Origin of the sequence: uncultured Tateyamaria sp. (genome assembly GCF_947487805.1) — a bacterium.
In the GTDB taxonomy this organism is placed as follows: domain Bacteria; phylum Pseudomonadota; class Alphaproteobacteria; order Rhodobacterales; family Rhodobacteraceae; genus Tateyamaria.
The window spans coordinates 113,241-226,999 of sequence record NZ_CANKXW010000004.1 but is presented as its reverse complement, the minus strand read 5'-3'; the positions used below and the strand labels follow the sequence as shown (position 1 = coordinate 226,999).

Below are 113,759 nucleotides of genomic sequence, written 5' to 3'. Positions count from 1 at the left end.
GTCAAAGCCTGCGCGCGCCACGTCCCATTCCCACCGCTGGTCAGACGCCTGAATTTGCCAGAACGGATAGTGATAGACGCGCCGGAATGTCAGCGACCTGGCGTTTGGCGGGGGCGTCATATGGCACAAGGCATAGCCCCGTCGCCCTGCGGCCTTGATCCGTTCGGCCATGGTATTGGGGTGAAACGTGACCTCAAACCCGGCGGAATGCAGGACAGAAGTGATCCTGGCGATGAAATTGTGTTTCCCTGCCACAGCACTCTTGCGCAGATCATCCTCAAGGTAAAAGCGCGCGCGTTTGGGTTGGGCCATGCCCGCACATTAGAAGTCGTGCAAAACGGGGGCAAGGTGCGGCCCTTGCTCTGACCGGCGGGCAAAGCCATATATCCCTGAACAATGGACGGAGGCCCCACATGAGCACATCAGAGTTTCCCGGCTGGCACGGGACCACAATCATCGGGGTGAAAAAGGGCGGCGAAGTCGTCATTGCCGGAGATGGTCAGGTATCGCTGGGCCAGACGGTGATCAAGGGCACGGCGCGCAAGGTTCGCCGCCTCAGCCCCGGCGGCTATGACGTTGTGGCCGGGTTCGCCGGATCGACCGCCGATGCCTTTACCCTGCTGGAACGCTTGGAGACCAAGCTGGAGGCGACACCTGGACAACTGGCGCGCGCCAGCGTCGATCTGGCCAAGGACTGGCGGACGGACAAATACCTGCAAAAGCTGGAGGCGATGCTGATCGTGACGGATGGCGACGATCTCTTTGTCATCACCGGGGCGGGCGACGTTCTCGAACCCGAACACGACGTGACGGCCATCGGATCGGGTGGGAACTATGCCCTGGCTGCGGCGCGCGGCATGATGGACAGCGACCGCAACGCCGAACAGGTGGCGCGGGATGCCATGGCGATTGCGTCCGACATCTGTGTCTACACCAATGGCAACCTGACCGTGGAGACGATCCGCAAATGACCGAGATGACATATACCAAACTGGGCAATAGTGGTCTGATCGTCAGCCGCATGTGCTTTGGCACGATGACATTCAACCTTGGGTCCGAATGGATCCCCGGTGTGGCCAATGTCGGACAGGACGCGGCAACGGATATGGTGCAGCATGCGCTGGACCATGGCGTGAACTTCTTTGACACGGCGGACGGGTATTCCAACGGCGAATCCGAAGAGATCCTTGGCAAGGCGCTGGGCAAACGGCGGAACGAGGCCGTTGTGTGCACCAAGCTGGGGTTCCGCCAAAGCGATCAGATCAATGATACCGGGCTAAGCCGCGGGCATATCCAGAAGCAGATCGACGGTAGTCTGACCCGCATGGGGATGGATCACATCGACCTTCTGGTCCTGCACAAAACGGATTTCTCCACCCCGATCGAGGAAACGTTGGCCGCGCTGCAAATCGCGGTGGATCACGGCAAGGTGCGGTATATCGGATTCTCGAACTGGCCTGCGTGGCAGGGCGCGCGCGCTATTCAGTACCAGCGCGACCACCGGATGACGCCCTTTGTCGCCGGGCAGTATCTGTACAATGCGGTTGCGCGAGACATCGAACAGGATGTGCTTCCGATGCTGGGCGAACTGGGCGGCAGCCTCATGGCGTGGTCGCCGCTGGCGGGTGGTCTTTTGTCCGGAAAATATGACCCGGACAACCTGGATGACGGCGACGGGCGGCTGTCCGTGGGTGGCGATTTTCTGGATGTGGACAAGAGCGTCGCGCATACAGCGATTTCCACACTGACCAATATTGCCAAAGCCCATGACGCACATCCCGCGACTGTCGCACTGGCTTGGGTGCTGGCACAGAAGCGCGATCACACGGTGATCTTTGGGGCCTCGAAACGCAGCCATATGGATGCGGCGCTGGCGGCACCCGGTTTGACGTTGTCGGCGGAACAGCTGGACGCGCTCAGCGCGGCGGGCATGCCGGGCAAACGCTATCCGCATTGGTTCGATACGATGATGACCGACGAAATGCTGACCAAAGCACTTGGCTGAAACCAAAAGGGCCGCAGCGGTGACTGCGGCCCAAGATCGATGATCAGCGCGTGGATCAGTTCAGCTTGGCAACGCCCAGCGGCACGTTGAACTTTTCGCACCAGATCCAGACTTCGTTATACTGGCTGGCGTCGATACCAGCGGGGATCTCATAGCTGGATGCGCCGTTGTTGGACTTCAGCAGACCCATGAGCGTGTCCTTGTCATAGCCGTTCTTGCCCAGCGCAACTTTGGGGTCAGGGGCGCCATCGAATGTGAAATCGGCCAGCAAGTTGACCTTGTTCCCTGCAATCTCGGCGGTACCGGTGGTAACGTGGTTGCTGGCGCCTTTGAACGTGCCGGTGCGGCCATGACCGCCAGCAAACAGGGATGACGCGGGAAGCGTGGCAAGGCCGACAGCAGTGAAAGTCAGAAAGTTGCGGCGGTTCATCGGGGATACTCCGTGGGTTGGTAATGACGAGAACATGGCAGATCGTTTCGCATATTGCATCTCCCCCCACGCGGACGTGAGCGTGGTTGCGTTTCTGTGATCAAAGGTTACATGCAGTCCAATAGGAGAGCGTTATGACAGACCTGACCCCCCGCGAGATTGTTTCAGAGCTGGACCGTTTCATCATCGGGCAGGCGGATGCCAAGCGGGCCGTGGCCGTGGCGCTGCGCAATCGCTGGCGGCGCAAGCAGCTGAACGACGATCTGCGGGACGAGGTGTATCCCAAGAACATCCTGATGATCGGCCCCACCGGCGTGGGCAAAACCGAGATCAGCCGCCGGTTGGCCAAGCTGGCGCGCGCGCCGTTCCTCAAGGTCGAGGCCACCAAGTTCACCGAGGTTGGCTATGTCGGGCGGGATGTCGAACAGATCATCCGTGATCTGGTTGACGCTGCCATCGCGCAGACGCGTGACCACATGCGCGAGGACGTCAAGGCAAACGCCCATAAGGCCGCCGAAGACCGTGTTATCGAGGCGATAGCAGGCAAGGACGCACGCGAAGGCACCCGCGAGATGTTTCGCAAGAAGCTGAAATCCGGAGAGCTGGACGACACGGTGATCGAGCTCGACGTGGCCGACACCTCAAACCCGTTTCCCATGATGGACATTCCCGGCCAACCCGGCAGCAACATGGGGATGATGAACCTTGGCGATCTGTTCGGCAAGGCGATGGGTGGGCGCACCACGCGCAAGCGCCTGACCGTCGCCCAAAGCTATGATCTGCTGATCGGCGAAGAGGCTGACAAGTTGCTGGACGACGAAACGGTCACCAAGACGGCGCTGGAGTCGGTGCAGGAGAACGGGATCGTCTTTCTGGACGAAATCGACAAGGTCTGTGCCCGGTCGGATGCGCGCGGCGGTGACGTCAGCCGCGAAGGTGTGCAGCGCGACCTGCTGCCCCTGATCGAAGGCACCACCGTCAGCACCAAGCACGGGCCGGTCAAGACCGACCACATCCTGTTCATTGCGTCGGGTGCCTTTCACATCGCCAAACCGTCCGACCTGTTGCCCGAATTGCAGGGGCGCCTGCCGATCCGCGTGGAACTGCGCGCCCTGACCGAAGACGATTTTGTGCGCATCCTAGAAGAGACCGACAACGCGCTGACCCTGCAATACACGGCCCTGATGGCGACCGAAGAAGTCACCGTCACCTTCGAGCCCGACGGCATCCGCGCCTTGGCCCGCATCGCCGCCGAAGTAAACCAAAGTGTCGAGAACATTGGCGCGCGGCGGCTTTATACCGTGATGGAGCGGGTGTTCGAGGAGCTGTCCTTTACCGCGCCCGACCGCAGCGGCGACGCGATAACGGTCGATGCGGCATTCGTGAAAACGCATTTGGGCGAACTGGCGCGGTCAACCGATGTCAGCCGCTATGTGCTCTAGCCGTTTGGGCCACGTTGGGCTACAGCACCAACATCTGAACCAAACGGTGTAGACATGCGGTGGATCGCTTTGCTAGGTGCCTTGGCCCTGTTCGGGTGCAGCGACAGAACAGCCGCGCCGATCATCCCCGATGCGTTGAACTTTGGTCTGAACAAGACCGTTTTCATCGGCACCACACGGGCCATCAACGAGGCAGGCGAGTTTGGCATCGGCCGTTCCGAAACACTCAGCCTGATCGAGGCCACAGTGTCCATCCCGCCAGAACGCAGCCTTGGCACCGTGTCCGACGGATTCGACAAACCCAAGCCCGAACGCGATTTTGCCCTTGCGGAAATGAGCCGCTTTGCCAGTGCCGCGGGGTTCTCGCAACGCCTGTCCCAAGAGATCAAGGCACAGGCCAGAGACAGCCGGGACGTGGTTGTCTTTGTCCACGGGTTCAACAACAGCTTTAGCGACTCCGCGTTTCGCATGGCCCAATTGGCCCATGATCTTGAACTGCCGGGTGCGCATGTCAGCTATTCCTGGCCCAGCCGCGGCAATCCATTGGGTTATGAATACGACCGGGACAGCGCGCTGTTTGCCCGCGACGGTCTGGCGGACCTTTTGGTTGCCATTCGTGCCGCGGGTCAGCCAAATATCATCGTCGTGGCACACTCCATGGGCAGCGCCCTGGTGATGGAGACATTTCGTCAACGCGAAATCGCCGATCCGGGCTGGGTCGGGCGCAACATAGACGGCGTGATCCTGATGTCCCCCGACGTGAATATCGACGTGTTCCGCAGCCAGTTCGAGCGCATTCAGACAATCCCCGATCCCTTTGTCGTTTTCGTGTCGCGCAAGGATGCCGTGCTGCGGCTGTCGTCGCGTCTGCGCGGGCAGAAAACGCAGTTGGGCAATATTCAGAACGCAGATGCGATTGCCGATCTGCCGATCACCGTGGTGGATGTGTCCGCCTTTTCAGACCGCCGCTCCGGCAACCACTTTGTCGCCGGAAGCTCGCCCGCCCTGATACAGTTGATGCGCCGGTCTTCGGACCTTGATCGTGAGTTCCTGCGCGGGCGCACGGGGGCCACCGTGCTGTTGCCCGGCCAAAGGCGCATCTTTGCACCGGTTTCCGCTGCGGTAACATCGCAGCAAAGCGCACGATAGTGGGCACGCCTCCGCCCCGTCCCGGCCTTGTGCCCTTCCTGACGGAAAACCGCAGTTGGCTGGCGGCGGGGGCGTTGCTGACGCTGCTGTCTTCGTTCGGTCAGACGTTTTTCATCTCGATCTTTGCTGCGCAGATTCAGCAGGACTTTGAACTGTCGCACGGCGCTTGGGGTGGTATCTATTCGATGGGCACAACCATGTCGGCCGGCGTGATGATCTGGACAGGCGGTCTGACGGATATGTTTCGCGCGCGAACGCTTGGGATTGCGGTGCTGGCTCTGTTGGCCGCGTCCTGTTTTGCGATGGCCGCGAATCCCTATGCCATCCTGCTGCCAGTCGTGATTTTTGCCTTACGGCTGACCGGGCAGGGCATGACCAGCCATATCGCCATTGTCGCGATGGCCCGATGGTTCGTGGCGACGCGCGGTCGGGCACTGTCGGTGGCAACGTTGGGGTTTTCCGTGGGCGAGGCGGTGCTGCCGCTGACTTTTGTGGCGCTCTTGACGCTGTTTCATTGGCGGTTCCTGTGGGTCGGAGCTGGGTGTGTGGCCCTGATCGGTATCCCGCTGCTGCTGATGCTGTTGCGCAAGGAACGCACGCCCCAATCCATGGCCGAGGAAAACCAATCGACCGGCATGAACAACAGACACTGGACGCGGCGCGACACGCTGGCCCATCCGCTATTCTGGTTCATGGTTCCGGCACTCTTGGGGCCGTCGGCGTTCAATACGGCGTTCTTTTTCCAACAGGTCTATTTCGCTGAGATCAAAGGGTGGAGCCACTTGTCACTGGTGTCTGTCTTCCCGCTTTATACCGTGGTGGGCATTGCCGCGATGGTCGTATCTGGCCTTGCGTTGGACAGGTTTGGCACGGCGCGGCTGATCTCGCTCTACCAATTGCCGATGGTGGCCGCGTTCCTGATCTTTGCCGCGTCCGGCACGCTGTTCCATGCCGCGATCGGGTTTGTGTTTCTGGCGATGACGACAGGCGCGAATGCGACCTTGCCCAATGCGTTCTGGGCCGAGTTTTATGGCACGCGCAACATCGGATCGATCAAGGCGATGGCGGCTGCGGTCATGGTTCTGGGGTCTGCCATCGGGCCGGGCATCACCGGCATTTTGATCGACGCCGGCGTGGACCTGAACACGCAATATATCGGCGTCGCACTCTATTTCGTGTTTGCCAGCATTTGTATGTGGATCGGCGTGCACCGGTCGCGCGCGGATTTACCGGGCGCGGCGTAGATAGACGTAATAGGCACCCTCGCCGCCGTGACGCAGATGGGCCTGGCTGACTTGCAAGACAACGCCGGACAGCGGAGGCGTACTCAGCCATTGTGGCACCTGATGCCGCAACACTCCGAACCGGACCGGAATCGGCCCGCCGTCATCACGGTTCTTGCCCTTGCCTGTCACCACGAGCACGAGACGCTTGCCCTGCGCGTGCGCCTTCATGATGAACCCGGTCAGTGCTGGGTGGGCGCGGTCCTGCGTCATGCCGTGGAGGTCCAACTTGCCCTCAGGCCGCAGCTTGCCCCGTTTGAGCTGACCAAAAGACTTCTTGTCCATCTGAACCGGCATCGCCTTGACCTGATCCATGATGGTGGGCGCCAAAGATGCGCTGGTGCGGCCATTTTTTGACGTCGCCACGTTGCGCGCGGGCAAAACCTCAAAAACCGGTTTTGCGCGCGACTTGGGCGCAGGGGTGGGCGTGACAAAGTCTTCGGGGTCGAACTGTTTTTGCGGATGCAGCCGTTCGGTCTTGGCCGCAACACGCTGCCACAGTTCCTTTTCTTCGGCGTTCAGCTTGCGGCGGCTCATATCGCGCTTTCTGGCAGCAGGGCATAGGCGCGCTGGATCGGCATCAGCACCATCATGCGGCCCGGATCACGCAGGCGCCCGGCCTCGCGGCCCGCCCTGTCACCCGTGCCAAAGAACACATCCGCACGCTGTGCGCCCTTGATCGCTGACCCGGTGTCCTGGGCGATCATCAACCGCCGCAGCGGGGATTTGCCATCCTTTTCCACCCAAACAGGGGAGCCCAGCGTGACAAAGGCCGGGTCCACCGCAATCGAGCGCATCGTGGTGATCGATCGATTCATGGCGCCCAAAGGGCCACGATCCGCGGGGACTTCGCTCACCTCGCGAAAGAATACGTAAGAGGGGTTGTGGTAGAGCAGTTGCGTGCCGTCAAAGGGGTTACGTTTGACCCAGTTCTTGATGACCTGTGCGCTGACCTGATGCGGGGCGTATGTGCCGCGCCGCACCAGTTCGGCTCCGATGGACCGGTATTCATGTCCGTTTGACCCGGCATAGCCCACCCGGATCGTCGACCCGTTGGGCAACCGGATGCGACCCGATCCCTGGATCTGGAGAAAGAACAGCTCGACCGGGTCATCCACCCAGGCAATTTCCAGACCACGGCCAGACATGCGATCCCCTTCGAGGATCTGACGACGGGTCAGCCATGGGCGGGACACGCGCGCCTCGCGCGGCATAGCATAGACCGGGTACCGATACCTGCTGCTGCGCCGCAACGCCCCATCAAGTTCGGGCTCGAAATAGCCGGTGAACAGCGCCGGGTTGCCGTCTTCGATCAGGACGGGACGGAAGAACAGTTCAAAAAACGCCTTGGCGTCCGTGCTGTCCTTGGCCAGCGCGCATAGCGACGACCAATCCGGATCTTTCATATCCCGGCAGGTGTTGGTGAATGTGGTGAGTGCTGCGGCGTGATCATCCTCGGCCCAGCCATCCAGGCTGGCAAAGTCGAGCACGGAATACCGGACGTCAGCCGCAACGGGGCCGGTCAAACCGGCCACCGCACAGAAAAGGCCAAGACAAGAGCCAATTACGCGTCTGTAGAAACCAATAGCCAATTCGGGTCGTCAGCCCCCATGGTTCGCGCAAATGCCCATGCGTCTTTCTGCCGTTTTACCTCGGTCAGGCTACCTTCTACAATATCGCCACCCTGATCGCGAACAGCAGATGTGAGTTCAGCGACAAAACGTATCGTCAACTCGCCCTCACCAGTCTCGGGATCATAGGTCGCGTCCATCAGCTTCAGCTCGCGTACACCGATAAATTCGGCTTCGATGGTCAGGCCCTGATCTTCGCGCGCAGCGACGCCGTCAACAAAGCTTTCATAGATCTCTTCGGACAGGAACGGTTGGATTTCGCTCAACTCTCCGCGTTCGTAACCCATGACGATCATCTCGTAGGCACCGCGCGCACCTTGCAGGAAATCGGCGACGTTGAACGATGGCTCGACACGCTTCATCTCGGCCAGTGCCTTGGCAGCGTTGCTGTCGGGGTCAACATGGTCGGTGATGTCCAGATCAGGCCCGCCCTCGATCACTTCGAGGTTGGGACCGCCCAGACGGTCATTTGCGGGCTTGGGCACGGGGGGCTGTTCAAACCCCTCGCGCGTGCCAAGAACGTTTTTCAGGCGCAAGATCAGAAATACGGCAATGCCGGCAAGCACAAGAAGCTGGATCAGCGGAGAATTCATTCTTACCTCGTGTTTAGGAGCTTGATCTGACGGCCCAGGTGGCAACGGCCACATCCGTTCCTTATGTAGGTGCAAGGGTGCAGCAAGTCCACTGCACGGGGATCACACCCACACGAAAGGATGTCGCATATGTGGCTGTTTGTTGCTTTTCTGCTTGTTCCATTGATCGAGATTGCATTGTTCATCCAAGTGGGCGGTGCAATCGGGCTGGGCTGGACCCTCGCAATTGTCGTCATCACGGCGATCATCGGGACAATGATGGTGCGGGCGCAGGGTGCGCTGGCCATGAACCAATTGCGCACTGCTTTTGGCCAGATGCAGGACCCAAGCGAGGCCTTGGCAAACGGCGCGATGATCCTGTTTTCCGGCGCGCTGTTGTTGACGCCCGGTTTTTTCACGGATGCCGTTGGCTTTGCCTTGCTGATCCCGGCGGTGCGGCTTGCCGTATTCAAATGGGCCAAGGCGCGGGTGCACGTGGCCTCGTTCAACGCCCAGGGGTTTGATCAGCGCACGCGGCCGCAGGATCCGACCGTCATCGACGGTCAATATTCCGAAGTTTCCGAGGATGAGACACAGACCAATGGTCCATCGGGGTGGACCAAGCATTGAGGCTGCATCTACAAGCTGTTAACAGTTCACGAATTCAAATTCCGCCAGGAGAGTAATTATGGCAGACGAACAAGCAGCACCGCCCGCACAGCCGCAAATGCGCGTTCTTGGGCAATTTGTGCGCGATATGTCCTTTGAAAACATTGTAGCCCAAAAAGGCGCCGGGTCTGACGTGACACCGGACGTCCAGGTTCAGGTGAACCTTGATGCGAAAAAGCGCACGCAGGAAAACCAGTACGAATGTTCGATCAAGATGAACATCACGTCCAAGGACAAGGGCGGCGACGCTGTTCTGTTCCTGCTTGAGCTGGATTATGTCGGGCTGTTTTCCATCGAGAATGTGCCTGAGGACCAGATTCACCCATTCCTTTTGATCGAATGCCCGCGGATGATTTTCCCGTTCCTGCGCCGCGTCGTCAGCGACATCACGCGTGACGGTGGTTTCCCGCCGCTCAACCTCGAAAACATCGACTTTGTGTCGCTGTACCGGAATGAAATCGCACGCCGTCAAAGCGAAGCATCGCCCGCTGACGCGTAACAATCTTTCGAACTGACCAAGGAAACGCCCGTTGCCGAACCGCAGCGGGCGTTTTCAATTTTGCCAGAGCGATTTTTCGCCGAGTTTCGCCACGAAATCCGCATGCGCGGCTTGTTCTGCTTCGTTGATGCGGTCGGGTAGGGCGCGGGGACGTGGCGGGATCACCCAATCCGAGCCCGCCGATGTCGATTCCGACCGGCCCGCGTCATTGGAAAGGGCGAAATCAGGCTGGCGACCGCCGATCAGCTCCAGATAGACTTCGGCCAGGATTTCGCTGTCCAGAAGTGCGCCGTGTAGTGTCCGGGCGGAGTTATCGATTGCGAACCGGCGGCACAGCGCATCAAGCGAAGCAGGCGAGCCCGGGAACCGGCGACGCGCGATATCCAGCGTATCGATGGCCCGGTCATAGGGGATTTGCGGCAAACCCATCCATTTCAGCTCGGCATTGAGGAATTTCATGTCGAACGCCGCGTTGTGGATGACCAGCTTGGCATCACCGATGAAATCCAGAAATTTCTGCCCTAACTGGGCGAATTTCGGCTTTCCCCGCAGGAAATCGTCACCCAGACCGTGAACCTCAAACGCCTCTTGGGGCATGGAGCGTTCCGGATCGATGTATTCGTGAAACACGTTATCCGTCGGCACGTGGCCGATCAGTTCAATCGCGCCAATCTCGACAATGCGGTCCCCACCTTCGGGGTCGAAGCCGGTGGTTTCCGTATCCAGTACAATCTCACGCATGGTCGATCCTGTTCCTGATGTCTGCCATGACATATCGCACCTGGGCGCGGGCCGTGTCCATGTCATCGGTTTCGATCACATAATCCGCCAGCTCGCGTTTTTCATCGGCTGGCATCTGTTTGGCCTTGATCGCAAGGAACTGGTCGCGGGTCATGGTGCCGCGCGCCATCACGCGTTGTTCCTGAACATCGTCTGATACGTACACCACGGCGACCGCATCCATCGCCGCGTGGCCGCCGGTTTCGAACAGCAGGGGGATGTCGAGGACAATCACCTGCGCCGTTTGTTGGTCGATGAACGCGGCGCGATCCCCCGCGACCAAAGGGTGCGCAATCTGTTCGATACGGGCCAGGGCCTTGGGGTGTTGTTGGATGACGTCGCGCAATTTGGCTCGCAACACCGCGCCATTTTCGATGACGTTCGGGAATTCGGATGACAGTGGACCAACAGCGGCGCCACCCTTGGCATAGAGACGATGAACTGCCGCATCCGCATCCCATAGCGCACAACCTTCATCCACGAACATCTGCGCCGTGGTCGACTTGCCCATGCCGATGGAGCCCGTGAGGCCCAGCAGAAAACTCATCGCAATGCAGCCGCCCGTGTGGCGCTGTCCACTTCGGGCCGCTGTCCGAACCACCGCTCGAATGCGGGCACAGCCTGATGCAAGAGCATGCCCAGACCATCGACGGTGATGCATCCGGCCTCTTCGGCGGTGGCCAAGAGGTCAGTCCGCAAAGGGGCATAGACGAGATCGGTCACAAAAACGCCTTTGCGCAGACCATCCAAGGGGACACGCATCGCCTGTTTCCCAATCATGCCCAGTGAGGTCGTGTTGACGACCAGTGCGGCATCATCGATCATGTTGCCGGCCTGCACCCAATCCACAACCGTCACACGGTTGCCAAAATCATCGGCCAGCTTTTCGGCGCGCACGCGCGTCCGGTTGCTCAATAAAATCTCGGGCACACCCGCATCCAGCAGCGACGCAACCACCGCACGCGCAGCACCCCCGGCACCCAGTACAGCCGCGGGGCCAAGGGATGGCACCCAACCCGGTGCGCCGGCCTTCAGGTTCTCGAGAAAACCATAGCCGTCGGTATTATCCGCATGGATCTGCCCGTCCTTGCGAAAAATCAGCGTATTCGCCGCACCGATCAGCGTGGCACGATCCGTTACCAGATCTGCAATTTCCAGCGCGGCCTCTTTGTGTGGGATCGTCACGTTCACACCAACAAAACCCGCCTTGGGCAATGTGCGCAGCACAGTTTCCAGATCCTGCGTGGCGACATCCATCGGGATGTAATCCCCGGCCAGCCCATAGGTCTTGAGCCAGTGTCGGTGTATCTGCGGAGATTTCGAATGCGCAATCGGGGACCCGATCACACCCGCCAATGGTATCTTGTCTGACATCGTCGTCTCGTTTGTCATGCTTCGATCACGCCACGCAGCGTCAGGAACGACAACAGTTCCAAAAGCGGCATTCCCAACACGTGGAAATAGTCCCCTTCGATGCTCTGGAACAGGCGCACCCCCTCGGCCTCCAGTTGGTATGCGCCAACTGAGTGCTGTATGTCATCCCAATTTCGGTCGATATATCCATCGAGATACGCATCGGACACATTCCGCATCCTCAGACGGACCGTGCCGACATGCCGCCAAATCGGTTTTCCCTCGTGATAGATCACGGCTGCGGACAGCAACATGTGACGTTCTCCGCGCATCGCGATCAGTTGCGCCTTGGCATCCGCCTTGTCCTTGGGTTTCGACAGGATCTGCCCGTCAAACGCCAGCACCTGATCGCAGCCGATCACCATCGCGTCCGGCATCTTGTCGGCGACGCGTTTGGCTTTCATCTCGGCCAGAGTATCGGCAATGTCGCGGGGGTTGGCCTGTTCTGCCAGCAACGCCGTCTTGACCGTCTCTTCGTCAACGCGGGCGATTTGAACGTCAAACTGCAGACCCGCGTTTCGCAGCAGCTGCGCGCGGATTTGAGAACCAGAAGCCAGAACAACCGAAGGCGCCATGTGGATAACCCTGTGTGAAGACCATGTGGAAGAGTGTGCGCCCGTGTGTGCGAAACCGCGATGTTCAGTGCAAGCCTGTATTGCTTGCCAGGTTCACCTAAGTTACCCGATTTCCACCCCATGAGGATGAGGACAACCCTGAGCCTGTGTGTAACCTTCTATATACAAGATTATCCACAGATCCGTTCTGAAACTTATGGACCGTGCGAGATTTAACACATTGATAAATAAGTGCTTTATTGATTCATACCCAATACCACACGGCTCGGCCCGGAATATTTACACAGTGCGGACAACTGACCGAACAACGGGATAATCCACAGAAATCGGCTTCCCTACAAAATCATCAACCTTTCTTATTTCTTTATTTTATTTATAGGGAGGATCGTCAGCGCGGGGAGACGGGCCATGATCGATATGCTTGCAACGGTTTATCCTTGGATAAAGGCATTTCATATCATGTCCGTGATTGCATGGATGGCGGCACTGTTCTATCTGCCCCGCCTCTATGTCTATCACTCTGAACAGGTCGGTTTGTCTGGTGACACGCATGCCCTATTCCAGACGATGGAATACAAGCTGCTAAAGGTGATCATGAATCCGGCCATGATTGCCACCTGGATTTTTGGCATCTGCCTTGCCCTGATCCCCGGTGTGGTCGATTGGGGCGCTGTGTGGCCCTGGACCAAGCTGGTGGGCATCTTGGCCATGTCCGGCTTTCATGGATGGCTGAGCGGCCAGCGCAAGGCGTTTGCTGCAGGTGGTCCAATCAAGACTGGCCGACAGTACCGGATGATGAACGAGGTTCCGACGCTTTTGATGGTGTTGATCGTTCTGTCCGTGGTCGTGAAATTCTGAAATCGTTGACTCGCGGCACGGGACGGCCTATTTGCTAACCCGCACCTCGTCCGAGGATCGCACACAGCTTTACACTTGACCGAACCGAAGGCGCCGCACCGCGAGCGCCCTGAAAGCATTCTCATGACATCTGAAGTCCTCGCCCTCGCCGATCTCAAAGCCCAGAGTCCCAAAGACCTTCTTGCCATGGCGGAAGAGCTGGAGATCGAAAACGCCTCGACCATGCGAAAGGGGGAGATGATGTTTCAGATCCTCCGCGAACGTGCGGATGAAGGTTGGGAGGTTTATGGTGACGGGGTTCTCGAAGTGCTGCAGGACGGGTTCGGTTTCCTGCGCTCGCCCGAAGCGAACTATCTGCCCGGTCCGGACGACATCTATGTGTCGCCGGATATGATCCGTCAGTATTCGCTGCGGACGGGCGACACGATTGATGGTCTGATCAAGGCACCGGACGACAACGAACGGTATTTCGCGCTGACCAGTGCAACGCGGATCAATTTTGAAGAGCCGGAAAAGGCCAAGCACAAGATCGCCTTTGACAACCTGACGCCGCTCTATCCCGATGAGCGTCTGACCATGGAAACGAACGAACCCGCAACCAAGGACCGGTCGGCGCGGATCATCGACCTGGTGTCTCCAATCGGCAAAGGACAGCGGTCTTTGATTGTGGCGCCGCCGCGGACGGGTAAGACGGTTCTGTTGCAGAACATCGCGTCGAGCATCGAAAAGAACCATCCGGAGTGCTACCTCATCGTTCTGCTGATCGATGAGCGGCCCGAAGAGGTGACGGACATGCAGCGGTCGGTGAAAGGCGAGGTTGTCAGCTCGACATTCGACGAACCCGCGACGCGCCACGTGGCCGTGTCCGAGATGGTGATCGAAAAGGCCAAGCGCTTGGTAGAGCATAAGCGAGATGTTGTTATTTTGCTGGACTCCATCACAAGACTTGGTAGGGCATTCAATACCGTGGTGCCATCATCTGGTAAGGTTCTGACCGGCGGTGTTGATGCGAACGCGCTGCAACGTCCAAAACGCTTCTTTGGTGCGGCGCGGAATATCGAAGAGGGTGGGTCGCTGACCATCATCGCGACTGCGCTGATCGATACGGGCAGCCGGATGGACGAAGTGATCTTTGAAGAATTCAAAGGCACCGGCAACTCCGAGATCGTCCTCGATCGCAAGATTGCAGACAAGCGCGTATTCCCGGCAATGGATATCCTCAAGTCCGGCACGCGGAAAGAAGACCTCCTGGTCGACAAGACGGACCTTGCCAAGACCTTCGTGTTGCGGCGCATCCTGAACCCGATGGGCACGACCGATGCCATCGAGTTCCTGATTTCCAAGCTGAAGCAAACCAAGACGAACGAAGAGTTCTTTGACTCCATGAACACCTGATCCAGTTTGGTGATTTGAATGGACACGATTTATGCTCTCGCCACCGCGCAGGGGCGGGCTGGGGTTGCCGTTATTCGGATTTCTGGCCCTGCCGCGTTTGATTGCGTGCGGCAGCTGGTCGGAGATGTGCCGCAGCCGCGGCAGGCTGCGTTACGGAACATTCGTGATACGAATGGTGATGTTCTTGATCGGGCGCTGGTTTTGTTATTCGAGGGGCCAGCCAGCTTTACCGGCGAAGACGTCGTTGAACTACATCTTCATGGCAGCGTCGCTGTCGTGCACGCCGTTCTCAAGACGTTGAGTGGTCTTCCGTGCCGTCTGGCGCAAGAGGGTGAGTTCACCCGTCGAGCCCTTGAGAATAATAAGATGGACCTCGCGCAGGTCGAAGGTTTGGGTGATCTGATTGATGCCGAAACCGAAGGGCAACGGCGGCAGGCGCAGCGGATATCATCTGGTGAATTAGGCGGCCGGATCGAAGACTGGCGCCGCAACTTGATCCGGGCGGCGTCCCTGGTCGAAGTGACGATTGATTTCGCAGATGAGGACGTGCCGGTAGATGTGACACCAGAAGTTCAGGATCTGCTGGAGACTGTGCGCGTTGGCATTTTGAAAGAGTTGGACGGATATCAAGCAGCCGAACGCATCCGGACGGGATTTGATGTCGCGATTGTTGGTCCGCCAAATGCGGGAAAATCAACGCTTTTGAATGCGTTGGCGAAACGGGATGCCGCAATCACATCGCATCGCGCAGGAACAACACGTGACGTGATCGAAGTGCGGATGGACCTTGGTGGTTTGCCCGTCACTCTTTTGGACACTGCCGGTCTGCGTGAAGGCGAGGATGAGATTGAGCAAGAAGGTATCGACCGGGCGATCGCACGCGCCACATTAGCTGATTTGCGAATCTTTTTGACTGAAGATGTGGATGGTCTGCCAGTCTCACCCGCGGATCAGGATATTGTCCTCGCGCCCAAGGCTGATATTCGTGCCGACGGAAAACCGGCGATTTCCGGACAGACCGGGCAGGGTGTTCCGGAATTGATTGCAGAGATCACGTCGAGGCTGCAACAAAGGTCACAGGGCGCTGGCCTGGTTGCGCATGAACGGCACCGTGTCGCGATGCAGGCGGCCACACGTGCATTGGCCCAAGCCTACCAATTTGTTGGTCTGGGGTCAGAACACTATGATATTTCCGCCGAAGAGATCCGGACCGCGATTCGCAGTTTGGAGGCTGTCGTTGGTCGGATCGATGTAGAGAACTTGCTGGACGAAATTTTCTCGAGCTTTTGCCTTGGGAAATAGTGGAGTGTTTCACGTGAAACAATTCGATGTCATTGTCATTGGTGCCGGCCATGCCGGCTGCGAAGCTGCACATGCAGCGGCTCGTATGGGTGCAGACACCGCGCTGATCACCCTCAAACGCAGTGGCATTGGCGTTATGTCGTGTAATCCGGCGATTGGCGGTCTGGGTAAAGGGCATCTCGTCCGCGAAGTGGACGCGATGGATGGCATCATGGGGCGTGTCGCCGATGCGGCCGGAATCCAGTTTCGGCTGTTGAACCGCCGCAAAGGCCCAGCTGTGCAAGGTCCGCGCGCGCAATCTGATCGCAAGGTGTACCATCGCGAAATGCTTGGCATGATTGAATCCACGCCAAATCTGACAGTGATCGAAGGCGAAGCGACAGATTTCGTCATGAGCGGACAGAGGGTTGCGGGCGTTTTGCTTGCCGATGGGGTGAGCCTTGGTGGCAAGTCAGTGATCCTGACAACGGGAACGTTCTTGCGCGGCGTAATCCACATCGGCGACGTGTCCTATTCCGGTGGGCGTATGGGCGACAAGGCATCGTCTGACTTGGCGCATCGCATGGACAGCTTTGAATTGCCGATGGGTCGACTCAAGACAGGTACGCCACCGCGACTGGATGGGCGAACTATTGATTGGACGTCATTGGACCGACAAGAAGGTGATGACGAGCCCACACTGTTTTCATTTATGTCCAAGACCACGCCCTTGCGGCAGATTGCGTGCGGGATCACCCACACCAACGCGCAGACACATGACATCATTCAGGTAAACCTTGAGAAGTCTGCCATGTATGGCGGCCACATAGAAGGTGTTGGCCCGCGCTATTGCCCGTCAATCGAGGATAAAGTCGTGCGGTTTGCGGATAAGGACTCGCATCAAATCTTCCTCGAACCTGAAGGTTTGGACGACACGACGGTTTATCCCAATGGGATTTCGACATCTCTGCCTGAAGACGTGCAGCACGCCTATGTGCATTCGATCAAGGGTTTGGAGCAGGCAAAAATCGTCCAGCCAGGCTATGCAATTGAATATGACTATGTCGATCCGCGTGCATTGCGGTCGGATTTGTCCTTGGAATGTGTTCCAGGGCTGTATCTGGCTGGGCAGATCAACGGGACAACCGGGTACGAGGAGGCGGCCGCGCAGGGGTTGGTTGCCGGGCTGAATGCTGCACGGGCGTCGCAAGACAGGGAACCCGTCCACTTCCGCCGCGATCAAAGTTACATTGGCGTCATGATCGATGACCTGACGACGCGCGGGGTGACGGAGCCTTACAGGATGTTCACGTCACGCGCCGAGTTCCGCTTGTCGCTGCGGGCGGATAATGCTGATCAACGGCTTACACCATTGGGATTGGACATCGGGTGTGTCGGAGAGGAGCGTAGGCGCATGTTCTTGTCCAAGGCCGACGCGCTTGCAGATGCAAAGATTCGCCTGAAGGCCATTGAATATACACCAAAGCAGATTTCCGGAGCGGGCATTCGCATCAACCAGGACGGAACCAAACGCACGGCTTTCCAGCTCTTGGCGTTCCCGGATGTGGCTTATGCGGACGTGGTGCGCCTTGACCATAGCCTTTCAGAGGTGCCGGATGATATCCAAGAACAAATGTCCAGGGACGCGCTTTATGCCAATTACATTCAGCGTCAGGAGAAAGATGTTGAACGGCTGCGCAAGGACGAGGCGCTGAAAATTCCGCAAGATTTCGAATATGGTGCAGTCACCGGCCTCTCCGCGGAGCTTGTGTCCAAATTGGAACGTGCACGCCCTGCGGATTTGTCTCAGGCTGGACGTATCGATGGTATGACGCCTGCCGGACTGGCGTTGATCCTCGGTCGAATTCGGTATCTGGAAAAGCGTTCGGCATGACTCATGTGCCCAGCTGGTTTCCCGAAGATGTTTCACGTGAAACATTGGATAAGCTGACGGCATATGCCGAGTTGCTTCGCAAGTGGAACGCCAAGATCAACCTTGTCGCCAAATCGACCTTGGCAGAGCTTGAAGACAGGCACATCTGGGATTCTGCGCAGGTTTTCAGGCAATCCTGTGGAAAATGGTGTGATTTGGGCAGTGGCGGCGGGATGCCCGCGGTCGTGGTCGCAATAATCGCGGATGGTTTGGGTCATGAAACAGGCTTTACTCTTATCGAGAGTGACCAGCGTAAGGCAGCCTTCCTGCGAACCTGCGCTCGAACGCTGAGTTTGCCGATAACGGTTTTAGCCACCCGCGCCGAAGATGCGCCGCCCCAAGGCGCGTCCATCGTTTCCGCACGCGCCTTGGCGGACCTGGATCAACTTTTGCACTGGTCAACGCCACACTTGTCGCCTGACGGTGTTTGTGTGTTCATGAAGGGTGCAAAATGGAGGCAGGAGATTGCCGACGCTCAGGAAAACTGGCGGTTTTCATATGAAGCGACGCCGAGTATGACACATAGTGAAGCAGCGATCCTGACCATAAGGGATATAGAACGTGTCTGACCCAAGCCGACCAAAAGGTCCCAAAATCATTTCTGTGGCCAACCAGAAGGGCGGTGTCGGCAAGACGACGACCACCATAAATCTTGCCGCCGCACTGTGCGAAATCGGCTGTCGCGTGCTGGTCGTGGATCTGGACCCACAAGGCAATGCGTCCACTGGACTTGGGATCGATATGGAAGATCGGACGCACACCACGTACGATCTTTTGCTGGGCGATGTCGCTTTGAAAGATGTGGTGTTGGCTACCGATCTGGAAGATTTGATGATTGTGCCCGCAACCGTAGACCTCAGCTCTGCGGACATCGAGCTGATTGCAAATGAAAAGCGGAGCTTTCTCCTGCACGATGCTTTGCGGCAAACACAGATGGACAGCTATGCTCTGGACTACATCCTGATCGACTGCCCGCCATCCCTGAACCTGTTGACGGTGAATGCGATGATCGCCTCGCATTCAGTGCTGGTTCCGCTGCAAAGTGAATTTTTTGCGCTGGAAGGCCTATCACAGCTGATGTTGACGATCCGTGAGGTGCGCCAGACTGGGAATCCCGATTTGCGCATCGAGGGTGTCGTGATGACGATGCACGACGGTCGGAACAATTTGTCTCAACAGGTTGAACAAGATGCGCGGGACAATTTGGGCGACATTGTTTTCAAGACGCGCATCCCGCGAAATGTGCGGGTCAGTGAGGCGCCATCTTTTGCCATGCCCGTATTGTCCTATGATTCCGGGTCCAAGGGCGCGGTGGCCTACCGCGAATTGGCGCAGGAACTGGTAAACAACAACAAAGCAGTGGTGGGAGCATAGAGATGGCCGGCAATGACAAAAAGCGTGGGCTCGGGCGTGGTTTGTCCGCATTGATGGCAGATGTGGCCGATCAAGACACCGCGACACCGGCGGGCCGCTCGGCTGATCAACAGATCCCGATCGAGAAAATTCGCCCAAATCCGGACCAGCCCCGTAAGCAGTTTGATGCTGCCCCGCTGGATGATCTGGTTGCATCGATCAAGGAAAAGGGCGTTCTTCAGCCGTTGATCGTTCGCCAGGTCGGAGACATGTATGAAATCGTGGCGGGGGAACGCCGGTGGCGTGCGGCGCAACAGGCGCAGTTGCATCGTTTGCCAGTCCTCATACGCGATTTCACGGATACCGAAGTTCTCGAAGTTGCGATCATTGAAAACATTCAACGCGCGGATCTGAACCCGATCGAAGAAGCAGCGGGTTATAAACAGCTGATGGACCGGTTTGGCCATACGCAGGAGAAAATGGCCGAAGCGCTTGGCAAAAGCCGCAGTCACATTGCGAACCTGTTGCGCCTGTTGCAGCTGCCGGACGCGATTCAGACATATGTCATGGATGGATCGCTCAGCTCGGGCCATGCGCGTGCGCTGATTACGGCGGATGATCCTTTGGCGATGGCGAAAAAGGTGATTGCGGGTGGCTTGTCGGTGCGCGCAACCGAAGCCTTGGTAAAGAAGGCTGCGAAGTCCGGCGATGACAACATCTTTTCCGAGGGTCGCAAGGCGGCGCCTGCAAAAGATGCAGATACCCGTGCATTGGAAAACGACTTGTCAGCGGCCACCGGGGTTAAAGTGTCGCTGTCGCACAAGGGCGACGGAGAATCCGGGCAGCTCGTCCTGAATTATGAAACGCTCGAGCAGCTTGATGATCTGTGCCGCAGGCTTAGCAATGGTTAGTCAATCAGGAGCTTTTCAAGTACGGCGTTGAGCAGGGCAAACCCGTGATCGGAAGCGCGCAGTTGATCGCCTTCGATTTCGATCATTCCCATTTCCAACAACGCCTTAATATTACTTGAATTCAAAGGGTTACCGGAAATCTCCGAGTACCGGTCCATGCTTATTCCATCCCGGACACGCATGCCCATCAACAGGAACTCGGTGGCTTGATCTGATGCGGTCAAAGCGCTGCGCAATTCACGATCATCTCCTGAAAGCCAAGCTGCAGGCATGCGTGTCTGCACAGTGGAGAGCCGCGCCCCTTGCGTGGTGATGCGTCCATGTGCGCCGGGCCCGATCCCGGCGTAGTCGCCGTAACGCCAATAGATCAAATTATGCTTGGACTCCGCTCCGTCCTTTGCGTGGTTCGACACCTCGTACCGATCCAGCCCGTGTTCCGCGCATATGTCTTGGGTAAGCGCGTACATGTCCGCCGAAAGGTCATCATCGGGCAGGCCGCGCAGCCTACCTGCGTTGTAGCGATCCCCGAACGCCGTGCCTTGTTCGACCGTCAATTGATAAAGTGACACGTGATCGAGGCCGAGAGACAGTGCTTGCGAAAGCTCTGATTCCCATTGTGTTAGAGACTGATTTTGACGCCCATACATCAGATCAAAACTGACGCGGTCAAACGTATTCCGCGCGATATCAAATGCGGCCAGACCTTCGGTAGCGCTGTGCATGCGGCCCAGTGCCTTGAGGTCAGAATCGTTTAATGCCTGAATGCCCATCGATACGCGGTTGACGCCGGCGGTACGAAAATCGGCAAACCGGCTTGCCTCGACAGATGTGGGGTTTGCTTCGAGCGTTACTTCGAGATCATTCGCGGTGGGCCAGGTCTGGTGCACCGCAGCAAGGATTGCGTCTACTGTTCGTGGGTCCATCAGACTGGGAGTACCGCCACCAAAGAAGACGGAGTTCAGCGTCCTTCCCCTGGTTTCGGCGCCTATCTTGTGCACTTCGGACACCAACGCCGCGCACCAGGCGGCGTGGTCAACGGACCGGGTCACGTGGCTATTGAAGTCGCAATAGGGACATTTGGCAGCGCAGAAGGGCCAATGGACATACAGCCCAAACCCGCCATTGGTCCAATCGTCAGCCAAAACAGCCTGCGATCAATTTGGCAAAGCTGTCAGCGCGGTGACTGATTGCGTTTTTTTCACCTGCGGGCATTTCGGCAAAGGTCCGGTCGTGACCCAAGGGTTGGAACATCGGATCATAGCCGTGGCCCTGCGCCCCGCGCATCGGCCAGACAAGCGTACCTTCAACGGTGCCCTCGAATACCTCGTCATGTCCATCGGGCCAGGCGAGGACCAGCGTTGAGCAAAACCGTGCGGTCCACGGCTGCGGCGCGTTACGTTCCTGCAATTCGGTATGGGTGCGGGTCATGGCCATTTCAAAATCGCGACCATTCGGCGTTTCGGCCCAATCGGCGGTATAGACACCCGGCGCACCATCGAGCCCGTCCACCTGAATTCCTGAATCGTCGGCCAGCGCGGGCAGGCCGGTCGCCTTGACCGCCGCGTGCGCCTTGATCCGCGCGTTCCCGACAAATGTGTCTTCGGTTTCCTCCGGTTCCTCGAGGTTCATGGCCGCAGCACCGATTACCTTGACGCCGAATGGCGCAAACAGCTGCTCCATCTCCTCAAGCTTGCCCGCGTTATGCGTGGCGACAAGGACCTGATCGCCTTCGAAACGTCGGGTCATGTCGCGGCAGCCAGCTGAATCGCGGCCAATTCGCCAACGCCCTTCTCGGCCAGATCCATCAGATTGTTCATCTGGTCGCGCGAGAATGTTGACCCCTCGGCGCTCATCTGGATTTCGATCAATTGGCCGTCGCCCATCATGATAAAGTTTCCGTCCACGCCTGCTTCGCTGTCTTCGGGATAGTCGAGGTCAAGCACGGGTTGACCCGCGTAGATGCCGCAGCTGACCGCAGCGACGGGCGAAATCAGCGGATCAGAGACGATATCGCCCGCCTTCATCAACTTGTTCACGGCCAGACGCAGCGCCACCCAACCCCCAGTGATCGAGGCGCAACGCGTTCCGCCATCGGCTTGCAGCACGTCGCAGTCGATTGTGATCTGCCGCTCGCCCAAGGCCACCCGATCCACGCCAGCGCGCAGGGCCCGACCGATTAACCGTTGGATTTCGACCGTGCGACCGCCTTGCTTGCCCGAGGCGGCCTCGCGCCGCATCCGCGTGTTCGTGGCCCGCGGCAGCATGCCGTATTCTGCGGTGACCCAGCCCAGACCCGACCCCTTGATGAACGGGGGCACCCGCTCTTCGATCGTGGCCGTGCACAGCACATGCGTGTCGCCCATTTTGATCAATGCCGAGCCCTCGGCGTGTTTCGTGAACCCTGTTTCGATTGAAACAGCACGCATTTCGCTTAACTCTCGTCCTGAGGGGCGCATGTTATGTCCTTTTTGTTGCTGCGCCGGGATACCGTTCCAAGGGCCCAAGCCGCAACCCCGATTGACCTTTGATTTTGGTGGGCCTCTAATCAGCACAATGACAAAAACCGAAACCCTGTTGGCAGATATGAACGAACGGTCGCGTGAAGTTTTTCGCCGCGTGGTCGAAGGGTATCTGGAATCCGGTGATCCGGTTGGCTCCCGCACCTTGACCCGCGACTTTAGCGAAAAGGTCAGCGCGGCGACCATCCGCAACGTGATGCAGGATCTGGAGTATATGGGTCTTCTGGGGAGTCCGCATGTCAGCGCGGGACGGGTTCCCACCCAGCAGGGGCTGCGGATGTTTGTGGACGGCTTGCTTGAGATGGGTGTGCCGGACGAGGCAGACCGGGAAAAGATCGACGCGACGCTTGGGTCGAACGAACGCGACGTGGCCGGGCTGTTGGACCGGGTTGGATCGGCGTTGTCTGGCGTGACGCAGGGCGCGTCGCTGGTCCTCACCCCGAAACGCGAAGCGCCGATCAAGCATCTGGATTTCGTGCCGCTTGGGCCCGATCAGGCGCTGGTGGTCCTGGTTTTTGCTGACGGCCATGTTGAAAACCGCCTGTTTCAGCCGCCCGCGGGGCAAACGCCGTCATCCATGCGCGAGGCTGCGAACTTCCTTAATGCGGTAATCGAAGGCCATACGCTGAGCGAGGTCAGTGCAATTGTACAGCGAGAGATTGCGAACCGTCGGCAAGAGCTGGATAGCCTGTCGCAAGCGCTGGTTGAAAGCGGTCTGGCCTCGTGGGAAGGCAGTGGCGATACGCCGGAACGCCTGATCGTGCGGGGCCGGTCCAATCTGCTGCACGAATCGGCAGAGACCGAAGACCTGGACCGTATACGGACGCTGTTTGACGATCTGGAACGAAAACGCGATATCGCTGAATTTCTGGACCTCACCCAAGACGGCGACGGCGTGCGCATTTTTATCGGTTCAGAAAACAAACTTTTCTCACTTTCGGGTTCCTCTTTGGTCGTTTCCCCATATATGAACGCGGATCGAAAGATTATCGGTGCGGTTGGGGTCATTGGACCCACACGTCTCAACTACGGGCGGATCGTGCCGATTGTGGATTATACAGCCCAGCTGGTCGGGCGTATGCTGACAGACCGCAGTGAAAGGTGAACAATGGCTGAGCCGAAGAACGACGATTTTCTCGACGATATCGATATCGCTACGGACGAAGAGTACGCGGATGAAATGGCGGAAATCGACGACGAAGCGCTGGAACTGGACCAGCTGCGTGCGGAACGGGATGAGCTGAAGGACCGGTTCATGCGCGCACTTGCAGATGCAGAGAACGCGCGCAAACGGTCCGAAAAGGATCGGCGCGAAGCGGAGAATTACGGCGGGTCGAAGTTGGCCCGTGATATGCTGCCTGTTTATGACAACATGAAGCGCGCGCTTGAATCGGCGACGGATGAACAGCGCGAGGTTTCGGCCGCATTGCTTGAAGGTGTCGAGCTGACCATGCGGGAGTTGCTGAACGTGTTCAAGAAGCACGGGATCGAGGTGATCGCGCCGGAGGTTGGAGACGCGTTTGATCCACAGCATCATCAAGCCATGTTCGAAGCACCGGTGCCTGGCACGAAGGCGGGCGACATCATTCAGGTTGCCGCGGAAGGGTTCATGCTGCACGACCGGTTGCTGCGTCCGGCGCAGGTGGGTGTGTCATCAATGCCTGCCAGCTAAGGCTTTTGCATATTTTTGGAACAATGAAGACGCGGTCAGGATTTGGCCGCGTCTTTCAGTTTGTAGATGAGGTCGAGTGCTTCTTTTGGGCTCAGTTCGTCCGGATGAACACTGTCGAGAAGGTCGATGGCCGGGGATTGAGCAACCTGCACGGGCGGCGGTGGTGGTGTTGCCGAGAATAACGGCAGGTCATCGATCAGCGCCTTTTGTGCGGTGCCGCCCTGACGTTCGCCTGATTCCAGCGCATCAAGCACAACGCGTGCCCGCGCGATGACAGACGGGGGCAGGCCAGCCAGCTGTGCGACCTGCACGCCGTAGGATCGATCTGCGGCGCCGCGCCGGACCTCGTGCAGGAACACAACTTCACCTTCCCATTCCTTAACTGCAACAGTGGCGTTTTCCACCCCCTCCAGCTTGCCCGCCAAGGTGGTCATTTCGTGGTAATGCGTGGCGAAGAGTGCGCGCGCCTTGTTTACATCGTGCAGATGTTCGAGGGTTGCCCATGCAATGGACAGCCCGTCATATGTGGCCGTGCCACGGCCGATTTCGTCGAGGATAACCAGCGCGCGGTCATCGGCCTGATTGAGGATGGCCGCAGTTTCGACCATTTCCACCATGAAGGTTGATCTGCCGCGGGCCAGGTCATCAGATGCGCCCACCCGGCTGAAGATCTGGCTGACCAGCCCGATGTGGGCGGAGCGGGCGGGAACATAGCTGCCCATTTGGGCGAGGATGGCGATCACCGCGTTCTGGCGCAGGAACGTCGATTTACCCGCCATGTTTGGCCCGGTCAGCAGCCAGATCGCGGCGCCGTCTTCGGCGTTCAGGGCACAGTCATTGGCGATGAAAGGCGCGCCATTCTGTTTGGCCAGCGCATGTTCGACCACCGGATGACGGCCACCTTCAATATCGAAGGCGCGGGACCGATCCAGGATAGGTTTGTTCCAATCCAGAGACACGGCGAGGGTGGCGAGACCGCAGGCGAGATCCAGTTCCGCCAACGCACGGGCGGTTTGACTGATCGCAGCGGCGTTTTGAAGAATGAGGCTTCTTAGACCTTCGTAGAGACGTTTTTCGATCTCGAGTGCCCGACTGCCCGCGTTCAGGATCCGCGTTTCCAATTCAGAGAGTTCGACCGTTGTGAATCGAACCTGGTTGGCTGTGGTTTGCCGATGGATAAAGGTTTCGCTCAGCGGGGCGGACATCATCTTGTCCGCGTGGGTCGAGGTTACTTCGATGAAGTAACCGAGCACATTGTTGTGCTTGATCTTGAGCGACTGGATACCGGTTTGACCAGCGTAGTCGGCTTGCAGCTTGGCAATGACGGTGCGCCCTTCGTCCCGCAGCTGGCGTGCTTCGTCCAGCTCTGCGTCGCAACCCGCGGCGATGAAGCCGCCATCCCTGACCAGGAGCGGGGGTTCGGCGACCAGGTCATTGTCCAAACGGTCAATCAGGTCGTCATGCCCAGCCATATCTGCAAAGGACGTGGACAAGAGGTGGGGTAGGTCGGTTGGTCTTGCATCGAACAGTTGTTGCGCCTGTTCCAATCCGTTGCGCAAAGACGCGAGATCACGGGGGCCGCCGCGGTCCAGGGACAGTCGCGACAGGGCGCGATCAAGGTCAGGCACGCGGCGCAGCCGGTCGCGCGTCGTATTCGCGAAACTGGCATCAGTCACACAGTGGGACACGGCGTCCAGCCTATCGGTAATCGTCTCTAAATCGAGAGAAGGGGACGAAAGTCTGCGTTCCAGCAGGCGAGCGCCTGCTGCGGTGAGCGTCTGATCAATTACGGCGAGCAGTGATCCGGCACGTCCGCCCGACAGCGCGCTGGTCAGTTCCAGATTGCGGCGCGTGGCGGCGTCGATCTGGACCGTGCGCGACTGTGCTTCCCGTTGGGGTGGTCGCAGCAGGGGCAATTTGCCCTTCTGCGTGATCTCTAGGTAATCGACCAATGCGCCCATCGCCCCGACTTCGGGCCGGGTGAATGATCCGAATGCGTCCAACGTTTTTACATTGAAGAGATTGCCCAGCCGAAGCGCTCCGGCTGTGCTGTCGAATGCGGATGCGCCAAGGGTCGTTATGGAAATGCCAAAGTCATCAGCAACATCGCGCAGATCGGTTTCGCTGACCTCTGTCACGATTAGCTCCGACGGGGCGAGGCGCGCCAACTCAGGCCCTAATAAGGCCTTTTCCAGCGGCATCACGAAAAAAGCGCCGGTTGAGATGTCCAGCCACGATAGGGCGCATTCCCCACGCACGTCCGCAAAAGCGGCGAGGAAGTTGTGGCGGCGCGCCTCGAGAAGCGTGTCCTCGGTCAAAGTGCCGGGCGTGACCAACCGCACCACGTCGCGTTTGACGACAGATTTGTAGCCGCGCTTCTTGGCCTCTGCCGGGCTTTCCATCTGTTCGCACACGGCGACGCGGAAGCCTTTGCGGATCAGGGTCAACAGATATCCTTCGGCCGCGTGAACCGGAACGCCGCACATCGGGATGTCAGCGCCGTCATACTTGCCCCGTTTGGTCAGCGCGATATCCAGCGCCTCAGCGGCGGCGACCGCGTCGTCAAAGAACATCTCGTAGAAATCGCCCATGCGATAGAACAGCAATGCACCTTCATGCGCTGCCTTGATCTCGAGATATTGCGCCATCATTGGCGTGACTGACATGGTGACCCCCGGGCTTGCGTCGGGCGACATTACAAACGGTGGACCCCAAGGAAAAGCCAAAGTCGATTGAGGCATGACCCACGCTGGGATATGACGCGCTTATGTCATGGGAGGACATCACGAAATGAGCAAGAACAAGGTCACGCCAGAAGAAGCCTTGGCGTTCCACATGGAGCCAACGCCGGGCAAGTTTGAAATTGCTGCCACCGTGCCCATGACAACCCAGCGGGACCTGAGTCTTGCCTATTCGCCGGGCGTGGCCGTTCCGTGCGAGGCCATCGCTGCCAATCCGGAAACGGCCTATGACTACACCAACAAGGGCAATTTGGTCGCGGTGATCTCGAATGGGACGGCGGTTCTGGGTCTTGGCAATCTTGGCGCGCTTGGGTCCAAACCGGTGATGGAAGGCAAGGCGGTGTTGTTCAAACGCTTTGCCGACGTAAACTCCATCGATATCGAGCTGGATACCGAGGACACCGATGCGTTCTGTCAGGCGGTCAAGCTGATGGGCCCGACCTTTGGCGGCATCAACCTCGAGGACATCAAGGCGCCGGAGTGTTTCATCATCGAGCAGCGTCTCAAGGAAGAGATGGACATCCCCGTCTTTCACGACGACCAGCACGGGACCGCCGTGATCTGTGCTGCGGGGCTGATCAATGCGCTGCACATCTCGGGGAAAAAGATCGAAGATGTGAAAATCGTTCTGAACGGCGCGGGTGCGGCGGGTATCGCCTGTATCGAGTTGTTGAAGTCGATGGGCGCGCGGCACGAGAACTGTATCGTGTGCGACACCAAGGGCGTAATCTACCAGGGCCGTACCGAAGGAATGAACCAGTGGAAGTCCGCGCATGCGGTCAGCACCGATCTGCGCAGCCTCGAAGAGGCGATGATCGGCGCAGATGTGTTCCTTGGCGTTTCTGTCAAAGGGGCGGTGACGCCCGCCATGGTGCAAAGCATGGGCGACAACCCGGTAATTTTCGCCATGGCGAACCCGGATCCGGAAATCACGCCCGAAGAGGCGCATGATGTCCGCGTCGACGCCATTGTCGCCACGGGGCGCAGTGACTACCCGAACCAGGTCAACAACGTGCTGGGGTTCCCTTACCTTTTCCGCGGTGCGCTCGACATCAATGCGCGGGCCATCAATGACGAGATGAAGATTGCCTGCGCCCATGCGCTTGCCGCTCTTGCACGCGAGGATGTGCCGGATGAGGTCGCGCTGGCCTACGGCAAGACGCTCAGCTTTGGACGCGATTACATCATTCCGACCCCGTTTGATCCGCGCCTGATCCACCGGATTCCGCCCGCGGTGGCAAAGGCGGGGATGGACACAGGTGCCGCGCGCCGACCGATCATCGACATGGATGCCTATGAGCTGAGTCTCAAGAGCCGGATGGACCCGACGGCCAGCATCCTGACAGGTATCAATGCCCGTGCGCGGGCGGCGCAGGCGCGCATGATCTTTGCGGAGGGCGATGACCCACGCGTGTTGCGCGCCGCAGTCATGTACCAACGATCCGGTTTCGGCAAAGCGCTGGTTGTTGGCCGTGCCGAGGACGTAAAGGCCAAGCTCGACGTGGCCGGTTTGGGCGATGCCGCGCGCGAGCTAGAAGTGGTGAATGCGGCCAATACGTCCCATTTAGAGACGTATAAAACTTATCTCTATGACCGCTTGAAACGACGTGGATTTGACGCGCAGGACATTCACCGTCTGGCAGCACGGGATCGGCATGTGTTCTCGGCGCTGATGTTGGCGCACGGTCATGGCGACGGGCTGGTCACCGGTGCGACGCGAAAATCGGCGCATGTGCTGGACCGGATCAACCATGTCTTTGATGCGGACGCCAACAGCAAGGCGGCGGGGATTACCGCGCTGTTGCACAAGGGGCGGATCGTGTTCATCACGGACACGCTGGTCCATGAATGGCCGGACGAAGAGAACCTCGCCGACATTGCCGAGCAGGCGGCAGGTGTGGCACGCAATATGGGGCTGGAGCCTCGCGTGGCCTTTGTCAGCTTTTCGACCTTTGGATATCCGGTGTCGGAACGCGCGGAAAAGATGCACCAAGCCCCTGCCGTTCTGGACGCGCGCGGCGTCGATTTCGAATATGAGGGCGAGATGACGGTGGATGTGGCCCTCAACGCTCAGGCCCAGGCGGCCTATCCGTTCTCGCGTCTGACGGGCCCGGCCAATATCCTTGTCGTTCCGGCGCGCCATTCGGCCAGTATCTCGGTCAAGCTGATGCAAGAAATGGGCGGTGCGACAGTTATCGGCCCGATCCTCTCCGGCGTGGATGGATCGATCCAGATCTGTTCGTCTGTTTCCAGCGCCAATGATATTCTCAATATGGCTGTCCTCGCCGCGTGCAAGGTGGGCTGATGGCGATCTGGAATCTGGGTTCGATCAATGTCGACAACGTCTATCAGGTTCCGCACCTGCCGGAGCCGGGCGAGACGCTTGGCGCCGACGCACACCAGCAGGGTCTGGGCGGAAAGGGCGCGAATATGTCGGTGGCGATTGCGCGGGCGGCGGCGCGTGTGACCCATATCGGAGCGGTGGGCACCTCGGGTGGTTGGATCGTGGACCGACTGATGGAATACGGTGTGGACACGCGCCATATCACGTCGCTTCCGGACGCGCCGACCGGACACGCAAATATCACCGTCGACCGGGACGGAGAGAACCAGATCATTCTCTATTCCGGCACAAACCACATGATTTCGGACGATATGATCGGCGCCGCCCTGTCGACGGCCGCACCGGGTGATACGCTGGTCCTTCAAAACGAAACCAACGGGCAGGTGGTCGCCGCACGCATGGCCAAAGACCTCGGGTTGCGTGTGGTCTATGCCGCCGCCCCGTTCGATGCCGCCGCTGTGTCCGCGGTTTTGCCCTATACCGACATGCTGGTGTTGAACGAAGTTGAGGCGACCCAGCTCGAGGCGCATCTGGGCACATCCATAGACCAGCTGAAGGTGCGCGACATCGTCGTGACACTGGGCGGGGATGGCAGCCGCTGGATCGATATCGATGCCGGAACGGATACGCACGTTCCCGCGATCCCGGTGACGCCAGTGGATACCACTGGCGCGGGCGATACCTTTACCGGCTTTCTGGTCGCCGGGCTGGACCGGGGGTTTCCGATGCGGCAGGCGCTATCGCTCGCCACGCAGGCCGGTGCGATCATGGTTACCCGTCTGGGTACGGCCGACGTGATCCCGGATCTCAAGGATATAGAGGACGCGCGCTTGGGTTAACTGCCCGCGAACGGTGCCGCCGACCCCCACAACTCCTTGACGCGCGCATCGCGTCCGCACGCCTCGCGATAGGCTTTATACGCAGAGGCTTTGGACTTGGGCCCAAAGCGAGTCAGGATGATCTTGGACTGTTTGTAGTAATCCTGATGATAGGCATCCGCCGGGTAGAATGTGCTTTCCGACAGGATCGGGGTAACCACGTTTTGCCCAAGGTCGGCTTGCGCTGCGGCTTTGGCCGATTGCGCCGCGGCGGTTTGATCCGGCGTTGCAAAGACGGCGGTGGTATAGCTTTGGCCGCGGTCGCAGAACTGCCCACCCGCGTCCGTCGGATCCACCGACCGGAAAAACAGCGTTAAAAGCGTATCGACAGAAACCTGCGCCGGATCATAGGTGATCTGCACCGCTTCGATATGCCCTGTGCCGCCGTTCACCACCTGTTTATAGGTTGGGTTCGCAACGGTGCCGCCGGTAAAACCGGACACCGCCTCTTTGACGCCTTTGACCTTTTCAAAGTCCGCCTCGACACACCAGAAACACCCGCCTGCGACGGTCAGTGTTTCAAGCGCCTGCGCTTGCGCGCCTTTGCCTTGAGCAATCAGGCCGAGGGCGATCATCATTCCGAGAGAGATTGTTTTCACATTCCGAAGCGTGGTCATGGCAATACTCCTTTTGACATCGACCGTGACTCAACGCGGCGCATTGCTCAACTCACAAGGCGGCGAAATCGCAAAGGCGTGAAGTCGCGTTTACCCGTCGTGAGATGGGCGTTACCGTCGCGCCATGACAAAACGAATTGCGATGTGGTCCGGGCCGCGCAACCTGTCGACCGCGATGATGTACAGCTTTGCCGCGCGTGGCGATTGCCGTGTCGTGGACGAGCCGTTCTATGGCGCTTACCTGGCCGAGACCGGTCTGGACCATCCGATGCGACAGGACATTCTGGGCAGCATGGAAACGGATGCCGCCAAAGTGGTAGATGGTCTGAAATCGCCCGCAACAGAGCCTGTTTTCTACCAAAAACACATGACGCATCATATGCTGCCCCACTGGCCGATGGCATGGATGCAGGACCTGTGCCACGTGTTCCTGATCCGGCATCCGGCGCGCGTGATTGCCAGCTATGCCCGCAAACGCGAGGCGCCGACGCTGGATGACCTCGGCTTTGTCCAGCAAACGCGGATTTTCAGGTCGGTGGCTGATCCGATTGTCATTGATTCATCTGACATACGGGCCGATCCGGCGCGTATGTTGCAGATGCTGTGTGATCGGATCGGGATCACATGGACCAAAGCCATGTTACAATGGTCCACCGGCGGCCATGCGGCGGATGGTGTATGGGCCGCGCATTGGTACGGAGCGGTTCACCGCTCGACCGGGTTTGACGCGGCGGAAGGCGACTTGCCCCAATTAGAGCCTGAATACGCGCCGTTGCTGGAAGCGGCGATGCCCCACTACGAGGCGCTCGCCGCGCACAAGATCACTTGAGCCGACGGTCGCGTGCGGCAAGCAATTTCAAGCGCAGCGCGTTCAGCTGGATAAAGCCTGCGGCGTCTTTCTGGTCATAGGCACCCGCGTCATCTTCGAACGTGACATGGGCCTCGGAATAGAGACTGTGATCGGACCAACGCCCGACGGTGCGCGCCAGACCCTTGTAGAGTTTCAGACGCACGGTGCCGGTCACATGTTCCTGGCTCTTGTCGATCATCGCTTGCAGCATTTCACGCTCGGGCGAGAACCAGAAGCCGTTATAGATCAGCTCGGCATAGCGCGGCATCAGCTCGTCCTTGAGGTGCGCGGCGCCGCGGTCAAGGGTGATCTGTTCGATCCCGCGATGTGCCTCCAGCAGGATAGTGCCGCCGGGCGTTTCGTAGATGCCGCGAGATTTCATGCCCACGAACCGCCCTTCGACCAGATCAAGCCGACCGATACCGTGCTTGCCGCCCAACTCGTTCAGCTTGGTCAGGATCGTGGCAGGCGACATCGCCTCACCGTTGATTGAAACCGCGTCACCTTTTTCGAAACCTACCTCGATATACTCGGGCGTGTTGGGGGCGTCCTCGGGCGATACGGTGCGCTGATAGACGTAGTCGGGCGCGTCTACTGCCGGATCTTCGAGGACTTTGCCTTCGGACGAGGTGTGCAAGAGGTTTGCATCGACGCTGAACGGGGCCTCGCCACGTTTGTCCTTGGCGATGGGGATCTGGTTCTTTTCGGCGAAATCGATCAGCTTGGTCCGGCTGGACAGATCCCATTCGCGCCAGGGGGCGATCACCTTGATATCGGGGTTGAGCGCATAGGCGGCCAGTTCGAACCGCACCTGATCGTTGCCTTTGCCGGTGGCACCATGCGCGACAGCATCCGCACCTTCGGCCGCGGCGATTTCCACCAGCCGTTTCGAAATCAGGGGCCGCGCGATGGACGTGCCCAGCAGATAAAGCCCTTCGTAGAGCGCATTGGCGCGGAACATCGGGAACACGAAATCGCGGACGAACTCTTCGCGGACGTCTTCGATATAAATGGCCGATGCACCCATCATTTCCGCCTTGGCGCGGGCTGGCTCCAGCTCTTCTCCTTGGCCCAGATCGGCGGTGAAGGTGACAACTTCACACCCGTATTCCGTTTGCAGCCATTTCAGAATGATCGAAGTATCGAGGCCGCCTGAATAGGCCAGCACGACTTTCTTTGGAGCGCTCATGTTCTTGGGTTCCTCTGCAGGTTTCGCTGCCGATAGCCCTTTTGGACAAAAGGGGCAAGATTGACGGTCTGCGATGCCGGGGCTAGGTGATGATTATTCCCGGTAGAGGTCGGACAATGAGCTTTGAAGATCAGGCAAAGGCCGGCGAGCGCGCCATGCGGTCGGTGTTTCCACCCACGCCGCTTTTGCGCAACGACATGCTGTCTGCACGGTATGGAGCGGACATCTGGCTGAAACGCGAAGATCTGAGCCCGGTGCGGTCCTACAAACTGCGCGGCGCGTTCAATGCCATGCGCAAGGTGGATCTGACGGATGCGGTGTTTGTATGTGCCAGCGCGGGGAACCACGCGCAGGGTGTTGCCTATATGTGCAAGCACTTCGGGGTACGGGGCGTGATCTTTATGCCCGTGACGACGCCGCAGCAAAAGGTGATGAAGACGCAGATGTTCGGCGGCGACAGCGTCGAAATTCGTCTGACGGGCGACTATTTCGACGACACGCTGCGGTCGGCGCAGACCTATTGTGAGCAGGCGGGTGCACGTTTCCTGTCGCCCTTCGATGATGAGGACGTGATCGAGGGTCAGGCTTCGGTCGCCGTCGAGATCGAGACGCAGCTGGGTCGGTGCCCGGATCATATCATCCTGCCGGTGGGTGGCGGTGGTCTGTCTGCCGGCACGCGCAGCTATTTCGCGGACCGCGTTGGATACAGCTTTGTCGAGCCCAGTGGCGCGACATCCTTGGCCGATGCACTGGCCGCAGGTGCGCCCGTTGACGTGTCTCCGATCAACACGTTTGTGGACGGTGCGGCGGTTGCCAAGATTGGGGATCGGACGTTTCAGCGGCTCAAGGGTGCAGATCCCGCGGACGTCCTCGACATTCCCGAAGACCGGATTTGCACAACAATCGTCGAGATGCTGAATGTCGAAGGTATGGTGCTGGAACCCGCTGGCGCGCTGGCCATTGAGGCATTGGCCGACGTAGCCGAGCGGATCAAGGGCAAGACGGTGGTTTGCGTGGCGTCTGGGGGCAATTTTGATTTCGAACGTCTGCCCGAGGTTAAGGAACGTGCGCAGCGCTATCTGGGCGTGAAGAAATATTTCATCCTGCGGATGCCGCAACGGCCCGGCGCGCTCAAGGACTTCCTGAACATTCTCGGGCCCGAGGACGATATCGCGCGCTTTGAGTATCTCAAGAAATCTGCGCGCAATTTCGGATCGGTTTTGATCGGGATCGAAACGACCCGTACATCGAATTTCGACCGGTTTCTTGGCGCGCTGGATGCGGCGGGGTTCACCTATACCGACATCACCAATGACGAGACGCTGGCACAGTTTGTGATCTAGGCGGCGGCACCCTTGGCAAGACCGTTCAGAAACGCGGTCCTGGATCTTTCGAAACTGGCCAGAATCTGATCAACATCGACAGACGCAGCCGAGCCTGATGCGGCCATGGCCTCGCCCGTGCTGCACAGGTCGGAGAACTCGGCAAAGCCGAGGTTCATCGCGCTGCCCTTGAGGGCATGAAGATTTGCCTCAAGCGCGTTGAGATCGACATGCGCCTGCAAGGCGTCCGTGATCTCGGACACCTCTTCGAGAAACAGGGGCACAACCTCTTCGAAATCTTCTTCGCCGATTTCGGTGCGCAGGGTGGTAACGCGTTGCCAGTCGATCATCGGTCATCTCCATTGGGCAGGTGGAGAAAACATGATCCCGGTTAACAATCCGTGACCGATAAAGCTTTAACCATATGGCGGATATCTTTCACCGGGCGTTAAGTGGCAAAGGATACGCAAGCGATACGCAACACGGATTGTCCGGTGAAATGAATTTAAAGATCAAACCCGTGGAAGAGGATCTCGTATCCGACCCGCCGACACCTGTTGTCGACGCGCCACAACGTGTGTTGATCGTTGATGACAGCCGGTTGCAGCGCAAGATCCTTTGCAGTTCGGTCAAACGCTGGGGTTTTGACGTCTATGAGGCCGGCTCTGGCGAAGAGGCGATGGTCATTGCCGAGGAAATCCAACCCGATCTGGTGTTGAGCGACTGGATGATGCCCGGCATGAACGGGCTCGAGTTCTGCGATGCGTTTCGCAAACTGTCCGGCGAGCGGTACGGCTATTTCATCCTGCTCACGTCAAAGAGCGAAAAGAACGAGGTCGCCATGGGTCTGGAGGCAGGCGCCGATGATTTCGTGACCAAGCCCGTGGATGCCAACGAGTTGCGCGCGCGGATCGCGGCCGGCGAACGCATCCTGCGGATGCAGCGCGAACTGACGGACAAGAACCGCCTGATCACGGAAACACTGGATGAATTGCAGCGTGTTTACGATTCGCTGGACAACGACCTGCTTGAGGCGAAAAAGCTCCAGCAATCCCTGATCCGCGAGCGTCACAAGTCATTCGATACGGGCGACGTGTCGTTGATGTTGCGATCCAGCGGGCATGTCGGCGGCGATCTGGTCGGGTTCTTTCCAGCGGGCGAGGGGCATCTGGGTCTTTATTCCATCGACGTGTCCGGGCACGGGATCAGTTCTGCGCTGATGACGGCGCGACTGGCGGGATACCTGTCAGCGGCGGCACCGGACCAGAACGTGGCTTTGCACCGTGAGCCGGATGGCACCTATGGATTCCTCCCACCCGAAGAGGTGATCGAGACGCTCAATGACCTTGTCCTCGACGAGATGGAGACGGAACATTACTTCACCCTCTTGCTTGCCGATGTGAACCTCGAGACGGGCCATGTCCGGATGGCGCAGGCGGGCCACCCGCACCCTGCGGTGCAGCGCAAGAACGGCGATATCGAGCAAACCGGGCCGGGCGGCTTTCCGGTCGGCCTCATGTCCGGGATTTCGTTTCAGCAATTTGAGACCACGCTGCGCCCCGGCGACAGGCTGCTCTTGCTGTCCGACGGGGTGACGGAGTGCCCGGACATCAACGGCGACATGTTGCAGGAATCAGGCCTCGAGACCCTGATGACAGACTTGCGCGACGTATCTGGCCCCGCGTTTTTCGAAGCACTGCTATGGAAGATGACAGAGTTTTCCGGCGGTGATCAGTTTCCTGACGACGTGTCCGGGATCCTTTTCGAATTTCGCGGCTAGCCTTTGCTGGCATATCCATCAAGGAACATCCGGTCACCATCATTGCCCAGCTCGTCGATGGCATCTGTGATCGGCATCCATAGCGCGATGTGATCCGCCTCGACCGGATCGCCGATGCAGCGGGTCGGGCGCGCGACATAGATGTGGCACAGCTTTTCTGCCCAAAGATCGTATTCGGGCATGAACACAAATCGTTTGAACGCGCCCAGCTTGCGCGGCCGGGCAATACGCCATCCGGTTTCTTCGAACACCTCGCGATGCAACGCGTGCAGTGGGCTTTCCCCGGGGTCGATCCCGCCGCCGGGCAGTTGGATATCCGCCTCTTCCGCAAGTTGGCAAGTCAGCAGAACGGACCGCCCGCGTGGCAATATCGCGTATGCACCGGGTCTGCGGGTGTAGATGCGGCCGTCTTCCGGGGGCGCGCCAAAGCGTCTGATCATTTGGCCCTCTTTCAGTTTCGGCTCATGGTCCTATATAAGGCGTCGAAATGCCAATTCATGGCGCCAAAGGAAACCCCATGACGACCGGTTCGCAACTTGCGTGGGACGACACCGTCCTGCCCTTTCAACTTGATGCCTCCGACATGCGCGGACGCGTTGCGCGTCTGGACGGTGTGTTGGACGGTATCCTCAAACAACATGATTATCCCCCGCAGGTCGAGGCATTGGTGGCGGAAATGGCGCTGCTGACTGCGCTGATCGGTCAAACGATCAAACTACGGTGGAAGTTGTCCTTGCAGGTTCAGTCCAAGGGTCCGGTGCGCATGATCGCCACGGATTACTACGGCCCTGAAAAGGAAGGCGACATTGCCCGTATTCGCGCCTATGCCAGCTATGACGCGGATCGCCTGACAGATGGGGCACCGTTTGAACAGGTTGGCGAAGGGTATTTTGCCATCATGATTGATCAGGGGCAGGGAATGACCCCGTACCAAGGGATCACGCCCCTCGAAGGTGGATCGCTGGCCGCCTGTGCCGAGGCGTATTTCGCACAGTCCGAGCAGCTGCCGACGCGTTTCCAGCTCAGCTTTGGCCAGTCGACCGAACCGGGCGTTGCCGAACACTGGCGGGCGGGTGGCATCATGCTGCAACACATGCCCAAGGCGTCACCGCTGATGGCCAAGGGCGAAGGCAGTGGGCAACTGCTGGCCGCGTCCGACCTGCTCGACGGCGACGCGTCCGAGAACTGGAACCGGGTCAACATTCTTCTGAACACGGTGGAAGAGATCGAGCTAATCGGTCCGCAACTGTCGCCCAGCGACGTGTTGCTGCGCCTGTTTCACGAGGAAACGCCGCGGGTTTTTGAGACACAGCAAGTGCGTTTTGGCTGCACTTGTTCCGAGGACCGCGTGCGGCAGAGCCTGTCGATCTATTCGGCGCGTGACATCGAAAAGATGACCACCGACGCAGGGCGCGTGACGGCAGATTGCCAGTTCTGCGGGGCGCATTACGATCTGGACCCCAAAACCGTCGGGTTCGAGGCGGAAAAGACAGGTGAGTGACCTGATCGATCTGACACGCTCCGCAATGGGGCGGACGTGTCAGGCGTCGTCGGACTTTGATCTGAACCCGGATGTCAAACTGGCGCCGGACCGGACACTGCGCCCGGCGGCGGTGCTGGCGCCGGTCTTGTGGACCGAGGGTGGTTATCGCCTGATCCTGACGAAACGGTCCTCGGCGCTGAAACACCATCCGGGGCAAATCGCCTTTCCCGGAGGCAAGCAGGACAGCGGTGATGTCGATCTGATTGCGACCGCGTTGCGCGAGGCGCAGGAGGAGATCGGGCTGCCGTCCGAAACCGTGGAGATCCTTGGCACGCTCGCGCCACACGAGACGGTGACATCCTTTACGGTTACGCCTGTGATCGGGCTGTTGCATGGACCATTTGACCCTGTGCCGGAACAGGGTGAGGTGGCCGAGGTGTTCAGTGTGCCGCTGGTCCACGTTCTGACCGAGTCCAATTTTCAGGTCCAGTCGCGCAGATGGCGCGGGCAGCGCCGGGCCTACTATACAGTGCCTTACGGACCCTATTACATCTGGGGCGCAACAGCGCGTATATTGCGGGCATGGACCGAACTGCTTTCCCCCACCTCCCGGCCTCGACGCCATTCCTGATTGATCCGTCGGCGCAGGCGGTCTGCCAGGCGCTGGAGGTGGCGGGCCATGTTGCGTATTTTGTCGGCGGGTGCGTGCGCAACGCCATCATGAACGAACCGCAATCGGATATCGACATTGCAACTGATGCCGTGCCCGCCGAAACCATGCGCGTGGCGACCGAGGCCGGGCTGCGGTGCATCCCGACTGGCGAAGATCATGGCACAATCACGGTGGTGGTTGACGCGGTTCCGTTCGAGGTCACGACCTTTCGCCGGGATGTCGCGACGGACGGGCGACGTGCTGTTGTCGCGTTTTCGACCGACATTGCCGAAGACGCCCGTCGGCGCGATTTCACCATGAACGCGCTTTATGCGGATCGCAGCGGCCTGATCATTGACCCGCTGGGCGGATTGCCGGATGCGCAATCGCGGACGGTCCGGTTCATCGAAGACCCCGCCGCGCGGATTCGTGAGGATTATCTGCGCATCCTTCGGTATTTCCGGTTTCACGCGTGGTACGCTGACCGGACGGCGGGCTGGGATCCTTCTGCGCTGGCGGGAATTGCGGGTAACCTTGACGGGCTGGACACCCTGTCCGCGGAACGGGTTGGGGCCGAGGTTCTGAAATTGCTTTCCGCGCCCGATCCGGTGCCTGCAGTCAGTGTGATGCACCAGACCGGTGTTCTGGCCCACATTCTGCCCGGCGCAGTGCCGGATTTCCTTGGTCCTCTTGTGCATCTCGAAGAGCTGAGCGGCGCGGTGGTCGACCCGCTGACCCGCCTTGCGGCGCTTGGCGGTGCGGATGCGTTGGATCGGCTTCGATTGTCGCGCAAGGCGGCAAAGCAGTTGGACGCGACGCGCACTCACATGGCGTCGACGCTGCAACTGCGGGCGCTGGGCCATGTCGCGGGGCCAGCGGCCGGTGTTGGCGCGCTCCTTTTGCGTAGCGCGATGGCGCGACAGCACGTTGGGCCCGGTGACATTGACTTGGTCCTGCAAGGGGCAGGCACCGATTTTCCCGTCGCTGCACGGGACCTGGCGACGCTGTCGGGACCGGCGTTGGGCGAACGATTGAACACACTCAAGGAGCGGTGGATCGCCTCTGATCTCTCTCTGACAAAAAACGACCTGCTGGCATCGTGACAAATGGAAGGATGCACGCTATACCGGCTGCATCTACGGAGGGAACAACATGTTTTACGGGATCTGGAACGACACCTGACATTGTCGCCAATCGCCTTTCGTGACGGATGTCACGAACATGTTGTCTCACGTCTGTACGGATACCCCTTATGTTCAAGTTTTTTGAATCGCTCGTCGATCCCTATTCCCATTACGAAGAAACCGACACGCCACCCACACAGCTGTGGCCCTTTCTGAGAGAATATTGTCGGCCGTTCACAACCGTTTTTGTCTATGCGGCGATCATGTCCATCATTGTGGCTGCCATCGAGGTTGGCCTGATCTATTACATGGGTCGGGTGGTTGACCTTTTGGGCGCGTCGCCCGCGGAATTCTGGGCCGATCACGGCACCGAAGTCATTCTGGTCGGGGTGTTCATCCTGCTTGTCCGACCGGTGTTGCAAATGCTGGACGTGCTTTTGCTCAACCAGACGATCTTGCCGAATTTCGGGACGTTGATCCGCTGGCGGTCGCACCGCCATGTGTTGCGGCAGTCTGTCGGCTGGTTCGAGAACGACTTTGCCGGGCGGATCGCCAACCGCATCATGCAGACACCGCCCGCTGCGGGCGAGGTTGTGTTTCAGGTTTTTGACGCCATCTCCTTTGCCTTGGCCTATCTGATTGGCGCGGCCATTTTGCTGAGCGTGGCGGACCCGCGTTTGTTGTTGCCGCTGACGTTGTGGTTTGCGGCCTATGCCTGCCTGATTGCATGGACGGTCAAGCGTGTGGGCCCTGCGTCGCAGGCGGCGTCGGATGCGCGGTCTACAACGACCGGCCGCGTGGTCGATGCCTATACCAACATCCATTCAGTCAAGATGTTCGCGCACCACGACCGTGAGATTGAGTATGCCAAGGATGCCATCGAGCTGACCCGCACGACGTTCATCGCCGAAATGCGGCTCTATACGATCATGGATGTGGTGCTTGTTGCGCTGAACGGTCTGTTGATTGTGGGGGTCGTTGGCTGGGCGCTGGCGCTATGGATGCAGGGTGCGGCCAGTGTCGGTGTGGTGGCGGCAGCCACTGCGTTGACCCTGCGGCTGAACGCCATGACCGGCTGGATCATGTGGGCGCTGACGACATTCTTCCGGCAATTGGGCGTCGTGGCCGAGGGGATGGAAACCATTGCGCAACCTATCACGCTTGTCGATGCCAAGGATGCAAAACGGCTTGAGTTGAGCCAAGGCGAAATCACTCTGGATGCGCTGACCCATCATTACGGGCGAAGCAGCGGCGGGCTGAGCGCAATCAGCACCGTGATCAAACCGGGCGAAAAGGTTGGTCTTGTTGGCCGGTCTGGTGCGGGCAAATCAACTTTGGTCAAGTTGCTTTTGCGGTTCTACGACCCGGAATCGGGGCGCATCCTGATCGACGGTCAGGACATCACGCAGGTGCGGCAGGATTCGCTGCGGCTGAACATCGGGATGGTGCAACAGGACAGCTCTTTGCTGCACCGGTCGGTGCGGGACAATATCCTCTATGGTCGGCCAGACGCGACTGAGGCGGATATGATCGAAGCGGCAAAACAGGCGCAGGCGCATGACTTCATCCTCGACCTTGTCGATCCGCAGGGGCGCAGGGGTTATGATGCACAGGTTGGCGAACGCGGCGTCAAACTGTCCGGTGGGCAACGACAGCGGGTCACCTTGGCGCGGGTCATTCTCAAGAATGCGCCGATCCTTGTGCTGGACGAGGCGACGAGTGCGCTCGACAGCGAGGTGGAGGCGGCAATTCAGGACACGCTCTATCAGATGATGGAGGGCAAGACGGTCATCGCTATTGCGCACCGCCTGTCAACCATTGCCGAGATGGACCGGATTCTGGTGCTTGATGACGGAAAAATCGTCGAGGATGGCAGCCACGACGCGCTTTTGCAGAATGGTGGCCTATATTCGGAGTTCTGGACCCGCCAATCCGGTGGGTTCCTTGCGACCGAGGCAGCCGAGTGACCATCTCCAACTGGATCGATTCCTTCAGGCGCGCGGACGGCCCGCCGCCCCAGACACTTTGGCCATTCCTGCGGTGGTGTCTGTCCGGGGCGTGGCCAGCGCTGTGGTTGGCGGCGCTGTGTTCCGCCGCCGCCGGCGCGCTGGAGGCTGGGACGGCGTTGATCCTGGGCCGGGTGATTGACGCCACGGTTGTGCTTGGTCCTGACGGATTCTTTTCCGTCAGCAATTTCGCCCTCGTTGCGGGCGCGCTTGCGTTCTTTCTGGTGGCGCGTCCGATCCTTTTTGGTCTCAGCGCCGCCACAAATGCCATCATCGTGCAACCGAACGTGAACCCACTCGTGTTGTCACGCCTGCACCGCTGGACGCTTGGGCAATCGGTCAGCTTTTTTGACGATGATTTTGCCGGTCGCATCGCACAAAAACAGATGCAGGCGGCGCGCGCCGTGACGGATGTGGTGTCGGAATTCATCAACGTGGTGGCCTTTGCCCTCGCGTCTCTGGTTGGGTCGATCCTACTTCTGCTTGCGATTGACTGGCGGGTGGCGCTGGGCTTTGCGGTTTGGCTCGTTCTCTATTTCTCCCTGATCCGCTGGTATCTGCCGCGTATTCGCAAACGGTCTGCAGCGCGTGCGGGCGCGCGCGCCATGGTGTCCGGGCAGGTTGTGGACACGATCACCAATATCAAGACGGTCAAACTGTTCGCCCATGATGATCACGAGGATCAGGCCGCGTTGGGCGCCATGGGGACGTTTCGCGAAACGGCGGTGCAGTTTGGTATCCTGTCGGCTGGCTTCCGGTTTGCGCTGATGACGCTGGCGGGGTTACTGCCCGTGTTGCTGCTTGGTGGTACGATCCTGATGTGGCAACGCGGTTTGGCGACACCGGGCGATATCGTGGCCTCTGGCGCCATTGCGATCCGGATTGCGCAGATGACCGGCTGGGTCAGTTTCACGCTGATGGCGATCTACTCCAATGTGGGGGAAATCGAGGACGGCATGCGCACGCTGACCCCGCGCACCCGCGTTGAGGATGGCGCAGATGCCAAGGACCTTGTTGTGACGCAAGGCGAAGTCGTGTTTGACCACTTGGGGTTCAGCTATGGCCGTCCCACAGGCGGGATCGAGGATATCAACCTCACCATTCGCGCAGGTGAAAAGATCGGGATCGTCGGCGCGTCTGGTGCTGGCAAATCCACCCTCGTGGCAGTGTTGTTGCGGCTCTACGAAGGGGAAAAAGGCGCAATTCGGATCGATGGTCAGGACATTGCGCATGTGCGCCAAGACAGCTTGCGGCACAATATTGGTCTGGTCACACAAGAGACAGCGATGTTCAATCGCTCGGCGCGCGACAACATCCTATGCGGCAGACCGGATGCCACGGACGCAGAGGTGATTGCGGCGGCGGAAAAGGCCGAAGCGCACACATTTATCCAGGATTTGCAGGACCACCGCGGTCGGCAAGGGTATGAGGCGCATCTGGGCGAGCGGGGCGTAAAGCTGTCCGGCGGTCAAAGACAGCGGATTGCCTTGGCGCGGGCCATCCTCAAGGATGCGCCGATCCTCGTTCTGGACGAAGCGACAAGTGCGCTCGACAGCGAGGTCGAGGCGTCGATCCAGATGGCTTTGACCCGCGTGATGGAGGGCAAGACCGTACTGGCCATCGCCCACCGCCTGTCCACCCTGACCGAGATGGACCGGATTGTCGTCATGGATGCGGGGCGCATTGTCGAAGAGGGCACGCACGAGGCTCTCTTGGCCAAGGGAGGTCTTTATGCACGGTACTGGCACCGTCAGTCGGGCGGATTTATCAGCACCAAGGCCGCGGAATAGGGCTTTTGCTGCGGGGGCGCGGCAAGTAGAGCAAAGACCATGACAACATTGAAAATTGAGCGACTGGGTCAGCAAGGGGACGGCGTGGCCCCGGGCCCTATCTATGCGCCCCTGACCCTGCCGGGCGAAACGGTCACCGGCGTGGTCGACGGCGACACGCTGACCGAGATCAGAATCGAAGCCCCGTCTGCGGATCGGGTGCAGGCGCCGTGCCCGCATTTCAAATCCTGTGGCGGGTGCCAGCTGCAACATGCAAGCGACGCATTTGTTGCCGATTGGAAGCGCCAGATCGTCCAGACGGCCCTCGCCGTACAGGGGGTCGAAACGACGGTGCGCGAGACGCTCACGTCGCCAGACCGGTCGCGCCGACGCGCCAGCTTTGCCGCGAGACGTACGAAAAAGGGCGCGACGACCGGTTTCCATGCGCGCAAATCAGACGCAATCATTCCGGTACCGAACTGTACATTGATCACACCCGCGCTGGGCGCCGCGCCTGACATTGCAAATGCGCTGGCGCTGGTGGGCACCAGCCGCAAGGGTGCGCTGGCGGTAACGGTTACTGAAAGCCTCGACGGTCTGGACGTCGCCGTTACGGGGGGCAAGCCGCTGGATGGTCCATTGCGCATCGCGCTTGCGCGGGTGTGCGAGGATCACAAACTGGCGCGTCTGACCTGGGATGACGAACTGATCGGGATGCGCGTCCCGCCGTCGCACGCGATTGGCGCTGCACGCGTTGTGCCACCGCCGGGCGCGTTTCTTCAGGCCACATTGCACGGGCAGGAGACGCTGACCAATTTGGTGACGGACATCCTTTCATCCGCCAAGTCGGTTGTGGATCTCTTTTCCGGATGCGGCACCTTTGCACTGCCGCTGGCGCAGAACGCATCGGTGCTGGCCGTCGAAAGCGATGCCGAGATGTTGGCCGCACTGGACACCGGTTGGCGCAATGCCCAAGGCCTCAAGGCCGTCAGGACCGAAGCACGGGATCTCTTTCGTCGTCCGCTGATGCCGGATGAACTGTCGAAATTCGACGCGGCGGTCATTGATCCGCCGCGTGCGGGTGCGGCCGCACAGATCGCCGAACTGGCCGCGGCGCAGATGCCGGTCATCGCGCATGTATCCTGCAACCCGCAAACCTTTGCCCGCGACGCGAAAACGTTGTGTGATGCGGGGTATTGCCTTGATTGGGTGCAACCGATCGATCAATTCCGCTGGTCATCGCATGTGGAGCTTGTCGGTGCATTTTTCCTGCCCCATATGCGGGATCAAAGGAGATAACATGTTTGATCGCACCCGGTTGACCGCCACGCTGGAAAGCGCGCGGGTCAGCAATTTCATCATTGCCGTCATCATCGTCAACGCCATCACGCTTGGCCTTGAAACCTCGCAGGCGGCCATGGATTTTGCTGGTCCGGTGATCATCCTGATCGACCGTGTGTGCCTGACTATCTTCGTGGCCGAGATCATTCTGAAATTGATCGCTTATGGTGGCCGGTTTTTCCGCAACGGCTGGAACCTGTTTGACTTCGTGATCGTGGGTATCGCGCTGATCCCCGGCAGCGCTGGGCTGTCGGTGTTGCGGGCCTTGCGCATTCTGCGGGTGTTGCGGGTGATCTCCGTGGCGCCGCGCCTGCGTCGGGTGGTCGAAGGGTTCGTGACCGCCTTGCCCGGCATGGGCAGCGTGTTTCTTTTGATGGCGCTGATCTTCTACATTGGCGCGGTTATGGCGACCAAGCTGTTTGCGGCCAGCTTTCCGGATTGGTTCGGCAATCTGGGCCTCAGCGCCTATTCGCTGTTCCAGATCATGACGCTCGAATCTTGGTCGATGGGAATCGTCCGCCCGGTGATGGAGATCTATCCCTACGCGTGGCTGTTCTTTGTCCCTTTCATCATGGTCACGACCTTTGCCGTGGTGAACCTGCTGGTCGGTCTGATCGTGAATTCGATGCAGGACGCCCACGCCGAAGAAACGAACGCGGCCACCGACAGCTACCGGGATGCGGTGATGCAGCGCCTCGAAGCGATCGAGGCCAAGCTGGACGCCCGCGAAAATCGCGACAATTGACGCAATATCACGGGCAGGTGATCGCGGCAGCGCAGAATTTATCTAGGCTATCGGCGGCAAAAGATGATATTTTCGCGGGAATTATAAAAAACCATCTTATGGGACAGGATTTCGATGAAGCGCAGACATCTGATGATGGGCGGGGCCGCAGCCCTTGGCCTAGGTGCATGCACCCAAAGCAAGTTCAAAACCTATAACGGGCCCGACGTGACCTATATCGTGGTCAACAAGGAAGCGCGCCAGATGTACCTGTTCAATAACGACAGGGTTCTGAAACGCTATGACATCGATCTGGGGTTCGCCCCGATTGGCGACAAGTTTTTTGAAGGGGACGGCAAGACCCCCGAGGGCACCTACATCATTGATCGCCGCAACCCGAACAGTAAATTCCACTTGTCGCTGGGCATCTCCTATCCGAACGCCCGCGACCGAGCGGAGGCGGCTGCACTGGGCAAGCCTCCCGGCGGCGACATCTTTATCCACGGTAACTCCAGCCCGTTCAAAAAGGGCACGGAGGATTGGACATGGGGCTGCATCGCAGTGACCAACCGCGAGATGGAGGATGTCTATGCCATGGTCCGCAACGGCACCCCGATCAGGATCAATCCCTGATCAAGTGGCCGGTGTGTTGGTGATCACCACCAGATCTTCTTCGGTCTCATCGATGGCCGCGTCGACGGGTTCATCCGGGGGCACGAGCCGCGATGCGGATGGGTTCGCGCTTGGGATCAAGGGTGCCGCATTCGGATTCCCCATGACCATCGTCCACCAGATTTTGCCATTGGGTTCCTGAAACCAGGCAAAACCCATTTCTTTGGCCTGCGGCGACAGGATGGTGCGCCGGGTGTCAGGTTGCTCCATCCACGCCGCCAGCGTTTCCAATTCCGTCTCGTAGGTTTCCGAGATGTTTTCGCCCACAAGGCTGCCAGCGTATCCGACGCGGGCCAGCCGGTCGATCGGGGACGAGCCATCCGATCCGAAATGCCATGGGCGGTTTTGCAGGGACATGTCGCGCGAATGCGTGGCCGCCGCGGCGTTCAGCTGGGGGTTCAGTTCGACCGCAGGCGCACCTTGGGAACTGCGCAGCGCGTTGACGGAATCGAGCATACGAAACTGAAGCTTGGCCGTGTCGTTGTTCCGGATACGGTAGAGTTTGGGCAAGGGCCGCCCGTCATCGGTTCGGGTCGGTCCGGACGCGGGCGTACACGCGGCCAGTGACAGCAAGGCAACAAGAACAACGGTAAAAATTCGCATGGGACCTGCACACAGTTCAGTTTGTTTCGAAAAGCGATAGCCGGTCCCGCGTTGCAATACAAACGCACATCGGCGTGATGCCGCGTGATGACATCTGTTTGATTTGCGACTGAGGCTTTCGCGCAATATTGTATGGCGCGACGGCAGTAATTCACATTCGGAGAGGCATTCAATGTCCAAGAAGTCATTTTCCACCCCCTCGCGTCGGGCCTTTATCGCTGGCACCGCTGCGCTTTTGGGTGCGCCCGCCATCGCTCAGAACATACCGGCCGGTCAGGCCTCGCGCGATCCCACGCAGTCGGCCCGCCGCAACATCTCCAGCTTTCGGACGCTGGATTGGCAACCGTATTTCGATAACCTGCGCAAAGGCGCGATCCTCGTCGATATCGACAGCCGCGCGGTGCATTACTGGAACGAAGAGCAGACGGTCTACAAACTGTACCCGTCCAGCGTGCCCCTGACAGACGATCTGACCCGCCGCGGCCGTACGCAGGTGATTCTCAAGGATCCGGAGCCGGATTGGCGCCCGACCCCGTCGATGAAACAGCGGAACCCGGAATGGCCCGACTATATCGGTCCGGGCCCTCAAAACCCGCTGGGCACACGGTCGCTGCACCTGAGCTGGACGTATTACCGAATCCACGGGACACATGACACGCGCAAGATTGGGCGCAAATCGTCCAATGGGTGCATCGGACTTTATAACGAGCACATCGAAGAGCTGTACGAGATGGCAAATGTCGGCACGCAAGTGTTGCTAATTTGACGACATTGCGGCGGATCGGCGGCTAACCCTCTGAAACATGGTTTGCATTCGCGCTGCATTGCTGTTTACACAGAACTACGAGGTAAGTCTTGGGTGCGTTCTGGCGAACTATGCCAGCGCGCTGATTTTGGAGGTTACTATGAAAAAACTCGTTCTCGCTGCTGCTCTGACTGCTGCTGCTTCCACCGCATTCGCCGGCGCTCCTGCCGAGCCGATCATCGAAGCACCTGTCATTGTTGAAGAAACACGTAGCTCGTCGGGCGGCATCATCCTGCCCCTGCTGCTGCTGATCGTTGTTGCTGCGGCTGTTGCCGACTAATCGTCGGAAACACTGAAAATTAAAAAGGCGGCACGCGCGTGCCGCCTTTTTTACGTTTGAACGGGCGAGCTGATCAGTCGAGCCAACCCTTCAGATTCTCTTCGATCACGGTGTTCAGCGCTTCGATATGGGCATCATCATCGTTCAGGCACGGGATGTAGGTGAACGATTCCCCGCCCGCATGTTCAAAGCTTTCCTTGATCTCTTCGTTGATCTCTTCGAGCGTTTCGATGCAGTCAGCCGAGAAGGCTGGCGCGCAAACAGCGATGTTCTTCTTGCCGGCTTCGGCCAGGCGCGCGACTTCTTCCACAGTGTACGGTTGCAACCATTCCTCGGGTCCGAATTTCGACTGGAATGTTGTTGTGATTTCCGTGTCTGCCCAGCCCAGGCGTTCTTTGAGAAGGCGCGTCGTCTTCTGGCATTGGCAGTGGTACGGATCGCCCTCCATCAGGTAGCGGATGGGCACGCCGTGATAGCTGCACACAAGGATATCGGGCCGCGTCTCGACACTGGCATAGGCGCGTTCAATCGACTGCGCCAAAGCTTCGATATATTTGGGATGTTGGTAATACGGCTCAACCGTGCGGGTGGTCGGCTGCCACTTTTCGTCCATCAGGGCGCGAAAGAACTGGTCATTTGCTGTGGCTGATGTCGCACCCGCATAGTGCGGGTACAGAGGGAAAAACAGGATCTTCTGACACCCGGCATCCACCATCTCGCGGACCTTGGACTTGGTCGACGGATTGCCATAGCGCATGCAGAAATCGACCATCACCTGATCGCCATAGCGCGCTTGCATCCCGGCCTTGATCTTGGCCGTTTGATCCTTGGTAATCGTCATCAGCGGGCTTTCCCCCGCTTCGTGATTCCAGATCGATTTATAGGCGGCACCTGACGAAAACGGGCGTTTCGTCAGGATGATCAGTTGCAGCAGTGGCTGCCATACCCATGCGCTGTAATCGATGACGCGCTTGTCGGACAGGAACTCGTTCAGATAGCGCCGCATCGACCAATAGTCGTAATTGTCGGGTGTGCCGAGGTTGGCCAGCAGGATCCCCACACGCGCCGGAGGGATCGCCGGGTGGTCGTCTTTGGCGTGGGCCGGTCGGACCGCCGTTTTGCTGGCATCAAGCATGTGTCTCGCGTTCCTCGTCAGTTCTTTGGGGCTTGAGATAAACGGTTTTGGGTGCGCGTCAATCTGACAGTGGCGTTTCGTCCGTATGCAGCGCATCGGCCAGCCGGGCCTGGGCCGATCCAGGGCGCAGGGGTTTGGGCTGGCTTTCGTCCGGCGCCCAACCCGTCAGAACGATCAGTTCAAAGGTTGCGACAACGCCTCCATTTTCACTGGGATAGGCCGCCGCGTAGATGTCGGCTGCACGTTCCAGCACCGCGCGGCGTGTCGGCTGTCGCATCCGGGCCTGCAAGGCATTGGCTTCACCCATCTGGCGCAAATCGCGCATCAGGTGCCACATAGAGGTGTATTCAACCCGCAAAGGCACAGAATCTGCGACAGGCAGCGCGAGACCCGCACGTTGCAAAAGAGCGCCCAGATCGCGCACCTCGCCCATAGGAGCCACACGTGGCGACAGCCCGCCGCTGACAGCGATCTCTGCCTCAGCCAGTGCGCTCCGCAGTTCGTGCAGTGTTTGCCCGCCTAAGGCCACGGCCAGCATAAGCCCGTCGGGCCGCAGCGCGCGCCTACATTGGATAAGCTGCCCGACGGGGTCATTGGCCCAGTGCAGCCCCAGTGCATGGATCACCAAATCGTGTCCGGATTCCGCCAACGGCAGGGTTTCGGCCTCCGGGATTACGATCGATCCCGGCAGGGTTCCCAGCCAGACATTCGGGAATGCAGCCACAACAGCAGGTGACTGAAAGGTTTTGTTAACCAGTTTCAGACGATCCTCGATCTCGTCGCGGGCGATGTCTTGCAGGAACATCGCGTTGGCGCGGGATCGGTGCAGTGCGAGGGCATGCGCGTCTGTGAGGGGGGCCGGCTGGGTCATGGGGGTCAAATAGGATAGTATGGGCTTCTTGCAAACAACGCTGAGTGCGATTTATCCGCCGCGTTGCCTGGGTTGCGGCACGACAGTGGACAGCGATTTCGGTCTGTGCGGGGCGTGCTGGGGGCAGGCGGAGTTCATTGGCGGTACATGCTGTGACACGTGCGGTGCGCCGCTGCCCGGTGCGGGTACGGATGCCGACACCCACTGCGATACCTGCATGAAGTCGCCAAAACCCTGGGATCATGGGCGTTCGGCGCTTGTGTACAAAGGGATGGGCCGCAAGCTTGTCCTCGGCCTCAAACATGGCGACCGGCAAGAGGTGGCGCGGCCTGCCGCGCTGTGGATGCGGCCCGCGATCAAGAAACTGGTGCCGCAAAGCGCGCTGCTCGCACCGGTGCCCCTGCATTGGACGCGCCTGGCCAAGCGGCGGTACAATCAATCCGCACTCATTGCGCAACAGTTATCCAAGGTCACCGGGCTGGACTGGTGCCCGGACCTGCTGGAGCGGAGACAGAGAACTCCGTCCCTTGATGGCAAGACAGCAGCAGAGCGCGCCGATATCCTGGCCGATGCCATTCAGGTGTCTCCCCGCCGAAGGCACCGCATCCAGAACAGGGTTGTTCTTCTGATCGATGACGTGATGACAACCGGTGCGACATTGGCCGCCTGTACGCGCGCCTGCCGTGCGTCCGGTGCGGATCAGGTGTGCGTGAGCGTACTGGCAAGGGCGGTCAAGACATCCTAAGTCTGTGACAAACCAGACGTCAAAGGACTGATACGATGAAACCCGTCGAAATCTATACTTCGCCGCTTTGCGGCTTTTGCCATGCGGCCAAACGGCTCTTGAAAGAAAAGGGCGTAACCTTTTCCGAAGTCAACGTGCTCGCCCAGCCGGGCCGGAAGGCCGAGATGATCAAGCGTGCCAATGGTGGGCGGACCGTGCCACAGATTTTTATCGGCGACACGCATGTGGGCGGTTGCGATGATCTTTACGCATTGGAGAGTGCTGGCAAGCTCGACGGTCTGCTGGCCGCCTGAATGAAAGCCGCGTTGCTGCAACTGAACGTTTCTGACGATCCGGTCGCCAATCTGGCCGGAACGTCGGACATGGTGCGGCAAGCAGCTGACGCAGGGGCAACGTTTATTCTGACACCCGAAGTGACCAATTGCGTCAGCACACAACGCGATCATCAACGGCAGGTCCTGACCCGAGAAAATGATGACCAGACACTGCGCGCATTGCGTGAAGTCGCGGCGGACTGCGGTATGTATCTGCTGATTGGTTCTCTAGCCTTGGCCACAGGTGATCCTGACGGTCGCTTTGCCAACCGGTCGTTCCTGATCGGGCCTGATGGTGCAATCATTGCCCGCTACGACAAGATACACATGTTCGACGTGGCAATTTCGGACACCGAGACCTACCGCGAGTCTGCGGGATACCGTCCCGGCACCCGTGCTGTCATTGCGCAAACGCCATTCGCAACGATCGGAATGGCGATTTGCTACGACATGCGCTTTCCACGGCTTTCCGACGCGCTGGTGTCGTCTGGGGCTGAAATCCTGACCTATCCGTCGGCATTTTCGCCTGTGACGGGTGCGGCGCATTGGCACAGCCTACTCAGGGCGCGGGCCATTGAATCAGGTGCCTGGGTGCTTGCCCCGGCACAAACGGGCCTGCATTCCAGCAATTTGCATACGCCGCGGCGCACGTACGGACGTAGCCTTGCGGTCAATCCGTGGGGGGAGGTCGTGCTTGACGCAGGGGATCGCCCGGGCGTTTATATGTTCGATCTTGAAATGGACGCAGTGGCCGACGCGCGTCGTCGCATCCCGTCGCGGGACAATGCACGCAAATTTGACGGCCCCTAAGGTGAATGAGCACAGAGAAAAACGCATTGGCGATTTCGCTCTTCAGCGAGGTGCTGGCCGCGGACCAGATGGTGCGCAACCGGCTGAGCCGCGTATTGCCCAAAGGCATGGAGATCTCGCATTTCTCCGTTCTCAATCATCTGGCATGGCACGAGGGTGAACGCAGCCCCGCGCAGCTGGCAGAGGCATTCAATGTCACCCGGGGTGCGATGACCAACACGCTCAATCGCCTCGAATGGGCGGGCTATGTGCACATTCGCCCAGACTGGGATGACGCCCGCCGCAAGATGGTAGCGCTCAGCCCGGCCGGGCGCCGCGCGCGGGAGCAGGCGCTCAATGCCATTGCCCCCATGGTGGGCGACGTCATCGACAATCTGGGCGAGGATCGCGTGCGCGCGACCCTGCCCATCTTGCGCGAATTGCGCGCCCGTATGGGGCCGGTGAAGTCTGATTAGTCTTTGGGCTTCAGGCTCGCCGTGACATAGTTCACGCTCAGATCCTTGTCTGACAGGGACCATGACCATGTCAGCGGATTAAACACAAATCCCTTGCGATCCACCGGGTCGAGGCCCGCCTCGCGCATCAGGTCAAAGAGTTCATCCGGCGTGATGAATTTGGACCACTCGTGCGTGCCTTTGGGCAGCCAGCGCATCACATGTTCGGCACCGATGATGGCCATCATGTAGGATTTCGGGTTGCGGTTGATCGTCGAACAGATGTGCAGTCCGCCGGGCTTCAGTAGCGTCCGGCACGCTGTCAGATAGCTCAGCGGATCGGCCACATGCTCGACCACTTCCATGTTCAGAACAACGTCGAACTGTTCGCCTGCGGCGGCCATATCTTCGGCCGTTGTGTGGCGGTAATCGATGTCGAGGCCGGATTGCTCTGCATGGACCTGGGCCACCGGGATATTGCGCTCTGCCGCGTCTGCGCCCACCACCGTTGCACCCAACCGGGCCATCGGTTCGGACAAGAGCCCGCCGCCGCATCCGATGTCCAGGATCCGCAGCCCGTCAAAGCATTGCGGCTGGGTCCTGTCCCGGTCGAATTCCACCGCGATTTGGCTCGTGATATAGTCAAGCCTGCACGGATTGAGCATGTGCAGGGGCTTGAATTTCCCGTTCGGATCCCACCATTCAGCAGCCATCGCTTCGAATTTTGCGATTTCTCCGGGGTCAACGGTGGTTTGATGCGTTTGCATTTCGATCTCCGTGTGCTCATGTGCGTGTTACGCCCTATGTAGGTCAGTAATGGACAAACACAGTGATCAAAAGCGCGCGGTGCAATATCTGTACCCGCCCATCGACCCCTACGACCAGCGGATGCTCGACGTGGGCGAGGGGCATCGCGTCTATGTGGAACAATGCGGCAATCCGCACGGCATGCCGGTGGTGGTGCTCCACGGTGGTCCCGGCGGCGGTTGCAGCCCTGCGATGCGGCGATATTTCGACCCGGAGCGATATCGCATCATCCTGTTCGACCAGCGCGGCTGTGGCCGGTCGCGGCCACATGCGTCGGTGATGAACAACACCACGTGGCATCTGGTGGACGATATAGAGCTGATCCGCCGCACCCTCGGCATCGATGCGTGGATCGTGTTTGGCGGCAGTTGGGGCGCGACGCTGTCCTTGGTCTATGCCGAATCGCACCCCGCGCGCGTGCGGCAGCTGGTGCTGCGCGGCGTGTTCCTCATGACCCAGTCCGAGCTGGACTGGTTCTATGGTGGCGGGGCGGGCAAGTTCTGGCCCGAGGTCTGGGCCCGGTTCGAAGGTCTGGTGCCCGAGGACGAGCGCGGCGATCTGATCGGTGCCTATCACCGGCGGCTGTTTTCTGGGGACGTGGCGCAGGAAACGCGGTTCGCTCGCGCGTGGTCGGCGTGGGAAAACGCGCTGGCCTCGATTCATTCGACCGGCGCGGGCGGAGAGGCCCCCGGCGACTATGCGCGCGCCTTTGCCCGGCTCGAGAATCACTATTTCACCAATTCCGGGTTTCTGGACTTCGATGGTCAGATCCTCGCACACGCGGGCCGGATCAAGCATATACCCGGCACCATTGTGCAGGGGCGCTATGACATGATCTGCCCGCCGGACAGTGCATATGCGCTCGCGCAGGCGTGGCCGATGGCCGAACTGAAAATGGTGCGAAATGCCGGCCATGCCTTGTCCGAGCCGGGAATTTCGGCTGAACTGGTGCGCACCATGGACAGGATTGCAGGGAAATGACCCGTCTCGACCGTCGCGCCTTGTTTGCATCCGGTGCCGCCGCCGCCTTGCTGGCCGCGACGGGTGCATCGGCGTTGCCGCAACGCGGTGGACGTCTGCGCGCGGCGCTGTCGCCTGCGTTGTTTGACATGGCGGTCAATGCAACGCTCTTTGACAGCCTCACCGAAATCGCCGCCGACGGCACGATGCGGGGCGAGTTGGCGACGGACTGGTCATCGGACACGCAAGCGCGCGTTTGGCATTTCACGCTGCGCGACAATGCGACGTTTCATGACGGCACGCCGTTCGATGCATCGGCCGTCGTTGGGTTGATGCCCGGTGTCGACGCGCTGGATGCGCAAACGGTTCGGATCACTCTGGATGCGCCCGATCCCAACCTGCCCTACCTTCTTGCCCAACCCGGTTACGAAATTCGCGGCACCGGCCTTTACCATGCGCAAAAGCTGGATGCGGGTCGCCACTTCATTGGCACTCGGGTTGATCATCACTGGAAGCAGGGTGCGGGCTGGTTCGACAGCGTTGAATTCGTACAAATCGGAGCGGACCACGTGCGGGCCGAGGCGCTGCGCGACGGGCTGGTCGACGTGGCGGATGTTGCCGCCCTCGATGACTATTCCGATCCACGTGACTACCAGAAATTGCCGGGTGACCACGCGCCCACCCATATCGCAAGCCGCACGCTTGCGGTCCCTGTGACGGTGGGGAAAACTTGGCCGCTCGACAATCTACGCATGGCGGAACGGTGGTGGATGGCCTGAAGGGCTTGCAGTTTTGGGCGGCCATGCGTATATCCCTTCCAACAGCGGCGCGCTGGGGTCCAAACCCAACGCTCCACCGGGAAACATCGACGGGCCGCGCGCCCGTTTTTTTGTGTCTGAAAGACCCATGACCAACGACCTGATCGCCAAAGCTGCCATTGACCGCCGACTGGCCGAGATCATCACACCCGTGATTGAGGATCTCGGCTATGAGCTGGTGCGCGTCCGTTTGATGAGCGGTAAGGAAACGACGCTGCAAATCATGGCGGACAAGCCCGACGGCGGGATCGAAGTGGATGATTGCGGCGCGATTTCCACGGCTGTGAGTGCGACCCTGGATGTCGAGGATCCGATCCTTGATGCCTATACGCTCGAGGTGTCGAGCCCCGGCATCGACCGCCCGCTGACCCGGCTCAAGGACTTTGACATGTTCGAGGGTTACGAGGCCAAGCTGGAAACGGACGAGCTGATCGACGGGCGCCGCCGCTTCAAGGGTGTGCTGGCCGGGGTTGAGAATGACGAAGTGCTGATCAACGTGACCGAGGGCACGATTGGCCTGAAGTTCGAGTGGCTCAGTGATGCCAAGCTCGTTCTTACCGACGAGTTGATCAAGGAAATGTTGCGCCAACGCAAAGCGGCTGGCGTGCTGAACGAAACCGATTTCGATGAAATACAGACTGACACGTCTGAGGAGGACACCTGATGGCCATTACATCTGCAAACCAGCTTGAGCTGTTGCAAACCGCCGAGGCTGTTGCCCGCGAAAAGATGATCGACCCCGCGCTGGTCATCGAGGCGATGGAAGAATCGCTCGCCCGCGCGGCCAAGTCCCGCTACGGCGCGGAAATGGACATTCGTGTCAGCATCGACCGCAAGACGGGTCGCGCGACATTCACGCGTGTACGTACGGTGGTCGAAGATGAGCTGCTTGAAAACTATCAGGCCGAGTTCACCGTCGAGCAGGCCAAGCAATACATGGAAAACCCCGAAGTCGGCCAACAGCTGATCGAAGAGGTGCCCCCGGTCGAGATGGGCCGTATCGCCGCGCAGTCCGCCAAGCAGGTGATTCTGCAAAAGGTGCGCGAAGCCGAACGGGATCGTCAGTACGAAGAGTTCAAGGACCGTGCTGGCACGATCATCAACGCGCTGGTCAAACGCGAAGAATACGGCAACGTCATCGTGGATGTGGGTGCGGGCGAAGCGATCCTGCGCCGCAACGAAAAGATCGGCCGCGAATCGTACCGCCCCAACGACCGCATCCGTTGCTACATCAAGGACGTGCGCCGCGAACAGCGCGGGCCGCAGATTTTCCTGAGCCGCACCGCGCCCGAATTCATGGCCGAGCTGTTCAAGATGGAAGTGCCCGAAATCTATGACGGCATTATCGAGATCAAGGCCGTCGCCCGTGACCCCGGATCGCGCGCCAAGATCGCCGTGATTTCCTATGACGGGTCCATCGACCCTGTGGGTGCCTGTGTGGGTATGCGCGGCAGCCGTGTGCAGGCCGTTGTGAACGAATTGCAGGGCGAAAAGATCGATATCATTCCATGGAATGAGGATCAGCCGACCTTCCTCGTGAACGCATTGCAGCCCGCCGAGGTGAGCAAGGTGGTTCTGGACGAAGAGGCTGGCAAGATCGAGGTTGTGGTCCCCGAGGAGCAACTGAGCCTCGCCATTGGTCGCCGCGGTCAGAACGTGCGTCTGGCCAGCCAGCTGACCAACCTCGACATCGACATCATGACAGAGGCCGACGAATCGGCCCGCCGTCAGGCCGAATTCGAAGAGCGTACCAAGCTGTTCATGGACAACCTCGACCTCGACGAGTTCTTTGCCCAACTGCTCGTGTCCGAAGGGTTCACGAACCTCGAAGAGGTCGCTTACGTCGAGCTGGACGAGCTGCTGGTGATCGACGGTGTGGACGAAGGCACAGCCCAGGAACTGCAAGCCCGTGCGCGTGACGTGCTGGAAGCGGCAGCCAAGGCCGCGCTGGACAATGCCCGCGCCCTGGGTGCCGAAGACAGCCTTATTGAATTTGACGGGCTGACACCCCAAATGATTGAAGCGTTGGCCAAGGACGACGTGAAAACCCTCGAAGACTTTGCGACATGCGCGGATTGGGAACTGGCCGGTGGCTGGACAACCGTCGATGGCGAGCGTCACAAGGATGACGGGGTGTTGGAACCCTTTGACGTGTCCCTGGAAGAAGCGCAGCAGTTGGTCATGACGGCGCGTATTCTGCTGGGTTGGGTGGATCCGGCCGAATTGGAAGCGGAAGCTGCCGAAGAGGACGAAGCCGACGCAGAGGAGACCGAGGCCTGATCTCAGGCCTCGGGGCAGCAACATGGGACGCGGTGGCGCCTCAAAGGATCGGTCGGACGGTCCGGAACGCAAGTGCATTGCCACGGGCGAGGTGCAACCTAAATTCGGGTTGGTCCGCTTTGTGGTGGGGCCGGATGCGCAAATCGTGCCGGATGTCGCAGGAAAGTTACCTGGCCGCGGTATCTATGTCGCGGCGGATCGTGCCGCGCTGGACAAGGCGGTGGACAAGAAACTGTTTGCGCGGGGGGCCAAGCAACCCGTGCAGGTGCCCGAGAACCTTGTGGATGAGGTTGAACGGCAATTGGCGCGCCGCGTCGTCGATCTGATCGCCCTGTCGCGGAAATCCGGTCGTGCGGTGGCAGGCTATGAAAAAGTGAAATCCTGGCTTCAAATGGAAGAAGCACAGGTTTTGATACAAGCGGTAGATGGTTCAGGTCGTGGCAAGACCAAACTGAGTACGCCGCATTTTGGAACATATATCGGATGGCTGACATCCGATGAGTTGGGTTTGGCCTTTGGCCGCCAAACTGTGATACATGGGGCGCTCGCCTCTGGTGGACTCACGCAACGTGTTGTAGAGGAAGCCAACCGTTTACGCGGCGTGCGTGAAAATACAGCGGCATCGGCCGTTGGGAAGGATTGACGAGCTTTGAGCGATACTGACGGAAAAAAGACATTGGGTCTGCGCGGTGGCGCACGTCCTGGCAACGTGAAACAGAGTTTCAGCCACGGGCGTACCAAGAATGTCGTCGTCGAAACGAAACGCAAACGGGTCGTAGTGCCCAAGCCCGGAGCTGCAAAGCCCGCGGGCGCTGGTGGTGCATCCGGCGGTGATCCCAGCCGTCGTCCCGCAGGCATTTCCGATGCCGAGATGGAGCGCCGCCTGAAGGCTGTTCAAGCCGCCAAGGCACGCGAAGTCGAAGAAGCAGCCGCACGCGCCGCCGCTGAAAAGGCACGCGAAGAAGAACGCGAGCGCCGCCGGGCCGAAATCGAGGCCAAGGAACGCGAAGAAAAAGAGCGCGAGGAAAGCCTCCGCGCCAAAGCCGAAGAGGACGCCCGCAAGGCTGCCGAGGCGCAAGCCGCTGCACAAGCTGCGGCCGCCGCACCTGCGGCAGAGCCCGCGGCAAAACCGGCACAACGGCAGACCCAGCAGCCCTCTGCCGCGCCGCGCAAGCAGGACCGCGAGCGCGAGCAACGCAACACGCGTGGCAAGGGCGACGATGGCCGCCGGTCGGGCAAACTGACGCTGAACCAGGCGCTGTCAGGTGGCGAAGGTGGCCGCCAGCGGTCCATGGCCGCGATGAAGCGCAAGCAGGAGCGCGCGCGCCAAAAAGCCATGGGTGGTACGGTCGAGCGTGAAAAGGTCACGCGGACGGTCAACCTGCCTGAGGCAATTGTCGTGTCCGAATTGGCCAACCGTATGGCCGAACGCGTGGGTGATGTTGTCAAATCGCTGATGCAGATGGGCATGATGGTCACGCAAAACCAGACCATCGATGCGGATACTGCGGAACTGATCATCGAGGAATTCGGCCACAACGTCCAACGTGTGTCCGATGCCGATGTCGAAGACGTCATCAAGGAAGTGATCGACGCCGAAGAGGATCTGAAGGATCGTCCGCCGGTCATTACGATCATGGGCCACGTCGACCACGGCAAGACATCGCTGCTTGACGCCATTCGTGACGCCAAGGTTGTCGCAGGCGAAGCCGGTGGCATCACGCAGCACATTGGCGCCTATCAGGTGAAGACCGACGGTGGCGCAGTTCTGTCCTTCCTCGACACACCCGGCCACGCGGCGTTCACGTCGATGCGGTCGCGCGGTGCGCAAGTGACGGATATCGTTGTTCTGGTGGTTGCGGCGGATGACGCCGTGATGCCGCAGACCATCGAGGCCATCAACCACGCCAAGGCCGCCGAAGTGCCGATGATCGTGGCCATCAACAAGATGGACAAGCCCGATGCGACGCCTGACAAGGTGCGCACAGATCTGCTGCAACACGAGGTCATCGTCGAAAAGATGTCCGGTGAGGTGCAGGACGTTGAAGTGTCAGCCATTACCGGTCAGGGTCTGGATGAACTGCTTGAAGCCATCGCGCTGCAAGCCGAGATTCTGGAACTGAAAGCGAACCCTGATCGCGCGGCACAAGGTGCGGTGATCGAGGCGCAGCTGGATGTGGGCCGTGGCCCTGTTGCGACCGTTCTGGTCCAGACGGGTACGCTGCGCCAGGGCGATATCTTTGTTGTGGGTGAGCAATACGGCAAGGTCCGTGCGCTGATCAACGACAAGGGGGAGCGCGTGAAAGAGGCTGGCCCATCGGTGCCTGTCGAGGTTCTGGGCCTGAACGGCACACCCGAAGCGGGCGACGTGTTGAACGTGACCGAGACCGAAGCGCAGGCGCGAGAGATCGCCGAATACCGCGAGAAAGCGGCCAAGGACAAACGTGCGGCTGCCGGTGCGGCAACGACACTCGAACAGCTCATGGCGAACGCCAAGGCCGACGAGAATGTCAGCGAACTGCCCATCCTCGTCAAAGCGGACGTGCAAGGCTCTGCCGAGGCAATCGTTCAGGCAATGGAAAAGATCGGCAACGACGAGGTGCGCGTGCGCGTACTACACTCGGGCGTTGGTGCCATCACCGAAACGGATGTGGGTCTCGCCGAAGCGTCAGGTGCGCCGATCATGGGCTTTAACGTCCGCGCCAACACATCTGCCCGGAACACGGCAAACCAAAAGGGCGTCGAGATCCGGTATTACTCGGTCATCTACGATCTTGTGGACGATGTGAAAGCGGCGGCTTCTGGCCTGCTCAGTGCGGAGATCCGCGAGACCTTTATCGGCTATGCCGAGATCAAAGAGGTCTTCAAGGTGTCCAACGTCGGCAAGGTCGCGGGTTGTCTCGTGACCGAAGGTGTCGCGCGACGCTCGGCGGGTGTGCGTCTGCTGCGCGACAACGTCGTGATCCACGAAGGCACGCTGAAAACGCTCAAGCGTTTCAAGGACGAGGTTGCCGAAGTGCAGTCCGGCCAGGAATGCGGCATGGCCTTCGAGAATTACGACGATATCCGGCCCAAGGATGTCATCGAGATCTTCGAGCGCGAAGAAGTCTCGCGGACGCTTGACTGATTTCGTGCCCATACAAATGAAAAGGGGAGACAGAACATTCTGTCTCCCCTTTTTTCTTGGCAGCTTTGTCTGATTTACGTGACGGGCATGCCCGCGTATTGGGCCCCATCGACGCGCACCATCATGCGTCCATCTGGCAAGGTCTTTACATAGATACCCTGCACCAAAACAGCACTGCCCATAATGATAGTTTTCAGCATAACCTTCCTCCCCAGTCAGAAAGCGATATCAGCAACTATACGCGGCATGGTTAACAAGTCATCAACAATGTCGCCCAAAACGTGCATTTTTAGTCGGAATAAAAACAAAACGCGAGTGCCGATCACAGCCAATCGCGCAGTATCGGAATCAGGGGGATGTCGGCCGCTGGCATCGGATATTGGCTCAGATCGCGCGCCTTGACCCACTTCAGCGCCTGTCCCTCGCGGGATTGTGGGGTGCCTTCCCATTTGCGGCAGGCGAAAAGAGGCATCAGAAGGTGGAAGGTGTCATAGCTGTGGCTCGCGAAGGTAAGCGGCGCGAGGCATGACTGCCACGTGTTGATGCCCAGCTCTTCTTCAAGCTCGCGAATCAGCGCAGCCTCTGGCGTTTCGTTGTCCTCGACTTTGCCGCCAGGAAACTCCCACAGACCGGCCATGGATTTGCCTTCGGGCCGTTGCGCCAGCAACACCCGGCCGTCCACGTCAATCAGTGCCACGGCAGAGACAAGGACGATCTTCATGAGCGGTAATCTGCGTTAATCTCGATATAGCCATGGGTCAGGTCGCAGGTCCAAACCGTGGCCGCACCGCCGCCCATCCCGCAATCAACACGGATGCGGATGTGATCGGTTTTCATATGCTCTGCTGCGTCCGCCTCGACATAGGATGGGGCGACCCACCCGTTTTCTGCAACCAACGTGTCCCCGAACCAGATCGACAAAGTGTCGCGATCCGCAGGCGCGCCGGACTTGCCCACTGCCATGACCACGCGACCCCAATTCGGGTCCTCTCCGGCGATGGCGGTTTTGACGAGTGGCGAATTCGCAATGGACAGGCCATGGACCTTGGCGCTGTGTGCATCCACTGCACCGGTGACTTCGACCTCTACGAACTTGGTGGCCCCTTCGCCGTCCCGCACTACCTGGTGCGCGAGATCCAGCATGACCTGTTCCAGAGCGCTCTCGAATTCCGCCGCGCCCGTCACATCCACACCGCTCGCACCCGTTGCGGCGACCAGTAGGCTGTCAGAGGTCGAGGTGTCGCTGTCGACCGTGATGCAGTTGAACGTGCGGTCACAGACGCGGGTCGTCACCTCTTGCAAGTGGTTCTGATCAATCACGGCATCGGTAAAGATATAGACAAGCATCGTGGCCATATCCGGCGCGATCATGCCGCTTCCCTTGGCGATACCCGCGATTTTGACCTGACCACCGTTCACCGTACATATTGACGACGACCCCTTGGCATATGTGTCCGTCGTCATAATCGCCTGCGCCGCGCCTTCGATTGCATCAGCTGCCAGCGCGCCGTTCAGTTCGACCAGCTTGGCGGTGATGCGATCATGGGGGAGCGGTTCACCAATGACCCCGGTCGATGCGGTAAATATGCGCGATGGTGGCGTGCCTGTGGCTTGGGCTGTTGCCTCGACGATGGCCGCGACAGAGGCCAAGCCGTTGCGCCCGGTAAAGGCATTGGAATTGCCCGAGTTCACGAGGATAGCCGCGCCTTCATCCGTTGGCCCGCCCAACTTGGACTGGCAATCCAGCACTGGTGCGGATCGTGTCGCGGACCGGGTGAACGTTCCGGCAATCGCTGTACCGGGCTGGCACAGGGCCAGCATGACATCCGTGCGCCCGCTGTATTTCACTCCGGCTGCGGCGGCGGCAAAGCGTACGCCGTCGATGACCGGCAGGGCAGGAAAGGCTGCGGGCGCCAACGGCGAAACTTTGGTCGCCATGTCTTATTCGACCAGCGTCAGATCTTTGAGCAATGCGGGGTCGATCCCGGTTGCCCCGGACTGATCAATCTCGGCCTTGGCAGTCAGCTCGGAAACATAGGCGTCAAGTGCTGCCTCGCGGACCTGGCCCTCGAGCTCGGGGCGCAGCTCTTCCAGCGAGGGCTGTTCCTGCACGCGGGTTTCATTGAGGATGATCACGTGCCAGCCGAACTGCGTCTGAACGGGATCGGACACTTCGCCCTCTTTCAGGGCGATTACAGCCGCCTCAAAGCTGGGGACCATGGCGCCTGTGCCAAACCAACCCAGCTGCCCGCCATTTGGGCCGGACGGGCCGGTGGATTTCTCACGTGCGGTGGCCGCAAAATCCGCACCACCTTCGATCTCGGCAATAACGGCTTTGGCCTCTTCCTCGGTTTCGACAAGGATGTGCGAGGCATTATACTCGCGCGACGGCTCTTCGCCTTCGAACCGGGCGTCGTAGGCGGCTTGGACCGCCTCGGGTGTGATTGTCCGACCGAACAGCAGCTCAAGCTCCTCACCGGCTGTGAGCGAGCGCGTTTCGTTCTCGATCGACAGAATGGCGCGTTGCGGCAGATCGCCTTCAAAGGCCTGCGCAAGCAGGGTTTGGTGAATCAGTTGCTCCAGAATGCCGTTGAACAGCACCTCGTCCGGCAGTTCCTGGAATTGGGCCGGCAAGGTCGCTCGTGCCACGACCATGTGACCAACGGTGATGTCGGTTCCGTTCACGGTTGCAACGACTGTGTTTGCATCCTGCGCAGATGCAGGCAGCGCCATTGCGGCAACCAGGCCAAGAGCGGGCAGGGAAAGGAGGCGTTTCATCATCGAATAGTCCTTGGGCTGTGCGCACAAGGCTGCGCGCATTGACACGGTATAGCGTGACCCTTACATCGCCCTATGGACGCGGCCTGGGCCGGTTTCTGCCCACCGTATCTATGGGCTTGGCGCGCGCCCGGCAAGCAGTTGCTGCACAACATGAATTGATCGGCTGGAGAACGCATGCTCGGTTTCGGAACGCTCACCAAGAAGGTGTTTGGCACCCCCAATGATCGCAAGGTCAAGGGGACGCGCCCACTGGTCGAAAAGATCAATGCGCTTGAGGCCGAGTTCGAGGCGCTGAGCGATGACGGTCTCAAGGACAAGACCGAGGAACTGGCCAAACGTGCCATGGGCGGCGAGAGCCTCGATGACCTGCTGCCAGAGGCCTTTGCCAACTGTCGCGAAGCGGCCAAGCGGGCGCTGGGTCTGCGCGCCTATGACACACAGCTGTTAGGCGCGATTTTCCTGCACCAAGGGAATATCGCCGAACAGAAGACCGGCGAGGGCAAGACCCTGACGGCGGCCTTTGCCTGCTACTTGAACGCTCTGACCGGCAAAGGTGTGCACGTGGTCACGGTGAACGAGTACCTCGTGCAACGCGACGCGGAATGGATGGGCAAGGTCTATGGCGCGCTGGGCTTGACCACCGGCATCGCGATCAATGGAATCGGCGAAGAGGCGAAACGCGCGGCCTATGCCTGCGACATCACCTATGCCACCAACAACGAGCTTGGGTTCGATTACCTGCGCGACAATATGAAACCCTCGATCGAGGACATGGTTCAACGCGGGCATAATTACGCCATCGTGGACGAAGTCGACAGCATCCTGATCGACGAGGCACGTACGCCGCTGGTCATCTCCGGCCCGCTTCAGGACCGGTCCGAGATGTATGTAACCATCGATGCGATCATCCCGCTGATCCAGGACGAACATTTCACGCTGGACGAAAAACAGAAAAACGTCACCTTCACCGATGAAGGCAACGAGTTCCTCGAGGAACAGCTGCGCGTGCGCGGTCTGATCGAACAGGACGCGTCGCTTTATGACCCTGAAAGCACGACAATCGTGCACCACGTCAATCAGGGTCTGCGCGCGCACAAACTGTTCGCTCGTGACAAGGATTACATCGTGCGGGACAACGAGGTTGTTCTGATCGACGAATTTACAGGTCGCATGATGACGGGCCGTCGTCTGTCCGAAGGGTTGCATCAGGCACTGGAGGCCAAGGAAGGCGTTCAGATTCAGCCCGAGAACCAGACGCTGGCCTCGGTCACGTTCCAGAACTATTTCCGCCTCTATAACAAACTGGCCGGTATGACCGGGACTGCCGCGACCGAAGCGGAAGAGTTCAGCGAGATTTATGGTCTGGGTGTTGTCGAGGTACCGACAAACCGCCCCATCGCCCGGGTGGACGAAGATGATCAGGTGTTCCGCACCGGGACCGAGAAATACGGCGCGATGGTCAAAGAGATCAAAGAGGCCCACGAGAAGGGGCAACCCGTTCTGGTCGGCACCACATCCATCGACAAGTCCGAGATGTTCTCGACCATGCTCAAGGCAGAGGGCATTCCGCACAATGTCCTGAACGCCCGCCAACACGAGCAAGAGGCGCAGATCATTGCGGATGCAGGCAAACTGGGCGCCGTGACCATCGCGACCAACATGGCCGGTCGCGGTACCGACATCCAGCTGGGCGGCAACGTCGAGATGAAGGTTTTGGAGGCGATCACTGCCGATCCAGAGGCCGATCCCGAAGCCATCCGCGCCAAGATCGAAGCCGAGCACGAAGACGAAAAGCAGAAGGTGCTCAAGGCCGGGGGTCTGTTCGTTCTGGCCTCTGAACGGCACGAAAGCCGTCGCATTGACAACCAGCTGCGTGGCCGGTCGGGTCGTCAGGGTGATCCGGGACGTACGTCGTTCTACCTGAGTCTCGAAGACGACCTGATGCGGATCTTTGGCTCTGACCGTCTCGACAAGGTGCTCAAGACGCTAGGTCTGGAGGAAGGCGAGGCGATTGTGCACCCGTGGGTGAACAAGTCGCTGGAACGCGCGCAGGCGAAGGTCGAAGGCCGAAACTTTGACATCCGCAAGCAGTTGCTCAAATTCGACGATGTGATGAATGACCAACGCAAGGTCGTGTTCAGCCAGCGCCGCGAGATCATGGAAGCCGAGGATCTGCACGAGATCACGTCCGACATGCGCGACGAAGTCGTTGATGACCTGATCGATCAGTACATGCCTGCAAACACTTATGCAGATCAATGGGACACGCAGGGTCTGTATGCAGCGGTGATCGAACATCTGGGCCTGAACGTGCCCGTGATGGAATGGTGCGACGAAGAGGGCGTGGATGACGAGCAGATTCGCGAACGCCTGATCGAGGCCAGCGATGCGCTGATGGCGCAAAAGACCGAGGCCTTTGGCCCGGAGAATATGCGCAGCATCGAAAAACAACTGATCTTGCAGGCCATCGACGGCAAGTGGCGCGAACACCTGCTGACGCTGGAACATCTGCGGTCGGTGGTCGGGTTCCGCGGCTATGCGCAGCGTGATCCGCTGAACGAGTACAAGAACGAGGCGTTCCAACTCTTTGAAGCGATGCTGGACAGTCTGCGAACCGAAGTCACCCAGAAACTGGCGCTGATCCGTCCGATGACCGAAGAGGAACGGGAGCAGATGCTCGCGGATATTGCAGCCCAGCAAGCCGCGGCACAAGCACCCGCGGCAGATGCCGGTCTGCCGGCACCGACCGAGGAAGCAGTCGCCGCCGGGTTTGACGAAAACGATCCGGCAACATGGGGCAACCCCGGTCGCAACGCGCCGTGCCCCTGTGGGTCGGGGCGCAAATTCAAGCAATGTCACGGGCGATTGGCCTAAGCCGCCCGCCACAATCCCGCCTTAAAGACTCCGCGCGCCGGTCATAACCCGGCCCCTTTGCTGTGCGAAATCCAATCCTGATCCAATCCGTGGAAGGGACGTGGGACAATGCAGCATATGAAGGAAATCGCTACAGCGGTTGGTACGCTTGCCATTGCGGTCGGCATTGGCTTCGTGATGCAAAGCAGCGAGACAGCGCAGGAACGTTATGGCAAATCGGCGCGGCCGATTACCATCCCGGCGGCTGACCCGCCCCAAGAGACGCTGTCCGGCACCGCCAGCGGCGATATCCTTCTCGAGGTCGAAGAAATCGAACTGACATCCGCCTCGGATCCGGCAATCGTGCCCGTCCCGAATGCAGAAGCGCAGGTGCAGCGCGCGTCCGTCTCCGCAACTGATGTGCCGCAAGCGCAAGACGCGCTGCCGAACCCGGAACAGTGCGAAATGACCGCGAACGCCACGGCAACGTCTGCCGCAATGGTCAATCTGACCCTTGATGCACCTTGTGCGGCCAACGAAAGGCTGACCGTGCACCATAACGGCATGATGTTCACGCAAACAACGGACGCGGCCGGTGGGCTGACCGTTACAGTACCCGCTTTGACGGAGCAGGCCGTTTTCATTCTCGCATTCTCGACGGGGGAAGGTGCGGTAGCGCAGACAACTGTACCAGATCTCGGAATGTACGACCGCGTTGCGCTGCAATGGCGCGGGCGGGCCGGGTTTGAACTGCATGCCCGTGAATTTGGCGCAGACTATGGCCAGGATGGACATGTCTGGACAGGTGCGCCTCAAAACGCCGCCGGAATGGCGCGCGGTCAGAACGGTTTTGCCATGCGCCTTGGCGATGCCTTGGCCGCAGAACCGCTTGTCGCAGAGATCTACACCTTTCCTACCGGAGCGGCGCAAGACACCGGCATCATCGACATGAGCGTCGAGGCAGAGGTGACAAACAACAACTGCGGCCTTGAGATCGAAGCGCAATCGCTGGAAATGATGGCTGGCGGCACGATGAAAACGCAGGATTTGATCCTCTCTGTGCCGGATTGCGATGCGGTTGGCAGTTTTCTGGTGTTGAACAATCTGGTCTCAGACCTGAAAGTCGCTGGCAACTGACCGTTGTGACAAAGGGCATCTTATGGCTTGGGTTCGTGCGGCGATTTTCGCCGCACTTTCTTTTTTTGCGACCGCGCTGACCGCGCAGGATGTCACCCTGACATCCCCTGATGGTCAGGTTGAATTGAGCGGGACGCTTTTGGGGTTCGATGGTGAGTTTTATCGCATCGAAACCGTGTATGGTGAACTGACGGTCGACGGCTCCGGTGTGCTCTGTGATGGCCCGGCCTGTCCAAACCTTCAGGATTTTGTCGCGGAAATCAGCATCTCAGGATCGGCCACCATGGGCTCTGTTCTGATGCCTGCGCTGATCGAAGGGTTCGCACTGCGCAATGATCTGACCGCCGGGCGGTTGGCGCTGGGCCCATCAAACTTTGTCTATGAACTCAAGGACAACACGTCCGACAAATCAGTGGCACTGTTTTATTTCCATGTGTCGACCACGGACGAAGGGTTTGCCGATTTGCTGACGAACGATGCGGATATTGTGATGGCCTTGCGCGAAATCCGGCCAGAGGAACGCCAACGCGCGCGGGATGCCGGGATGGGCGACATGACGGACGCCAATCGCAGTCGGGTGTTGGCGCTGGATGCCATGGTGCCCATTGTTGCGCCCTCTAACCCGGTTGACCGCATATCGCCGCAGGATCTGGCGCGCGTGTTTGCCGGGCGGATCACGAATTGGCAGGACCTTGGCGGCGCTGACGCCCCCATCGCGCTGTATCTGCCCGGTGACCGGACGGGGCTTGGCCAGGCGGTCGAGGACGAAATCATGGGCCCCGCGCGGCTATTCCTGGCCGAGGATATCATACGCCACGACCGGCCTCGCGACGTGGTGGACGCGGTGATGGCCGATCCCTTTGGGATTGGCATTGCAAGCTATGCAGATACGGGAAATGCACGGGCGCTGACGCTGACAGGCCCGTGCGGTTTTTCGCTGTCTGCGGCGCGCGGTACGATCAAAACCGAAGACTATCCGCTGACCGCGCCCATGTTCCTTTACATGCCCGCCCGTCGCTTGCCCAAGATCGCGCGTGAATTTCTGGCTTTCACCCGCGGCGCATCGGCGCAGATCGTGATCCGTCGCGCGGGATTTGTGGATCAGGCCCCGGAGGAGATTTCGATCAACGACCAAGGTTACCGTTTTGCGAATGCGGTGACCGCCGCGGGCCCGGAGGTGTCGCTGGAGGAATTGCAGCGTATGACGCGGACGCTTTACGGTATGACGCGGCTCACGACCTCTTTCCGGTTCGAGGCGGGGTCCGTGCGGTTGGATGCGCAATCCCGGTCGAATGTTCAGCAATTTGCCCGTGCTCTCGAACAAGGCAAATACGATGCGCGCCAGGTGCTGTTGGTTGGGTTCAGTGACGGCGACGGGCCAGCGACGGCCAACCGCGACATCGCCCTGCGCCGGGCCGAGGCCGTCAAACGCGCGGTTCAGGCGGCTGCTGAAACGGTGGATTTCGGGCGGCAGCAGATGGATGTCGATGCCTTCGGAGAGGCGCTGCCCATGGCGTGCGATGACAGCGCATGGGGGCGACAGGCCAACCGGCGGGTCGAGGTGTGGGTGCGCTAAAGGTAGCCTTCGGTCTTGAAGCTCAACTCGCGCGACCGTCCTACGATCAGGTGATCGTGCAAGGTCAGACCAAGTGCCGCGCAGGCAATCTCCATCTGTGAGGTCATGTCGATGTCCGCCTGGCTGGGCGTTGGGTCACCGGATGGATGGTTGTGCACAAGGATCAACGCAGACGCGTTTAGCGCCAGCGCGCGTTTGGCAACCTCGCGCGGATACACGGGCACATGATCCACCGTGCCTTTGCCCTGTTCTTCGTCCGCGATCAGCACATTCTTGCGGTCCAGGAACAGCACGCGGAATTGTTCCGTCTCTCGGTGGGCCATAGTGGTGTGGCAATAGTCAACCAGCGCGTCCCAGCTGGAAATAACATGCTTGTTCATGATCTTAGCGCGAGCTAGGCGGTGGGCCGCCGCCTCCACGATCTTGAGTTCACACACGACAGCGTCACCAACCCCTTTTACGGCGTGCAGCCGATCAAGCGGTGCGGACACGACACCGTTGAAGTCGCCGAATTCGGCCATGAGCACATGAGCCAATGGTTTGACGTCTTGTCGCGGTATGGCGCGAAACAGGATAAGTTCCAGCAGTTCGTAATCCGGCATGGCCACCGCGCCACCTGCCATGAACCGGGTGCGCAAACGCTTGCGGTGATCGGCCATGTAGGACGGCGTGCGGCCCCGCGGCATTGGCACGGGGACCGCTTCGTCAAAATCGAAAGGCAAGGGCTGTTCAGCGAATTCAGACATGCCACCAACCTGCCGCAGCATGGTTAGGGAACGGTTAATGCGGCTGCAGAATAGGCGCCCAAACCACCAAGCTCTGCGAGGGTTACCCCTTCATCGAGTCCCAGAAGGATTTAACCGAAGAAAAGAAGCTCGACGATTCGGGGTTGTTCTCTTCCGACAGGTCCTCGAATTCGCGCAGCAATTCCTTTTGACGGCTGGTCAGGTTGACCGGGGTCTCGACCGCCAGCTCGATGAACATGTCACCCTGTCCACCGCCGCGCAGCGCCGGCATACCCTTGGATCTCAGCCGCATCTGGCGACCCGATTGGGAGCCCGCAGGAATTTGCACGCGGCCACGGCCGCCGTCGATGGTCGGAACCTCGATGGATCCACCCAAGGCGGCGGTGCCCATGCTGACCGGGACACGGCAGAACAGGTTCGTACCATCGCGTTCAAACAGCTTGTGCGACGACACTTCGATAAAGATATACAGGTCACCCGACGGTCCACCACGCATGCCTGCCTCGCCCTCTCCGGCGAGACGGATGCGGGTGCCGGTCTCGACACCGGCCGGGATGTTTACGGACAGTGCACGGTCTTTTTCCACGCGACCCGCGCCTGAGCATGTCTTGCACGGGTTCTGGATGATCTGACCGAGGCCCGAACATGTAGGGCAAGTACGTTCAACGGTAAAGAACCCCTGCTGCGCGCGCACCTTTCCCATGCCCGAACAGGTCGGGCATGTGGACGGTTCGGACCCGCCTTCGGCGCCGGATCCGTCGCAACTGTTGCAGCTGACCGAGGTTGGGACGTTGATGGTCTTTTGCAGACCCGCAAACGCATCTTCGAGCGAGATGCGCAGGTTGTAGCGCAAGTCGGAGCCGCGTGCGGCACGACGTCCGCCGCCGCCCCCGCGCTGACCACCCATGAAGTCACCGAACAGGTCGTCAAACACGTCGGAAAACGCGGAGCCAAAATCGCCCTGCCCGCCACCAAAGCCGCCGCCGGGACGTCCACCGCCGCCGCCCATGCCGCCTTCGAATGCGGCATGACCAAAACGGTCATAGGCTGCTTTCTTGTCGGCGTCCTTCAGAACGTCATAGGCCTCGTTGGCCTCTTTGAACTGTGCTTCGGCGTTGGGATTGTCGGCGTTGCGGTCGGGGTGCAACTCTTTCGCTTTGGTGCGATAGCCTTTTTTGATCTCGTCGGCGCTGGCCCCTTTGGAGACGCCAAGCACCTCGTAATAGTCACGTTTTGCCATGGATCATATCCTTTGTTGGAACGTCAGGGGCCGGCCCGTTTTGGACCGGCCCCTTGATTGGTTCCCTTGCGTGCAAGATCAGGCGCGCTTGTCGTTGTCGAGATCTTCGAACTCGGCATCGACGATATCATCATCGTCACCGCGGGGTTCGTCCGCGCCAGCGGGCTCTTCTTCGCCCTCTTCTTGCGCCGACTTGTAGATCGCCTCGCCCAGCTTCATGGCCGCTTCGGTCACGTTCTGGATGCCGGACTTGATCTTGTCCGCACCGGCGCCGTCCGCCTCAAGGTCATCCTTGAGCGCGGCAATCGCCAGTTCGATGGCTTCGATTGTGGTCGGGTCCACCTTGTCCGCATGCTCTTCCATCGACTTTTCGGTCGAGTGGATGAGGCTCTCGGCCTGGTTTTTCGCCTCGATCAGCTCGCGACGTTCCTTGTCCGCCTCGGCGTTGTCCTCGGCGTCCTTGACCATTTGTTCGATGTCGTCATCCGACAAACCGCCCGAGGCCTGGATCGTGATCTGTTGTTCCTTGCCGGTGCCCTTGTCCTTGGCGCCCACCGACACGATGCCGTTGGCGTCGATGTCAAAGGTTACTTCGATCTGGGGCATGCCACGCGGGGCAGGCGGGATGTTTTCGAGGTTGAAGGCGCCAAGGATCTTGTTGTCGGCGGCCATCTCCCGTTCGCCCTGGAACACGCGGATGGTCACGGCGTTCTGGTTGTCTTCGGCGGTCGAGAAGATTTGGCTCTTCTTCGTCGGGATCGTCGTGTTGCGGTCGATCAGGCGAGTGAACACGCCACCCAGCGTTTCGATCCCCAACGACAGCGGCGTCACGTCGAGCAGGACAACGTCTTTGACGTCGCCTTGCAGAACACCGGCCTGAATGGCGGCGCCCATGGCGACCACTTCGTCAGGGTTCACGCCCTTATGGGGTTCCTTGCCGAAGAACTTGGTCACTTCCTCAACCACGCGCGGCATGCGGGTCATCCCGCCGACCAGCACAACCTCGTCAATGTCGGAGGCAGACAGACCTGCGTCTTTCAACGCGGCGGCGCAGGGTTTCATCGAGGATTTGATCAGGTCACCCACCAGCTGTTCCAGCTTGGCGCGGGTCAGCTTCATAACCATGTGCAGCGGCTGGCCGTTGCTGCCCATCGAGATGAAGGGCTGGTTGATTTCGGTCTGGTTTGCGCTCGACAGCTCGATCTTGGCCTTCTCCGCCGCCTCCTTGAGACGTTGCAGGGCCATCTTGTCCTGCGTCAAATCAACGGCGTGCTCTTTTTTGAACTCGTCCGCGAGGTAGTTGACGATGCGCATGTCAAAGTCTTCACCCCCCAGGAACGTGTCGCCGTTGGTCGATTTCACTTCGAACAGGCCGTCGTCGATCTCGAGGATGGTCACGTCGAATGTCCCGCCGCCAAGGTCATAGACCGCGATGGTTTGCGAGTTTTCCTTGTCGAGACCATAGGCCAGCGCGGCCGCTGTCGGTTCGTTGATGATCCGCAGCACTTCGAGGCCCGCGATCTTGCCCGCATCCTTGGTGGCCTGACGCTGTGCGTCGTTGAAATAGGCGGGGACGGTGATGACCGCCTGGGTCACGTCTTCGCCGAGATAGCTTTCCGCTGTCTCTTTCATTTTGCCGAGGATGAAGGCCGAGATTTGCGACGGCGAATATTTCTCGCCGCGCGCTTCGACCCATGCGTCGCCGTTGCCGCCATCAATCACATTGAAGGGCAGGTTTTTCTTGTCCTTGGCCAGATCCGCATCATCGTTGCGGCGGCCGATCAGGCGTTTGACACCAAAGATGGTGTTGTCGGGGTTCGTCACCGCTTGCCGCTTGGCAGGCTGGCCGACGAGCCGTTCGTTTTCTGTGAATGCGACGATGGACGGGGTTGTCCGCGCACCTTCCGCGTTTTCAATCACGCGGGGCTGGCTGCCATCCATGATGGCGATGCAGCTGTTTGTGGTTCCCAGGTCAATACCAATGACTTTGGCCATGTTTTCGATCCCTCATATCAGTTCAAGGCGATGACACGAGGCGGCGACCCGTTTCGGCATCGACGCCACGCATGATTTTGCGCACGATCCCGTGCGCGCTGGGGCGTATATAAGGAGGGTGAATTGGCGCTGCAACCGTTGTGACAGGCGGCAAAACAGCAAAAATTGCACATAATCACGGGAGAAGTGGTCATGCGGCTGACCGTACGGGGATTCGACATACACAAAGCGTACCTGGACGCGGGTAGCCAAGCCGCGCTTGTCGGCGACATTCGGACCATTGTCGCCGCGGCACCGCTGTTTTCGCCGCAAACGCCATATGGCAAACCGATGAGCGTACGCATGACGTCAGCCGGTGCGCTCGGCTGGTATGCCGACCGATCCGGATACCGGTATGCCGCGCAGCATCCGAACGGTACGGCCTGGCCACCGATCCCCGCGGCAATCCTCGATATCTGGCGAGCGCTGGTGGACGCGGAGCGAGGCCCGGACTGCTGTCTTGTCAACTTTTACGGCGCAGGTGCGCGCATGGGGATGCACCAGGACAAGGATGAGGCCGATTTTGACTGGCCGGTCCTATCGATTTCGCTGGGCGATGCGGGATTGTTCCGGATCGGCAATACGCAGCGCGGCGGAAAGACAGAGACGCTGTGGCTGGAATCAGGTGATGTCGTGGTGATGGGTGGGGCTGCGCGCCTGACCTATCATGGGGTGGACCGTATCCGATTTGGATCGTCGTCCCTGTTGCCCCAGGGCGGGCGGATCAACCTGACGTGCCGTGTCGTGCTGTAGTGTCCGGGTCTTCCAAATGGAGCGCCTTTCGGCGCGCATGATCTTGTTTTTGCTCAGGCCGCAAGGGCCTTGGGGCGCTGCCCCAAACCCCGTGCATATTTTTGGAACAATGAAGGTATCGGGCTGGAATATGACCTGCGAGGTAATTGAGCGCCTGATTTGCCGGACCTAGACCATGAGAGAATTTTGGATGGAGGAATCGGGTGATGCGGACTTTGCGCTTGATCTGTTTCGGCCTTGTGGCCGTTTTGGTGGTCTATACTCTTGTGGTTGTCGGGCGTGATGGCCTGGATCTGATCACGCCGTTTGCGGGTGCTGTGCTGGCCATGAATTGGCAAGGCCAGTTCAACGTGGATTTCTCCACTTACCTGTTGCTCAGCACGGTCTGGTTTCTGTGGCGCAACGCGTTTTCCACCCAAGCCTGGGTTTTTGCGCCCTTGGTCTGCGTGGGTGGGATGCTGGTTTTTGGCAGTTATCTGATCTGGCTGAGTTTTCGTGTGGACGGTCGCTTGGATGTGCTGTTGCTGGGCCCGTCCCGCGTTGCGGCCTAGCGTCGCGCGTTCCAGCTGAGCGAGGCGTGGCGGCGGGTGTAGAATTCGCCCATCAGACCCACCATGATCAGGATAATTCCAACCCAAAGCGCGTATTCCCAGGAAGAATAGCGCGGGTTGTAGTTGATGAACGCATATCCGCGGGACTGGTCAATCGTATGGAACAACGGGTTCCAGTCAAACATGGCCAGCATGAAGCTGGGAAGGGTGTTTGCAACGAACATCTTGCCCGAGGCGATCATGTTTGCCCGCTGGTAAATTTGTGTAAAAATCGACACGAATGTCGGGAACCACGGCTTGATCGCCAGCAGCACCAGGCCCAGTGCGCAGCCGGTGAACCATGCGATCAGCAGCATACCGAAAGCACCGAACGGGTCGTCAATCTCCAGCGGGGTGAAGGCGACGTGGTAGATGAACAGGATCATGAAAAGCGACAGCACCTGGACATAGAGGGCGCCAAGTGCGGCAGATGAAATCGAGACGATCGTATTCATCGGCGCGTGCTGCATCATCGGGCTTGCCGGTCCTTCGGACCCCACGACCGCGCCCAGCGACTTGGTATGCGTCATGTACAGGAAGATACCCGTCATGATGTAGACCAGGAAATCGCCTCGGATCGCGGCGCCCCGCAACCCAAGCACCGAAAACATGACATAGAAGGCACCGACAAAGATCACCGCCTGCAGCATGTTCATCGCGATCGCGAGGAACGCGTTGTTATGTGTCTTGCGCACCGACCGGACGATCGAATGATAGATGACTTCGAACATCGCCATGGCGGTGCCAAAGCCGGACTGTGGCTTGCGGGTTGATTGAAACATGTGCGGTTCTGCCTCGACTGACGCGATGGTCGCAGGGAAATCTTGCCGTTCCGTTAGCACCGCAGCATAAGGGGCACGTGCAGCGATTTCAACAAATGCCCGTGCAAGGAACGATTTAATGAACTACGACGATTTGATCCCGGTCATCCGCAAGCTTGCGCTCGAGGCGGGCGACAAGATCATGGAAATTTACGACGCCGACGATTTTGAAGTGAAATCCAAATCCGACGACAGCCCCGTCACCGCAGCGGACGAGGCGGCGGACGCTCTGATTTCCGAAGGACTGCGGGCCGCGTTTCCCGATGTGATGCTTGTGACCGAAGAACAGGCCGCGACCCATTCCACCACCGGCGATACGTTCCTGATCGTTGATCCGCTGGATGGCACCAAGGAATTCGTGCACCGCCGGGGCGACTTTACGGTCAATATCGCCTTGGTCGAAGGTGGCGTGCCGACGCGGGGCGTTGTTTATGCGCCAGCAAAAGGGCGGATGTTCTTTACGCTCTCTGATGGTCAGTCCGTCGAAGAAAGCGGTGCGCTCGACAAGGACACGATGGGAGACGTTACGCCGATCAATGTGGCCCAAAGCGACAACAGCGCCCTGATGGTTGTCGCGTCCAAATCCCATCGGGATCAGGCAACGGACGACTATATCAACAAGTACAACGTCAAGGACATGAAAAGCGCGGGGTCGTCGCTGAAATTCTGTCTTGTCGCCACTGGCGAGGCAGACATCTATCCCCGCGTCGGGCGCACGATGGAGTGGGATACCGCCGCGGGTCACGCTGTGCTGACCGGTGCAGGCGGCAAGGTCGTGCGCTTCGACAACCATGAGACGCTGATGTACGGCAAGGAAACCTATGCCAATCCGTTCTTTATCGCCTATGCGCCGGGCGTGGAGTTGAAGCCCGCCTGATGTCCGTTCTGATTGTCATCCCGGCCCGCTATGCCTCGACCCGGTATCCGGGCAAACCGCTGGTGCCTCTGACGGGTGCCACAGGCGTGGCGCAAACGCTGATCGAACGCAGCTGGCGTGCCGCCTGCGAGGTGAACGGCGTGGACCGGGTTGTGGTGGCGACGGATGATAACCGGATCCGTGCCGCATCCGAGGCGTTTGGGGCCGAGGTTGTGATGACGTCCGAGGCTTGCGGCAATGGCACTGAACGGTGCGCAGAGGCGCACGAGGCACTGGGCGGCGGCTATGAAATTGTCGTTAATCTTCAGGGCGATGCCCCATTGACGCCCGCGTGGTTCATCGAAGGTTTGGTGGACGGGCTGCGCGCGGCGCCGGATGCACAGATCGCGACCCCTGTTTTGCGCTGTGATGGTGCCACGCTGACGGGCTTTCTGGATGACCGCAAGGCGGGCCGTGTGGGTGGCACCACGGCTGTTTTCGGTGCGTCGGGGCAAGCGCTCTATTTCTCCAAGGAAGTGATCCCCTACGCCAACGCGACCTACAGCGCGGATGCTGATACGCCGGTGTTCCACCACGTCGGCGTCTATGCCTACCGTCCGGATGCTCTGGCCGCCTACCCGGGATGGCCCGTGGGTCCGTTGGAGACGCTGGAGGGGTTGGAGCAGTTGCGTTTCCTGGAAAACGGCCGCCACGTCCTGTGCGTCGAAGTCGAAGCGCGTGGCCGCCAGTTCTGGGAGTTGAACAACCCCGAGGACGTTCCCAAGATCGAACAGATGATGGCACAGATGGGTCTGCGATGACCCATCCTGCGGTCAGCGTTGTGGTGGTGAGCCGCGACAGGCCGACTGCGTTGCGCCGGTGTCTGGCTGGGCTGTTTCAGGTGCAATACGCGCCTTTTGAAATCGTGGTCGTCGCAGACCCAAAGGGCGCAGCGGAAATTGCAGACACCCCGATGGGGGATGCGATCAAACTGGTGCCATTCGACCGGCCCAACATCTCCGAGGCGCGCAATCTAGGGATCAGCCACGCCGCGGGGGACATTGTTGCCTTTATCGACGACGATGCAGTGCCGGAGCCCAGCTGGCTGACACAGCTTGTCGCCCCTGCATCACGTCCATACGTCGCTGCCATGGGTGGGTTTGTGCGGGGGCGCAACGGTATCTCGTATCAGTGGAAGGCGCGCAGTGTCGACCAATTTGGCGATACCGAACTGATGGAGATGAACCCGAAACGCGCCACTGTCCTCAAACCGCGTGGTGCCCGCGCGACCAAGACCGAAGGCACAAATATGGCTGTCCGGCGGGATGTGCTGATTGAACTGGACGGGTTCGACCCTGGATTTGCCTTTTACCTCGATGAAACGGACCTGAACCTGCGCCTTGCCCGCGCGGGGCATGCCACGGCCATTGTGCCTATGGCGCAGGTACATCATGGGTTTGCGGCCAGTGCACGCAGGCGCCCTGACCGCGTGCCGCGGGACCTGTTCGATATCGGCGCAAGCTGGGCGGTGTTCCAGCGCAAGTATTTGGCCGAATCCCTGCGGCGCGAACACTGGCGCAACATCCGGATGTCCGAGCGCACGCGTGTTCTGGAACATATGGTCGGTGGTCGCCTGTTGCCGCGCGACGTGACCAGCCTGCTCGGCCGTCTTGACCAAGGATACAGTCAGGGGCTTATGCGCAAAAGAGGCGGCGCGCAGCTGGCCAGCAGTCCGATTTCACCGTTCAAACCGATGGCGGAACCGCCACGGCGCAGCGTCCTTTTGGCTGGCCGGATCTGGAGCGCGCGTCGCTTGCGCGCTGAAGCCAGCCGTAGGGTGAAAAACGGGGAGATTGTCACCTTGTTGCTGATGTCACATACCGCTCTTTATCACCATGTCCGGTTTCATCCGGACGGGTATTGGGAGCAAAGGGGTGGCATCTATGGAAGATCGGATCGGGATGACCCCGTTTTTCGACCCTACGGGTTCGCAGAACGTGTCGAACGGGAAGCCACGCGCATGGGCGCTGAACGCCTTTTGGGACAATAAGTCGGAAAAAAGGCGATTATTGACGTGAAATGGCCCAGCTAATTTTGGACTTTCGACACTTTTTGTTGAAAGGTTGGTCCAACACGGCAGCCAAGTAACTTCGTAACAATCGCCGGTCATTTATCAGTTTGAGGATCACGCGCATGCGCAGAAAAGTAACAAAGGCGATCTTTCCGGTCGCCGGACTGGGAACACGGTTCCTGCCTGCAACGAAATCCGTCCCTAAGGAAATCATGACTTTGGTCGACCGGCCGTTGATCCAATATGCGATTGACGAAGCGCGCGCTGCAGGGATCAAGGAATTCATCTTTGTGACCTCGCGCGGCAAGGGCGCGCTTGAGGACTATTTTGACCATGCCCCCACGCTTGAGCAGGAATTGCGCAAAAAGGGCAAGGACCAACTGCTGTCGATCCTCAAGGACACCAACATGGACAGCGGTGCGATTGCCTATATCCGTCAGCACAAGGCGCTGGGCCTTGGCCACGCGGTCTGGTGCGCGCGCCGCTTGATTGGCAATGAACCCTTTGCCGTGATCCTGCCTGATGACGTGATCGCCGCTGAAAAACCGTGTTTGCAGCAAATGGTCGAGGCATACGAACAGACGGGCGGCAACATGGTCGCCGCGATGGAAGTCCCGGCCAGCCAGGCATCGTCCTACGGTGTTCTTGATGTCGAAGAAGACATGGGCCAGATGGTCAAGGTGCGCGGCATGGTCGAAAAGCCCAAGGCCGAAGAGGCGCCGTCCAACCTTGCCGTGATTGGTCGCTATATCCTTGACCCGGATGTTCTGCGGTCGTTGAACCAGATGAAGTCCGGCGCTGGCGGTGAGATCCAGCTGACCGATGCTATCGCTCAAGAGATTGGTGGCGACAACGGTGTGTACGGCTACCGGTTCCGCGGCCAGCGGTTCGACTGCGGTTCCAAGTCAGGCTTCCTGCAGGCGACCGTGTCCTTTGGCCTTGCGCGCGAAGAGTTGCGCGAAGATCTGCTTGGGTTTATCCGCGACGCGGTCCGTATGGAAAACGCGGCCGAATAGGGCGGAGAATCTGACGTGAAGCATGTATTGGTGACGGGCGGTGCGGGTTATATCGGCTCGCATGCCTGCAAGGCGCTCCGCGATGCGGGGTATGTTCCCGTCACCTACGACAACCTTGAAACAGGTTGGCGTGATGCGGTGAAATTCGGACCCTTCGAACAAGGGGATTTAATGGACCGCGTCCGGCTGGACGCGGTCTTTGCACAGTACAAACCCGTCGCCGTCATGCACTTTGCCGCCCTTAGCCAAGTGGGCGAAAGCATGAAAGAACCCGGTAAATACTGGCGCAACAACGTGCTTGGATCCCTGACCCTGATCGAGGCATCGGTGGCCGCTGGCTGTCTGGATTTTGTTTTCTCATCCACCTGCGCGACCTATGGCGATCAGGACAATGTCGTGTTGGATGAAAACAGCGTGCAGCTGCCCATCAACGCCTATGGTGCCTCCAAGCGCGCAATCGAAGATGTGCTGGTCGATTTCGAAGCGGCTTATGGGCTGCGCCATGTGATCTTTCGCTACTTCAACGTAGCGGGTGCCGATCCGGATGGCGAGGTTGGTGAATTCCACCAACCCGAGACACATCTTATCCCGCTGATGCTGGACGCGATTGCAGGCAAACGGGATGCGTTGACCGTGTACGGCACGGACTATGACACACCGGATGGCACATGTATCCGCGACTATGTTCATGTCTGTGATCTGGTCGATGCGCATGTGCTTGGCCTCGGGTGGCTGCGCGATGGCAAAGGCAGTCGGGTGTTCAATCTGGGTACCGGATCTGGTTTCTCTGTCCGCGAGGTGATTGATCATTCGCGCGCGGTGACAAATCAGGCCGTTCCTTACACCGATGGCGCACGTCGTCCGGGCGACTGTACGAAACTCGTCTCCGGGTCGACGCGCGCTGAAACCGAACTGGGTTGGCAGCCGAAACGGTCCACGCTTGAAACGATGATCACCGACGCGTGGAGATGGCATCAAACTGGTCACTACGACACATAACCCCCCGCCTGCGCGCCTGCTGGATCTCACGCGGTTGATGCGCCGTGCGGGCCGCGTATTGACCGGTGTGGATCGCGTCGAATGGGCGTATTTGCGCGCGTTGCAGAATGAACCGGTGCCGGTCTTTGCCCTGATCCGAGCGCCGTTGGGGTACATCCTTTTAGATAGTGCGGGTGTTGCGGCCATCGCACCTTCGTTAGGCGGACCAGCCGCGGGGGTCGCTGCGGATGCGCATCGCCTGCGCGTCTGGCGGACGGCGCGTCGCGTGTCAGTTGCCCGGGTGCCGCCCGCCTTGCTGGGTCGCATGTTGCAGCGCAGACTGCCCCGCGGGTTTGCCTATCTGAATGTTGGTCATTCCAACCTGACGGACCGTGTGATGCGGACGGTCCGCGCGCTGGGTGCGCATATTTCTGTCTTTGTCCACGACATTATCCCGCTGGAATATCCCGAATTTCAACGGGAGGGGTCCGTCCCACCCTTTGCCGCGATGATCGAACGGGTCGGGGCGCGTGCGGATCTGGTGATCTACAACTCTGCCGACACACAGCGTCGGACCGAAGCACGCCTTGATACGCCACCAGCCGGGATTGTTGCGCATTTGGGAACAGATATGATCACAGCAACCCCGCAGGACATTCCCGAAGACGTGGTGACAAACCGTCCGTTTTTCCTGTGCGTCGGTACGATCGAGCCGCGCAAGAACCATGCATTCCTGCTCGATCTTTGGGAGGGTATGGGCAAGGGCGCACCCGATCTGATCATTGCCGGTGCGCGCGGTTGGAAGAACGAGGATGTGTTTTCCCGGCTGGATGCCCTACCTTCGGACGGGCGCATTCACGAGGTCGCGGGGCTTGGCGATGGCGCGCTTGCCGCATTGATGGACCGCGCCTCAGGTGTTTTGTTCCCCAGTCACGCCGAAGGGTTCGGCATGCCCGCCGTGGAGGCGGCGGCGCGCGGCGTACCCGTGATCGTGAATGATCTCGAAGTGTTCCGCGAAGTGCTGGGCGATATTCCAGTTTACGCAAGCGTTTCAGATCGTTATCTGTGGATCAACAAGATCAAAGAGTTGGCCGAGGCAGACCGGCAAGCGTCCAAACAACCGACCTTTGTGGCCCCGACATGGGATGCACATTTCAAGGCTGTGTTAAGGTTGACCTGATAGGCGCAATGCTGGTCGGACATGACGGCAGGTAAAGGAACGGAGAACGGGTGGGCGCTTGGCAGTCATATCGGCTGAGGCTTCAGCGCAAGCGATGGCGCATTCGTGCGGTGCGCAAGCGTCGCGAGTTGCAGCGTGTGACCAACCGCACCAGCCAGATCCGGCCCAATGACCTACTGTGCTTCTCCACGCAGCGGAACGAGGCGATCCGCCTTCCCTATTTCCTCGAATACTACCGCGAGATGGGAATCAATCATTTCCTGATCGTGGACAATGACAGCACCGATGGATCAGTGGACTACCTCGCCGCGCAGCCCGATGTTTCGGTCTGGAGCACATCCGGCAGCTACAAGCGGTCCCGTTTCGGGGTGGATTGGCTGAACTGGCTGCAAATGAAATACGGCCATGGGCACTGGAACCTTGTCGTCGATCCGGACGAATTTCTGGTCTATCCGTTTTGCGATACACGGCCCCTGCGTGCGCTGACGGATTGGCTAGATGCGTCGTCGATCAAATCGTTTTCGGCCATGCTGCTTGATATGTACCCCAAGGGCCGGCTGGACGACCAACCCTATCAGGCGGGCCAGAACCCGATGGAAATCGCCAGCTGGTTCGACAGTGGCAACTACACGATTTCCAAGAACCACCATTTCGGCAACCTCTGGATCCAAGGCGGCCCGCGGGCGCGCGTCTTTTTCCCTGAAACACCCGAAAAGGCGCCCGCGTTGAACAAGATCCCTCTCGTCAAATGGGATCGTCGCTACACCTATGTCAGCTCGACCCACATGCTGCTGCCACGTGGTCTGAACCAGGTCTATGACGAGTGGGGCGGAGAGAAAGCCTCGGGCGTGCTCTTGCACGCCAAGTTCCTCGATACGTTCAACACCAAGGCCGCCGAAGAGCTGGATCGCAAGCAACACTATGCGGCGTCGGTGGAATACAAGGCATATGCCGAAACCCTGCGCGACGACCCTGACCTGTGGTGCAAATGGTCCGAGAAATACATCAACTGGCGCCAGCTTGAGATTCTCGGCCTCATGTCCAAGGGGAACTGGGCATGAGTGTGGGTATCGTCATGCTGGTGCACAACGCCTTTGAACGCGCCGAACAGGCGGCGCGGCACTGGGCGGCGGGTGGATGCCCCATTGTGATTCACGTGGATGTGGCGGTTCCGCGTAAAACCTATGCGACGTTTGTGAAATCGCTGTCCGACCTTCCGGCCATCAAGTTCTGCAAGCGGTTTCGGTGCGAATGGGGCACTTGGGGCATTGTCGCGGCCAGCCAGGCAGCATCAGAGATGATGCTGGCCGAATTTTCCGACGTGCGGCATGTCTATCTCGCGTCCGGCTCGTGCCTGCCCCTGCGCCCGGTCGAAGAGCTGGTGGAGTACCTCGAACAACGGCCGCGCACGGATTTTATCGAAAGCGCGACAACGGCAGACGTGCCCTGGACAGTGGGCGGATTGGATCAGGAACGGTTCACGCTGCGATTCCCGTTCTCATGGAAGCGCCAGCGCATTTTGTTCGACAAATATGTCGAACTGCAACGACGCCTCAAGCTCAAGCGCAAGATACCCGCCGGGCTTGTGCCGCATATGGGCAGCCAATGGTGGTGCCTGACGCGGCAGACACTCTCAGCCATTTTACAGGGGCCGGACCGCAAGGAATACGACAGCTATTTTCGCCATGTCTGGATCCCGGACGAAAGCTATTTCCAAACGCTGGCGCGACAGTATTCCACCAATATCGAAAGCCGGTCGCTGACACTGTCCAAGTTCGACTTTCAGGGCAAACCACACATCTTCTACGATGACCACCTCCAGCTTTTGCGGCGATCCGACTGCTTTGTCGCGCGGAAAATCTGGCCCCATGCGAACCGCTTGTATGACGCGTTTCTGACCGATCCCGCCGGTGCGATGAAGCGGACCGAACCCAACCCGGGCAAGATCGACCGCATCTTTGCCAAGGCAGTTGAGCGTCGGACGCGCGGGCGTCCTGGTCTTTATATGCAAAGCCGTTTCCCGAACGAAGACTGGGAAAACGGCGTGACCGCAGCACCCTATTCGGTCTTTCAGGGCTTTACCGAGATTTTCGAAAATTTCGAACCGTGGCTGTCCAAGGCTACCGGCGCACGGGTGCACGGTCACCTCTTTCACCCCGATCTGGTAGAATTTGCCGAAGGTCAGGCAACGCTGAACGGTGCCCTCAGCAACAGCGCCAAGGCAAGGGACTATAACGCAAATGCGTTTCTCACCAACCTGATCTGGAACACACGCGGTGAACGGCAATGTTTCCAGTTCGGACCCGAGGACAATCAGTCGATCAATTGGCGCGTCGCCAAGGACCCGAATGCGCAGGTGTCGGTCATCTCCGGTGCATGGGCCGTTCCGCTGTTCCGGTCCAACATGAATTTCCTCGATATCCGCAAGCTGGCCGCGCAGTTGCAAAAGATCGAAAGCGATCATCTGGACGTGCTGCGGTCGCCCTATGTCAAGGCACGCATCCGCATCTGGACCATGGCCGAGTTCATCGAAGCACCTATGGAGCCTTTGCAGGGTATACTGGACGAGATTGGCCAGACGCAGGCGCGCAGGCTCTCCGAGGTGCCCAAGATGGTCGATCTGACAGGCTTTGGCCAATTCCTGCAAAATCTGAAGAATCAGGGGATGCATCCATATCTGATGGGCGATTTCCCCGTGGCACTGGGCCCCGAACCGATGCAGGATCGTCCTCGAAAACCCTATCTGGTGCGGTAAACCAACATGGCTCAATTCGACTACTTTGTTGTGTTTGCAGAAATGCGCACCGGCTCCAACTTTCTTGAATCCAACCTGAACGCATTCGACGGATTGGCGTGTCATGGCGAGGCGTTCAATCCGCATTTCATCGGATATCCAAACCGCGACGAGATCCTTGGCATTGCACAGGCGGCTCGCGATGATGATCCCAAGCGATTGCTGCGCGAGGTGAAGAAAGCGCCGGGTCTGAACGGATTTCGCTATTTCCACGACCATGATCCACGGATTTTTGACCGCGTGATGGATGATCCCAAATGCGCCAAGATCGTTCTGACGCGGAACCCGGTCGACAGCTATGTGTCCTGGAAAATCGCGCAGGCGACAGGGCAGTGGAAGTTGACGGATTCAAAGGCGCGCAAAGACGGCAAAGCCGAGTTCGAGGCGGAAGAGTTCGCGGCCCATCTTGCGGCGCTTCAATCGTTTCAGGTGACCTTGCTGAACCGGCTTCAATGCACTGGGCAGACGGCATTCTATGTGGCTTACGAGGATCTGCAAAGCCTTGATGTCATGAACGGGCTGGCCGCATGGCTGGGCATTGATGCCCGCCTTGATGCCCTGGACAAGAGCCTCAAGGTGCAGAACCCCAGCGCGCTGTCAGACAAGGTCAGCAATTTTTCACAGATGACGGATGCTTTGTCCGGTCTGGATACGTTCAACCTGACCCGTACGCCAAATTTTGAGCCCCGCCGCGGCGCGGCCGTCCCGACCTATCATGCGAGTTCAACCGCGCCTTTGCTGTACCTGCCGGTGCGTGGCGGTCCGTCGGATCCGATTCTGGATTGGATGCGTGCGCTGGACGGTGCGGATGCGGCGACCAAAATGTCCCAGAACGATCTGCGCGACTGGATGCGGACACATTCGGGACATCGCAGTTTTTCTGTATTGCGTCATCCGCTGGAACGGGCGCATGCCGTTTTCTGCCACCGCATTCTTAATATCGGCGCCGGATCCTATGGCGGGATCCGCACCACGCTGACCAAGCGATACAGTTTGCCACTGCCGCAGGATCCGGCGGACGGCGACTTTGACAAGGTTGCGCATCGCGCGGCATTTGCCGCGTTCCTCGACTTTCTCAAGGCGAATCTTGCGGGCCAGACGGGTATCCGCGTCGATCCGGATTGGGCCAGCCAGGCCAAAATCGTCGAAGGGTTTGCCGAATTTGTTCTACCAGATCGCCTGATGCGGCAAGGGACAGTGACGCATGAACTGGCCGAACTGGCCGCAACCGTCGGGATCGACGCGCCGCCAACCTTGTCTGACCGCCAAACCGATGTGCCGTTTCAACTGATCGATATCTATGACGCGGAAATCGAAAAACTGTGCCGCGCCGCCTATGCGCGCGACTATTTGATGTTCGGATTTGAGGATTGGCAGCCGTCGTGACGCCGCTGGTTCAGGCGGCCTGAGCCGGTTTCGATTCGTTCAAAATCGCAAACAGGGTCGATGCGTCCGGGTTCGCGCGCAGCTTGGTGCAGATGGACGTATCGCGAAGCGTCCGTGACACCAGCGCCAATGCCTTGAGGTGCTCAACGCCCGCCTCTTCGGGCGCAAACAGGGCGAACGCAACGTCGACGGGCTGGCGATCAACGGAATCAAAATCGATAGGGCGATCAAGCAGGACAAACGCGCCCATGACGCGGTCGATCCCATCGAGACGCGCGTGGGGCAGGGCGACACCATGTCCGACGCCGGTTGGTCCCAACGCTTCGCGCGCCAACAGCGCCTCGACCACCAGACCGGCGTGCACGTCATAGGCGGTCTGCACGAGATCGCCGATCTCGTGCAACAGCCGTTTCTTGGACGAGGCAGAAGTCACCTTGACCGCCTCTGGCTTCAAAAGAGTTCCAAAATCCATATTGCTCGCACTGTCAGCGCGTCTGTGCGCGCCGATCCCTTACGGATCAATCCAGCCTATATTACCATCATCACGGCGATATACGACGTTCAGTCCGTCTTTTCCCTCGTTTCGGAACACCAAAACCGGTGCGCCTGCCAATTCCATTTGCATTACCGCCTCGCCCACGGACAGTGACGGGATCTTGGTCTCCATCTCTGCCACGATCATCGGCTGCAGGCTTTCGGGCTCCGAGTCGTCGGACCCCGTGTCAGAGGCGAGGATATACGAGGCCGCGCCAGAGAGTTCAACTGGCTGCGCGCGATCCTTGTGATGGTCCTTCAGGCGGCGCTTGTAGCGGCGCAGCTGTTTTTCCATCTTTTCGGAGCATCCGTCAAAAGCTGCGTATATTTCAGTGGCATGTGCCTTGGCCTGCGCCGTCAACCCGGTCGACAAATGCACTGTCGCCTCGCAGACATATTCGTGCGCAGACTTGGAAAACACGACATTGGCATTGGTCGGTCGTTCTGCATATTTCTGCACCACGCTGCCCAATTCGTCCCGCACATGTGTTTGCAGGGCGTCGCCTATGTCGATCTGTTTGCCACTGATTTGGTATTGCATGTCTTCTCCTTCATTTGGGTCCGCGCTGGCAATACGGCTGGCCACAGGCGTGGCCAGTCGGGATATGTCAGTTTTGCGGAACAGGCCGTGCGGTGTTGTGATCCATGCAGCGCCCACTGGGCGTTTGCGCAAAACTTGGGATCAGGAACAGCATCAGAGCCATACTTCCATTGCACGCCAAAAGTGCAGCACCTGTCAATGAAAAGCGGTGGCATGGTTACGGCGGTGTCTAGCCGATGCGGAAGTTGTCGCCCAGATAGACACGCCGCACATTTTCGTTCTGCACAACCTCTTCGGGTGTGCCAGACATCAGCACCTGACCGTCGTGGAGGATATATGCTCGGTCCACAATATCCAGCGTTTCCCGCACGTTATGATCCGTGATCAGTACGCCAAGGCCGCGGTTCTTGAGGTCGGCCACAAGGTTACGGATGTCCCCGACCGAGATCGGGTCAACCCCTGCAAAGGGCTCGTCCAGCAACAAGTAGCGCGGGTTCGCTGCCAGTGCGCGCGCAATCTCCACACGCCGTCTTTCACCACCCGACAGCGCCAGCGCGGGGGCGCGGCGCATGTGTTCGATGGAAAATTCGCTCAACAATTCTTCGAGTCGCTCGCGTCGCTTGTGCCGGTTCTTTTCGGTGATGTCGAGGATGGCAAGGATGTTGTCCTGCACGCTCAACCCACGAAAGATGCTCATTTCCTGAGGCAGATACCCAATGCCCATCTGAGCACGGCGGTACATCGGCAATGCTGTCACGTCCGTCCCGTCCAGCGTGACGGTGCCACCTTCTGGCGTCACCAGCCCGGCTACACTGTAGAACGTCGTCGTCTTGCCCGATCCGTTGGGACCCAACAACGCCACGACCTCGCCCCGGTTCAGCTCCATCGAAAAATCGCGGATCACCAGTTTCTTGCGGTAGGATTTCCGCAAATGCGAGATCTTGAGCCCCACGGACCCACCCGCCAATTTCAGGTCGGGTTTGGGCACTAGTTGTTTCCGGTTTGCAGAATGGTTTTCACGCGCCCCTGCATGCGAGCGGTGCCGTCATCAAGATTGACGGTCATGCGGTCCGCGCTGAGCGCGCTCTTGCCCTGGGTCATCAGAACGTCGCCGGACATCACGATGACGCCCTGATCTATGTTGTAATCCGCGCGCTGCGATTCGGCGGCATCTGCCCCGGATACCAGTGTTACGCCGCCCGTCGCCTCAAGCCGTTGAATGCCTGCGCTGTCCTCGCGATAGATCACCAGAACGCGCGCGGCAGACAGCCGCATGGCGCCCTGTCCAATCACGACATTGCCGCTGAAAATCGCGGCCCCGCTTGCTTGATCGACGTTCAACTCGTCGGCGCTGACTTCGACGGGCGCCGAGGTGTCCTGCTGAATCGCGCCAAACGCGACCTTGGTGCCTTGGGCAATTGCAGGTGTCGAGAGCCCCAAAAGGGCAAGGCAGGCAAGGATACGAAGCACAGTCACGTGGTCTTTCACTCTTCCAAAGATTTGGGATCGTATATCAGTTTCACCCCATTTGTGAAAATCAATTGAGCGTTTTCATTGCCTTCGACCCGTTGCAGTTGCATTCGGCCGGCATTCAACGCTCCCAAGGGACCCGACCCCATGACAGGCCCCGGTGATTCGACAGACAGCGTGTCGAAATTCGTATTCAGCGCGTCCGAGGTCAATTTGTACCCCGTGGACGTGGTGATGACGACCTTGCCAGCAAGCACGGTCGCGCCACCCAGCATGTCAAACTCGCCCCGGTCCGAAAACAATACGATGCGCGTCCCCGAGGCGAGGTCGATCTGTGCCGACAGGTCGCTTGCCTCGTTGTTGCTGCCGCTGCGCGTGGCCATCTTGCCGGCAGAGACGGTGACGCGGTCACCCGACGATGTGGTGCCAGAGAAAAACGGCGCGGTGATCTGTTGGCCCTTCAGCCGCTCGGCAATCTCCGTTTCGGCAAAGGGGATGGCGGCCATCGGATCAATATTGCGCGACAACAGGAACAGCGTCGACAGCAGGCCCAGCGCCGTCAGCGGGAGCAATACCTTGAGCCAGGCGACCAGTCGCGAATAGCGGTCCATGCCTTGTTCCCCGGCCCTGTCGGCCTATCCCAAGCCCACCCGCAGGCAGTCGTGGATATGCAGGATGCCTTGCGGAATAGCTGGCCCTGTTTCGGACACGGCAAACACGCAGGTGATCTTGCGTTGGTTCATCAGGGCAACCGCCTCTTCGGCCAGCGCCCTTGTTTCAATCGTTGTAGGAGAGGTGGTCATGACGTCGGCAGCTGTCAACCCAAGCAGCCCATCCATGTGCCGCCGCAGGTCACCGTCGGTGATGATCCCCGCAAGCGTCCCGTCCTGCGCGGTGACACCGGCGACGCCGAGGCTCTTGCTGCTGATCTCAAGCAAAGCGTCCGACATCGGTGTGGTCAGGGTCACCAACGGCATCGCGTCACCCGTGTGCATCAGATCACCGACGCGCGACAGCATGGCGCCCAATTTGCCACCGGGATGAAAATCGCGAAAATGCTCTGCGGTAAAGGATCTATGCTCCATCAGTGCCACGGCCAGCGCATCGCCCAGTGCCAGCGTCATCGTGGTCGAACTGGTCGGGACCACGCCGGTGCCGCAAGCTTCGCCCAGATCCGGCAGTTGCAGCACGACATCGCACTGGCTGCCCAGGCTGCTCTTGGGCGCTTTGGTCATGCCGATCAGCGGAATGTCGAACCGGCGGGAAAACGCGATCATATTTGCAAGTTCCGGCGCTTCGCCGCCGTTGGAAATCGCAAGGACAACGTCATGCCGGGTGACCATGCCAAGGTCCCCGTGGCTGGCCTCGGCGGGGTGCACGAACTGGGCGGGCGTGCCGGTGCTGGCGAGGGTCGCCGCAATCTTGCGGGCGATGTGCCCGGATTTTCCGATGCCAGTGACAATCACGCGCCCCGAGGCGTTCAGCAATATGTCGATGGCCGCGCGAAAGCTGGCGTCGATGCTGTCCGCCAGCATGTTCAACGCCTCTGCTTCGGTCCGGATGACGCGGCGCGCGGTATCGATAAAGGGTGTCTTGTCCGTCATGAGTGCGCAAAGATGTCCGTGTCGGGCCACCCGGCAAGGTCAAGGTTGGCGCGCATTGGCAGGAAATCGAAACAGGCCTGCGCGATCTCCATCCGCCCCTCGCGTTCCAGTCGGATGTTCAGCGCATCACGTAGCTTGTGCAGGTACAGGACGTCCGACGCTGCATATTCCAGCTGTGCGTCGGTCAATGTCTCGGCACCCCAATCGCTGGACTGCTGTTGTTTCGAGATGTCGATGCCGAGCAGCTCTTGCAGCAAGTTCTTGAGCCCATGCCGGTCGGTATATGTGCGGATCAGGCGGCTGGCGATCTTGGTGCAATAGACCGGGGCCGTCACGGCACCAAAGGCGTTTTGCATCGCCGCGATGTCGAACCGACCAAAGTGGAACAGCTTGAGCACCTCAGGGTCGGTCAACAGCCGGCACAGGTTCGGTGCCTCGGTCTGGCCTTTCTTGATCTGCACAATATGTGCGTTGCCGTCCCCGCCCGACAGCTGCACCACGCAAAGACGGTCGCGGTGCGGATGCAGGCCCATGGTTTCGCAGTCGATGGCGACAACCGGGCCAAGGTCCAGGTCATCAGGCAGGTCGGAGATATGGAGCGTATTGGTCATGGCACCCGCTATAGCGCCTGACTTGCCCATGGGAAAGCCGGGTTTAGGCGGCTTTGATCGTATCAAGGACAGGGCGCGGGTAATCGGTCAGCAATTTGGTGACCAGCGCACGACAATCGTGCCCGCGCCATGCCGTTGAATGGGCCGCGCGCGGCAGGTCTGGATGTTTCAAGGCCAACCTGCGCCAGGCATGCACGATCATCACCCGCAACACGGCCGTTTCCAGCGGCGTCAGCGTCACGCCCGCCAATTCGGTTTCAATATCCAGCAGCACGGCATGCAGCGACTTGTACGCATCGCGCAGCGCATCCGTTTCGATCTGCGCGCCCAACCACTCGGGAAAATCCATCGGCTGCAACTGCATCGCACCCTCCGGTACCGGCGTGTCATGGGCGCAGAGGTAAAGACGCGGTGCGACGGGTGAGAACAGTGCGGTATCAGGCACATTGGCCGCATCCGGCATCAGCACCGCGTGGGCACCGCCGCCCATGTCCCCGGGCGTGCCATAAATGCGCGGGCGGGCCTTTATGCTGTCCCGCTGGCCTTGGGCCGTCAGGCTGTGCAGGCTGGTCCGCCCTTTCTTTTCCGACACGATCCATCCGTCGCTGCGCAGCCGGTGTAGGGCCACGCGGGTGGCTTCGGGCTTGATCCCGATCGCGGTCATGATCGCGGACAGGGTTGGACCATCCAGTGCGACATCGGGCGCAAGGTCGCCAAAAACGGTCACCAATACGGACCAGACGCGCAATGGCCCCAGGTCCGTCAACGCGCCGATGGCGCCGGCATGGGCCTCAATACGCATTCATGGTCAGCAGCTCGTATTCGGCCACTGTCTCTGTGTTCTGATTGGTCACGGTGACGTGCCACCGGACCTCGCCATAGTCGTCATTGCGCGGCGTCTTGGCCTTGACCGTCAGGCGGACCTGAATGCTGTCGCCTGCCTCCACCGGTTTCATGAACCGCAAATTGTCCAACCCGGTATTGGCAAGAACCGGCCCCGGATCTGGCTGCACGAACAGTCCCGCGGCAAAGCTGAGCAGCAGGTAGCCATGCGCCACCCGCCCGGGAAAGAACGGATTGGCCCGCGCCGCCGCATCATCCATGTGGGCATAGAACGTGTCGCCGGTGAAATGCGCAAATGTCTCGATATCGTCGAGGGTGACCTGACGGCTTGGGCTGTGCAACGTGTCACCAATGGCCACATCACCGAAGGGCCGCGTGAACGGGTGCGGTTTGTCGCTGGTTTCGGCGGAGCCCGGCACCCATTGGCCGGTGATGGCGGTCAGGATGTCCGGGCTGCCCTGAACGGCGGTGCGTTGCATATAGTGGGTAACGGCGCGAATACCGCCCAACTCTTCTCCGCCCCCTGCGCGCCCCGGCCCGCCGTGCACCATGTGGGGCAGCGGCGCGCCGTGGCCCGTCGCCTCTTCCATGCTGGTTCGGTTGTTGAAGTAAAGCCGCCCGTGAAACGCCGCAGAGGCTAGTGTAATGTCCCGTGCGACCTGTGCATCATGGGTGATCACAGAGGCCACCAAAGAGCCTTTGCCCCTGTTCAAAAGGGCGGCGGCATGATCCAGATCGCGGTAGGGCATAAGGGTCGACACTGGGCCAAAGGCCTCGACGTCATGGACAACCTGCGCCGCGTCCGGGTCGCCACAGTGCAACAGTATCGGCGGCAGGAACGCGCCCTTGCTGTCTGCCATGGCGAAATCGCCCGGATCGCCAAAAACAGTCTCTGTTTCCGCGGAAAAGCGGTCGATCTGCTGCAAGACGTCTGCCTTTTGCGCAGCAGACACCAGCGCACCCATCTGCGTTTCGGCCTGTCTTGGATCTCCGACGCGGATGCCCTTCAAAGCGGCGGATAGGGCCGCAGCCACCGCATCCGCCTGTACGGCCGGGACCATGATACGCCGGATCGCGGTGCATTTCTGCCCGGCCTTCGCGGTCATTTCGCGCGTCACTTCCCGCACGAACACGTCAAACTCAGGCGTTCCCGGCGTCGCATCCGGCCCCAGCACGGAGGCGTTCAGACTGTCCTGTTCGGCCGTAAACCGGACGGAATTGGCCATCAGATTTCCGTTTTTCCGCAGTTTCAGAGCCGTTTTTGCCGATCCGGTAAACGTCACGACGTCCTGGCAATCCAGATGATCCAGCAGATCACCGGTGCCGCCCGAGATCAGTTGCAAAGTGCCTTCGGGCAGCAACCCGCTTTGCTGGATCAGGCGCACGCAGGCCTCGGTCACATAAGACGTAGCCGTGGCCGGCTTCACAATGGCGGGAACCCCGCCCAGCAGGCAGGGCGCCACCTTCTCCAACATCCCCCAGACCGGAAAGTTGAACGCGTTGATGTGCACCGCGACCCCTTGCAAGGGTGTGCAGATATGCCGCCCAACAAACTGCCCGGCGCGGCCCAGCTGTTCGGTCGGCCCGTCGAGGAAGACGTGCCCATCCGGCATCTCTCGCCGCCCCTTGGAGGCAAACACGAGCATGGTGCCAATCCCGCCATCCACGTCGATCAGGTGATCCGCCTGCGTCGCGCCGGTGTCAAAGCTGAGGTCGTAGAGCGTCTGGCGATGCTGCCGCAGGTACAGGGCAAGCGCCTTGAGCATGCGGGCGCGGTCATGGAACGTCAGTGCACGCAGGGCGGGGCCGCCGATATCGCGCGCATAGGCGCGCATAGCCTGCACATCCAAACGGTCATTGCCCGCCCGGGCGATGATCTCGCCCGTTATGGCGCTTTCGATAGGTCGTGCATCAGATCCGGGGGCGATCCACTGACCGGCGGCAAAGCTGTGAACCTCAATCATGGCGCTCTTTCTAGTGTTGGTCATAATCGACGGTTATCGCGTCGCTCAGCGGGTAACACTGACATGTAAGGACAAAGCCCGCCTCGACCTCATAATCCTCCAGCGCGTGGTTGCTGAGCATTTCGTACTCCCCTGCCGTCACCTTGGCCTTGCAGGTGCTGCACACACCCGCCTTGCAGGCAAAGGGCGCATCGAGGCTGTTGCCCAAGGCGGCTTCGAGAACGGACAGGTCCTTGGCCATTTCGATGCTGTGTGTCGTGCCATCCAGCGTGATTTCGGCACGGGTTTCAGCGGCCCCTTGCACACGGTCGGACAGCGCCTGCTTGGCCAGCCGCCCTTTTTGCCCTGCGCCGAACAGTTCGAACTTGATCTGGTCCTTGCGCAACCCGTGCGACTCCAGCGCGCCCGCAATGGCCAGCATCATTGGTTCAGGCCCACAGATGAGCGCCATGTCTGTTGCCGCGATATTGACCCACGACTTGAACAGCGCCTCGCATTTCGCGGCATCAATGCGCCCGGAGAACAGGTCGATGTCCTGACCGGTTTCCAGCACATGGATCAAGGTCAGCCGCCCCATATACCGGTTCTTCAGATCCTCAAGCTCCTCCCGGAACATGATCGTATGCACGGCGCGGTTGGCATAGAGCAGGGTGAACATGCTGTCGGGTTCGCGCGCCAAAACGGTTTTCAGGATCGACAGGATCGGCGTGATGCCGGATCCACCGGCAAAGCCCAGGTACGATTTGCCTTTGTTAGGGTCGATCTCCGTGCAAAAATTGCCCATCGGCGGCATGGCAAGAAGGGTGTCACCAACCCGCAAAGCGGTATTGGCAAAAGTGGAAAACGCTCCGCCATCCACACGTTTGATCCCCACCTGAAGGGTGCCATCGTCAAGGCCCGCGCAGATTGAATAGTTGCGCCGCAGCTCCGTGCCGTCGAAATCGCGTTTGAAGGTCAGGTACTGGCCCGGCACAAAGCGGAACGCCTCAGGATTATCCGGCGCAAGCGTCAGCACAACCGCATCCCGGATGGTGCGGTGGATGTCGGTGACGGTGAGGGGGTGAAACTGGCTCATATGCATTTGAAATAGTCGAAGGGTTCCAGACACTCGGTACACCGCCACTGCGCCTTGCAGGGGGTGGAGCCGAACTGGCTGATCTTTTCCACGCGGGTGGACTGGCACCGGGGGCAGTGATCCGGCCCGCCCGACGGTTGTGGCGGCGCGATGCCATAGCGTTCCAGCTTGGCCTTGCCGGCGTCGGTCATCCAATCCGTCGTCCAGGGCGGCGCGATTTGCCGTTTCAGAGACAGGTTTTCGACCCCACGCGCGCGCAGGGCCGTTTCAATTTCGAGGTTGATAATCGTCGTCGCGGGGCACCCGGAATAGGTCGGCGTGACCGTGATCTCCAGTTGCTCGCCCTGCCATTGCACGTCCCGGATGATCCCCAGGTCGACAAGCGAAATTACCGGGATTTCCGGATCCGGAACGGCGTCCAACCATGTCCAGACCTCTTGAACAGACGCGCGCGTCGTCACCATGTCGCATCCGGATAGCTGCGCGGCAGCACCTGCATCGTCGCCAACATGTGGCCCAGATGTTCGCTGTGGCGCGCGCCGGTCTTGCCGCCCATATGGGCAAAGTCGCTGTCGGGCCGGGTCAGGGTCGCCTGCGCAAAAACAGTCTCTGCATAGGCGTCAAATGCAGGGCGCAGTGCCGTCATATCCGTCAGATCATCGTCATCCGTGCTGAACATTTCGCCGACATATGGCCAAAGCCGATCCAAAGCCCCTTGCATGCGCCCGCGGCTTTCCTCGGTCCCGTCGCCCAACGCGATGACAGTGTCCGAAGACCGTTCGCGGTGATACGTCACCTCTTTGACGGACTTCTGCGCGATGGCCGATACCTCCGCATCTGGGTGCGCGGCAAGAGCTTGCAATACCTCAAAATGCCAGCAGTCGAACAGGAACTGCCGCATCATCGTCACGCCAAAATCGCGGTTTGGTTGTTCGACCAGTAGCAGGTTGCGAAAGTCCCAGGCGTCGCGGTGATAGGCCAGCGCATCCGCGTCGCGCCCAGCCTCTTCGCGCGATGCCGCGAGGCCCAGCCACAACTGCGTCTGCCCGATCAGGTCCAGCGCCATGTTCGCCAGCGCAATGTCCTCTTCGAGAGCGGGCGCATGGCCGCACCATTCCGACAGCCGCTGGCCCAGCACCAACGTGTTGTCGCCCATGCGGATCAGGCCAGCGACGCTCACATCGCACCTACGTCGTCGGGGATGTCGAAAAAGGTCGGGTGGCGATACACCTTGTCGTCCGCCGGGTCATAAAGCGATCCTTTGTCGTCGGGCGACGATGCCGTGATGTCGGCGGCGGGCACAACCCAGATGCTCACACCTTCTTTGCGGCGGGTATAGACGTCGCGCGCATTCTGGATCGCGTGCTCGGCATCCGTGGCGTGCAGAGAGCCCACGTGCCGGTGTGAAAGGCCATGCTGGCCGCGGATGAACACTTCCCAAAGGGGCCATTCCTGTTTCATTCCGCCGCCACCTTTGCCGCCTGCTTCTTGGCCGCATGTGCCAGCCGCGCCTCGCGCACCCACGCGCCATCATCCCAGGCCTTCTGCCGCGCCTCGATACGTTCGACCGAACAGGGGCCGTTGCCCTTGAGCACGTCAAAGAACTCGGACCAATCCGGTTGGGCAAAGTCGTAGCCACCCTTTTCCTCGTTCCACGCCAGCGTCTCGTCAGGGATCGTCAGCCCCAGATACTCTGCCTGCGGCACCGTCTGATCGACGAATTTTTGGCGCAGCTCGTCATTGCCGTTCATCTTGATCCTCCAGCGCATCGACTGTTCGGAATGCACACTTTCTGCATCCGATGGGCCGAACATCATCAGCGACGGATACCAGAACCGATTGAGCGCATCCTGCGCCATGCGCTTTTGCGCCTCGGTCCCGTTCGCCATCTTCATCATGATGTCGAAGCCCTGCCGCTGGTGAAACGACTCCTCCTTGCAGATCCGAACCATCGACCGGGCATAGGGGCCATAAGACGTCCGCTGCAATGGCACCTGATTCATGATCGCGGCCCCATCGACCAGCCAGCCGACGGCCCCCATATCCGCCCATGTCAGGGTCGGATATGAGAAGATCGACGAATACTTCATCCGCCCATCCAGCAGCATCTCGGTCAGCTTATCCCGGCTCACCCCCAGCGTCTCGGCCGCGCAATAGAGGTAGAGGCCATGCCCCGCTTCGTCCTGCACCTTGGCCAGCAGGATCGCCTTGCGTTCCAACGTGGGCGCGCGGGTGATCCAGTTGCCCTCGGGCAGTTGGCCCACGATCTCGGAATGGGCGTGCTGGCCGATCTGGCGGATCAGCGTCTTGCGGTAGCCTGCAGGCATCCAGTCCTTGGGCTCAATCTTGTCGCCCGCGTCGATGCGCGCCTGAAAGGCGGCCAGCTTTTCGGGATCGTCCTGCGTCGCTTCGGATTTGATCATCTGTGCGTACATCGTCTCAAGCCCTTTCCAAGATTATGGCCGGTCACTATGCGCGCTCCAGGATGAGCGCGACCCCTTGCCCCACGCCCACACACATCGTGCACAGCGCGTAGCGGCCACCGGTTCGTTTCAGTTGATAGGCCGCGGTCATGACCAGCCGCGCGCCGGACATGCCCAGCGGATGCCCGATTGCGATGGCCCCGCCCTGCGCGTTCACACGCTGGTCATCATCGGCCACACCAAGGCTGCGCAAGGTTGCAAGGCCTTGGGCCGCGAACGCCTCGTTCAGTTCGATCACGTCCATCTGGTCAATGGACAGGCCCGCGCGTTTCAGCACTTTTTCGGACGCTGGTACCGGACCGATGCCCATGACACGCGGTGCGACACCGGCGGCGCATATGCCGACAATCCGCGCCATGGGCGTCAGCCCGTGGCTCCGGGCCGCATCGCCCGACGCAATCAGCATCGCCGCGGCGCCGTCGTTCACGCCCGACGCGTTGCCCGCGGTCACGCTCAACTCCGGGCCGTTGATCCCGCGCAACCCGGCCAGCTTGTCCGCCGACGTGCCGGGCCGGGGATGTTCGTCAGTGTCGACAACGATCGGGTCGCCCTTGCGTTGTGGTATGGTGACGGGGGCGATTTCCTCGGCAAAGAGGCCAGCCTCATGCGCGGCGCCCCAGCGGGCCTGCGACCGTGCGGCAAACGCATCCTGATCCGCGCGCGACACATCCCAATCTGCGGCAACATTGTCCGCGGTCTGCGGCATGGAATCGATGCCGTACTCGGCCTTCATCCTGGGGTTCACGAACCGCCAGCCGATGGTCGTGTCATAGACCTGATTGGCGCGGCTGAATGCAGCATCTGCCTTCGGCATGACAAAGGGTGCGCGGCTCATGCTCTCGACACCGCCGGCAATGGCCAGATCGATGTCACCGGCCTTGATCCCCCGCGCGGCGATCCCCACCGCGTCCATGCCCGATGCACAAAGCCGGTTCACGGTGATCCCCGGAACGTCCACAGGCAGACCGGCAAGCAGGGCCGCCATGCGTGCGACGTTTCGGTTGTCCTCGCCTGCCTGATTGGCACAGCCCATGACAACATCATCAACCGCGGTCCAGTCCACATTTGGGTTGCGCGCCATCAACGCGCGGATCGGTGCGGCGGCCAGATCATCCGCGCGCACGCCGGACAAGGCACCGCCATAGCGGCCAATCGGCGTGCGTTGCGCGTCACAAACAAAGGCGTCCATCAGATTCTCCCTTGCGCAGGAGAATAGGCGCAACGCAGTCGTCGCGCAATTTAAATGTTACAGAAGTTCACGCGAAGCATAAAATTCGTAACGTTTATACCTAATCAGCCGACCAATCCGTCGATCTGATGCACCTCGACGGTGCCCTTGCCCTTGGCGGGCAACGCCCCCTGAGGATGGCCGGAACACCTCCCCTCCATGCGCTCCCACGCACGCGCGCTGGCAAACACAGTGTCGGGCGCGGCCATTGAGGTCACGCGGGCGGCGGTGTTGACCGTGTCGCCCCAGATATCGAATAGGTGCTGATGTCGCCCGATGACCCCGGCGACCACTGGGCCGGTGTGGATGCCAATCCGCACCTGCCAGCCGTCCGACACTTCGCCCGCGATCGCCACCATGTCCAAGGCGCAACGCGCCGTGGCAAGGGCACCATCCGGATTGGCCTGCAACAGGTCAGCGGTCGCCAAATAGGCGTCACCGATGGTTTTGATCTTTTCCAGCCCGTGATCCAACGTGATTTCCTCAAACCTTGTGACAAGGTTCTGCAAATGGCGCACGGCCAGTTCAGGCGGGTTCTTGTCGCAGTAGTCCGTGAAATCGACCACATCGACCATCAAGACAAACACATCTTCGAACCTGCGGGGTTTGACCGCATTCGTTGCCTTCAGCTCGCTCACGGCACCGGGGGGCAATGTCGCATGCAGCAGGTCGTCGGCACGCCGCCGTTCGGTTTCGATCTGCGCGAGATAGCTGGCCTCCTGATCGCGCAGCAACTTCTGTTCCAGGCATGCACCGACGCGTGCACGAAACAGGATACGGTCGAAATCCTTGGGCAGGAAATCCTGCGCGCCCAGTTCGATCCCCTTGACCACATTCTGCATCTCGTCGACAGCGGAAATCACGATCACGGGGATATCGCGCAAACCGGGATCGGCCTTCATCGCCCCCAGCACGCCATAGCCGTCCAGCACCGGCATCTCGATGTCCAGCAGCACCAGATCAAAGCTGCCGCCGCGCAACTGTTCCAGCGCGTCCTGCCCATCCTGTGCGGTTTCGGTGCGGTGCCCCAGTTGCTTGACCGCCATCGACATCTTGAGGCGGCTGGTCATGTTGTCGTCGACCACAAGGACGGTGCTGATGCGCGGAGAAGGTGTCATGTCGTCCATGGGTTCAGGTCATTCACTGCGCAGTTTGGTCAATTCGGTTTTCGTCGCGCGATAGGCGGTGTCGATATCGGCCAGCAGCGCGTCACATTGGGTCAGATCATGGGCCCGCGCGCGTTTTTCCAGCTCTCGGCACTGTTCTGTCAGGGCTTTTGCCCCGAAGTCTGCCGCGCTGGCCTTCATCGTGTGGGCCGCGCGGCGCAACGCATCCACGTCGTCACCGGCATAGGATGTATGCAGCGCCTTGATCAGCTTGTCGCCCTCGGTGATAAAGCTGTCGATCAATTCCGCAATCGCGGCCGCATCCCCGCCGATAACATCCATCAGATTGGTCAGCGCCGCCTCGTCCAGCAGCGTGTCGGGTGTGGGCGCAGTGACTGCCGCCTCTGCGACAGGCTCCGATACCTTGCTGTTCGGGGCGATTGCCTCCAGCGCGCGGACAAGGGACGCGACGCGGATCGGCTTGGAGATGTACTGATCCATGCCAAGCGACAGGTACTTGTCGCGGTCGCCCCGCATGGCGTTGGCTGTCATGGCCACGATCCTGGGCGCGTTGCTGCCCCATTCCTCGTGGATCTTGCGGGTCGCTTCCATGCCGTCCATCTCGGGCATCTCGATGTCCATCAGCACCACGTCATAGGCCTGCACGCGCAGCGCCTCCAACACCTCGACACCGTTTGATGCCACATCCGCCCGGTAGCCTAAGCGCGCCAGCAACATGCGCCCCAGCTTTTGATTTGTGACGTGATCATCGGCCAGCAGTATGCGCAAGGGCACACGTTCGGCCATCTCGGAATCAAGCTTGGTCTGGCGGGATGCGGACGTGTCCGCCTTGATCGGGGTCGCCGCGAAAATCGTCAGCAGCGCATTGAGCAGAGGTGACGGCTTGATCGGTTTTTGCAGGACATTGGCAAATCCCACAGCGTCGATTTCGTCCTGCCGTCCACTGACCGTGCGTCCGATTGAACTGAGCAGGATCAGCGGCAAATCCGATTGGGATGCGGACGCGCGGATCCGTTGCGCAAGGGTCAACCCGTCTTCGCCCGGCATCGACAGATCAAGAATGGCGACATCGAACGCGGCCCCACCTTGCAGGGCGGCCATGGCCTCGGCGCTGCTTTCCACAATTGTCGTCTGCATCTGCCATTCGCGTGTTTGCAGATCGAGAATGCGGCGGTTCGTGGCATTGTCATCCACGATCAGCAACCGTTTGCCGGCCAAGCCGGCGCGCGCGCCGCTGGCCTCGATGGACTGCTGGCTTTCGTCCGCCTCGAAATCGATGGCAAAGTGAAAGATCGTGCCTTTGCCCACTTCGCTTTCGACCCAGATGCGTCCGCCCATCAGCTCGACCAGCTTTTGCGAGATCGCGAGGCCAAGCCCGGTGCCGCCATAGCGCCGCGTGGTCGATGCGTCGACCTGGCTGAACGACTGGAACAGCTTGTTCATCCGGTCCGCCGGAATGCCGATGCCAGAATCGCGCACACAGAATTGCAGCCCATGGGTGCCCGGCGCCTGACCCGCGCCGCCGTATTTCACCGCCAGCACAACATCGCCCTTTTCCGTGAACTTGATCGCGTTGTTGAGAAGGTTCAGGATCACCTGCCGCAGGCGCGTGGGGTCGCCGATGATGACGGGCGGCACGTCGGGCTCCATCAGATAGGCAAGGTCGAGGCCCTTTTCCGCCGCGATCACGGCCACCAGATCCACTGCTTCTTCGATACAGCTGCGCAGATCGAACGGCATGTGCTCGAGGTCCAGCTTGCCGGAATCGACGCGGCTGAAGTCGAGGATGTCGTTGATGATGGTCAGCAGGTCCTCGGCAGAGCGGTTGATGGTTTCGGTAAAATCGCGCTGCTCGTCGTCTAGATCGGTGGTCAGCAGCAGGTTTGACATCCCAATGACGCCATTCATCGGCGTCCTGATCTCGTGGCTCATGGTGGCAAGGAATGTGCTCTTGGCCTCATTCGCGCTTTCCGCCGTGTTCTTGGCGTCCTCCAGCTCCACCGACAGCCGTTTGAGCTCCGTCAGGTCCGAATAGATGCCGACGATGCCCCCGTCTGCCGTGGGATATTCGGTGATCTGTATCCACGTGCCGTCGTTGCGCTGTTCCAGCACTGGTTTGCCCGGCGTGCCGTGGCTGGCCAGTCGGTCCCTGACCCAGCCTTCGGGATCCTCTTGCGCAGAATTGACCGCGCCCGAGCGGCCGATAAGCGCGATAACGTCCTGAAATGACATCCCAAGGCGCAACTGCTCGGACGGCGCGGTAAAGATCTTTTCCCGGTATGTGGTGTTGCACAGAACCAACCTGTCATCCGCATCGTAGAGGGCAAATCCCTCGGACATGCTTTCGATGGCGTCGGTCAGCTGCTGGCTCGCAACCGACAGTTCGTGCGTGCGCTGTTCGACGCGCTCTTCCAGCTCGTCATTGGCGGTGCGCAGGTCGCGTTCGTCGCGCTCTTGTCGGTCCAACATCTCATTGTAGGCAAGGATGACCTCGCCCATCTCGTCATCGCTGGTCCAATCCACCGGCATACGGCCCTGCCCCCGGCGCAACTGGTTGATCGAGGCCAAAAGGCGCTCCAGGGGCAAGCCAATGGTGCGCCGGTTGGCGATCAGGGCGCTGATGATGATGGCCACCATCAGAACCGCCGCCAGACCAACGGCAAAAGCCAGCCGCGTGTTGCGTTCGTCCCGGATGGCATTGTCGGTCAGGGCAATGGCGAGGGTTCCGATCACCTGCTGCCCGGTTGCCGTCGCCTGCACGATCTCCCGCGTGCCATAGTATCGGTTCTGCGCCATGTCGTCGGTCTGGCCCTTGGCCGCCATCAGACTGTCGGTTTCGTCAAAAACCATGACGGCCAGCACCGCGTCGTCGACCTCGATTGCGGACACGATCAGTTCGATCTGTTCTTCGGACAGGTTCCAGAGGGGGCGCGACAACACCCGGCTCTGCATGGTCAACAGTTGGTCCAGCCGCCCCTGAAGTTGCAGCCCCGCACGCCGATCCGCATTGTATTCAAAAAATCCGAAAACAACGACAATCGACGCCAGCACAAGCGGGACAATGACAAACAGGAACTTGGCACGGATCGTCCGCAGGCTTGGAATAGACCGAGCAGGTTTCACAGGGGGTGACCCGGCAATTCAAAGGTGATGGCAATGACGTTCAATCCGGGTTCCCAAGGCACATGTCAGTTGACGTAGTTGTCGACGATTTCCTGATACCGTCCCGATGAGATCAGCGTTTCCAATCCAGCGTTGAAATCGTCGCGCAACGCTTCGGTCTTGAAGACGGGCCTGTATCCCCACGGGTCGGCGAAATTCGTGATGGTCACCGGCTTGATCCCGATCTTGCCCTCCTGCGCCACCAGCTTGGTCAGGTACTGGACAATATTGCGATCCGCGACGATAACGTCCGCCCGCCCGCGGTGCAGCATCTTGACCTGCAATGTCTGGTCCGCCGTTTCGGTGTAATTGTCGGCCCCTTCGAGAGGGGACAGCCAGTCGGCATAGTGCTTGGACGCATTCTGAAACGCGACCACGCGCAGCTGTTCCAGATCGGCCGGGTCACTGATGCTCAGGCCGCGCTCTTCCAGCGAAAAGATGACGTCCTGAAACTTGACCGACACGTCACCATAGAGGCCCCCATGCTGTGTCAGGTCTTCGCCTTGATCCTTTGAGGCGGCATCGACCTTGCCCTGAATGAACTCGAAAGCGATGCGCCGGGCGGGTACGAAAACGGGCTCCAACGCGTGACCCTTGAGGGCCAGCGCCTCGCGGATGATGTCCACTTCGATCCCGCTTGCCGTGTCTGGAAAGGCATATGGCGGAATGGAAGCGCCAAATGTCATCGTGATGGCCTCGGCGCGCGCGTTTTGCACCCAGACGCATATGGCCATGGCAAAGATCGCAAATCCGCGCAGCGCGCGTACTGAATGTCTCATCTGTGCTCCCCCAGATCTATTCTGCCACCGCCGAGACTATACGTCTCGATAAGGGGCAAGGGTAACTATCTCGGTCCGGTCAACATAACAAACTCGTGAAAGTGTTAATTTAGGTACGTCTCCAGGATCTCTTCGTATCGTCCGGTCTCCCGCAGATACTTGAGGCCCGCGTTGAAATCATCGCGGATCTGCGCGTTGCGGAACACCGGGCGCACCTGAAGCGGCGGTTGAAACTGTGTAAACTCAAGAACGGGCAGCTCCTGCGCCTCCTCTTCGGCCCACGCCCTGGCAAAGTGGTTGAAGATGTTCCTGTCCGCCACGGCCACATCCGCCAGCCCATCCACCAGCGCAAGAACCTGCACCCGTTGATCAGACGTCTGCTCGAACCGTCCGTCCGCGTGCACGGGTGCCAACCAGTCGGGAAAGAACTTGTGCGCGTTCTGGAATGAAATCACCTGTAACCCGTCCAGATCAGAAGGTTCAGCCAGCGTCAGATTGTGGTCGGCAAGCGTGATCAACATGTCAAAGAATTCGACTGACACGTCGCCATAATGTGCATCCGGCCCTTCGAGCGTGCGGCCCGGATCCTTCGAGGCTGCATCGACCAACCCCTGCTTGAACTGGCGCTCGACGCGGGCGGCGGGCACGAACTGCGGCACAAGGCTGTGGTCGCGATGGGCGAGCGCTTCGCGGATGATATCCACCTCGATCCCGTTGGCCGTGTCGACAAAGGCATAGGGCGGTGTAGAATCGCCAAAGGTCATGGTGATCTCGTCCGCCATGGCCGCGCTGCATGACAGGGTGATAGCGATTGCGCCCGCTTGAAACATGTTGAGAATGCGCATCTGGTCGGTCTCCGGCTTACCGGTTGTAGTTCGGGATGGATTTCCACTGCTCCAGCGCATAATCGCTTACGACACTTGCCTTGGCATTGGGTGTGGCGATGTTGATCGCCCTGCCGCCGCCGGACGTCGCCTCCATGATGCGGCCCTGATTGGCGCCATAGGCGGATTCCACGTACACACGATACTCTTTGTACCCAAAGTACTTTTGGTCCCCGTTCATCAGCCCGATGGTGGTCACCACATCCCACAGCGACGCCCCCCCCTGCGGCACCACCGCAGCATAGGCATTGGCCAGAAAATCAACGACCTGATGATCGCGCGCAAAGGGGTTCAGGTTGGTCCGGATCCACTCGGCGCTGTTGGGGTAGGCATTGGTGACGTTCAGCGGGAACTGGTAGATCGGCGCAGGTAGGCAGTTGTCATAGACCTTCTGAACGGCAGGCGGATCAAAGAACACGTTCCATTCCGAAAAGGGTGGCGCGCCGGGTACGATGCCCGGGTCGATGTTTCCGGCAACATCGTCGACCACGCCGCCCATCCAGTACATCGACTTGACCTTGTGCCACAGGTTCAGATCGCCCGCGATCTGCGCAAACGGTGTCAGCCCGCCCAGATGCAGCACGACCAACTCTCCGTCACCTGCATTGGTCATGATATCGGCCAGCAGCGCGTCGCCATCCACGATGTCCTGCTGCTCCAATCCATCGATCTCGGGCAGGGCGGGCAATGTGTTGAGGATCAGCGGAAACTGGCGGTATGCCCACGGAAACCCGTTGATGGCCCGTGCCGCGCTCAACCCGACAGGTACATCTCCTTGGCCACACATGTTCAGGATTCGCTTGGTACACCAATAGGCCGGCTCACCCAGCGTGTCGCCATTGATGACGACAATGCCCTGCATCTCGTAATTTTCCAGAAAATCCGACCCGCACAGCAGCGCAATCGAGGCAAATTCATCGACCGACCCATCATGGGTCACGAGCAAGGGCGTTCTGGTCATCTTAGTCTCCGTTCAGGATAAAATTTTTTCAATCACCTAGGCAAAACTGATCACGGTTCGGGTTACAGGCCGTCTGCAAACGCGGAACTGTTGCGGGTGCAGGAAGTTCGGCCCATTCGGTCACACCCGCGTCTTTGCGCGCCGCGGTCACGGCTGCGTGCAGCGCATAAAAGGCAGAGTTGGCAAGGACGAGCGCGAATTCGCTGGCCCCCTTGGAGGCCTTGACCCCGGAATCTGCGGGGGCGGGGCCGGTTTCGTTCATGCCCGTCGCGGTCTCGCCGATATTGTTGACGATGCTGACGCGGAAATCTTCGGGGATGGAATTGATGGTGGGCGGCTTGTACGCCCAAGTCCCGTAGGTCAGCAGCGCGCCGTTGTCGAACCCGTCGATGGGCGCCTGATCCGACGTCTGCCACAGCATCTCTTCGGTCGTCAAGTATCCGAGGCCCTGGATGAACGCCCCCTCCATCTGGCCCACATCCAAAAGCGGGTTCAGCGACTTGCCGATGTCGCCACGGATATCGGCGCGGATGAAATTCCACTCGCCCGTCAACACGTCCAGCTCCACCTCGGACACGGCGGCAGAATAGAGGTGATAGAGAAACGGATTGCCTATCGGGTGCCGCCCATCGACGGCGGTATAATCCGGCACCGCATAGCGCGCGCTGGACGCCAGGTTGATCCGGTTCTGGAATGCCAGTGCGATGATCATGTCCCAGCACTCTGCCCAGCGGGTGCGCCAGTTGTTCACCACCGCCTCCACCATGGCCTTGTACCCCGCCTCGGCCGGGGTCCGGTTGGTCTGGATGTCGCGGTAACTGTATTGCTCAAGGTTGCGGCACATGTCCTCAAGCCGCGCGCGCAGGTCCTTGCAGGCCAGCTCAACCGCGCCGCCATTCAGGTCGGAGGCCGTCGATGCCGCCGTGGGGGCCGCATCGCCCACAACCTCGGTCGTGGTGGTGCCCATCTGGATCTTGTCCAGCGGAATCCCCAGCGTATGCGCGGCGATCTGGGCCATCTGTGTCTGGATGCCCTGGCCCAGCTCGACCCCGCCATGGCGCACCAGAACCGATCCGTCATCGGAATAGGCCACCACATAGGCCCCGCCCTGATTCAGCGCACCGCGTGGCCCGGTGAACGCATTGCCGTACTTGAGCGGCATGGAATAGAGACCGCGTTTCTTCCAGCGATACGTGGTGTTGAACGCCTCCACCGCCTTAACCCGTTCGGCATATTCCGGATCCCGCACAAGGGCGAGGTAGGTGGTGTCGAGGTTGAACTTGTCCAGCGGCTGCATATAGGGCGTGAACCCGTGCGCTTGCGTGGCCATGTCGAGGATCATCAACAGCTGCGCGGGCGACAGGTTGGCCGTACCTGACAACGCCGCGCGGAACTCCGTCTCGGACGCATATTCGGTGTGGGCCAGGTCCGCGACCTTTTCGAAATCGGCGTCGGGCAGGATCTCCATCGTCTTGATCGCGCTCAGAGCCTGCGCGCTCAGGCAGAACGGCCCCGACACGGGGCGTCCTTTGACATAGAGGTTCTGCGCTCGCACATCCTCGACCGGCTTGTCCAGCTCGTGGGCGACGCGGGCGATTATGCCTTCCATGATGTTCATGCACTGGATGATCCCGAACCCGCGATAGGCGGTCGACGAAATCTTGTTCGTGCGGAAAACGGTGCCGGTCGTGCGCCAGGTCGGAATGTCATAGACGTTCTCGGCCAAAAGCTGCACGAAATCCATCACGTTGAACGAGATGTCATAAGTACAGCCCCCGTCCGATGCAAAGTCGACCTTGAGCCCGTGAATGCGCCCCTTTGCGTCAAAGGCGACGCTGTAATCGGCCTCGAACGGGTGGCGATTGCCCTGCATGATCATGTTGGTGTTGCGGTCCAGCATCAGGCGCACGGGCCGGTTCAGCGCCGCCGCCGCAACTGCCGCCGCCGAGGACGTAAAGGCCGTACGCATCTGCTTGCCGCCAAAGCCGCCGCCCACGCGCAGCAGTTTCACCGCGACCTTGTTGGCCGACACGCCCAGCGCATGTGCGGCCCCGTATTGATTGTCCGCAAGGTTCTGGGTCGAGGCGTGGACCGTCATCGCGCCGTTTTCGCCCGGCACGGCCACCGTGGTCTGCGTTTCCAGATAGAAATGGTTCTGCGCGCCCGTGCGATGATGGCCACTGACCACGGTGCAGCCCTGCAAGTCGGTGCCTTTTGGATCGGACAGCCAGTCGGTGTTGCTGCCGGGCCTTGTGATCGCCTCGATCCGGGCCATCGTCGGGTTGGTGACGGGCAGGTTCTCAAAGATCGACTTGCGCGCCCGCGCCTCGTCCAGCGTCAGGATGGGGTTGTCGATGGGCGTCTCGACCACGTGGTTGTGCCAGATATACGCGGCCAACTGCCGCGCGGCCTCGCGCGTCTTGGCAAAGACCAGTGCCATGGGTGCGCCCGAGGATGTAAACGCCCGCGGCTGGAATGTCGGTTGCGCCTCGGCAGCGGCCAGGATGCCGGCCGGGATCTCGGCCCCTTCAAAGGGAACAAACAACGGCTCGTCCGCACCCATGCCCGCCCAATTACCCGCCTTGTTCGGCACATCATCATAGGTGATCATGCCCAAAAGCGTCGACAGCCCCGCCGCCCGGAGATCCTCGACCAGCAGATCGGGGGTGACCGTATCACCTTGGGTGTTCACGAACCGGAACGTGCCCAGCGGCGCGCGGGAATAGACATAGGCCGCCTCCCACGTGTCGGCGGGCGTGCCCATCGTCTGGATGTATTCCGCCTCGCCCGTGGTCTGCATGAACGCCGACAGCTTCAGGATCGGCGCCGACAACGGCAGAACATCGGGATAGTCGTTATAGCTTTGCTGCCCCCGCGACACGCCGCGCTGGATCGGTCCGGCGGCGCTGGCATCTTCGGTCGGGACATTCAGGCCCAGCTGATCCGAAATCTCGACAAACGCCTTGAAGAACAGCGACCGCGCCAGCGACCTGCGATAGGCCCACGTGACCGTTTCGACCGGCGCAAGGTCAGTGGGCAGGATCTCGTCCAGCTGCGCGTCCAGCGCATCAAGCCCGGTCTGCAACGCGCTGTTGTCCCAGGACATGCCTGTCAGCGCCTCTTCGACATGGGTCATGCGCACCGCGTGAAAGGCGGGATTGCCGCCCACAGACACCAGCGCACCATCCTTCAGAACCGGGGTCAGCCCGTTATAGACCAGTGACACCCGGCCAATTTCGCCATCGACGACCTCGACCGACAGGGCATTGTTGACGATGGCATGGGCGTTGTCGGGCCGCGACCGGACCTTGTGGCTGGAGAAATACCAGTTCGGACCAATGCCGCCGTCCAGATCGAAATACGCGTACACCAGCATCCCGCCCAGATCCGCATTGGTCGGGATGTCCAGAACCTCGTAATTGCGGTGATCCCCGTCATGCCCGTGGAGCGTGCCGAACATGCGCGCGTGCAACGCGGCAAACAGGACGATGACGTCGGACACGAACCCGTGGTTCACCGCCATCGCGATATTGCCGCCCACGGTGCCGACCGCGCGCACCTGATGGTTCGCCACCACCTTGAGATGCTTCAGAATGCCCTCATAGGCGCGCAAATGCCCCTCGGGGGCCTCGGCGATCTCGTGCTCCAGCTTGGCCATCAACTGGCTCAGCGTGGTGCCCGCACCCACGTTCAACCCGGCGCGGTGCACATCCTCGGGGCTTGCGAAATCAAGCCTCTGCATCGTCTTGACCCGGCTTACATCGACAAGGTTGGGCGGCGCGACCGCGGTTTCGCCATGTACGGATACCGGTTTGTAGATGCCGATGCTGGTGTTGCCGGACACCAGCCGCGTGCCTTGCGGCTCCACACCGACCTCGCCCAGAATGCCGGTCAGCGTTTCGTGGTCCGTGGCCCGCGCGTATGTCTTGGCGTCCTCACGGTAGATGGCCAGGTTGGGTGTCTTCATATACCCGACAAAATGCGGCGGCGGCGGGTCCGCGGCCTCCAGCGATTTCACGATCGGGGCATAGTCCTCGGCGACCTCGATCGCCTGCGGCGTGGCGGGCGGGGTATAGTCGTCGGCAAAGGTCTTGAACCCGTCCAGGATGGGGCGATACCCGGTGCACCGGCAGATATGCCCGTCAAAGTTTTGTTCGATCTCTGCCTCGGTCAGGCCGTCCGGGCGGTTTTGCAGCAATGTGTACATGTTCATCACGAACCCGGCCGAGCAATAGCCACATTGCGATCCGTTATGTGCCGCCAGCGCATATTGCACCGGGTCCATACCGGTCCGTGTGGATCCGATGCCTTCGGTGGTCGTGATGATGGACCCGTCCAGTGATGCAAGCGGGCGGACGCAAGAGTTGATGGCCCGTTTGACAAAGGCACCTTCGGTTTCGTCCCAGACGGTCTCCATGACCGTACAGGCACCGCACCCGGCCTCGCCGCACACCAGCTTGGGACCCGCCAGTCCGACATCGGCCTGATGCAGATAGTCAATCAGAACGCCATGCGGCGCGAAATCCGTCAGGGTGACATGCTCACCATTCAGAATGAACTGCACCGGTTTGGTGCCGTCCTCAGGATTGCTGTCTTGCGCCATGGTCCCCCCCGGTCTGGCCCTCGTGTAAAAGTGGTACAGGTCTTGGGCCAGTTCGCAAGGATTCAATTCGGTTTCGGGATGTCACACGACACACCAGTTGCCCAAGGCCAAAGCCTGATGCATATCCAATGTGTTAAAGGACCGCGCCATGCCGAACGAGACCACCACCGCAGTGACCGACCCGCCCGTGCCCTTCCGGGACGGCGACTTGGTGTCGCTCATCATCTTTGGCTACAATCAGGCGGACATCATCCGCCCGACCATCGACGCGGCGCTGGCGCAGACTTACCCAAACCTCGAAATCATCCTGTCGGACAACGGGTCGTCGGACGGTACTTTCGCCGTCATGCAGCAGATGGCCGACGCCTATGACGGCCCGCATCAGGTGCGCCTGAACCAGAACGCGGCCCCCGGTCTGGGGTTCATCGGCCACGTCAATCAGGCGTTTGACCTCTGCCGCGGCGCACTGATCGTTTACAACCCCGGCGACGACGTGTCCGTGCCGCACCGGGCGGCGGCACTGGCCCGTGCTGCGGCCGAGACGCAGGCGTTGCTGGTCCATTCGGATGTCATGGAATGTGGCCCCGATGGCGCGTCGCTGGACAAGGTCTGGTCGGTCCAGCCCGAGCTGGAGGGGCTGACGGCGCAGGATGCTGCGCGCATGTTCGCGCTGTGTATCGGGGCGACCTGCGCATGGCGGCACGAGGTGATGGACCGCTTTGGCCCGATTGTCGAAACCAACACATATGATGACCTGATCCTCTATTTCCGTGCATTGCTTGCGGGCCGCGTGGCGCATGTGCCCGAACCGCTGGTGCGCTACCGCACCGGTGTCGGCCTGTCGCACAGCGCGGCGCTGGGCGACACCGCGACCGAACGGGACCGGATGGACAAGCTGGCGGGGATCTTTGCGCTGAACCTCTCCACGCTGCGGCAACGGCACATGGACTGTGTCGCGGTCGGTGAACAGGCCATCGCGCGGATCATCGACAAACAGATCGCCCGCCGCGCCTATATGCTGCGCCTGATCGAGACACCGGGCTTTGACGCCTGGTCGCGGTTCTCGTCGCCACGTGCGTTGCTGATGTCGATCCGGATGCGGCGCAGCCTGCGCAAGACCCTGCGCCACGTCGATTGACCCGACAGTGACAATTCCGCCCTCCTGCCGTATCAGACCTTGAAGACCTGCGCCCGCAGGGGCAAACCGCCAGATATCATGACCAAAGGAGCCACGGGTGAACAGAGACGACATTCTTGCGGCCAGCCGTGCCTATTTTGACGCAACCCACGCGCCCAAGGCGTTTGTGCCGGGCGAAACCTATATCCCGCCCTCGGGCAAGGTGCTGGATGCGGACGACTGCGCCCACCTGATCGATGCGTCTCTCGACATGTGGCTGACCACCGGCCGCTATGGCGAGGAGTTCGAAAGCAAACTGGCAAAGATGTTCGGTAAAAAGCTGGCCAAGCTGACCGTGTCCGGCTCTGCCGCGAACCTGCTCGCCTTTTCCACGCTGACCTCGTGGAAGCTGGGCAAGGACCGACTGAAACCCGGCGACGAGGTGATCACTGTGGCCGCCGGCTTCCCGACGACCGTGGCGCCGATCATCCAGAACCGCTGCATCCCCGTCTTTGTTGATATCGACATGACCACCCACAACGTGGACGTCGATGCGCTGGAGGCCGCGATTGGCCCCAAGACGCGGGCGATCATGATCGCACACTCGCTGGGAAACCCGTTTGACGCCCCACGCATCGCCGCGCTGGCCGAAAAACACAACCTGTTCCTGATCGAAGATTGCTGTGACGCCTTTGGCGCCAAGGTCGGCGGCAAGGGCGTCGGCACCTTTGGCCAGCTGGCCACGCTCAGCTTTTATCCCGCGCACCACATCACAATGGGCGAGGGCGGCGCAATCCTGATGGACCAGATGAAACTGGGCCGCATCTGCGAAAGCTTCCGTGATTGGGGCCGCGACTGCTATTGCAAACCGGGCAAGGACAACACCTGCGAAAAACGCTTTGACTGGCAGCTGGGCGACCTGCCGCACGGCTATGACCACAAGTACATCTACAGCCACCTGGGCTATAACCTCAAAGTGTCGGACATGCAGGCCGCGCTGGGCGTCAGCCAGCTGGACAAGCTGGGCCGCTTTATCGAGGCGCGCAATGCCAACTTTGACGGTCTGACCAGCCGCCTGCGCGCCCGCGGCGTCGAAGAGTTCGCGCACCTGCCCGAGGCCACGCCCGGATCCGAACCCTCGTGGTTCGGCTTCCTGCTGACGCTCAAGGACGGCACCGGGCTGAAACGGTCGGAGATCACCCGCGCGCTCGAAGACCGCAAGGTCGGCACGCGCCTGCTCTTTGGTGGCAACCTGCTCAAGCAGCCCGCCTTCATGGGTCAGGAGATGCGCGTCGCAGGATCGCTCGATGTGACGGACAAGGTGATGCACGACAGCTTCTGGGTCGGCGTCTGGCCGGGCATCAACGACGAAATGCTCGACTATATGGCCGACACGATCATCGACGTGCTCAAGGAGCAATCCGCATGAAGGCGATGATCCTCGCGGGCGGGTTCGGGACACGGCTGGCCGAGGAATCGGACACCCGCCCCAAACCGATGGTCGAGATCGGCGGCCGCCCGATCCTGTGGCACATCATGAAGCTCTACGAGCAGCACGACATCACCGATTTCATCATCTGCCTCGGGTACAAGGCCGACTATATCAAGAAATTCTTCCTCGATTACGCGGCCACCCTGTCGGACTTTACCGTGCAGGTCGGCACAGGCGCCGTCGAGGTGCATAAACAGCGGTCGGAAAACTGGAACGTCACCCTGATCGACACGGGCCTGCACTCCATGACCGGTGGCCGCATCAAACGCGCGCTGTCCTATGTCGCGCCGGGCGAGACGTTCTGCATGACCTATGGCGACGGGCTCAGCGACGTCGACATCACCAAATCCGTCGCCTACCACAAATCCCATGGCAAACTGTGCACAACCACCGCCGTGACCCCGCCGGGCCGTTTCGGCGTGCTCGAGATCAACGCGCAGGACGAGATCACCGATTTCCGCGAAAAGATCGCCTCGGACCAGTATCGGATCAACGGCGGGTTCTTTGTGCTCGAACCGGGGGTGGGCGACTATATCGAAGGCGATGACACGATCTGGGAACAGGGGCCCATGCGCGGGCTGGCCGCCGACCGGCAAATGCGCGCCTTCAATCACGACGGGTTCTGGCAGCCGATGGACACGCTGCGCGACAAACGCACGCTCGAGGCAATGTGGGACAGCGGAAATCCACCATGGCGCAACACGTGACCCGCGGACATGTCACCGCCGATTTCTGGCGGGGCAAGCGTGTCTTTCTGACCGGGCACACCGGGTTCAAGGGCGGCTGGCTAGCCCATTGGCTGGTGCAGATGGGGGCCGAGGTCACCGGGTTCTCTCTGGCCCCAAACACCGATCCCGCGCTTTTTGATGCGCTTGGGCTGGCGCAGCGGTTGGCCCACCACGTGGGTGACATCCGCGACGCGCAGCATCTGCGCGATACGTTGATCGCCTCCGAACCGGACGTCGTTTTGCACCTCGCCGCGCAACCCATCGTATCCGAGGGCTACGACGACCCGGTCGGCACATTCGCAACGAACGTCATGGGCGTTGTCCACCTGCTCGAGGCATGCCGCGCCCTGACCCGGCCAGCGCAGGTCCTCGTGATCTCATCTGACAAATGTTACCGCAACGACAATTCCGGACGCGCATTTCAGGTGACCGACCCGCTGGGCGGGCACGACCCCTATTCCGCGTCCAAGGCGGGCACGGAGATTGTCGTGGGTGCCTATGCCGCCTCGTTCTTTCCCGCCGACAGGCCAGTGCGTGTGGCCAGTGCCCGCGCGGGCAACGTGGTGGGCGGCGGCGACTGGTCGCTCAACCGTCTGGTGCCGGACGGCGCGCGCTGCTTTGCCGCCGGTGCGCCGCTGACCCTGCGCAACCCGATGGCCACGCGACCTTGGCAGCACGTGCTCGAGCCGCTCTATGGCTACCTCGCGTTGGTCGAGGCGATGGCGGCGGACGCTCAATTTGCCCGGCCCTGGAATTTTGGCCCCGTGGCCAACACCCATGAAAAGGTCGGCCGCGTCGCGGATCTGATGGCACAGGCCTGGGGCGCGGGCGCACAGGTGCAGGTCACCACCGACGCGCAGGACTGGGAAGAGGCCAAGACGCTGGACATCGACAGTCAGGACACGTTGGACACCCTGAAATGGGCGCCGGTGCTGGACCTGCCGCAGACGATCGACTGGACGGTGGACTGGTACCGCCACTTTTACGACGCGCACGATCCTGACGCCGTGCGCGAAATGACCCAAGCGCAGATTGACGCCTATGTTGCCCTTCAAGCCAGACGTTCCTGACGCGCTGTCGGCGCACACGCTCTGTGTCACAGGGCATGGCGGCTATGTCGGGCGACATCTCGTTGCGGCGCTGATCGATGCGGGGCATCGGCCCTTTCTGATCGGACGGCCACAGGTCGAACAGACGCCGATTGCCGGCGCCGACATGGCCCGCCCCTGGACCAACGCCGCCGATCTGGGCGCGCAACTGGCGAACCTGACACAGCCCATCATCCTGAGCATCGCCGGACACTTTGTCAGCCGCCACAGCGCTACAGACATCCCGGCGCTTGTTGCTGGTAACCTGGAATTTCCCCTCACAATCTTTGAGGCCGCGTGCCACGCAGGGCAGGCGCGCATCGTCAATATCGGCACCTCATGGGAATATTCGGACAAGGGCGCCGCGACACCCGCCAACCTCTATGCCGAACTCAAGGCGGCCAACGCCGCGGCCCTGTCTTACTACGCCCGGACCGAAACATGTGCGGGCATCAACCTCAAACTCAACGACACGTTCGGCGGCGACGACACACGTGGCAAGCTGCTGGGAGCCATGCGCGCGGCGTGGCGCGACGGGCGCGAGATGGCGCTGCGCGCGCGGGCGCAACCGATCAACCTGCTCTATATCTCCGACGTGATCGAGGGGATCCTCGCCGCAGCGGCGCGTACCGCGTCACTGACCCAAGGCACGGTGGAAACGGCGTTCCTGCTGCACGACGAAACCACGACCGTGGGCGCCGTTGCAGACCGCGTGGCACAGGTCGCGCCCGCCTTTGCCTGCCGGTTCGAAGATACCCGCCCCGACACGCCCGGACTGCGCGGCATCTGGCCCGACGCGCCG

110 protein-coding genes (2 of these 110 cut by a window edge) are annotated in these 113,759 nt (G+C 60.0%); 60 read left to right on the top strand and 50 right to left on the bottom strand.

Features of this window, described 5'->3' with window-relative positions; translation table 11 throughout:
- A protein-coding gene (locus tag Q0949_RS12305) for a hypothetical protein (protein ID WP_299372434.1) crosses the window boundary here: on the bottom strand, positions 1-312 show its start. It extends 600 nt beyond the left edge of the window; the window shows 312 of its 912 coding nt (coding positions 1-312); its start codon is at positions 310-312; the stop codon falls past the left edge of the window.
- Between the two features lie 101 nt (positions 313-413).
- Between Q0949_RS12305 and hslV the strand changes: the two genes are divergently transcribed.
- Together hslV and Q0949_RS12295 are read left to right on the top strand one after the other, a co-directional pair.
- On the top strand, positions 414-971 hold the full coding sequence (gene hslV / locus Q0949_RS12300) for an ATP-dependent protease subunit HslV (RefSeq protein WP_299372431.1): 558 nt from the start codon (positions 414-416) through the stop codon (positions 969-971).
- Complete coding sequence (locus Q0949_RS12295) at positions 968-2,005, top strand: aldo/keto reductase (protein WP_299372428.1); 1,038 nt, start codon at positions 968-970, stop codon at positions 2,003-2,005. The genes hslV and Q0949_RS12295 overlap by 4 nt, the downstream gene beginning before the upstream one ends.
- Before the next feature lie 55 nt (positions 2,006-2,060).
- Here Q0949_RS12295 and Q0949_RS12290 read toward each other — a convergent pair whose 3' ends face one another.
- Positions 2,061-2,435: a DM13 domain-containing protein gene (locus Q0949_RS12290; RefSeq protein ID WP_299372426.1), complete on the bottom strand. Its 375-nt coding sequence runs from the start codon at positions 2,433-2,435 to the stop codon at positions 2,061-2,063.
- 134 nt (positions 2,436-2,569) lie between these two features.
- Here Q0949_RS12290 and hslU point away from each other — a divergent pair, with 134 nt between their 5' ends.
- Genes hslU through Q0949_RS12275 form a run of 3 tightly spaced genes read left to right on the top strand, consistent with a single transcriptional unit; the run spans position 2,570 to position 6,270 of the window.
- A complete protein-coding gene (hslU, locus tag Q0949_RS12285) occupies positions 2,570-3,877 on the top strand; it encodes an ATP-dependent protease ATPase subunit HslU (protein WP_299372423.1) in 1,308 nt (435 codons plus the stop codon).
- A gap of 54 nt (positions 3,878-3,931) precedes the next feature.
- Entirely contained in the window at positions 3,932-5,026 is a 1,095-nt protein-coding gene (locus tag Q0949_RS12280) for an alpha/beta fold hydrolase (RefSeq protein ID WP_299372420.1), read from the top strand.
- Positions 5,026-6,270 carry an MFS transporter gene (locus Q0949_RS12275; protein ID WP_299372418.1) on the top strand — a complete coding sequence of 415 codons (1,245 nt, stop codon included), beginning with the start codon at positions 5,026-5,028 and terminating at the stop codon, positions 6,268-6,270. Before Q0949_RS12280 ends, Q0949_RS12275 begins: the two co-directional genes overlap by 1 nt.
- On the opposite strand, the gene Q0949_RS12270 is transcribed toward Q0949_RS12275, so the two are convergent.
- The 3 genes from Q0949_RS12270 to Q0949_RS12260 are packed head-to-tail and all read right to left on the bottom strand — an operon-like array spanning position 6,253 to position 8,533.
- Positions 6,253-6,846, bottom strand: a complete 594-nt coding sequence (locus Q0949_RS12270; RefSeq protein WP_299372415.1) for a Smr/MutS family protein — start codon at positions 6,844-6,846, stop codon at positions 6,253-6,255. The two genes, Q0949_RS12275 and Q0949_RS12270, sit on opposite strands and share 18 nt — an antisense overlap.
- Positions 6,843-7,835, bottom strand: a complete 993-nt coding sequence (locus Q0949_RS12265; protein WP_299372412.1) for an MltA domain-containing protein — start codon at positions 7,833-7,835, stop codon at positions 6,843-6,845. Before Q0949_RS12265 ends, Q0949_RS12270 begins: the two co-directional genes overlap by 4 nt.
- A gap of 38 nt (positions 7,836-7,873) precedes the next feature.
- Positions 7,874-8,533: a Tim44/TimA family putative adaptor protein gene (locus tag Q0949_RS12260; protein ID WP_299372409.1), complete on the bottom strand. Its 660-nt coding sequence runs from the start codon at positions 8,531-8,533 to the stop codon at positions 7,874-7,876.
- A 129-nt stretch (positions 8,534-8,662) separates the two neighbouring features.
- On the opposite strand from Q0949_RS12260, the gene Q0949_RS12255 reads away from it, so the two are divergent.
- Positions 8,663-9,142 carry an FxsA family protein gene (locus Q0949_RS12255; protein WP_299372406.1) on the top strand — a complete coding sequence of 160 codons (480 nt, stop codon included), beginning with the start codon at positions 8,663-8,665 and terminating at the stop codon, positions 9,140-9,142.
- A 58-nt stretch (positions 9,143-9,200) separates the two neighbouring features.
- A complete protein-coding gene (gene secB / locus Q0949_RS12250; RefSeq protein ID WP_299372403.1) occupies positions 9,201-9,680 on the top strand; it encodes a protein-export chaperone SecB in 480 nt (159 codons plus the stop codon).
- 54 nt (positions 9,681-9,734) lie between these two features.
- Here secB and dnaQ read toward each other — a convergent pair whose 3' ends face one another.
- The 4 genes from dnaQ to Q0949_RS12230 are packed head-to-tail and all read right to left on the bottom strand — an operon-like array spanning position 9,735 to position 12,448.
- Positions 9,735-10,421 carry a DNA polymerase III subunit epsilon gene (gene dnaQ / locus Q0949_RS12245; protein WP_299372400.1) on the bottom strand — a complete coding sequence of 229 codons (687 nt, stop codon included), beginning with the start codon at positions 10,419-10,421 and terminating at the stop codon, positions 9,735-9,737.
- Positions 10,414-11,007, bottom strand: coding sequence for a dephospho-CoA kinase (gene coaE, locus Q0949_RS12240; protein WP_299372397.1), 594 nt, complete (start codon positions 11,005-11,007; stop codon positions 10,414-10,416). Before coaE ends, dnaQ begins: the two co-directional genes overlap by 8 nt.
- Positions 11,004-11,834, bottom strand: a complete 831-nt coding sequence (locus tag Q0949_RS12235) for a shikimate dehydrogenase (protein ID WP_299372394.1) — start codon at positions 11,832-11,834, stop codon at positions 11,004-11,006. Before Q0949_RS12235 ends, coaE begins: the two co-directional genes overlap by 4 nt.
- A 14-nt stretch (positions 11,835-11,848) precedes the next feature.
- Positions 11,849-12,448 (bottom strand): Maf family nucleotide pyrophosphatase, encoded by a 600-nt coding sequence (locus Q0949_RS12230; RefSeq protein WP_299372391.1) that lies wholly within the window; start codon positions 12,446-12,448, stop codon positions 11,849-11,851.
- Between the two features lie 408 nt (positions 12,449-12,856).
- On the opposite strand from Q0949_RS12230, the gene Q0949_RS12225 reads away from it, so the two are divergent.
- From Q0949_RS12225 to Q0949_RS12195, 7 genes are all read left to right on the top strand, one after another.
- Positions 12,857-13,306: a CopD family protein gene (locus tag Q0949_RS12225; RefSeq protein ID WP_299372388.1), complete on the top strand. Its 450-nt coding sequence runs from the start codon at positions 12,857-12,859 to the stop codon at positions 13,304-13,306.
- 123 nt (positions 13,307-13,429) lie between these two features.
- On the top strand, positions 13,430-14,701 hold the full coding sequence (rho, locus tag Q0949_RS12220) for a transcription termination factor Rho (protein WP_299372385.1): 1,272 nt from the start codon (positions 13,430-13,432) through the stop codon (positions 14,699-14,701).
- 18 nt (positions 14,702-14,719) lie between these two features.
- Positions 14,720-16,003 (top strand): tRNA uridine-5-carboxymethylaminomethyl(34) synthesis GTPase MnmE, encoded by a 1,284-nt coding sequence (mnmE, locus tag Q0949_RS12215; protein WP_299372382.1) that lies wholly within the window; start codon positions 14,720-14,722, stop codon positions 16,001-16,003.
- A 4-nt stretch (positions 16,004-16,007) separates the two neighbouring features.
- Positions 16,008-17,876 carry a tRNA uridine-5-carboxymethylaminomethyl(34) synthesis enzyme MnmG gene (gene mnmG, locus Q0949_RS12210; RefSeq protein WP_299372379.1) on the top strand — a complete coding sequence of 623 codons (1,869 nt, stop codon included), beginning with the start codon at positions 16,008-16,010 and terminating at the stop codon, positions 17,874-17,876.
- Positions 17,873-18,484, top strand: a complete 612-nt coding sequence (gene rsmG, locus Q0949_RS12205; RefSeq protein WP_299372376.1) for a 16S rRNA (guanine(527)-N(7))-methyltransferase RsmG — start codon at positions 17,873-17,875, stop codon at positions 18,482-18,484. The genes mnmG and rsmG overlap by 4 nt, the downstream gene beginning before the upstream one ends.
- Entirely contained in the window at positions 18,477-19,289 is an 813-nt protein-coding gene (locus Q0949_RS12200) for an AAA family ATPase (RefSeq protein WP_299372373.1), read from the top strand. Before rsmG ends, Q0949_RS12200 begins: the two co-directional genes overlap by 8 nt.
- Positions 19,290-19,291: 2 nt before the next feature.
- The gene (locus tag Q0949_RS12195; RefSeq protein ID WP_299372370.1) at positions 19,292-20,179 is read left to right on the top strand and encodes a ParB/RepB/Spo0J family partition protein; all 888 of its coding nucleotides are present in this window, start codon (positions 19,292-19,294) and stop codon (positions 20,177-20,179) included.
- On the opposite strand, the gene hemW is transcribed toward Q0949_RS12195, so the two are convergent.
- From hemW to rph, 3 genes are read right to left on the bottom strand one after another with little or no spacing between them, the layout of a single operon-like run.
- Entirely contained in the window at positions 20,176-21,321 is a 1,146-nt protein-coding gene (gene hemW, locus Q0949_RS12190) for a radical SAM family heme chaperone HemW (protein WP_299372367.1), read from the bottom strand. The genes Q0949_RS12195 and hemW overlap by 4 nt on opposite strands.
- The gene (gene rdgB / locus Q0949_RS12185) at positions 21,314-21,925 is read right to left on the bottom strand and encodes an RdgB/HAM1 family non-canonical purine NTP pyrophosphatase (protein ID WP_299372364.1); all 612 of its coding nucleotides are present in this window, start codon (positions 21,923-21,925) and stop codon (positions 21,314-21,316) included. The genes hemW and rdgB overlap by 8 nt, the downstream gene beginning before the upstream one ends.
- Complete coding sequence (gene rph / locus Q0949_RS12180; protein WP_299372361.1) at positions 21,922-22,635, bottom strand: ribonuclease PH; 714 nt, start codon at positions 22,633-22,635, stop codon at positions 21,922-21,924. The genes rdgB and rph overlap by 4 nt, the downstream gene beginning before the upstream one ends.
- A 127-nt stretch (positions 22,636-22,762) precedes the next feature.
- On the opposite strand from rph, the gene hrcA reads away from it, so the two are divergent.
- Together hrcA and Q0949_RS12170 are read left to right on the top strand one after the other, a co-directional pair.
- Positions 22,763-23,803, top strand: a complete 1,041-nt coding sequence (gene hrcA, locus Q0949_RS12175) for a heat-inducible transcriptional repressor HrcA (RefSeq protein ID WP_299372784.1) — start codon at positions 22,763-22,765, stop codon at positions 23,801-23,803.
- 3 nt (positions 23,804-23,806) lie between these two features.
- On the top strand, positions 23,807-24,370 hold the full coding sequence (locus Q0949_RS12170; protein ID WP_299372358.1) for a nucleotide exchange factor GrpE: 564 nt from the start codon (positions 23,807-23,809) through the stop codon (positions 24,368-24,370).
- Between the two features lie 35 nt (positions 24,371-24,405).
- On the opposite strand, the gene mutS is transcribed toward Q0949_RS12170, so the two are convergent.
- Positions 24,406-27,036, bottom strand: a complete 2,631-nt coding sequence (mutS, locus tag Q0949_RS12165; RefSeq protein WP_299372355.1) for a DNA mismatch repair protein MutS — start codon at positions 27,034-27,036, stop codon at positions 24,406-24,408.
- A 124-nt stretch (positions 27,037-27,160) separates the two neighbouring features.
- Between mutS and Q0949_RS12160 the strand changes: the two genes are divergently transcribed.
- Together Q0949_RS12160 and Q0949_RS12155 are read left to right on the top strand one after the other, a co-directional pair.
- Entirely contained in the window at positions 27,161-29,416 is a 2,256-nt protein-coding gene (locus Q0949_RS12160; RefSeq protein WP_299372351.1) for an NADP-dependent malic enzyme, read from the top strand.
- On the top strand, positions 29,416-30,294 hold the full coding sequence (locus tag Q0949_RS12155; protein ID WP_299372348.1) for a ribokinase: 879 nt from the start codon (positions 29,416-29,418) through the stop codon (positions 30,292-30,294). Before Q0949_RS12160 ends, Q0949_RS12155 begins: the two co-directional genes overlap by 1 nt.
- On the opposite strand, the gene msrA is transcribed toward Q0949_RS12155, so the two are convergent.
- Positions 30,291-30,950 (bottom strand): peptide-methionine (S)-S-oxide reductase MsrA, encoded by a 660-nt coding sequence (gene msrA / locus Q0949_RS12150; protein ID WP_299372345.1) that lies wholly within the window; start codon positions 30,948-30,950, stop codon positions 30,291-30,293. The two genes, Q0949_RS12155 and msrA, sit on opposite strands and share 4 nt — an antisense overlap.
- 124 nt (positions 30,951-31,074) lie before the next feature.
- Between msrA and Q0949_RS12145 the strand changes: the two genes are divergently transcribed.
- A complete protein-coding gene (locus Q0949_RS12145; RefSeq protein ID WP_299372342.1) occupies positions 31,075-31,779 on the top strand; it encodes an HAD family hydrolase in 705 nt (234 codons plus the stop codon).
- Here Q0949_RS12145 and Q0949_RS12140 read toward each other — a convergent pair.
- The gene (locus Q0949_RS12140) at positions 31,772-32,989 is read right to left on the bottom strand and encodes an argininosuccinate synthase (RefSeq protein ID WP_299372339.1); all 1,218 of its coding nucleotides are present in this window, start codon (positions 32,987-32,989) and stop codon (positions 31,772-31,774) included. The genes Q0949_RS12145 and Q0949_RS12140 overlap by 8 nt on opposite strands.
- Before the next feature lie 116 nt (positions 32,990-33,105).
- Between Q0949_RS12140 and ilvA the strand changes: the two genes are divergently transcribed.
- A complete protein-coding gene (gene ilvA / locus Q0949_RS12135) occupies positions 33,106-34,332 on the top strand; it encodes a threonine ammonia-lyase IlvA (RefSeq protein ID WP_299372336.1) in 1,227 nt (408 codons plus the stop codon).
- Here the strand turns inward: ilvA and Q0949_RS12130 are convergent.
- The gene (locus Q0949_RS12130; RefSeq protein ID WP_299372333.1) at positions 34,329-34,661 is read right to left on the bottom strand and encodes an Hpt domain-containing protein; all 333 of its coding nucleotides are present in this window, start codon (positions 34,659-34,661) and stop codon (positions 34,329-34,331) included. The two genes, ilvA and Q0949_RS12130, sit on opposite strands and share 4 nt — an antisense overlap.
- Before the next feature lie 170 nt (positions 34,662-34,831).
- Between Q0949_RS12130 and Q0949_RS12125 the strand changes: the two genes are divergently transcribed.
- Entirely contained in the window at positions 34,832-36,091 is a 1,260-nt protein-coding gene (locus Q0949_RS12125; protein WP_299372330.1) for a SpoIIE family protein phosphatase, read from the top strand.
- Here the strand turns inward: Q0949_RS12125 and Q0949_RS12120 are convergent.
- Positions 36,088-36,531 carry an NUDIX hydrolase gene (locus Q0949_RS12120; protein ID WP_299372327.1) on the bottom strand — a complete coding sequence of 148 codons (444 nt, stop codon included), beginning with the start codon at positions 36,529-36,531 and terminating at the stop codon, positions 36,088-36,090. The two genes, Q0949_RS12125 and Q0949_RS12120, sit on opposite strands and share 4 nt — an antisense overlap.
- A gap of 77 nt (positions 36,532-36,608) precedes the next feature.
- Between Q0949_RS12120 and Q0949_RS12115 the strand changes: the two genes are divergently transcribed.
- The 8 genes from Q0949_RS12115 (at position 36,609) to Q0949_RS12080 (ending at position 45,823) form a co-directional block, all read left to right on the top strand.
- Positions 36,609-37,592 (top strand): Hsp33 family molecular chaperone HslO, encoded by a 984-nt coding sequence (locus tag Q0949_RS12115; protein WP_299372324.1) that lies wholly within the window; start codon positions 36,609-36,611, stop codon positions 37,590-37,592.
- Positions 37,593-37,617: 25 nt separating this feature from the next.
- Positions 37,618-38,205: a CoA pyrophosphatase gene (locus Q0949_RS12110; protein ID WP_299372781.1), complete on the top strand. Its 588-nt coding sequence runs from the start codon at positions 37,618-37,620 to the stop codon at positions 38,203-38,205.
- Complete coding sequence (locus Q0949_RS12105) at positions 38,157-39,329, top strand: CCA tRNA nucleotidyltransferase (protein WP_299372321.1); 1,173 nt, start codon at positions 38,157-38,159, stop codon at positions 39,327-39,329. Before Q0949_RS12110 ends, Q0949_RS12105 begins: the two co-directional genes overlap by 49 nt.
- 149 nt (positions 39,330-39,478) lie before the next feature.
- Positions 39,479-41,317: an ABC transporter ATP-binding protein gene (locus Q0949_RS12100; RefSeq protein ID WP_299372318.1), complete on the top strand. Its 1,839-nt coding sequence runs from the start codon at positions 39,479-39,481 to the stop codon at positions 41,315-41,317.
- Positions 41,314-43,146 (top strand): ABC transporter ATP-binding protein, encoded by a 1,833-nt coding sequence (locus Q0949_RS12095; RefSeq protein WP_299372315.1) that lies wholly within the window; start codon positions 41,314-41,316, stop codon positions 43,144-43,146. The genes Q0949_RS12100 and Q0949_RS12095 overlap by 4 nt, the downstream gene beginning before the upstream one ends.
- Before the next feature lie 39 nt (positions 43,147-43,185).
- On the top strand, positions 43,186-44,424 hold the full coding sequence (locus Q0949_RS12090) for a class I SAM-dependent RNA methyltransferase (protein ID WP_299372313.1): 1,239 nt from the start codon (positions 43,186-43,188) through the stop codon (positions 44,422-44,424).
- A 1-nt stretch (position 44,425) separates the two neighbouring features.
- Positions 44,426-45,211: an ion transporter gene (locus Q0949_RS12085; protein WP_299372310.1), complete on the top strand. Its 786-nt coding sequence runs from the start codon at positions 44,426-44,428 to the stop codon at positions 45,209-45,211.
- Between the two features lie 114 nt (positions 45,212-45,325).
- On the top strand, positions 45,326-45,823 hold the full coding sequence (locus tag Q0949_RS12080; RefSeq protein WP_299372307.1) for a L,D-transpeptidase family protein: 498 nt from the start codon (positions 45,326-45,328) through the stop codon (positions 45,821-45,823).
- Here the strand turns inward: Q0949_RS12080 and Q0949_RS12075 are convergent, their stop codons facing one another.
- Positions 45,824-46,465 carry a CAP domain-containing protein gene (locus Q0949_RS12075; RefSeq protein ID WP_299372304.1) on the bottom strand — a complete coding sequence of 214 codons (642 nt, stop codon included), beginning with the start codon at positions 46,463-46,465 and terminating at the stop codon, positions 45,824-45,826.
- 172 nt (positions 46,466-46,637) lie between these two features.
- On the opposite strand from Q0949_RS12075, the gene Q0949_RS12070 reads away from it, so the two are divergent.
- Entirely contained in the window at positions 46,638-47,231 is a 594-nt protein-coding gene (locus tag Q0949_RS12070) for a L,D-transpeptidase (protein WP_299372302.1), read from the top strand.
- A gap of 139 nt (positions 47,232-47,370) precedes the next feature.
- Positions 47,371-47,550: a hypothetical protein gene (locus Q0949_RS12065; RefSeq protein ID WP_299372299.1), complete on the top strand. Its 180-nt coding sequence runs from the start codon at positions 47,371-47,373 to the stop codon at positions 47,548-47,550.
- 73 nt (positions 47,551-47,623) lie between these two features.
- Here Q0949_RS12065 and hemH read toward each other — a convergent pair whose 3' ends face one another.
- Both hemH and Q0949_RS12055 read right to left on the bottom strand, forming a co-directional pair.
- The gene (hemH, locus tag Q0949_RS12060) at positions 47,624-48,685 is read right to left on the bottom strand and encodes a ferrochelatase (RefSeq protein ID WP_299372296.1); all 1,062 of its coding nucleotides are present in this window, start codon (positions 48,683-48,685) and stop codon (positions 47,624-47,626) included.
- 58 nt (positions 48,686-48,743) lie between these two features.
- Positions 48,744-49,556: a methyltransferase domain-containing protein gene (locus Q0949_RS12055; protein ID WP_299372293.1), complete on the bottom strand. Its 813-nt coding sequence runs from the start codon at positions 49,554-49,556 to the stop codon at positions 48,744-48,746.
- A 19-nt stretch (positions 49,557-49,575) separates the two neighbouring features.
- Between Q0949_RS12055 and Q0949_RS12050 the strand changes: the two genes are divergently transcribed.
- From Q0949_RS12050 to Q0949_RS12035, 4 genes are read left to right on the top strand one after another with little or no spacing between them, the layout of a single operon-like run.
- The gene (locus Q0949_RS12050; protein WP_299372290.1) at positions 49,576-50,301 is read left to right on the top strand and encodes a ComF family protein; all 726 of its coding nucleotides are present in this window, start codon (positions 49,576-49,578) and stop codon (positions 50,299-50,301) included.
- Between the two features lie 35 nt (positions 50,302-50,336).
- Positions 50,337-50,594 carry a glutaredoxin 3 gene (grxC, locus tag Q0949_RS12045; protein WP_299372287.1) on the top strand — a complete coding sequence of 86 codons (258 nt, stop codon included), beginning with the start codon at positions 50,337-50,339 and terminating at the stop codon, positions 50,592-50,594.
- Positions 50,595-51,425, top strand: a complete 831-nt coding sequence (locus Q0949_RS12040; RefSeq protein ID WP_299372284.1) for a carbon-nitrogen hydrolase family protein — start codon at positions 50,595-50,597, stop codon at positions 51,423-51,425. It begins immediately after the preceding gene.
- A 5-nt stretch (positions 51,426-51,430) separates the two neighbouring features.
- The gene (locus tag Q0949_RS12035) at positions 51,431-51,880 is read left to right on the top strand and encodes a MarR family transcriptional regulator (protein ID WP_299372281.1); all 450 of its coding nucleotides are present in this window, start codon (positions 51,431-51,433) and stop codon (positions 51,878-51,880) included.
- Here Q0949_RS12035 and ubiG read toward each other — a convergent pair.
- Positions 51,877-52,626, bottom strand: a complete 750-nt coding sequence (gene ubiG, locus Q0949_RS12030; protein ID WP_299372278.1) for a bifunctional 2-polyprenyl-6-hydroxyphenol methylase/3-demethylubiquinol 3-O-methyltransferase UbiG — start codon at positions 52,624-52,626, stop codon at positions 51,877-51,879. The genes Q0949_RS12035 and ubiG overlap by 4 nt on opposite strands.
- 49 nt (positions 52,627-52,675) lie before the next feature.
- On the opposite strand from ubiG, the gene pip reads away from it, so the two are divergent.
- The 6 genes from pip to infB all read left to right on the top strand — a co-directional run bounded on the left by pip (position 52,676) and on the right by infB (position 59,851).
- Entirely contained in the window at positions 52,676-53,647 is a 972-nt protein-coding gene (gene pip, locus Q0949_RS12025) for a prolyl aminopeptidase (RefSeq protein ID WP_299372275.1), read from the top strand.
- Entirely contained in the window at positions 53,644-54,405 is a 762-nt protein-coding gene (locus Q0949_RS12020) for an ABC transporter substrate-binding protein (RefSeq protein WP_299372272.1), read from the top strand. Before pip ends, Q0949_RS12020 begins: the two co-directional genes overlap by 4 nt.
- 127 nt (positions 54,406-54,532) lie before the next feature.
- Entirely contained in the window at positions 54,533-55,108 is a 576-nt protein-coding gene (gene rimP, locus Q0949_RS12015; protein WP_299372269.1) for a ribosome maturation factor RimP, read from the top strand.
- On the top strand, positions 55,108-56,724 hold the full coding sequence (gene nusA, locus Q0949_RS12010; protein WP_299372267.1) for a transcription termination factor NusA: 1,617 nt from the start codon (positions 55,108-55,110) through the stop codon (positions 56,722-56,724). Before rimP ends, nusA begins: the two co-directional genes overlap by 1 nt.
- Before the next feature lie 22 nt (positions 56,725-56,746).
- Positions 56,747-57,367 carry an RNA-binding protein gene (locus Q0949_RS12005; RefSeq protein WP_299372264.1) on the top strand — a complete coding sequence of 207 codons (621 nt, stop codon included), beginning with the start codon at positions 56,747-56,749 and terminating at the stop codon, positions 57,365-57,367.
- Between the two features lie 6 nt (positions 57,368-57,373).
- Entirely contained in the window at positions 57,374-59,851 is a 2,478-nt protein-coding gene (gene infB / locus Q0949_RS12000; protein ID WP_299372261.1) for a translation initiation factor IF-2, read from the top strand.
- 74 nt (positions 59,852-59,925) lie between these two features.
- Here the strand turns inward: infB and Q0949_RS11995 are convergent, their stop codons facing one another.
- The 4 genes from Q0949_RS11995 to Q0949_RS11980 all read right to left on the bottom strand — a co-directional run bounded on the left by Q0949_RS11995 (position 59,926) and on the right by Q0949_RS11980 (position 62,632).
- Entirely contained in the window at positions 59,926-60,051 is a 126-nt protein-coding gene (locus tag Q0949_RS11995; protein ID WP_299372258.1) for a hypothetical protein, read from the bottom strand.
- Between the two features lie 122 nt (positions 60,052-60,173).
- Positions 60,174-60,572 carry a (deoxy)nucleoside triphosphate pyrophosphohydrolase gene (locus Q0949_RS11990; RefSeq protein ID WP_299372255.1) on the bottom strand — a complete coding sequence of 133 codons (399 nt, stop codon included), beginning with the start codon at positions 60,570-60,572 and terminating at the stop codon, positions 60,174-60,176.
- Entirely contained in the window at positions 60,569-61,789 is a 1,221-nt protein-coding gene (argJ, locus tag Q0949_RS11985; RefSeq protein ID WP_299372252.1) for a bifunctional glutamate N-acetyltransferase/amino-acid acetyltransferase ArgJ, read from the bottom strand. Before argJ ends, Q0949_RS11990 begins: the two co-directional genes overlap by 4 nt.
- Before the next feature lie 3 nt (positions 61,790-61,792).
- Complete coding sequence (locus Q0949_RS11980; protein WP_299372249.1) at positions 61,793-62,632, bottom strand: peptidylprolyl isomerase; 840 nt, start codon at positions 62,630-62,632, stop codon at positions 61,793-61,795.
- 174 nt (positions 62,633-62,806) lie between these two features.
- On the opposite strand from Q0949_RS11980, the gene secA reads away from it, so the two are divergent.
- From secA to Q0949_RS11965, 3 genes are all read left to right on the top strand, one after another.
- Positions 62,807-65,506 carry a preprotein translocase subunit SecA gene (secA, locus tag Q0949_RS11975; protein WP_299372246.1) on the top strand — a complete coding sequence of 900 codons (2,700 nt, stop codon included), beginning with the start codon at positions 62,807-62,809 and terminating at the stop codon, positions 65,504-65,506.
- 108 nt (positions 65,507-65,614) lie between these two features.
- Entirely contained in the window at positions 65,615-66,622 is a 1,008-nt protein-coding gene (locus Q0949_RS11970; RefSeq protein WP_299372243.1) for a hypothetical protein, read from the top strand.
- A 22-nt stretch (positions 66,623-66,644) separates the two neighbouring features.
- Positions 66,645-68,198 (top strand): phosphate ABC transporter substrate-binding/OmpA family protein, encoded by a 1,554-nt coding sequence (locus Q0949_RS11965; protein WP_299372240.1) that lies wholly within the window; start codon positions 66,645-66,647, stop codon positions 68,196-68,198.
- On the opposite strand, the gene radC is transcribed toward Q0949_RS11965, so the two are convergent.
- From radC to dnaK, 3 genes are all read right to left on the bottom strand, one after another.
- A complete protein-coding gene (gene radC / locus Q0949_RS11960; protein ID WP_299372237.1) occupies positions 68,195-68,944 on the bottom strand; it encodes a DNA repair protein RadC in 750 nt (249 codons plus the stop codon). The genes Q0949_RS11965 and radC overlap by 4 nt on opposite strands.
- 82 nt (positions 68,945-69,026) lie before the next feature.
- Positions 69,027-70,184 carry a molecular chaperone DnaJ gene (gene dnaJ, locus Q0949_RS11955; protein ID WP_299372234.1) on the bottom strand — a complete coding sequence of 386 codons (1,158 nt, stop codon included), beginning with the start codon at positions 70,182-70,184 and terminating at the stop codon, positions 69,027-69,029.
- Positions 70,185-70,262: 78 nt separating this feature from the next.
- Complete coding sequence (gene dnaK, locus Q0949_RS11950; RefSeq protein WP_299372231.1) at positions 70,263-72,179, bottom strand: molecular chaperone DnaK; 1,917 nt, start codon at positions 72,177-72,179, stop codon at positions 70,263-70,265.
- A gap of 192 nt (positions 72,180-72,371) precedes the next feature.
- On the opposite strand from dnaK, the gene Q0949_RS11945 reads away from it, so the two are divergent.
- Both Q0949_RS11945 and Q0949_RS11940 read left to right on the top strand, forming a co-directional pair.
- A complete protein-coding gene (locus Q0949_RS11945; RefSeq protein ID WP_299372228.1) occupies positions 72,372-72,971 on the top strand; it encodes an alpha-ketoglutarate-dependent dioxygenase AlkB in 600 nt (199 codons plus the stop codon).
- A gap of 206 nt (positions 72,972-73,177) precedes the next feature.
- Entirely contained in the window at positions 73,178-73,522 is a 345-nt protein-coding gene (locus Q0949_RS11940) for a hypothetical protein (RefSeq protein ID WP_299372225.1), read from the top strand.
- On the opposite strand, the gene Q0949_RS11935 is transcribed toward Q0949_RS11940, so the two are convergent.
- On the bottom strand, positions 73,519-74,343 hold the full coding sequence (locus Q0949_RS11935; RefSeq protein ID WP_299372222.1) for an ABC transporter permease: 825 nt from the start codon (positions 74,341-74,343) through the stop codon (positions 73,519-73,521). The genes Q0949_RS11940 and Q0949_RS11935 overlap by 4 nt on opposite strands.
- A gap of 118 nt (positions 74,344-74,461) precedes the next feature.
- Between Q0949_RS11935 and cysQ the strand changes: the two genes are divergently transcribed.
- The 9 genes from cysQ (at position 74,462) to Q0949_RS11890 (ending at position 84,663) form a co-directional block, all read left to right on the top strand.
- Entirely contained in the window at positions 74,462-75,259 is a 798-nt protein-coding gene (cysQ, locus tag Q0949_RS11930; protein ID WP_299372219.1) for a 3'(2'),5'-bisphosphate nucleotidase CysQ, read from the top strand.
- The gene (locus tag Q0949_RS11925; RefSeq protein ID WP_299372216.1) at positions 75,259-76,059 is read left to right on the top strand and encodes a manno-octulosonate cytidylyltransferase; all 801 of its coding nucleotides are present in this window, start codon (positions 75,259-75,261) and stop codon (positions 76,057-76,059) included. Before cysQ ends, Q0949_RS11925 begins: the two co-directional genes overlap by 1 nt.
- Positions 76,056-77,288, top strand: coding sequence for a glycosyltransferase (locus tag Q0949_RS11920; RefSeq protein ID WP_299372211.1), 1,233 nt, complete (start codon positions 76,056-76,058; stop codon positions 77,286-77,288). Before Q0949_RS11925 ends, Q0949_RS11920 begins: the two co-directional genes overlap by 4 nt.
- 143 nt (positions 77,289-77,431) lie before the next feature.
- Entirely contained in the window at positions 77,432-78,325 is an 894-nt protein-coding gene (galU, locus tag Q0949_RS11915; RefSeq protein WP_299372208.1) for a UTP--glucose-1-phosphate uridylyltransferase GalU, read from the top strand.
- A 15-nt stretch (positions 78,326-78,340) separates the two neighbouring features.
- Complete coding sequence (gene galE, locus Q0949_RS11910; RefSeq protein ID WP_299372205.1) at positions 78,341-79,324, top strand: UDP-glucose 4-epimerase GalE; 984 nt, start codon at positions 78,341-78,343, stop codon at positions 79,322-79,324.
- Positions 79,325-79,589: 265 nt separating this feature from the next.
- Positions 79,590-80,483, top strand: coding sequence for a glycosyltransferase family 1 protein (locus tag Q0949_RS11905; protein WP_299372203.1), 894 nt, complete (start codon positions 79,590-79,592; stop codon positions 80,481-80,483).
- A 74-nt stretch (positions 80,484-80,557) separates the two neighbouring features.
- Positions 80,558-81,544 (top strand): glycosyltransferase family 2 protein, encoded by a 987-nt coding sequence (locus Q0949_RS11900; protein WP_299372778.1) that lies wholly within the window; start codon positions 80,558-80,560, stop codon positions 81,542-81,544.
- A complete protein-coding gene (locus Q0949_RS11895; RefSeq protein ID WP_299372200.1) occupies positions 81,541-83,238 on the top strand; it encodes a beta-1,6-N-acetylglucosaminyltransferase in 1,698 nt (565 codons plus the stop codon). The genes Q0949_RS11900 and Q0949_RS11895 overlap by 4 nt, the downstream gene beginning before the upstream one ends.
- Positions 83,239-83,244: 6 nt before the next feature.
- On the top strand, positions 83,245-84,663 hold the full coding sequence (locus tag Q0949_RS11890) for a nodulation protein NodH (RefSeq protein ID WP_299372198.1): 1,419 nt from the start codon (positions 83,245-83,247) through the stop codon (positions 84,661-84,663).
- Between the two features lie 10 nt (positions 84,664-84,673).
- Here the strand turns inward: Q0949_RS11890 and Q0949_RS11885 are convergent, their stop codons facing one another.
- The 21 genes from Q0949_RS11885 to Q0949_RS11785 all read right to left on the bottom strand — a co-directional run bounded on the left by Q0949_RS11885 (position 84,674) and on the right by Q0949_RS11785 (position 108,532).
- Positions 84,674-85,135 carry a PTS sugar transporter subunit IIA gene (locus Q0949_RS11885; RefSeq protein ID WP_299372195.1) on the bottom strand — a complete coding sequence of 154 codons (462 nt, stop codon included), beginning with the start codon at positions 85,133-85,135 and terminating at the stop codon, positions 84,674-84,676.
- 39 nt (positions 85,136-85,174) lie between these two features.
- Positions 85,175-85,738 carry a ribosome-associated translation inhibitor RaiA gene (gene raiA, locus Q0949_RS11880; protein ID WP_299372192.1) on the bottom strand — a complete coding sequence of 188 codons (564 nt, stop codon included), beginning with the start codon at positions 85,736-85,738 and terminating at the stop codon, positions 85,175-85,177.
- 229 nt (positions 85,739-85,967) lie between these two features.
- Positions 85,968-86,726, bottom strand: a complete 759-nt coding sequence (gene lptB, locus Q0949_RS11875; RefSeq protein WP_299372189.1) for an LPS export ABC transporter ATP-binding protein — start codon at positions 86,724-86,726, stop codon at positions 85,968-85,970.
- The gene (locus Q0949_RS11870; protein ID WP_299372186.1) at positions 86,726-87,214 is read right to left on the bottom strand and encodes an LptA/OstA family protein; all 489 of its coding nucleotides are present in this window, start codon (positions 87,212-87,214) and stop codon (positions 86,726-86,728) included. The genes lptB and Q0949_RS11870 overlap by 1 nt, the downstream gene beginning before the upstream one ends.
- Positions 87,215-87,222: 8 nt before the next feature.
- Positions 87,223-87,819: a hypothetical protein gene (locus tag Q0949_RS11865; protein WP_299372183.1), complete on the bottom strand. Its 597-nt coding sequence runs from the start codon at positions 87,817-87,819 to the stop codon at positions 87,223-87,225.
- A 24-nt stretch (positions 87,820-87,843) separates the two neighbouring features.
- On the bottom strand, positions 87,844-88,812 hold the full coding sequence (locus tag Q0949_RS11860; protein ID WP_299372181.1) for a KpsF/GutQ family sugar-phosphate isomerase: 969 nt from the start codon (positions 88,810-88,812) through the stop codon (positions 87,844-87,846).
- Positions 88,809-89,423: a ribonuclease D gene (locus Q0949_RS11855; RefSeq protein ID WP_299372179.1), complete on the bottom strand. Its 615-nt coding sequence runs from the start codon at positions 89,421-89,423 to the stop codon at positions 88,809-88,811. Before Q0949_RS11855 ends, Q0949_RS11860 begins: the two co-directional genes overlap by 4 nt.
- Before the next feature lie 43 nt (positions 89,424-89,466).
- On the bottom strand, positions 89,467-90,225 hold the full coding sequence (locus tag Q0949_RS11850) for a PaaX family transcriptional regulator C-terminal domain-containing protein (protein WP_299372177.1): 759 nt from the start codon (positions 90,223-90,225) through the stop codon (positions 89,467-89,469).
- Positions 90,215-92,230: a phenylacetic acid degradation bifunctional protein PaaZ gene (gene paaZ, locus Q0949_RS11845; protein ID WP_299372175.1), complete on the bottom strand. Its 2,016-nt coding sequence runs from the start codon at positions 92,228-92,230 to the stop codon at positions 90,215-90,217. The genes Q0949_RS11850 and paaZ overlap by 11 nt, the downstream gene beginning before the upstream one ends.
- A 10-nt stretch (positions 92,231-92,240) precedes the next feature.
- The gene (locus Q0949_RS11840; RefSeq protein WP_299372173.1) at positions 92,241-93,305 is read right to left on the bottom strand and encodes a 2Fe-2S iron-sulfur cluster-binding protein; all 1,065 of its coding nucleotides are present in this window, start codon (positions 93,303-93,305) and stop codon (positions 92,241-92,243) included.
- Positions 93,302-93,769, bottom strand: a complete 468-nt coding sequence (gene paaD / locus Q0949_RS11835; protein WP_299372170.1) for a 1,2-phenylacetyl-CoA epoxidase subunit PaaD — start codon at positions 93,767-93,769, stop codon at positions 93,302-93,304. Before paaD ends, Q0949_RS11840 begins: the two co-directional genes overlap by 4 nt.
- On the bottom strand, positions 93,763-94,461 hold the full coding sequence (gene paaC, locus Q0949_RS11830) for a 1,2-phenylacetyl-CoA epoxidase subunit PaaC (protein WP_299372775.1): 699 nt from the start codon (positions 94,459-94,461) through the stop codon (positions 93,763-93,765). Before paaC ends, paaD begins: the two co-directional genes overlap by 7 nt.
- A gap of 20 nt (positions 94,462-94,481) precedes the next feature.
- Complete coding sequence (gene paaB / locus Q0949_RS11825; protein ID WP_299372167.1) at positions 94,482-94,766, bottom strand: 1,2-phenylacetyl-CoA epoxidase subunit PaaB; 285 nt, start codon at positions 94,764-94,766, stop codon at positions 94,482-94,484.
- On the bottom strand, positions 94,763-95,740 hold the full coding sequence (gene paaA, locus Q0949_RS11820) for a 1,2-phenylacetyl-CoA epoxidase subunit PaaA (RefSeq protein ID WP_299372164.1): 978 nt from the start codon (positions 95,738-95,740) through the stop codon (positions 94,763-94,765). The genes paaB and paaA overlap by 4 nt, the downstream gene beginning before the upstream one ends.
- A gap of 34 nt (positions 95,741-95,774) precedes the next feature.
- A complete protein-coding gene (gene pcaF / locus Q0949_RS11815; RefSeq protein WP_299372161.1) occupies positions 95,775-96,977 on the bottom strand; it encodes a 3-oxoadipyl-CoA thiolase in 1,203 nt (400 codons plus the stop codon).
- A 104-nt stretch (positions 96,978-97,081) separates the two neighbouring features.
- On the bottom strand, positions 97,082-98,143 hold the full coding sequence (locus tag Q0949_RS11810; RefSeq protein ID WP_299372158.1) for an adenylate/guanylate cyclase domain-containing protein: 1,062 nt from the start codon (positions 98,141-98,143) through the stop codon (positions 97,082-97,084).
- Positions 98,144-98,152: 9 nt separating this feature from the next.
- Positions 98,153-101,266: a response regulator gene (locus tag Q0949_RS11805; protein ID WP_299372155.1), complete on the bottom strand. Its 3,114-nt coding sequence runs from the start codon at positions 101,264-101,266 to the stop codon at positions 98,153-98,155.
- A gap of 65 nt (positions 101,267-101,331) precedes the next feature.
- On the bottom strand, positions 101,332-102,084 hold the full coding sequence (locus tag Q0949_RS11800) for a transporter substrate-binding domain-containing protein (RefSeq protein WP_299372152.1): 753 nt from the start codon (positions 102,082-102,084) through the stop codon (positions 101,332-101,334).
- Positions 102,085-102,188: 104 nt separating this feature from the next.
- Entirely contained in the window at positions 102,189-102,929 is a 741-nt protein-coding gene (locus Q0949_RS11795) for an ABC transporter substrate-binding protein (protein WP_299372149.1), read from the bottom strand.
- 16 nt (positions 102,930-102,945) lie between these two features.
- A complete protein-coding gene (locus tag Q0949_RS11790; protein ID WP_299372145.1) occupies positions 102,946-103,929 on the bottom strand; it encodes a nucleoside hydrolase in 984 nt (327 codons plus the stop codon).
- Positions 103,930-103,957: 28 nt separating this feature from the next.
- Entirely contained in the window at positions 103,958-108,532 is a 4,575-nt protein-coding gene (locus tag Q0949_RS11785; RefSeq protein WP_299372142.1) for a molybdopterin cofactor-binding domain-containing protein, read from the bottom strand.
- 148 nt (positions 108,533-108,680) lie between these two features.
- Between Q0949_RS11785 and Q0949_RS11780 the strand changes: the two genes are divergently transcribed.
- The 5 genes from Q0949_RS11780 to Q0949_RS11760 all read left to right on the top strand — a co-directional run.
- Entirely contained in the window at positions 108,681-109,670 is a 990-nt protein-coding gene (locus tag Q0949_RS11780) for a glycosyltransferase (protein WP_299372138.1), read from the top strand.
- 97 nt (positions 109,671-109,767) lie between these two features.
- A complete protein-coding gene (gene rfbH / locus Q0949_RS11775) occupies positions 109,768-111,078 on the top strand; it encodes a lipopolysaccharide biosynthesis protein RfbH (protein WP_299372135.1) in 1,311 nt (436 codons plus the stop codon).
- A complete protein-coding gene (rfbF, locus tag Q0949_RS11770; RefSeq protein WP_299372132.1) occupies positions 111,075-111,848 on the top strand; it encodes a glucose-1-phosphate cytidylyltransferase in 774 nt (257 codons plus the stop codon). Before rfbH ends, rfbF begins: the two co-directional genes overlap by 4 nt.
- Entirely contained in the window at positions 111,833-112,939 is a 1,107-nt protein-coding gene (gene rfbG, locus Q0949_RS11765) for a CDP-glucose 4,6-dehydratase (protein WP_299372129.1), read from the top strand. The genes rfbF and rfbG overlap by 16 nt, the downstream gene beginning before the upstream one ends.
- A protein-coding gene (locus tag Q0949_RS11760) for an NAD(P)-dependent oxidoreductase (protein WP_299372126.1) crosses the window boundary here: on the top strand, positions 112,911-113,759 show its 5' portion. Its footprint extends 75 nt past the window's final position; only the first 849 of its 924 coding nucleotides appear in the window; the start codon lies at positions 112,911-112,913; the stop codon falls past the right edge of the window. The genes rfbG and Q0949_RS11760 overlap by 29 nt, the downstream gene beginning before the upstream one ends.

What these genes read in the sequence shown, in the direction of transcription:
- Q0949_RS12255 (WP_299372406.1), top strand. Translation starts at nt 8,663, where the DNA reads ATGTGGCTGTTTGTTGCTTTTCTGCTTGTTCCATTGATCGAGATTGCA.
- Q0949_RS12115 (WP_299372324.1), top strand. Translation starts at nt 36,609, where the DNA reads ATGACGACCGGTTCGCAACTTGCGTGGGACGACACCGTCCTGCCCTTT.
- rfbG (WP_299372129.1), top strand. Translation starts at nt 111,833, where the DNA reads ATGGCGCAACACGTGACCCGCGGACATGTCACCGCCGATTTCTGGCGG.
- Q0949_RS11885 (WP_299372195.1), bottom strand. Translation starts at nt 85,135, where the DNA reads ATGGATTTTGGAACTCTTTTGAAGCCAGAGGCGGTCAAGGTGACTTCT.
- argJ (WP_299372252.1), bottom strand. Translation starts at nt 61,789, where the DNA reads ATGGCGACCAAAGTTTCGCCGTTGGCGCCCGCAGCCTTTCCTGCCCTG.
- paaD (WP_299372170.1), bottom strand. Translation starts at nt 93,769, where the DNA reads ATGGTGACGACGCGCGCGTCTGTTCAAGAGGTCTGGACATGGTTGGAC.
- Q0949_RS12075 (WP_299372304.1), bottom strand. Translation starts at nt 46,465, where the DNA reads ATGCGAATTTTTACCGTTGTTCTTGTTGCCTTGCTGTCACTGGCCGCG.
- Q0949_RS12050 (WP_299372290.1), top strand. Translation starts at nt 49,576, where the DNA reads ATGGGCTTCTTGCAAACAACGCTGAGTGCGATTTATCCGCCGCGTTGC.
- Q0949_RS11850 (WP_299372177.1), bottom strand. Translation starts at nt 90,225, where the DNA reads ATGCGTATTGAGGCCCATGCCGGCGCCATCGGCGCGTTGACGGACCTG.
- Q0949_RS11790 (WP_299372145.1), bottom strand. Translation starts at nt 103,929, where the DNA reads ATGACCAGAACGCCCTTGCTCGTGACCCATGATGGGTCGGTCGATGAA.
- grxC (WP_299372287.1), top strand. Translation starts at nt 50,337, where the DNA reads ATGAAACCCGTCGAAATCTATACTTCGCCGCTTTGCGGCTTTTGCCAT.
- raiA (WP_299372192.1), bottom strand. Translation starts at nt 85,738, where the DNA reads ATGCAATACCAAATCAGTGGCAAACAGATCGACATAGGCGACGCCCTG.
- paaB (WP_299372167.1), bottom strand. Translation starts at nt 94,766, where the DNA reads ATGAAACAGGAATGGCCCCTTTGGGAAGTGTTCATCCGCGGCCAGCAT.
- Q0949_RS11860 (WP_299372181.1), bottom strand. Translation starts at nt 88,812, where the DNA reads ATGACGGACAAGACACCCTTTATCGATACCGCGCGCCGCGTCATCCGG.
- galU (WP_299372208.1), top strand. Translation starts at nt 77,432, where the DNA reads ATGCGCAGAAAAGTAACAAAGGCGATCTTTCCGGTCGCCGGACTGGGA.
- Q0949_RS11990 (WP_299372255.1), bottom strand. Translation starts at nt 60,572, where the DNA reads ATGAAGATCGTCCTTGTCTCTGCCGTGGCACTGATTGACGTGGACGGC.
- Q0949_RS11840 (WP_299372173.1), bottom strand. Translation starts at nt 93,305, where the DNA reads ATGAGCCAGTTTCACCCCCTCACCGTCACCGACATCCACCGCACCATC.
- Q0949_RS11810 (WP_299372158.1), bottom strand. Translation starts at nt 98,143, where the DNA reads ATGGACGACATGACACCTTCTCCGCGCATCAGCACCGTCCTTGTGGTC.
- Q0949_RS12140 (WP_299372339.1), bottom strand. Translation starts at nt 32,989, where the DNA reads ATGAGCGCTCCAAAGAAAGTCGTGCTGGCCTATTCAGGCGGCCTCGAT.
- Q0949_RS12065 (WP_299372299.1), top strand. Translation starts at nt 47,371, where the DNA reads ATGAAAAAACTCGTTCTCGCTGCTGCTCTGACTGCTGCTGCTTCCACC.
- Q0949_RS11965 (WP_299372240.1), top strand. Translation starts at nt 66,645, where the DNA reads ATGGCTTGGGTTCGTGCGGCGATTTTCGCCGCACTTTCTTTTTTTGCG.
- Q0949_RS12080 (WP_299372307.1), top strand. Translation starts at nt 45,326, where the DNA reads ATGAAGCGCAGACATCTGATGATGGGCGGGGCCGCAGCCCTTGGCCTA.
- ubiG (WP_299372278.1), bottom strand. Translation starts at nt 52,626, where the DNA reads ATGCAAACGCATCAAACCACCGTTGACCCCGGAGAAATCGCAAAATTC.
- Q0949_RS12130 (WP_299372333.1), bottom strand. Translation starts at nt 34,661, where the DNA reads ATGATCGACTGGCAACGCGTTACCACCCTGCGCACCGAAATCGGCGAA.
- Q0949_RS12005 (WP_299372264.1), top strand. Translation starts at nt 56,747, where the DNA reads ATGGGACGCGGTGGCGCCTCAAAGGATCGGTCGGACGGTCCGGAACGC.
- dnaQ (WP_299372400.1), bottom strand. Translation starts at nt 10,421, where the DNA reads ATGCGTGAGATTGTACTGGATACGGAAACCACCGGCTTCGACCCCGAA.
- Q0949_RS12155 (WP_299372348.1), top strand. Translation starts at nt 29,416, where the DNA reads ATGGCGATCTGGAATCTGGGTTCGATCAATGTCGACAACGTCTATCAG.
- Q0949_RS12280 (WP_299372420.1), top strand. Translation starts at nt 3,932, where the DNA reads ATGCGGTGGATCGCTTTGCTAGGTGCCTTGGCCCTGTTCGGGTGCAGC.
- Q0949_RS11920 (WP_299372211.1), top strand. Translation starts at nt 76,056, where the DNA reads ATGACCCATCCTGCGGTCAGCGTTGTGGTGGTGAGCCGCGACAGGCCG.
- Q0949_RS12235 (WP_299372394.1), bottom strand. Translation starts at nt 11,834, where the DNA reads ATGTCAGACAAGATACCATTGGCGGGTGTGATCGGGTCCCCGATTGCG.
- secA (WP_299372246.1), top strand. Translation starts at nt 62,807, where the DNA reads ATGCTCGGTTTCGGAACGCTCACCAAGAAGGTGTTTGGCACCCCCAAT.
- msrA (WP_299372345.1), bottom strand. Translation starts at nt 30,950, where the DNA reads ATGACCACGCTTCGGAATGTGAAAACAATCTCTCTCGGAATGATGATC.
- pip (WP_299372275.1), top strand. Translation starts at nt 52,676, where the DNA reads ATGGACAAACACAGTGATCAAAAGCGCGCGGTGCAATATCTGTACCCG.
- Q0949_RS12105 (WP_299372321.1), top strand. Translation starts at nt 38,157, where the DNA reads ATGGACCGAACTGCTTTCCCCCACCTCCCGGCCTCGACGCCATTCCTG.
- paaZ (WP_299372175.1), bottom strand. Translation starts at nt 92,230, where the DNA reads ATGATTGAGGTTCACAGCTTTGCCGCCGGTCAGTGGATCGCCCCCGGA.
- Q0949_RS12035 (WP_299372281.1), top strand. Translation starts at nt 51,431, where the DNA reads ATGAGCACAGAGAAAAACGCATTGGCGATTTCGCTCTTCAGCGAGGTG.
- Q0949_RS12070 (WP_299372302.1), top strand. Translation starts at nt 46,638, where the DNA reads ATGTCCAAGAAGTCATTTTCCACCCCCTCGCGTCGGGCCTTTATCGCT.
- Q0949_RS11855 (WP_299372179.1), bottom strand. Translation starts at nt 89,423, where the DNA reads ATGACCAATACGCTCCATATCTCCGACCTGCCTGATGACCTGGACCTT.
- Q0949_RS11800 (WP_299372152.1), bottom strand. Translation starts at nt 102,084, where the DNA reads ATGAGACATTCAGTACGCGCGCTGCGCGGATTTGCGATCTTTGCCATG.
- Q0949_RS11925 (WP_299372216.1), top strand. Translation starts at nt 75,259, where the DNA reads ATGTCCGTTCTGATTGTCATCCCGGCCCGCTATGCCTCGACCCGGTAT.
- Q0949_RS11785 (WP_299372142.1), bottom strand. Translation starts at nt 108,532, where the DNA reads ATGGCGCAAGACAGCAATCCTGAGGACGGCACCAAACCGGTGCAGTTC.
- dnaJ (WP_299372234.1), bottom strand. Translation starts at nt 70,184, where the DNA reads ATGGCAAAACGTGACTATTACGAGGTGCTTGGCGTCTCCAAAGGGGCC.
- cysQ (WP_299372219.1), top strand. Translation starts at nt 74,462, where the DNA reads ATGAACTACGACGATTTGATCCCGGTCATCCGCAAGCTTGCGCTCGAG.
- Q0949_RS11865 (WP_299372183.1), bottom strand. Translation starts at nt 87,819, where the DNA reads ATGGACCGCTATTCGCGACTGGTCGCCTGGCTCAAGGTATTGCTCCCG.
- Q0949_RS11795 (WP_299372149.1), bottom strand. Translation starts at nt 102,929, where the DNA reads ATGCGCATTCTCAACATGTTTCAAGCGGGCGCAATCGCTATCACCCTG.
- coaE (WP_299372397.1), bottom strand. Translation starts at nt 11,007, where the DNA reads ATGAGTTTTCTGCTGGGCCTCACGGGCTCCATCGGCATGGGCAAGTCG.
- nusA (WP_299372267.1), top strand. Translation starts at nt 55,108, where the DNA reads ATGGCCATTACATCTGCAAACCAGCTTGAGCTGTTGCAAACCGCCGAG.
- hrcA (WP_299372784.1), top strand. Translation starts at nt 22,763, where the DNA reads ATGAACGAACGGTCGCGTGAAGTTTTTCGCCGCGTGGTCGAAGGGTAT.
- ilvA (WP_299372336.1), top strand. Translation starts at nt 33,106, where the DNA reads ATGAGCTTTGAAGATCAGGCAAAGGCCGGCGAGCGCGCCATGCGGTCG.
- paaC (WP_299372775.1), bottom strand. Translation starts at nt 94,461, where the DNA reads ATGGGCGACAACACGTTGGTGCTGGGCCAGCGGCTGTCGGAATGGTGC.
- rph (WP_299372361.1), bottom strand. Translation starts at nt 22,635, where the DNA reads ATGCGCCCCTCAGGACGAGAGTTAAGCGAAATGCGTGCTGTTTCAATC.
- Q0949_RS12100 (WP_299372318.1), top strand. Translation starts at nt 39,479, where the DNA reads ATGTTCAAGTTTTTTGAATCGCTCGTCGATCCCTATTCCCATTACGAA.
- rimP (WP_299372269.1), top strand. Translation starts at nt 54,533, where the DNA reads ATGACCAACGACCTGATCGCCAAAGCTGCCATTGACCGCCGACTGGCC.
- pcaF (WP_299372161.1), bottom strand. Translation starts at nt 96,977, where the DNA reads ATGGACGCCTTTGTTTGTGACGCGCAACGCACGCCGATTGGCCGCTAT.
- Q0949_RS11970 (WP_299372243.1), top strand. Translation starts at nt 65,615, where the DNA reads ATGCAGCATATGAAGGAAATCGCTACAGCGGTTGGTACGCTTGCCATT.
- secB (WP_299372403.1), top strand. Translation starts at nt 9,201, where the DNA reads ATGGCAGACGAACAAGCAGCACCGCCCGCACAGCCGCAAATGCGCGTT.
- rho (WP_299372385.1), top strand. Translation starts at nt 13,430, where the DNA reads ATGACATCTGAAGTCCTCGCCCTCGCCGATCTCAAAGCCCAGAGTCCC.
- Q0949_RS12230 (WP_299372391.1), bottom strand. Translation starts at nt 12,448, where the DNA reads ATGGCGCCTTCGGTTGTTCTGGCTTCTGGTTCTCAAATCCGCGCGCAG.
- mnmE (WP_299372382.1), top strand. Translation starts at nt 14,720, where the DNA reads ATGGACACGATTTATGCTCTCGCCACCGCGCAGGGGCGGGCTGGGGTT.
- Q0949_RS12110 (WP_299372781.1), top strand. Translation starts at nt 37,618, where the DNA reads ATGGGGCGGACGTGTCAGGCGTCGTCGGACTTTGATCTGAACCCGGAT.
- Q0949_RS12090 (WP_299372313.1), top strand. Translation starts at nt 43,186, where the DNA reads ATGACAACATTGAAAATTGAGCGACTGGGTCAGCAAGGGGACGGCGTG.
- rfbF (WP_299372132.1), top strand. Translation starts at nt 111,075, where the DNA reads ATGAAGGCGATGATCCTCGCGGGCGGGTTCGGGACACGGCTGGCCGAG.
- Q0949_RS12295 (WP_299372428.1), top strand. Translation starts at nt 968, where the DNA reads ATGACCGAGATGACATATACCAAACTGGGCAATAGTGGTCTGATCGTC.
- dnaK (WP_299372231.1), bottom strand. Translation starts at nt 72,179, where the DNA reads ATGGCCAAAGTCATTGGTATTGACCTGGGAACCACAAACAGCTGCATC.
- Q0949_RS11940 (WP_299372225.1), top strand. Translation starts at nt 73,178, where the DNA reads ATGCGGACTTTGCGCTTGATCTGTTTCGGCCTTGTGGCCGTTTTGGTG.
- hslV (WP_299372431.1), top strand. Translation starts at nt 414, where the DNA reads ATGAGCACATCAGAGTTTCCCGGCTGGCACGGGACCACAATCATCGGG.
- Q0949_RS12270 (WP_299372415.1), bottom strand. Translation starts at nt 6,846, where the DNA reads ATGAGCCGCCGCAAGCTGAACGCCGAAGAAAAGGAACTGTGGCAGCGT.
- Q0949_RS12085 (WP_299372310.1), top strand. Translation starts at nt 44,426, where the DNA reads ATGTTTGATCGCACCCGGTTGACCGCCACGCTGGAAAGCGCGCGGGTC.
- Q0949_RS12290 (WP_299372426.1), bottom strand. Translation starts at nt 2,435, where the DNA reads ATGAACCGCCGCAACTTTCTGACTTTCACTGCTGTCGGCCTTGCCACG.
- Q0949_RS12145 (WP_299372342.1), top strand. Translation starts at nt 31,075, where the DNA reads ATGACAAAACGAATTGCGATGTGGTCCGGGCCGCGCAACCTGTCGACC.
- Q0949_RS11980 (WP_299372249.1), bottom strand. Translation starts at nt 62,632, where the DNA reads ATGATGAAACGCCTCCTTTCCCTGCCCGCTCTTGGCCTGGTTGCCGCA.
- Q0949_RS12020 (WP_299372272.1), top strand. Translation starts at nt 53,644, where the DNA reads ATGACCCGTCTCGACCGTCGCGCCTTGTTTGCATCCGGTGCCGCCGCC.
- paaA (WP_299372164.1), bottom strand. Translation starts at nt 95,740, where the DNA reads ATGTACGCACAGATGATCAAATCCGAAGCGACGCAGGACGATCCCGAA.
- rsmG (WP_299372376.1), top strand. Translation starts at nt 17,873, where the DNA reads ATGACTCATGTGCCCAGCTGGTTTCCCGAAGATGTTTCACGTGAAACA.
- hslU (WP_299372423.1), top strand. Translation starts at nt 2,570, where the DNA reads ATGACAGACCTGACCCCCCGCGAGATTGTTTCAGAGCTGGACCGTTTC.
- Q0949_RS12055 (WP_299372293.1), bottom strand. Translation starts at nt 49,556, where the DNA reads ATGACCCAGCCGGCCCCCCTCACAGACGCGCATGCCCTCGCACTGCAC.
- Q0949_RS12195 (WP_299372370.1), top strand. Translation starts at nt 19,292, where the DNA reads ATGGCCGGCAATGACAAAAAGCGTGGGCTCGGGCGTGGTTTGTCCGCA.
- Q0949_RS12120 (WP_299372327.1), bottom strand. Translation starts at nt 36,531, where the DNA reads ATGATCAGACGCTTTGGCGCGCCCCCGGAAGACGGCCGCATCTACACC.
- Q0949_RS11945 (WP_299372228.1), top strand. Translation starts at nt 72,372, where the DNA reads ATGCGGCTGACCGTACGGGGATTCGACATACACAAAGCGTACCTGGAC.
- radC (WP_299372237.1), bottom strand. Translation starts at nt 68,944, where the DNA reads ATGTCTGAATTCGCTGAACAGCCCTTGCCTTTCGATTTTGACGAAGCG.
- Q0949_RS12040 (WP_299372284.1), top strand. Translation starts at nt 50,595, where the DNA reads ATGAAAGCCGCGTTGCTGCAACTGAACGTTTCTGACGATCCGGTCGCC.
- Q0949_RS11890 (WP_299372198.1), top strand. Translation starts at nt 83,245, where the DNA reads ATGGCTCAATTCGACTACTTTGTTGTGTTTGCAGAAATGCGCACCGGC.
- Q0949_RS12260 (WP_299372409.1), bottom strand. Translation starts at nt 8,533, where the DNA reads ATGAATTCTCCGCTGATCCAGCTTCTTGTGCTTGCCGGCATTGCCGTA.
- rdgB (WP_299372364.1), bottom strand. Translation starts at nt 21,925, where the DNA reads ATGACCCGACGTTTCGAAGGCGATCAGGTCCTTGTCGCCACGCATAAC.
- Q0949_RS12160 (WP_299372351.1), top strand. Translation starts at nt 27,161, where the DNA reads ATGAGCAAGAACAAGGTCACGCCAGAAGAAGCCTTGGCGTTCCACATG.
- hemH (WP_299372296.1), bottom strand. Translation starts at nt 48,685, where the DNA reads ATGCTTGATGCCAGCAAAACGGCGGTCCGACCGGCCCACGCCAAAGAC.
- Q0949_RS12225 (WP_299372388.1), top strand. Translation starts at nt 12,857, where the DNA reads ATGATCGATATGCTTGCAACGGTTTATCCTTGGATAAAGGCATTTCAT.
- Q0949_RS11895 (WP_299372200.1), top strand. Translation starts at nt 81,541, where the DNA reads ATGAGTGTGGGTATCGTCATGCTGGTGCACAACGCCTTTGAACGCGCC.
- Q0949_RS12170 (WP_299372358.1), top strand. Translation starts at nt 23,807, where the DNA reads ATGGCTGAGCCGAAGAACGACGATTTTCTCGACGATATCGATATCGCT.
- Q0949_RS11780 (WP_299372138.1), top strand. Translation starts at nt 108,681, where the DNA reads ATGCCGAACGAGACCACCACCGCAGTGACCGACCCGCCCGTGCCCTTC.
- Q0949_RS11995 (WP_299372258.1), bottom strand. Translation starts at nt 60,051, where the DNA reads ATGCTGAAAACTATCATTATGGGCAGTGCTGTTTTGGTGCAGGGTATC.
- Q0949_RS11935 (WP_299372222.1), bottom strand. Translation starts at nt 74,343, where the DNA reads ATGTTTCAATCAACCCGCAAGCCACAGTCCGGCTTTGGCACCGCCATG.
- mutS (WP_299372355.1), bottom strand. Translation starts at nt 27,036, where the DNA reads ATGTCAGTCACGCCAATGATGGCGCAATATCTCGAGATCAAGGCAGCG.